Raw genomic sequence first — 113,909 nt, 5'->3', positions numbered from 1 at the left:
AACCTGTGACTCCGGTTCAAAGGCGCTCATATGAGCGTATTAACACGGTACGGGAGCAACCCATGCGTCACATCGGACGTCCGCACGAGTCTGACAAGCGGAGTTTGCGGCGGGAGTTCCTCGCGGTGAGGAACAGGTTGACGGCGGATGACCTGCGGGAAACCTCGGCCGCGCTGGCCGGGCGGGCGCTGGAGCTGCCGGAGTTGGCGCGGGCCGGCACGGTGGCGGCTTACGTCTCCGTGGGGAGTGAGCCGGGGACGCTCGCGCTGCTTGACGCGCTACGCGCCCGGGGCGTGCGCGTCCTGCTTCCGGTCCTGCTCGCCGACAACGACCTGGACTGGGGCCGCTACGAGGGTGAGGGCTCGCTCGGGCGTGTCCGGCACGGCGGCAGGATGGCCCTCTTCGAGCCCACGGGCGAGCGCCTCGGCCCGGACGCCGTGACCACCGCGGACGCCGTGCTGCTGCCGGGGCTGGCGGTCGACGCGCGCGGCATGCGGCTGGGGCGTGGCGGAGGCAGTTACGACCGTGTGCTGGCGCGTCTGGAACGGGCGGGAGCGCATCCCGCACTGGTGGTGCTGCTGTACGACTCGGAGGTCGTCGAGCGCGTCCCCGAGGAGCCGCACGACCGGCCGGTGCACGCGGTGGTGACTCCCTCCGGAGTGCGGCGGTTCCGGCAGCCGGCCGACTGACGCGGAACGGCCCCCCACGCGTACGTGGAGGGCCGTTCCGTCAGTGGCTCACGGTTTGAGCACCAGCTTGTCGGTCGCGCTCCCTTCGACCGCCTTCGCCGAGTAGGACCACGGCAGCAGCTCGCCGTCGGCCCACTTGTCCGTCTGGTCGGCGTAGTGGGCGCTGTAGGCGTGCCCCGAGGCGCCGCTGAGGTTGATCCAGCGCGACTTGTCGAGGTCGCCGAGGTTCACGACCATCCGCATCGACGGCACCCACACGACCCCGTAGCCGCCGGCGGCGTTCCAGCCGGTCGCGTTGACCGACGCCTCGCCGCCGCTCAGCTCCCACGGACCGCGGTTGAGGGCGTACTGGAGGAATCCGGGGCCCTCGGTGCCGAGGGTCTGGTTCTTCAGGAACAGGCGATGCAGCCGGCCCCAGCTCCAGGTGTCGATGTCCTTGCCGAGCTTGGCGGTCAGCTCCCAGCGCGCGTCGACCATGGCGCGCTTGAACAGCTGGTCGCGATTGACGGCGGCCTCGCGGGTGCCCACCTCGGGCGTCTTCCACCAGTCGTTGTCCGGCTGCTGCATCAGCCCCCGGACCACCTCGAACCAGCGGTCGCCGCCGTCCGGCTGCGCCTGGTCGGGGGCGCGCTCGCCGCACTCGCGGACCTTCTTGGTCTCGTCGGCGGGGCCGGTGGTGTTGACCGGGTCGACCATGAGGCACTGGCCCTTGGGCCGCAGCTCCTTGGGCAGCTTGTCGCCGAAGGCGAGCTTGAGGATGTTGCGCCAGACCGCGTTGAAGTAGGCGGCCGCCGCCGAGTCGGCGTCCTGGGTGTAGTCCCAGCCCTCGAGGAGCTTCTGCGCCTGCCGGACGTCCTTGTTCTCCGGGTCGATCTTCAGCAGCGTGGGCACCAGCAGCCGGGCGATCTCACTGCTGTTGTCCAGCTGCATCTGGCGCATGTCGTCCGTCGAGATCTTGCCGCCGTCCTTGATCTTCGACTGGATCAGGTCGGCGATCCGCTGGCTGCGCGTGCCGTAGCCCCAGTCCGTGGTCAGCGTGTAGGGGTACTTGTCCGGGTCCACGACGGCCTGGTTGGCGGTGACGATGTAGCCGCGCTCCGGGTTGTACTCGTAGGGCAGCGCGTCCGGGTCGATGTAGCCGGTCCAGCGGTACTTCGGGTCCCAGCCGGGCGCCGGGACGGAGCCGTCGTCGTTCTTGGAACGGGTGGGGATCTTCCCCGGCAGGGTGTAGCCGATGTTGTCCTCGGTGTCCGCGTAGATCAGGTTCTGCGAGGGCACCTCGAACAGCGCGGCGGCCTTGCGGAAGTCCGTCCAGTCCTTGGCCCTGTTCATGGCGAAGACGGCGTCCACGGTGGTGCCCGGGTCGAGCGCGGTCCAGCGCAGGGCGACGCCGTAGCCGTCGCCCCGGTCGGGTGCGGCGGTGTCGACGGCGGCCTTCTTGCCGACCTTCACGAGTTCCTCGGCGCGGTCGGACAGCAGGGGCCCGTTGTTGCTCTCGCGGACGACGATCTTCTTCGGCGAGCCGCCGGCGACCTTGATGGTCTCCTCGCGCGTCTCGAAGGGCTTGACCTCGCCGTCGTACAGGTAGCCGTTGCCGGTGATCTTCTCCAGGTAGAGGTCGGTGACGTCGACGCCGGAGTTGGTCATGCCCCAGGCGATGTCCTGGTTGTGACCGATTATCACGCCCGGCATGCCGGCGAAGGTGTAGCCGCTGACGTCGTACTGGCAGGCGCTGGAGACGCTGCGGCAGTGCAGGCCCATCTGGTACCAGACGGACGGCAGCGAGGCCGACAGGTGCGGGTCGTTGGCCAGCAGGGGCTTGCCGGTGATGGTGTGCTTCCCGCGGACGACCCAGGAGTTGGAGCCGATGCCGTCGCCGTTCACCCCGACGGCCGGCGGGAGGTCGTCCAGGACCTTGGTGAGTCCGGTGAGCTGGCTCTCCAGGCCCGCGGAGGCGCCGCCCGGGGCGCCCGCGGAGCCCGAGGTGCCCGCGGTGCCCGAGGAGGCACCGGCGGTTCCACCGGTCCCGTTCGTGCCGCCCGTGCCGCCCGTGCCACTCGTGCCGCCCTGTTCGAACGTGCGGGTCAGCTCGCTGTACCGGCCTTCCTGGACGATCGCCTTGTTCCGGCTGTACGGGTACTCCGGGTACAGGTCGGCGATCTGCTTCGGGCCGAGGCGGCTGGTCAGCAGGGCGCGGTCGATCTCGTCCTGCATGTTGCCGCGCAGGTCCCAGGCCATCGCCTTCAGCCAGGAGATCGAGTCGACCGGGGTCCACGATTGTGGCTTGTAGTCGTTGGTGAACCCGAGCGCCGCGTACTCCAGGGAGATGTCCTTGCCGTCCTTGCCCTGGAGGTAGGCGTTGACCCCCTGGGCGTAGGACCGGAGGTACTTCTTCGTGGCGTCCGACAGCTTGGTGTCGTACTCCTGCTTGGCGACCCGGTCCCAGCCGAGCGTGCGCAGGAACTCGTCGTTGTCGACCTGGCTCTCGCCGAACATCTCCGACAGGCGTCCGGCGGCCATGTGGCGGCGGACGTCCATCTCGTAGAAGCGGTCCTGTGCCTGGACGTAGCCCTGTGCCATGAACAGGTCCGCGTCGGAGGAGGCGTAGATCTGCGGGATGCCGTGGCCGTCGCGTTTGACCTCGACGGGTCCCGAGAGGCCCTTGAGCTGGAGGGTGCCCTCGGTCTGCGGGAAGGAGGCCCGGACGGTGCTGACGGACCAGTACCCCCCGAAGGCGACGCCCCCGATGAGGGCCAGCGCCAGGAGGAGCACGACCAGGCGGGCTTTGCGCCCCTTTCTCCTGCCGGACTTGCCGGGCTGCTGACCCGTGGAGGCGGTGGTGTCGGTGGGCATCGCTGTCCTTGCTGTCCTAACGCGAGCGGCAGGTTCGGCTGTGCTTTTAACTGAGCGCTGGAGCAACGATAGGCGCAGGGCCTTGCGCCGCTTGACGCGGAGTCGGGAACAAGTACGGACGAACGTTCGATCCTGCCTCCGGAAGCGTCAAGAAATCGTCAAGAGTTAGGTAAGGTAACGAAGTAGTTGGCGCGGTGCGCCACAGCTTCATGTGCGATGTACGCGAGCCCACGCGCGCATGCGCGTGGGCCAGGGAAGGATTCGGCCGCTGACTGTTCACCACCTCAACCAGCTCCTGCTCGTCTGCTCGCTCGTCCTGCTCGTCGCCGTCGCAGCGGTACGGATCTCCTCGCGCAGCGGGCTCCCCAGCCTGCTCGTCTACCTGGGGATCGGCGTCGCCATGGGCCAGGACGGCGTGGGCGACATCCACTTCGACAACGCCGAACTGACCCAGGTCATCGGATACGCGGCCCTGGTCGTGATCCTGGCCGAGGGCGGTCTGGGTACGAAGTGGAAGGAGATCAAGCCCGCCCTGCCTGCGGCCACGGCGCTGGCGCTCGCCGGTGTCGCGGTGAGTGTCGGCATCACGGCGTCGGCGGCGCACTACCTGATCGGGCTGGAGTGGCGGCAGGCGCTCATCATCGGGGCGGTCGTCTCCTCGACCGACGCGGCGGCGGTGTTCTCCGTGCTGCGGAGGATCCCCCTCCCCTCACGCGTGACCGGCATGCTCGAGGCGGAGTCCGGCTTCAACGACGCCCCGGTGGTCATCCTCGTGGTCTCCCTGTCCACGGCGGGCCCGGTCGACCCCTGGTACGTGCTGCTGGGCGTGATCCTGCTGGAGCTGGCCATCGGCGCGGCCATCGGGATCGCGGTGGGCTGGCTGGGCGCCTGGGGCCTCAGGCACGTGGCCCTGCCCGCCTCCGGCCTGTACCCGATCGCCGTCATGGCGATCGCCGTGGTGGCGTACGCGGCGGGCGCGCTGGCCCACGGCAGCGGCTTCCTCGCCGTGTACCTCGCCGCGATGGTGATGGGCAACGCGCGGCTGCCGCACTGGCCGGCCACCCGCGGCTTCGCCGACGGGCTCGGCTGGATGGCCCAGATCGGCATGTTCGTCCTGCTCGGCCTCCTGGTCACCCCGCACGAGCTGGGCGACGACATCGTGCCCGCCCTGGTCATCGGGCTGGTGCTGACCATGGTGGCGCGTCCGCTGAGCGTGGTGTTCTGCCTGACGCCGTTCCGGGTGCCCTGGCGGGAGCAGGCCCTGATGTCCTGGGCGGGGCTGCGCGGGGCGGTGCCCATCATCCTGGCGACCATCCCCATGGTGGAGGGCGTGGACGCCAGCCGCCGGATCTTCAACATGGTCTTCATCCTGGTCGTCGTCTACACCCTGGTGCAGGGCCCGACGCTGCCGTGGCTGGGCCGCAAGCTGCGCCTCGGCGACGGCTCGGAGGCCGCCGACCTCGGCATCGAGTCGGCCCCGCTGGAGCGGCTGCGCGGGCATCTGCTGTCCGTGGCGATCCCCGAGGAGTCGAAGATGCACGGCGTGGAGGTGGCCGAACTGCGCCTGCCGCACGGCGCCGCCGTGACGCTCATCGTGCGCGAGGGCGAATCCTTCGTCCCGCTGCCGACGACGATTCTGCAGCGGGGGGACGAGCTCCTCGTGGTCGCCACCGACCCGGTGCGGGACGCGGCCGAGAGCCGGCTGCGCGCGGTGGGCCGCGGCGGCAAGCTGGCCAGTTGGCTGGGGACGGACGGGGCGAGCCGTTAAGGGCGCTTTTCCCACCTTTCACGCTCCTGCTTTCACAGGTGGACCGGCCCATGGTGCTCTCTTTCACAGGTCGCTGGACCCTGATGCCTGTACCATGAAGGCGTCTACCCAAGATCGAACCAACTCTGCCTGACGCAGAGCTGGCGCGACCGTATGGCGGTCGGGTCACCCCTCCTCACCGGGCCCCGGCATCTACCGCAGTTCCGCGCAAGAGGACAGCTCTCGGCGCCGCCCGCTGACGGGCCGCGCTACCAGGCGGCAGAAAGGCACGGGCCGTGGCGTCCACGGTCACCTCGAAGAACTCGCGGAACCCCAAGCACCCGCAGAACCCGGAGAAGCCGCAGAACCCGGAGAACCCGCAGAACCCGGAGAACCCGGAGAACCCGGAGAACCCGCAGAGCTCGACGGCTTCCGCCCGCCCCGGATACGGCCGGCTGCTGCGCACCCGCGGCGCCTGGACGTTCCTGCTCCCCGGCTTCGCGGCACGCCAGCCGTTCGCGATGCTGACGATCTCCATCGTGCTGCTGGTGCAGCACACCACCGGCTCGTACGGAGCGGCGGGCGCCACCGCGGCCGCCACCGGTGTCTCCATGGCCCTGTTCGCGCCCTACAGCGGCCGTCTCGCCGACCGCTACGGGCAGCGGGCCGTGCTGGTCCCCGGGGTGCTGCTGCACGCGGTGTCCGCGCTGGCGCTGACGGCGCTGGCCCTGGCGGACGCCCCCCTGTGGGCGCTGTTCGCGGCGGCCGTCCCGACCGGCGCCTCGGTGCCTCAGGTCGGGCCCATGGTGCGGGCCCGCTGGGGCGTGAAGCTCAAGGACTCGCCGCTGATGACCACCGCTGCGGCCTTCGAGTCGGTCACCGACGAACTGACCTTCGTCGTGGGCCCGCTGCTGGCCACCACCCTGTGCACGGCCGTCAACCCGGCCGCCGGCCTGGTCACCGAGGCGTCCCTGACGCTGCTCGGCGGCCTGCTGTTCGCCGCGCAGAAGGGCACCCAGCCGTCCGTGTCGGGCGGCGGCCACGCGCGGGTGGAGCACGTCTCCGCGTTGCGCGTCCCGGGCGTGCGGGTGCTGATCGTGACCTTCCTGGGCATCGGCTCCGTCTTCGGCGGTATGCAGGTCTCGCTGGCCGCGTTCACCGAGTCGATCGGTGAACCGGGCCTGAACGGCGTGCTCTACGGCGTCTTCGCCGCGGGCAACATGCTCTCCGGCATCGTCTGCGGCGCGATCGCCTGGAAGGCGGCCCCGCAGCGGCGCCTGGTCGTCGGCCACGCGGCCCTGGCGCTCACCGCATCGGGGCTGTGGGCCGCCCACTCGGTCCCGGTCCTCGCAGGCCTCGGCCTGCTGGTCGGCATGTGCATCGCGCCCGCCCTGATCACCGGCTACACCCTCGTCGAGGACCTGGTTCCGGCCGGTGCCCGGACCGAGGCCTTCACCTGGCTGACCGGCGCGGTGGCGCTCGGCCAGGCCGCCGCCGTCACGGTCGCCGGGCAGCTGCAGGACCGTCTCTGGGACGGCGCCGGCTTCCTGGTCCCGATGGGCGGCACGGTGCTCGCCCTGGCGACGCTCCTCACCCTGCGTTCCCGCCTGGTGGCACCGGCCCACGGCCGGACCGTGGCACGTGGTGTGGGTCACCGCGTGCCGGTGGCAGTGGACTGAACGGCCGGAATACGTCACTATGGATCGTCGTTAGCACTCATCGAGTGAGAGTGCCAGGAGGAAGACAGTGCCCACCTACCAGTACCAGTGCACCGAATGCGGCGAGGGCCTCGAGGCGGTGCAGAAGTTCACCGATGACGCCCTCACCGAGTGCCCCAGCTGCAAGGGTCGCCTGAAGAAGGTCTTCTCGGCGGTCGGCATTGTCTTCAAGGGCTCCGGCTTCTACCGGAACGACAGCCGCGGCTCCTCGTCGAGCAGCTCCCCGGCGAAGTCGTCGAGCACCTCGTCCTCGGGCTCGTCGTCCTCCGACTCCGGCTCGTCGAGTTCCGCTTCGAGCTCGTCGTCGAGCACCGGCAGCTCCTCCAGCAGCACCACCGCCGCGTAAGGCCTGATTCTTACGGGACCCTGTCGCCCTCGGGGCGACGGGGTCCTCGGCGTTTCCGCCTGCGGTTAGGGTGCGGGCATGGCGAACAAGGCGAACGTGGCGGACGCGGCGGACCAGGGGGGCGCCGGGATCGGCGTCATCGGCGGCTCCGGGTTCTACTCCTTCCTCGACGATGTGACGGAGGTCCGGGTCGACACCCCGTACGGGCCGCCCAGCGACTCCCTCTTCATCGGTGACGTCGCCGGCCGGCGGGTCGCCTTCCTGCCCCGGCACGGCCGGGGCCACCACCTGCCGCCGCACCGGATCAACTACCGGGCCAACCTGTGGGCGCTGCGGTCGGCCGGCGTACGCCAGGTGCTCGCCCCGTGCGCGGTGGGCGGACTGCGCCCCGAGTACGGGCCGGGCACCCTGCTGGTGCCGGACCAGCTGGTCGACCGCACCAAGTCCCGGGCGAACACCTACTTCGACGGGCTGCCGCTGCCCGACGGATCGGTGCCGAACGTGGTGCACGTGTCGCTGGCCGACCCCTACTGCCCCGCCGGGCGCGCGGTCGCGCTGAAGGCGGCGCGCGGCCGGGACTGGGAGCCGGTGGACGGCGGCACGCTGGTCGTCGTCGAGGGACCGCGCTTCTCGACCCGTGCGGAATCGCTGTGGCACCAGGCGCAGGGCTGGTCGGTGGTGGGCATGACCGGCCATCCCGAGGCGGCGCTCGCCCGTGAGCTGGAGCTCTGCTACACGTCCCTGACCCTGGTCACCGACCTGGACGCCGGAGCCGAGACCGGCGAGGGCGTCTCGCACGACGAGGTGCTGCGGGTGTTCGCGGCGAACGTGGACCGGTTGCGGGGAGTGCTGTTCGACGCGGTGGCCGGGCTGCCTGCGGAGGGGGAGCGGGACTGCCTGTGCGCCGGGGCGCTGGGTGGGATGGATCCGGGGTTCGCGTTGCCGTAGGGGCCGGCCGGCTGGGGGCGCGGCTGTGGCTTGCCGGACCGGAAGTGGTCGTTCGGGTGAGGGAGTTGTCCACAGGGCGGCGGTAGGTCCACAGGCCAGGGCGGGATGTGGCGCGAGGCCTCATCGTGGGGAGCGCAAGCCGGTCCCTCGTCGCAGGTGGTGGTCCTCATGTCCCTCGCTCGCCCTTCGTTCGCGCCCTCCGCTTCGTTCACGCCATCCTCTTCGGCCGTGCCGTCCGCTTCGTTCACGCCATCCTCTTCGGCCGTGCCGTCCGCTTCGTTCACGCCGTCCGCTTCGGCCGTGCCGTCCGCTTCGTTCGTGCCGTCGTCCTCTTCGGCCGTGTCCTCCTCTCCTTCCTGGTCCGTGGCCCCGTGCCCGCCCGGGCCCGAGGTGCCGGCGACCCGTGAGGTGCCGCGGTTCGATCCGGTCCGGGTGCGCGGCCGCTCCCGGGCGGGCCGGCTCCTGCGGAACCGGCGGCGGGCCCTGGCGGCCGGGCTCGCGGTCACCGCGACCGCGCTGGTGGCGGCGGGGCCGCGCGACGCCGACGGGGCTCGCGGTCATCCCCGGGTGCGGCCGCCCGGGCAGGCGGTCCCGGCCTCCGGGGAGCATCCGGTAGGGGCGCGCCGTGCGCCGGGCGCGGTGACGGCCCCGGTCAGGATCGCCGACGCGGCCACCGTGCGGCTGCTGCGGCCCGGCGACCGGGTCGACGTCATCGCCGCCGAGGAACCGGCGGCGGGAGGTGACGCCCGGGTGGTCGCGCGCGGGGCCCGGGTGACGAAGGTGCCGGAAGCTGTGGAGGGCGCCACCGACGGCGGGGCGCTGATCGTGCTGTCCGTGCCCCGTGCCACCGCCGCGCGGCTCGCCGGGGCGAGCGCCACGGCCCGGTTGGCGGTGACGTTGTGGTGATTGCGTGCATGATCGTGTCAAGGCCCTCGTTCGCGGGACCTGACTGCTCCGTTCGGCGCAGCGGTGACGTAGGTTGCGGAGCGTTTTGTTCCACAGGCTGCGCGTGCGAGAAGAGGCCCCCAGGTGACCGAGAAGAAGGAAGCGAGTGTCTGGGAGGGCTTCAAGGCCTTCCTGATGCGCGGGAACGTCGTCGATCTGGCGGTGGCGGTGGTGATCGGCGCCGCGTTCACCAACATCGTCACCGCCGTGGTGAAGGGGATCATCAACCCCGTGGTCGGGGCCATCGGCACCAAGAACCTCGACCACTACAGCTCATGCCTGAGCTCGACGTGCCAGGGCGAGGAGGGCATCCAGATCCTGTGGGGTTCCGTCCTCGGCGCGGCCCTGAGCTTCGTGATCACCGCGACCGTCGTCTACTTCCTGATGGTCCTGCCCATGGCGAAGTACCTGGCCCGGCAGGAGGCCCGCCGCAAGGCGAAGGAGGGCACGCAGGAGGTCATCGAGGTGACCGAGCTGGAGGTGCTCAAGGAGATCCGCGACGCGCTGGTCGCGCAGCGCGGCTCCGGACACGACCGGCGGTGACGCGGCTCCCTCAGAGGTGGTGGGGCGGCTTCTCGTCGAGGAAGCGCCTGAGGTCGGCCGCGCTGCCACCGGAGTCGGTGCGCTCACCCCAGCCGCGGTCGGTGTCGTCGGAGGACTGCTGGTCGAGCGGGTCGTCGAAGACCAGCGCGGGCTTCGGGGCGCGCGGCTCGGGGTCGGGGGCGGTGGTCATGCCTCCAGGGTACGGTCCCGCTCCCCCGGGCGGGCTGACGGCGCCGGGCGGCTGACGGCACCCGCCGGGGCCGCTGCTGGACAAGACTGTGCCTCATGACAGTCGACGCTCGGGTGGACGCCCTGACGGATGTCGCCGGCCTGCGGGTGGGTCACGCGACCCGCACCGGCGACGGTTGGCTCACCGGCACCACTGTGGTGCTCGCCCCGGAGGGCGGGGCCGTGGCCGCCGTGGACGTGCGGGGCGGTGGCCCCGGCACCAAGGAGACGGACGCGCTGGACCCGCGGAACGTGGTGCGCAAGGTCGAGGCGGTCGTGCTGACCGGTGGCAGCGCGTACGGGCTCGACGCGGCGTCGGGGGTGATGGCCTGGCTGGAGGAACGGGGGCGCGGGATCCGGGTCGGGGCGGACCCGGCGCACGTCGTGCCGGTGGTGCCCGCCGCCTGTGTCTTCGACCTGGGGCGGGGCGGCGACTTCCGGGCCCGGCCGGACGCGGCCACCGGTCGCGCGGCGGTGGAGGCGGCCGCGGCGAGCGAGCCCGGCGCGCCGGTGCCTGAGGGGTGTGTGGGCGCCGGTACGGGAGCGGTGGCCGGAGCCGTGAAGGGCGGCGTCGGCAGCGCGAGCGCCGTGCTCGGCTCGGGGATCACGGTGGCCGCGCTGGTGGTCGCCAACGCGGCGGGGTCGGTCGTCGATCCGGAGACGGGGGTGCTGTACGGGGAGTTGTTCCAGGGGCGGGTCCAGTACCCGGAGGCGGGGGTCCACGAGGCGGCGCGGCGGCGTCTCGCCGAGACCGCGGCGCGCAGTGCGCCGCCGCCGCTCAACACGACGCTGGCGGTGGTCGCCACGGACGCGGACCTGTCGAAGGCGCAGGCGCAGAAACTGGCCGGCACGGCGCACGACGGTATCGCCCGCGCGGTGCGGCCGGTGCATCTCCTCAACGACGGGGACACGGTGTTCGCCCTGGCGACCGGTGAGCGCGCCCTGGACGCGGTGAACCCGCTCGCCCTCAACGAGATCCTCGCGGCGGGCGCGGACGTCGTGACCCGCGCGATCGTCCGGGCCGTCCGCGCCGCGGAGCCGGTCGACGGTCCGGGCGGGGCGTGGCCGTCGTACGGGGAGCTGTACGCGAGCCACTGAACCGGCGCACGGGCACGGCCACTTCACAGCCGGCCGGACATTGTCCCGGGCCTGTAACGGTGCTGTCGTGTCCCGCAGCCCGACGCAACCCGACCGGCCGCCCGGCCCCTCTTCCCTCACGTACTGGAGCGGATCACGCACATCACACCAACTGGGGGAAGCCCGTGACAACGCCGGACATTGCCGCGCGGCGCGCACTGGGGGCCTGTGCCGCCCTGATGGTCGGCGCCCTGACGCTCACCGCCTGCGGGGGCAGCGCCAACGCCGAAGGCGACGGCAAGGGCGGCGACGGCTCGGCCAAGACGTCCGTCGCCAAGATCGCCATCTCGGCGAAGGACGGTTCGACCGGCGCTTCCATCAACGCGACCGGTGTGAAGGTCAGCGACGGGAAGCTGGCCGAGGTGAAGATGACGCTGGCGGACGGTGGTCAGGCCGTGCCCGGCGCGGTGTCGGCCGACGGCAGGTCCTGGAAGCCGAAGGAGCAGCTGGAGCGCGGGACGAAGTACCGGATATCGGCGACCGCGAAGGACGCCGAGGGCCGTACGGCCGCCGCCAACTCCGTCTTCACCACGGTGACCTCGGCGAACAGCTTCATCGGGACGTACACGCCGGACAACGGCACCACGGTCGGCGTGGGCATGCCGGTGTCGTTCACCTTCGACAAGGCCATCACCGACCGGAAGGCCGTGCAGTCGGGCATCACGGTCACGTCCAGCAGCGGGCAGAAGGTCGTCGGGCACTGGTTCAACGGGCAGCGGCTGGACTTCCGGCCGGAGGAGTACTGGAAGGCCGGCTCCAAGGTCACCATGAAGATCGACCTCGACGGGGTCGAGGGCGCCAACGGCGTCTACGGGGTGCAGCGGAAGACGGTCACCTTCACGGTCGGGCGTTCGCAGGTGTCCACGGTCGACGCCGCCACGCAGACCATGACGGTCGTGCGCGACGGGAAGACTCTCAAGACGGTCCCGATCTCGGCGGGCAGCCCGGAGCACACCACGTACAACGGGCAGATGGTGATCTCCGAGAAGTTCACGCAGACGCGGATGAACAGCCGGACGGTGGGGCTGGGCGGGGAGTACGACATCCCGGACGTGCCGCACGCGATGCGCCTGACGACGTCGGGCACGTTCATCCACGGCAACTACTGGTACAACAAGGGCAACCCGCCCTTCGGCCGCCAGGGCACCAGTCACGGCTGCGTCGGCCTCGCCGATGTCCGGGGCGCCCAGGGCAGCACGTCCGCCAAGTGGTTCTACGACAACTCGCTCGTCGGGGACGTGGTGATCGTCAAGAACTCCCCCGACAACACGGTGTCGCCGGACAACGGGCTCAACGGCTGGAACATGGCGTGGAGCCAGTGGGTCGCGGGCAGCGCCTCGTGAGCGGCTGAACCACCACCCGGGCTGGGTTTTTGACGGACAGAACGGGCCGCGCGGGAACTTTTCGCGCGGCCCGAGCGTTTTCCTGGACGTACGTTTTCTCGGTTCCCGGACATGATGTCCGACCGAGGGGCTACCGTATGCACCCACAAGGTGACATGCAGCAACGCCGGGAGAAACCTTGAGCGTTCCGTACGAGACGGCAGCGTACGAACCACACGACTCGCCCGAGTCTCCGGAGGAGCACCTCGCGCGACTCCTCGGCCGCGCCCTGAACTCCTTCGAGTTGCCCGACGAGACGCTGGCGCGGCTCGACTGCGCGCTGGCGCACGACGGTTCGCTGCACTCCGCGCACCACAGCGCGGGCCTGCACCGGGAGACCTACCGGCACACCTGGCTGCTGGTGGACGGCTCGGCGCTCACGCTCTGGGAGCTCGTCCACAACACCGCGCCGGGCAGCGAACCGCAGCACGAGGTGTATGCCGACGAGGAGGAGCTGCGCGCCGCCACCGCGCGTCTGCCGCTGCCGCCGGACACCCCCGACTTCGAACTGCCGGTGACGGTGCAGCTGTCCCCGGTCCCCGCGCCCCGGTACGCCTATGCCGGGGCCGACTCGGCCGACCACGCGCGCCGTTTACTGCGCCGCGCGGAGAACACCGACCGGCCGGGGGCGGACACCGCGGCCCGGCTGTCCACGGCGTCCGGCCACCAGATCACCCAGGCCTTCGGCCGTCCGTGCCGCGCCGGCCGGGCGGGGCTGGGCTTCTCGCTGTACGAGCACGCGTTCCTGCTGCGCGACGGCGAGGAGCTCTCCTTGTGGGAGGTGGAGCACACGGCGACGCCGGACGGGCGGCACATGTGCGAGGTGTACGCCAGCGAGGACGCGGCGCGCGAGGCGATGGAGCGGCGCGCGGCGCAGCTGTCCTAGTACCCCAACCGCCGCACCAGCTCGGCGAAGGCGTCTCTCTCCTCGGAGGTCAGTTCCACCGATTCCGACCGGGAGCCCGTCTGCCGCTGCTGCGGGAGGGCGGGGAGAGGGCGGCCTTCGGGCCAGCGGGAGAGGTGCTCGGGCATGCGCCCCAGTAGACACCACGGCCCGGGACTTCGGTCCCGGGCCGTGATTTTCGTGATCTATCTCGCAGGTGGCATGAACGGTTCACATGCCTCGAATGGGGCGCTCCGCAGGCCTTACGCCGCCACCGGCTGCTTCTTCCCGGCGGCGGGGGCCGCGGCGGAGTCGCCGGAGGCGGTGGCGCCCGGGACCGGCTTGCGCATGCCCTTCAGGACGACCACCAGGGCCGTCGTGACGCAGACACCCGCGGCGATGGCGACCAGGTAGAGCAGCGGGTTGCCGATCAGCGGGACCACGAAGATGCCGCCGTGGGGGGCGCGCAGGGTGGCTCCGAAGGCCATCGACAGGGCACCGGTGATCGCGCCGCCCACCATGGAGGCCGGGATGACGCGCAGCGGGTCGGCCGCGGCGAACGGGATCGCGCCCTCGGAGATGAAGGAGGCGCCGAGCACCCAGGCGGCCTTGCCGTTCTCGCGCTCGGTCGGGCTGAAGAGCTTGCTGCGGACGGTGGTGGCCAGGGCCATGGCCAGCGGGGGCACCATACCGGCCGCCATGACCGCCGCCATGATCTTCATCGCGGAGTCGCTGGGGTCGGACACCGCGATACCGGCCGTGGCGAAGGTGTAGGCGACCTTGTTGACTGGGCCGCCGAGGTCGAAGCACATCATCAGGCCGAGGAGGGCGCCGAGCAGGATGGCGTTGCTGCCGGACAGGCCGTTCAGCCAGTCGGTCATGCCCTTCTGCGCCTCGGCGATGGGCTTGCCGATGACGACGAACATCAGGAACCCGACGATCGCCGAGGAGATCAGCGGGATCACCACCACCGGCATGATGCCGCGCAGCGCCGCCGGGATGTTCACCTTCTGGATGGCGATCACCACGCCACCGGCGATGAGACCGGCCGCCAGACCGCCGAGGAAACCGGCGTTGATGTTGAACGCGATCATGCCGCCGACGAAGCCGGGCACCAGACCGGGCCGGTCGGCCATGCCGTAGGCGATGTAACCGGCGAGGACCGGGACGAGGAAGCCGAAGGCGACACCGCCGATCTGGAAGAACAGGGCCGCCCAGCTGTCGGGCTGCGTCCAGATGAAGTGCTCCATCACCGACGGGGCCTTGTCGACCTTGTAGCCGCCGATCGCGAAGCCGAGGGCGATCAGCAGACCGCCCGCCGCGACGAACGGCACCATGTAACTGACGCCGGACATCAGCCACTTGCGCAGCTTGGTGCCGTAGCCCTCGCCGGATTCGCCGGTGCGCTCCACCGGGGTGGCCGGGGCGGAGCCGGAGCTGACCTCGCCGCGGGCGGCCTTCTCCCGGACCTCGGCGATGAGTTCGGCGGGGCGGTTGATGCCCGCCTTCACACCGACGTCGACGGTGGGCTTGCCGGCGAACCGCTCCTTCTCCCGTACGGGCACGTCGTGGGCGAAGATCACGGCGTCCGCCGCCGCGATGACCGCCGGGTCGAGCCGGGTGAACCCGGCCGAGCCCTGGGGCTCGACGGTGACCTCGACGCCCGCCTCGCGGCCGGCGTTCTCCAGGGACTCGGCCGCCATGTAGGTGTGGGCGATGCCGGTGGGACAGGAGGTGACGGCCACGACGCGGAACGGCCGCTCCTCGGCGGGAGCGGTGTCGTCGGTGACCGTGGCGGCGGCGGGAGAGGCCGCTCCCGCCGACGCCACGGTGTCTTCGGCACCCGCTGCGGCGGGTGTCTCGGCGGGTGCTTCGGCCTCGTCGCCCCGGATCAGCGCCGCCGCGGCCGCCGCGTCGCCCACCGCGCGCAGGGCGTCGGTGAACTCCGTGTTCATCAGCTGCCGGGCCAGCGACGAGAGGATCGTCAGATGGGCGTCGTCGGCACCGGCCGGCGCGGCGATCAGGAAGATCAGGTCGGCGGGGCCGTCGGCCGCGCCGAAGTCGATGCCGTTCGCGCTGCGGCCGAAGGCGAGCGTCGGCTCGGTGACGTGCTCGCTGCGGCAGTGCGGGATGCCGATGCCGCCGTCGAGGCCGGTCGGCATCTGGGCCTCGCGGGCGGCCACGTCGGCGAGGAAGCCGTCCAGGTCGGTCACCCGGCCCAGGGCCACCATGCGCTCGGCGAGGGCACGCGCCGCCGCTTCCTTGCTGTCGGCGGACAGGTCGAGATCGACCAGATCCGCGGTGATCATGTCGCTCATCGCGGGCTCCTTAGCACGCGTATCGCCCGGGCAGTGGGGTGGGCGTGGAGGGGGACGGGGGTGTGGTGGGGGGTGACGGGGGCGGGGAGGGTGAGTAAGGGGGAGGCTCGCCGCTCAGGTGCCGGTACGGGCTGCTCGAAGTAGGTCATGACACCGGCTCCTTCAGTGCTCGGTCCGCCGGGATGTCGGCCGTGACCGTCACGGCGGCGGGGTCGAGGTCGCCCGGCTTCGGCATCACGCTGCCGGGCAGCTGGACGGCGGCCGCGCCGTGGGCGACCGCGGAGGCGAGGGCCTCGGGGCCGCTGCCGCCGGCGATCAGGAAGCCGGCGAGGGAGGAGTCACCGGCGCCCACGTTGCTGCGGACCGTGTCGACACGGGCACTGCCGAACCAGGCGCCCTCACCGGACACCAGCAGCTGCCCGTCGGCGCCGAGGCTCGCGAGGACGGCCCGGGCGCCCATCTCACGCAGTTCCACGGCGGCCTTCACGGCGTCGCCGACGGTGGCCAGGGGACGGCCCACGGCACCCGCGAGCTCCTCGGCGTTCGGCTTGACCACGTCGGGCCGCTCGCGCAGGGCCGCGAGGAGCGCGGGTCCGGAGGTGTCCAGGGCGATCCGCGCACCGGCGGCGTGCGTGCGGGCGACCAGGTCGGCGTACCAGGAGGGGGCGAGGCCGCGCGGGAGGCTGCCGCAGCAGGCGATCCAGGAGGCGTCGCGGGACTGCCGCCGCACGGTCTCCAGGAGCAGTTCGCACTCGGCGCCGGAGAGTTCGGGCCCCGGCGCGTTGATCTTCGTCAGGACGCCGTCGGCCTCGGCGAGGGCGATGTTGGAGCGGGTGGCCCCGGCGACCGGTACCGGCGCGACCTCGATGCCCTGCTGGTCGAGCAGGTCGGCGACGAGCGCGCCCGGGGCGCCGCCCAGGGGCAGGACCGCCACGGTGCGCTGCCCGGCCGCGGCGACGGCGCGCGAGACGTTGACGCCCTTGCCGCCCGGGTCCATCCGCTCGCCGGTGGCGCGGATGACCTCACCGCGGTCGAGGGACGGCACCTCGTAGGTACGGTCCAGGGACGGGTTGGGGGTGACGGTGAGGATCATGCGCGCACTACTTCCGTGCCGCCGCGCTCGATGGCGACGGAGTCTTCGGGGCTCAGCCCGCTGTCGGTGATCAGCAGGTCCACGTCGCTCAGGGCGCCGAAGCGGGCGAAGTGCTCCTGGCCGTGCTTGGAGGAGTCGGCGAGCAGCACCACGCGGCGGGCGGCGGCCACGGCCGCGCGTTTCACGGCGGCCTCGGCGAGGTCGGGGGTAGTCAGACCGTGTTCGGCGGAGAATCCGTTGGCTGCCACGAACAGCACGTCGGCGCGGATCTCGCCGTACGCCCTGAGCGCCCAGGCGTCCACGGCGGCGCGCGTACGGTGCCGTACGCGCCCCCCGATGAGGTGGAGCTGGATGCCGGGGTGGTCGGCGAGGCGGGCCGCGATGGGCAGGCTGTGCGTGACGACGGTGAGCGAGGCCTCCAGGGGGAGGGCGGCGGCCAGGCGGGCCACCGTCGTGCCGGCGTCGAGGATCATCGTGCCCTCGGCGGGCAGTTCCGCGAGGGCCGCCTTGGCGATGCGGTCCTTCTCGTCGGGCGCCGTGGACTCGCGCTCGGCGAGGTCCGGCTCGAAGTCCAGACGCCCGGCCGGGATGGCCCCGCCGTGCACCCGGCGGACCAGACCGGCACGGTCGAGGGCCTTCAGATCGCGGCGGATCGTCTCCGCCGTCACCTGGAACTCCTCGGCCAGCGACACGACATCCACTCGGCCGCCGTCACGGGCGAGCCGGAGGATCTCCTGCTGCCGCTCCGGTGCGTACATGTCTGTTCGCCTCCGACTCATGCCCGAACGTGTGGTTTCAGCGGGAGGCTACGCCGAGATTTCGACAAAGTAAACAGGTTCGGACTCAACCGGGCATGATCAGAAACGAAAGGGGGCCCGGCGCCCTCAGGTGCCGGGCCCCCTCCCCCGCTCTCAGGCCAGCGCGGGTTCGCTCTCCTCGGCCGCCTCCTGCCCCTCGACGTGCTGGACCGGCCGCTTGGGCAGGGCGAACATCAGCAGGAAGATGAAGCCCAGCACCGCGGCCACCCACAACAGCGCGTTCTCGAAGGCGTGCCCGAAGGCCGGGCCGATCTGGTCAGGGCTCAGGTGGTCGCCGATCGTGCCGAAGAACACCACCGAGACCAGGCCGAGGCCCAGCGCGTTGCCCATCTGCTGCACGGTGTTGATCAGGCCGGAGGCCGAGCCGGAGTGCGCGCGCGGCACCTCGGAGAGGATCGCGTCGGTCAGCGGCGCGATGATCAGGCCCATGCCGGCCCCCATCACCGCCAGGGGCGGCGCCATCTGCCAGGGCGTGATGCCGAGGCCGTAGTGCGCGGACTCCCAGACGTAGAGCAGCACCCCGCCCGCCATGACCAGCGCGCCCGCCTGGAGCACCTTGCGCCCGAAGCGCGGGACGAGCATCTGCACCGACAGCCCGGCGGCCGCCGACACGGCGATGGAGAAGGGCACCCCGGTCAGCCCGGCCTTCAGCGGGCGCCACCCCAGCCCGATCTGCATGTACAGCGTCCACACCAGGAAGAACACGCCCAGCGCGACCCCGAAGACGGTCTGCACGGCGATACCGGCCGCGAAGCTCTTGACCCGGAACAGCGACAGCTCGACCAGCGGGGAACCGTCCCGCCGGGCCTTGTGCCTCTCGTACGCCACCAGCACCGCGAGCACGACGAGCGACCCGGCCATCGACACGTACCCCCACATCGGCCAGCCCAGCTCGCGCCCGCGGGTGAGCGGGTAGATCAGCATCAGCAGGCCGAGCGTCACCAGCGCGACCCCCACCAGGTCCAGTTTCAGGGCCCGCGGCGCCCTGGACTCGCTGATGAAGCGGCTGCCGAGGACCAGGCCCGCGACGCCCACGGGCAGGTTGATCAGGAAGATCGACCGCCAGCCCCACCCGAACAGGTCCCACTCGGTCAGCAGCGCGCCGAGCAGCGGCCCGGACACGGCTCCCAGTCCCACGACCGCGCCGAACATCCCGAACACCTTGCCGCGCTCGTGCGCGGGGAAGGTGGCGTGCACGATCGACAGCACCTGCGGCACCATCAGCGCGGCCATGCCGCCCTGCAGGATCCGCGAGGCGACCAGCATCTCGGGGTTCACCGCGAGGCCGCACAGGGCGGAGGCGAGGGTGAAGCCGCCGATGCCGACGAGGAAGATCCGCTTGCGGCCGTGGATGTCGCCGAGCCGCCCCCCGGTGATCAGTCCGGCGGCGAAGGCGAGGGCGTATCCGGCGGTGATCCACTGGATCTGGCTGAAGGACGCGCCCGCCTCCCGCTCGATCGACGGGATCGCGATGTTGACGATCGTGACGTCGACGAGGTCCATGAAAGCGGCGGTCATCACGATCGCGAGGGCGTACCAACGGCGGCGGTCGGTGCCGCCGCCGTCCGTGCCGGGAGTGGTCTCGGTGGAGGTCATGGATCGAAACTAGACCCCCACTAGGTCAGGGCGTGTCCTACTGGTGCGGCATCCTCGCCCGTATGACGACGGACACACCGGCTCGGCTGCTGACGCTCCTCTCCCTCCTCCAGACGCCCCGCGAATGGCCCGGCGGCGAGCTCGCCGACCGGCTGGGGGTCTCCCGCCGCACGGTCCGGCGGGACATAGACCGGCTGCGCGAGCTGGGCTATCCGGTGCAGGCGACCAAGGGTGCCGACGGCGGCTACCGGCTGGTCGCGGGCAAGGCGATGCCTCCGCTCGTGCTGGACGACGAGGAGGCGGTGGCCATCGCGGTCGGGCTGCGCGCCGGGGCGGGGCACGCCGTGGAGGGCCTGGACGAGGCGTCGGTGCGGGCACTGGCCAAGCTGGAGCAGGTGCTGCCCGGCCGGCTGCGCCACCGCGTGACCACGCTCCAGGCCGCGACCACTCCGCTGACCAGCGGCGACGGGCCGAGCATCGCGCCCGAGACGCTGACCGTCATGGCCTCGACGGTGGCCGGGCACGAGCGGCTGCGGTTCGCCTACCGAGCAGCGGACGGCAGCGAGTCGCGGCGCCTGACGGAGCCGTACCGGCTGGTGTCGACGGGCCGCCGCTGGTACCTGGTGGCGTACGACCTCGACCGGGACGACTGGCGTACGTTCCGCGTCGACCGGGTGAGCGAGCCGTTCGCCACGGGGGCGCGGTTCGCGCCGCGCGAGCTGCCGACGGGAAGCGCGGCGGACTACCTCCGGCAGTCGATGCAACGCCACCAGCGTTCCTACGACTTCGAGGTCACGTTCGCCGCGCCGGCCGGCTTCGTCGCCGCCCGGCTGCCCAAGTGGCTCGGCACACCCGAGCCGTTGGACGACGGCGGCTGCCGGCTGCGGGGCTCCGCGGGGGACGCGGTGCAGTGGGTGGCGTTCCGGCTGGCGATGCTGGAGTGCGACTTCACGGTGCGTCATCCGGTGGAACTGGTGACGGCCGTCCGGGAGTTGGGAGCGCGGTTGAGCAGGGCGGCCGCCGGTGGGGCGTGAGCCGTTCGTCTCACGGCACCGGCAGGCCCCGCCCCCGTCGGCTCACGGCCCCCACGGGAAGTCCCGCAGCGCCGCGAGGTTCCGCAACGCCAGCTCCGCCGGTCCTCCCGGGCCTTCCACGGGCCCGTCCCCCTCGGCCCAGCACTCGAGGGCCGCACGTACGGCGGCGCTCGCGACGGCGGCGGCGAAACGCGGCTGAGGGGGGTGGGGGACGTGCGGCTGAGGAGTGTGGGCAACGTTGTCGCCACCCTCCGTCACCGGCGTACCTCGTGCCGCACCGGCACGTGTCACCCGTTCCGCGAGCACCTCACCGAGCATCCGTTCCGAGGTCTGGCAGACCTCCGCCCACACCCGGCGCAGCGAGGGGTTCGCCTCGGCGAGGCGCAGGAGCGTGCGGACCCACTCCCAGGAGGACACCGGAACCCCGGTGCCCGGGGTGAGGGTGTGGCGGGCCCCTTGCTCCAGGGCCTCGGGCACGCTCATGCCGGCCGGTGCCGCGCCCACCGCCTCCACCCAGCGCCGGGCGCCGACCGCGTAGAGCGGGGCGACGGCCTCCTCCTTGGTGGCGAAGTACCGGTAGAACGTGCGCGGGGCGATGCCGGCGGCCTGGGCGATGTCCTCCGCGCGGGTGGCGCGCAGGCCGTGCCGCACGAAGAGGCCTGCCGCCGCCCGGGCGATCTCCATCCGTGTCTCGGCCTTGCGTCGCTCGGTCAGCGAGGGCTGAGGCGGGGTCGGGGTGGTGCTGCTCACGCCCGGCAGCGTATGCCCATGTGACACAATCTGCCATCTGGCGGGCCACCCCGTGGTTCAGGTACGGGGTGACCCGCCACCGACACCGCCATCAGCGCGGGCATGAAACAGCCGGGCCCCGGCGCCCGGGGGGAGTGGCGCCGAAGCCCGGCTCTGGGAGAGTCCCGGCGCCGGGGGGAGTGCGACGGGACTTGGCTCTGCGGGGCCGAGGGGGTGCGGCCCCGGGCCCGAACTGGTGGACCCGGAAGTCTTGTTCCCTGAGCCCTGCGCGTTAAGCGGCGTTACACCGCCATGTTTGCGCGGTCTTTCGCCACCTGGCGTACGCGGTGTCACGCCGCCGCGTCGAAGCCGGTGCTGCGCGCCAGCTTCTTCAGCTCCAGCAGCGCGTGCTTCTCGATCTGCCGGATGCGCTCGCGGGTCAGGCCGTGCTCCTTTCCGACCTCGGTCAGGGTGCGCTCGCGGCCGTCCTCGATGCCGTAGCGCATCTTGATGATGGACGCCGTGCGCTGGTCGAGGCGGCCGATCAGGTCGTCGAGCTCCTCGCTGCGCAGCAGCGTCAGCACCGACTGCTCGGGCGACACCGCCGAGGTGTCCTCCAGGAGGTCGCCGAACTGGGTCTCGCCCTCGTCGTCCACCGACATGTTCAGCGAGACCGGGTCGCGGGCCCAGTCGAGCACGTCGGTGACGCGCTCCGGCGTCGAGCCGAGCTCGGCGGCGATCTCGGTGGGCTCCGGGTCCCGCCCGTGCTCACGGTTGAACTCGCGCTGCACCCGGCGGATCCGGCCCAGCTCCTCCACCAGGTGGACGGGCAGGCGGATCGTGCGGGACTGGTCGGCTATGGAGCGGGTGATGGCCTGGCGGATCCACCACGTCGCGTACGTGGAGAACTTGAAGCCCTTGCGGTAGTCGAACTTCTCGACCGCGCGCACCAGGCCGGCGTTGCCCTCCTGGATCAGGTCCAGCAGCGGCAGGCCGCTGCGGGGGTAGCGGCGGGCGACGGCGACGACCAGGCGCAGGTTGGAGCGGATGAAGATGTCCTTGGCCCGCTCCGCGTCGGCGACGAGGGCCTCGAGCTCCTCGCGGGTGGCGTCCGCCTTGGTCTCCTCGTACCCGTCGAGGACCTGCTTGGCGAACACACCCGCCTCGATGACCTGGGACAGCTCCACTTCCCTGGCCGCGTCGAGCAGTGGTGTGCGCGCGATCTCGTCGAGGTACATGCCGACCAGGTCGCGGTCGGCGATCTCGCCGCCATGGGCGCGAACACTGCTTGCCGCGTGGGCCGTCTCGCCGTTGGCGGACTGGCGACGGGCGACGGCACGGGTTGCCATGCGTGCTCCCTTGCGTGGTGAGGTCAGCGGGTGGTCCTTAGGACGCTGGACTCCGTCTCGGGACTCTCCGGGACTCTCCTCGGGTGCCCTGCATCCGATGGAAACAACGACTGGAATCAGGACAGAATTCCCAACCGACCCGTCAATTTTTCTGATCATGCAGTACCCTGTCCGGCCACACAGGGAGGCGGCATGTCGACGGAGCGTACAGAGGTGCAGGTCAGGCCGGGAGTCGAACGCGACCTCACAGCCCTCACAGACCTCTACAACCACTATGTACGTGAGACGGCGATCACATTCGACACCGAAATCTTCACTCCGGAGGCACGCCGCCCCTGGCTTCTCTCCCACCCTGAAGACGGCCCGTACCGCCTGATGGTTGCCGCGGACCCGGAGTCACAGGAGATTCTGGGCTACGCCACGTCGAGCCCGTTCCGCCCGAAGCCCGCCTACGCGACCTCCGTGGAGACCACGGTGTACGTCGCGCCGCGGGCCGGCCGACGGGGCGTCGGCACACTCCTCTGCAAGGCCCTCTTCGAGGCCCTGTCGAGTGAGGACCTGCACCGCGCCTACGCGGGCGTCGCGCTGCCGAACGAGGCGTCCGTCCGGCTGCATGAACGTTTCGGCTTCCAGCACGTCGGCACCTACCGGGAGGTCGGCCGCAAGTTCGGCCGCTACTGGGACGTGGCCTGGTACGAGAAGCCGCTGCCGTAGGGCGCGCAGCCGCCGAGGGGCCGGCGCCGTGAGGGGCGGGCGGTCAGCCGAACTGCACCGACCGCTTCGCCAGCCCCATCCAGAACCCGTCGATCACGGACTTCTGCGCGTCCAGCTCACCGGTAGCGTCGGCCGCGCCCATGGTCACGAACAGCGGGGCGAAGTGCTCGGTGCGCGGGTGGGCGAGCTGTCCCGCCGGCGACTTGCGGGTGAAGTCGAGCAGGGCATCCACGTCACGCGCCTCCAGCGCCCGCCGGCCCCAGTCGTCGAACTCCGCCGACCAGGCGGGGACGCCGCCCTGCCGGAGCGCGGCCAGGTTGTGGGTGAAGAAGCCGGAGCCGACGATGAGCACGCCCTCGTCCCGCAGGGGCGCGAGCCTGCGGCCGACCTCCATGAGCCGGACCGGGTCGAGCGTCGGCATGGAGACCTGGAGGACCGGGATGTCGGCCTCCGGGTACATCTCGACCAGCGGGACGTACGCACCGTGGTCGAGGCCGCGGTCGGGGACGTCCTGGACGGGCACCCCGGGGGCGCGCAGCAGCTTCCGCACCGACTCGGCGAGCTCCGGTGCGCCCGGAGCGCCGTAGGTCACCTGATAGTAGTGCTCCGGGAAGCCCCAGAAGTCGTAGACGAGCGGCACGGTCTCGGTGGCGCCGATGGCGAGCGGGGCCTCCTCCCAGTGGGCGGAGATCATCAGGATCGCCCTGGGGCGCGGCAGGCCGGCCGACCAGGCGGCCAGTTCACCGGGCCAGACGGGGTCGTCCGCGAGCGGTGGGGCGCCGTGGCTGAGATACAGAGCGGGCATGCGCTCCTGAGTGGCGGCGGACATGCTGCGGCTCCTTCCAAAACATGGTTCCCTAACAAAACTGTACGAGCCATTTGTTTAAAGTTCAAGGAGGAGCCGCGTAGAGTGGACAGCATGAAGGCACCCTCATCCGCACCGCCCCAGAGCCCCACCGAGGAGGCCCAGGAACCGCGCTGGCTCACCGACGAGGAGCAGCGCGTCTGGCGCTCCTTCATGGAGGGCGCCACCCTCCTCGACGACCACCTCGACCGTCAGCTGCAGCGTGACGCGGGCATGCCGCACGTCTACTACGGCCTTCTGGTCAAGCTCGCCGAGGCGCCGCGGCGACGGCTGCGGATGACCGAGCTCGCGATGCTCGCGAAGATCACCCGCTCCCGTCTCTCGCATGCCATCGCACGCCTGGAGAAGAGCGGCTGGGTGCGCCGCGAGGACTGCCCCGACGACAAGCGGGGCCAGTTCGCCGTACTGACGGACCAGGGCTACGAGGTGCTGCGGCAGACCGCGCCGGGCCATGTGGAGGCCGTGCGTCAGGCGGTCTTCGACCGGCTCACCCCTCAGCAGCAGAAGTCCCTCGGCGAGATCATGCGGATCATCGCCGAGGGACTCCAGCCGACCGAAGCGGGAGCGGACCTGCCCTGGCTCCGATGAGCCGGGGCAGGTCCTGGAAGCCGTGGGTACGGGGCGTCCCCTTCCCTCGTACCCACGGGTGGCCCGAAGGGGTGGTGCCGCTACGGCCGTCAGTGGGCGACGACCGGGACCTGCACCTCGTCCGCCACGTCCGTGTCCGAGCCGGAGCCGGTCACCGTGGTGCCGCCGGGCCGGCCGGCGTTGACGAAGGTCAGGGCGATACCGGCGGCGGCGACGAGGATGCCGACGGCGAACCAGATGGCGCTCGTGTAGCCCTGCACCATGGCCTCCAGCCGGACCAGCTGCTGCTGGGACCTGCTCGTCGCACCGGCGATGTGGTCGGTGACGTACGCCGTGGTCGCCGAGGCGGCGATGGTGTTCAGCAGGGCCGTGCCGATCGCGCCGCCCACCTGCTGCGAGGTGTTGACCATCGCGGAGGCGACACCGGCGTCCCGCGGTTCGACGCCCAGGGTGGCCAGCGACATGGCCGGCATGAACGCCGTACCCATGCCGAGGCCGAGCAGCAGCATCGCCGGCAGCAGCAGGGCGGCGTACGAGGAGCCGATCTCCAGCTGGGTCAGCAGCAGCATGCCGAGCGCGGCAACCAGGAAGCCGGGGCCCATCAGCAGGCGCGGGGCGACCCGGGTCATCAGGCGGGTACCGATCTGGGTGGAGCCCGTGATCATGCCGACGATCATCGGCAGGAAGGCGAACCCGGTCTTGACCGGCGAGTAACCCTTCACGATCTGCAGGTAGTAGGTCAGGAAGAGGAACAGGCCGAACATCGCGATGATCGCGAGGCCGAGGGAGAGGTAGACACCGCCGCGGTTGCGCTCGGTGACCACGCGCAGCGGCAGCAGCGGGGCCTTGACCCTGGACTCGACGATCACGAAGGCCAGCAGCAGCACCGCCGAGGCGACGAACATGCCGACGGTCACGGAGTCGCCCCAGCCGTCGGACTCGGCGCGGGTGAAGCCGTAGACGAGGGCGACCAGGCCGAGGGTGGAGAGGATCACGCCGGGGATGTCGAGCGGCGAGCGGTTGCGGCCGCCCTCCGGCTCACGGATGACGAAGTACGCACCGGCCGCGGCGACGACGGCGAACGGGATGTTGACGAAGAACGTCCAGCGCCAGTCCAGGTACTCGGTGAGGAAGCCGCCCAGGATCAGACCGACGGCTCCCCCGCCACCGGCGATCGCGCCGTAGATGCCGAAGGCCTTGGCGCGCTCCTTGGCGTCGGTGAACATCACGGCCAGCAGGGAGAGGGCGGCCGGGGCGAGCAGGGCGCCGAAGGCGCCCTGGAGGGCGCGGGCGCCGAACATCATCGCCTCGTTGGTGGCCGCGCCGCCGAGCGCGGAGGCCGCGGCGAAACCGCCGAGCCCGACCACGAAGGCCTTCTTACGGCCCCACAGGTCGGCTATCCGGCCGCCGAACAGGAGCAGTCCGCCGAAGGCGAGGGCGTAGGCCGTGACCACCCACTGCCGGTTGCCGTCGGAGATGCCCAGGTCCTGCTGGGCGGAGGGCAGGGCGATGTTCACGATGGTGGCGTCCAGGACGACCATCAGCTGGGCGAGCGCGATGAAGACGAGCGCTTTCCAGCGGTTGGCGTCCGGGACGCCGGGGGCCTTTACGGCTGTTTCAGACATGGGGGTACCCACTTCGGGACTTCGTGACGGAAAAATCGGGACTCGTACTGGAAAAAGGGCGGCGAAGCATCACGGCTCGTCGCGGCTCGTCCAGACGGACGGCCGCGGAGCCGGTCGCTTGTGGTTCAGACGGGTTGGACTGGCGGAACTGTCAGGTCGAGCGGCACTGGTCGCTCAGGACGGGCGGAGATCCTCCAGGGTCACGGCCGTGCCCGGCAGGACGGAACGAGCCGGAGCCCGCAGCCCGTCCAGGAACAGCTGAAGATGGCGGTGGACGAAGCGGTCGGCACGGAAGCAGTCCGTACCGGCCGGGGGCCTGCTGAGCTGGGCCACGGCGATCATGACGTCCCCGACGTCCACGTCGGAGCGGAGCTGCCCGGCCGTCCTGGCCCGGTCCATGACTTCCGCGACCTGCCGCTCGACCCGTTCGCGCGCGGCCTCCAGGTCCGGGTGGTGCTTGTCGAACGTGCTGGAGACCATCGGGCACAGCGCGCTGATCCGCTCGTCGGCGGCGGCGTGCACGAAGCGCTCCAGCGCCTCGAACGCGTCACCCGTCTCGGCGAGCGCCAGCTCGGCCGCCTGAGCCGTACGGTCCATGACGGAGCAGACGACCTCGCGGACCAGTGCGTCGCGGTCCGGGAAGTTGCGGTACACCGTGGCGTTGCCGACGCCGGCCCGGCGGGCGATCTCGTCGAGCGGCACCTCGGGGCCGTCCTCGACGAACATCTCCCGGGCGGCGGTGACGATCCGCTCCCGGTTGCGCAGGGCGTCGGCGCGGGGCCGGGGCGCCTTGCGCTCGACGGGGGTGGCGGTCTGCACGGCGTACTCCTGATGTGAGGCCTGCGGTACGCGATCCGGGGAGAGGCTCCCCGTTTCGCTCGGACACTTGGCTAAACGGGGACTGGGTCCCCGGTATTTCCCGCACCTGGACCTTTTCCTTGTGACCTGCCTCACAAGGCTGGAGGGATGCTACTGACGGGAAACCCCCGATCGGGCTCATCCAGCGGGCGTCCCCCACCTGCCTCGAAGCAGGGTGATCGCAAGGGTGCAGCCGGAAAGGAGGCTGCCGTGGCGCGGGAGGTCCCTTGCAGCTCCCCTTCAGACAGCCACGGCCCCGTCGCCCCCGGCCGCCCCGCACCGGACCACCCGGCACTGGTGGCGAATCCGTCGGCGACGACACCTGTCGTTCGAGTCTCAGCGACACGCGGGGCGTACGGCGTGTCGCTGAGACTGAGCGGACACTTACCGCTCGCTGCACGGATTCGGGACCTCCCGGCCGGGGGGCTCCGTACGGCGGCCGGGACCGCCGTACGGAGCCGCCGCCCGGCTGCCGGATACCCAGGCGGCGTCTGGCCGCCCTGGCCTGCGTGACCGCCCTGACCTTCACGGTGAGCACCTCCGTCGGCACGGGCCGTCTCCCCCCGGGCGCCACGACCGCCGGAGCCGGCCCGATCACGCTGCCCCACACCGCGGGCCACGGTCCCTGCATGATCCGCGCCACCCGCGAGGTCCAGATGTCCGAGGGCATCCCCACCTCCGGCAGCTACGCCCGCTCCACCGGCACCGTCCGCGCCCTCACCCTGATGATCGACTTCTCCGACGCACCCGGCGAGGGCGAGGCCCTGGACCGCTTCCGGGAGTTCTTCCCGCAGACCCGGCAGTGGTTCCGCACCAGCTCCTACGGCCGCCTGGACTACCGGCCCGAGACCCCGATCCCGACGTGGCTGCGCATGCCGAAGTCCTTCCGGGAGTACGGCATAGAGCGCGGCGCCCCCTTCGACCCCGGCTACCGCACGCTGGTCCAGGACATAGTCGAGGCGGCCGACCCCGATGTGGACTTCCGCGCGTACGACATCCTGAACGTCCTGGTCACCCCGAACGCGGGCCCTTCCGCCCTCGACACGGTCCTCTCCGTCACCTTCGCCGGCAACCCCGAGGCCCCGAGCGGCGACGGCATCCCCGTGGCGAACGCCTCCTTCGTCTACTCCCGTCAGGACGACGGCTCCGGCTCCTACGACCGCACCGGCTACCGCGTCCTCCCCCACGAGAACGGCCACGTCTTCGGCCTGCCCGACCTGTACACCGCGGAGGGCGGGGGCGCGGTCGGCCACTGGGACATCATGAGCGAGGACTGGGGAGCCAACAACGACTTCCTCGGCTGGCACAAGTGGAAGCTGGGCTGGCTGGACGCCGAGCAGGTGCACTGCGTCCCGGCCCCCGGCACCACGGAGTACGCCCTCACGCCACTGGCCCGCGCGGGCGGCACCAAGCTGGTCGTCGTCCCCCTGGACAGCCGGACGGGCTACGCCGCCGAACTGCGCACCCGCGCCGGCAACGACGAATCGGTGTGCCGACCCGGCGTCCTGATCTACAAGGTCGACGCGGAGGTGGACACCGGCATGGGCCCGGTGCGGGTCCAGGACGCCCGCCGCGACAGCGGCGGCTGCACACGGGCGCCGAACGTCCACGCGGAGCTTTCCGACGCGCCGTTCAGGCCCGGGGAGACGTTCAGGGACACGCGGAGGGGGATCGAGATCGAGGTGGTGGGCGCGGATCCCGCGGGGAACTTCCTGGTACGGGTGAAGCGGGACTAGCCGGTGAGACGGCCGCTCGGCCCACGTCCGGGGGCCGATTCCCGATTACCGTAGGCGTGCCGCGACCGCCGTACCGGAGAGCAGATGCCCGCGAAGCCCACGAACCACGCCGTCGAGACGGGAGTCCCGAGGGAGGCGGCCCCTGCGGAGGCGGCCCCTGCGCGGGTCGGCTCCGCGCCGGCGGGCCGCGCACCAGGTGCCTCCGTGCCGGCGAGCCTCGCGCCGACGCCCCCCGCGGAGGCGGTCACACCCCTGATCCGAGGCATCGCGGTCCTGCGGGAGCTGACCGAGGCGGACGGCACACTGAGCCTCAGCTCCCTGGAACGGGCCACCGGCCTGGCCCGCTCCACCGTCGACCGCATCACGGCCACGCTCGCCCGCATGGGCTACGTCCGCGTCGACGGCCGGGACGTCTTCCTCGCACCGCGCCTCATGGAGCTGGGCAACGCCTACCTGTCAGCCCTGCGCCTTCCCGCCCTCCTCTCCCCGCACGCGGACGCCCTGGCCGACGAACTGGACGAGTCGGTCTCCCTGGCGGTCGCCGACCGCGACGGCATCCGCTTCATCCACCAGGCGACCCGCCGCCGCGCGATGTCCCTGAGCTTCCGCATCGGCGACCTGCTCCCCGCCGAACGCACGGCACCGGGCCCGCTGTTCGCGACGGAGTGGACGGAGACGGACTGGCAGCGCTGGCGGACCCGCAGGGCGGCGGACCCGAGGCACCTCTCCTTCACGGCCGTGCCCCCACGCCGGTACCCGCCGGACCGGACGGAGAACGAGGACTTCGTCCGCCGCGTCGAGCAGGCGGCGGCGAACGGCTGGGCCCTCGACGACCAGCTGATCGAGCCGGGTCTGGTGGCGGTGTCGGTCCCGGTCCGGCTCCCCCGCGCGGGCGACGGGCGGGGCGAAGGCGCCGGGGACCGGGTCGCGTGTGTGGCGAGCGTGGTCAGCCACACCAGCCGCCACACGGCCCACCACCTGCGAACCACCCTCCTGCCCAGACTGCGATCGGCCGTCTCGGACATGGAACGCGAGCTGCGCACCGCCCCGTCCCCCGAGCCCGGCGCACCCCCCGCGAACCTGGCGCTCTGGACGGGAGCGTCCAAGCAGGAACTGGGACGTGACTTCATCGAGTCCCTGGCCCGAGGCCTGACGGTCCTCACGGCCTTCGGCGAGGGCAGGCCCGAGCTGACCCTCACGGAGGTCGCCCGGGCGACGGGCCTGGCCAGGGCGACCGCCCGCCGAGCCCTGATCACCTACCGGCACCTGGACCTGGTGACACCGACGGGCGACCGCACCTTCGCCCTGACCCCCCAGGTCCTCTCCCTGGGCTTCCCACCCCTCTCCCGCACGTCCCTGGCGGACATCGCCCAGCCCCACCTGGCGGACCTCGCCTCCCGCATCCACGAGTCGACGTCCGTGGCGGTGCTGTCGGAGTCCGGCGAGGAGATCCAGTACACGGCGAGGGTGTCGACGGGCCGGGTGATGAGTGTGAACTTCACGGTGGGCACGCGCCTGCCGGCCCACGCGACGGCGCTGGGGCGAGTCCTCCTGGCGGACGCCCCCGGGACGAGGGAGGGGGACCGGGCCCTGGAAGGAACCCTGTCCTCGGTCCGCTCCCAGGGCTACGCCCTGGTGGACGAGGAACTGGAGGAGGGCCTGCGCTCCATCGCGGTTCCCGTCCGCGACCGCACGGGCCGGGTGGTGGCGGCCCTGAACGCGGCGATGCACGCGAGCCGCCGCACCCCGGGCGAGTGCGTGACGGACCTCCTCCCCGAACTGACCACGACGGCCACCCGCATCGAGTCGGACCTCCACACCGCCGCCCGCTTCACCCACGTCCCCCTGGCCTGACCCCACTCCGACGGCGGCACGGGTGCGCCGCCGCACCGGACTGCCTAGGATGAGAGCACCGGGACACAGGGGGGTCGATGTCCACGCTGGGCGAGGCGAGTTCGGGGGCCGTGAGCGGATCGTCGCCCTTGGGCGAGGAGCGGCTCAAGCATCTGGAGTTCCTGCAGGCCGTCATCACACGGCTGTCGAACCACTCCTTTCTGGTCAAGGGGTGGGCCCTGACGCTGGCCGCCGGGTTCTTCGCCGTCTCCTCCAGCCAGCAGAGCTGGCAGGTGGCCGCCAGTGGGCTGGTGCCGTTGGCCTGCTTCTGGTTCCTGGACGGTCTGTTCCTCCGTCAGGAGCGCCTGTTCCGGTATCTGTACGACGATGTGCGGCGCCCCGGGGTGGAGGTGGAGACGCTCTCCATGGACGTGCGGCCGTATCTTGGGCGGATCAGCTGGTTCCATGCGACCTTCTCCCGGACGCTCCAGCTCTTCTACGGCGCCCTGCTGGTCGCCGACGCGGCGCTCGTCGCGGTCATACGGTGACGGGCCGGCTCCCCCTCCCCGGGCCGCATCGCGCTGCTCAGGGAGCCTTGCTCTTGATGTAGTCGACGAGTTCCGGCAGATCCCCCTCGCCCGTCTCGGGGTCGACGGTGTAGAGGGTCGGGCCCACCAGGTAGTCGGGTATGTACGCACTACCGTGCTCGGGGAAGGACACCAGCAGTATCCGCTCATGCCATGTGTCGCGGTTCCTGTGCACCTCCCTCATGAGGTAATTCGCCTCGAACCCCACCCCGTTGCCCTTACCCGGCACCTCCTCGTGCTCGGCGCGGCGCTTGTACGCCGGTGAGACGATCACGAGCACGCAGTCCGCCTTGTTGTACTGCTCGCGCATCCACCATGGCCAGTTCTGGGGCCCCTCGCGGTGGGCGAACGTGTCCAGCCGGACGCCGATGCCGTGGTCGCGGAGCCGCTCGCCCAGGTCCGCGACCCGCTTCTTGTGGACGTCTTCGTCCTCCTCGTGCGCGTAGGACACGAACACGCGGGGTCTGTCCGCGTCGTCGGCCGCCTTTCTCGGCTGTGGCACATCGGCCTGCGGAGCGGGCGGCTGGTCCAGGTCCCCGGCCTGTTCCCCACTGGCCCTCGGGGGGAACGGCACTGCCAATTCAGGCAGTTCGCCGACGGACACCTCGGGCGGGCTGTGCTCACCCCCGTGACAGACAGCGGCGGCGATCCGGTCGACGGCGTCCCGGTAGGCCTGGGAGCGCACCCCGCCCTCCTCGCGGATGATGCCGTAGAGGCCCTTGCAGGCGTAGCTGTCCGTGATCTCGCCGCTGAGGACCGGTGCGAGGGGAAGGCCGGAGGGCGGACTGGCCGGCTGCCAGCGCCAGCGCACCAGGACGCGGGCAGGCGGGTCGGAGGGGCGGAACTGCGGCGGCTCCAGGTCCAGTCGGTGCTCGAACACCGCCCAGTCGGCGCCGCAGCCCTCGTCGGCGTAGTAGGCCTGCGAGCACAGGGCGACGAAAACCCGCGCCTCTGCGACGCGTGGGCGGTTCTTGCCGCCCGGCCCGCCCGGGCACATGGCCGCCGAGACCTTACGTCCCTTGAGCCGCTCCACCGCCTGTACCAAGTCCTGATGGAAACGCGCCGTATAGGCCCGGTGCTCCACGGCGGCAAAGCTCGTGATGAAGTCGTCGGCCATGTGCAACCCCTCCACTCCCTGTGCCCCTCGGTAGCAGTGGTCACGCCGAGAGAAACCCAACGTTGGCCAGTTGGCTGCTCATGGGACACCGGTCATTCCTCGTACGCTGAGCGGGGGGACACATATCGCCACGCCGTCCGCCGCTCCGGCGTGGTACCTGGCCGACCCCCGCGCAACGAACGGGGGGTCGGATGCAGGGAACTTCGCCGAGCCTTGACACTACGTCATTGCCAGGAGTCCGGAACAGGCATCAGGGGCCTACGTGGGACGACTCGACCCCACCTCCCTATCATTGGCCAGAGCCTCGGACATCCGTGACGGAAGACGGCCGGACAAGACTGAGGGCTTTCGATCAATTCATCACCAAGCTGTCCAGCCGATGCAATCTTCGCTGCGACTACTGCTACGTATATGAATTGCGCGACTCAGGATGGCGAAAACGCCCCCGGATCATGACCGAGACTGTCCGCGAAAAGCTCGTTTCACGTATCGCGGAACACGCGAGAAAGCATGCTCTTGACCGCGTCCGGGTTCTCCTGCACGGCGGAGAGCCGCTCCTCGCGGGTCCCCGGGTGATCGCCGACTTCACCACGGCGGTCCGACGAGCCCTCCTGGGCACCGGAACCGAGGTGGACTTCGCCCTGCAGACCAACGGCGTGCTGCTCACCGAGGCCTTGCTGGATCTGCTGCTGGAGCTGAATGTCACGGTGGGCGTCAGCCTGGACGGCTACGCCGAGGCACACGACCGGCACCGGCTGGGACCCGGCACCGGCAGGGGCAGCCACGCTCGGGTGACCGCCGCGCTCGCCCTACTGGGGAGTGCTCGCTACCGTCCCCTGTTCGGCGGCCTGCTGTGCACGATCGACCCCGCGAACGATCCGGTGCGCACCTTCGACGCCCTCGCCGCCCACCGCCCACCTGCCGCCGACTTCCTTCTGCCGCACGGGACTTGGGACCATCCGCCGACGGGCATGGACGACGACAGGGCGCTGTACGGGGCTTGGCTGTGCGCCGTCCACGACCGGTGGTGGGTGACCGGACGGCCGATGCGGATCCGGCTCTTCGAGTCGATCGACACGCTGTCCAGGTACGGCGGCGGAAGCAGCAGCGAGGTACTCGGAACCGTGCCGACGGCGGCCGTGGCCATCGAGACGGACGGAACGGTCGCGTGGACGGAGTCGCTCAACGCCGTCGCGGAGGGGGCGGCCGGCACGGGAGGCACGGTATTCAGCCACTCCTTCGACGCCCTGCTGGATCTTGACGGTGCACCGGAGGACGGCGTGGGATCCCTGTGCCGCGTGTGCCGCGAGTGTCCTCTGGTGCGGGTCTGCGGTGGTGGACTGCGCGCCCACCGATTCGGACGCGGCCGGGGATTCGCCAACCCCTCCGTGTACTGCAAGGACATCTCGGCCCTCATCCGCCACGCCGCACCCTGGACGGATCAATGACTCCGATATTCCGGAACGCGCGGCCGAAAAGCGACGACTGTCAGCGCATATGTACGACTCTGCGAGTCCTTTCAGGTACGAGGACAGGCAATATCGGGTTTTCGAGGGCGCCAGGTGGGCAAAACCCCATAGCATGGATGCCAATTGGCGTGGGGGTGACGCACAACCGAAAGCCACCTGCGCACGCCACGTCGATGTGGGTCCATGGGCGAACACCGAGCCGTGGTTGCAACAGGAGGCAGGCCCTTGGGGGGGATGCTATGGGGCCGTTGTTCTTTACCAGCTACGCCAGCTCGACCGGCGACAGAGGACCGGTCCAACGGTTCCATGTCGATGTCCAGAACGAGATCTACAGCGTGCTGGGCCGCACCCTCTCCGCCAAGGGCAGGCTGAAACACCCCGAGCCTGCCGCCGGTCCCGATCCGGCGGTGCTCGACTGCCGTGCCCTGCTGGTCCTCTACTCCGCGGAGTACGTGGACGACGCGCAGTGCGCCACGGAGTGGTCGGTCTTCGCCGAGCGCATGGACCGCTGCATGCGGCGCACCGGGGAACGACCCGACTCGGTGGTCGGTGTCGTCTGGCGCTCGCACGCGCTGGTGCTGCCCCGGCCGGTCACGGTCGTTCGCCACATCGTCAACGAGGAGTACCAGGGGCCGGGTGTGCTCTGCCTCCAGCAGGATCCGCGCAGCCGGGACCGCTACCACTCCGTGGTGCGCCGCGTCGCGGCGCGCCTGATGCGTGCCGCCGAGTCCCCGCCGCCCGTGATGTCCGAGGCGGAGAGCCGCGCGGTCGCCCCACAGTTCGGGCCGAGCCGCGCCATGCCGCACAAGCGGCGCGACGTCGCGGAGCCGCCGATCGATCCGGCCGGCGTTCCGCCGGAGGCCTCGGACGCCGACGACCGGCAGATGATGCTCCTCTTGGTCACCGGCACCCGCGACCGGATGGACCGGCTGCGTGACCACGTCGGCTACTACGGGGAGCGCGCCGAGGACTGGCGCCCCTTCCGCCCGCGCAGCGAGGAGACCGTGACGTCCACGGTCGGCTGGGCGGCGCGGGCCTGCGGGGTCGACCGGATGGCCGTCGTCGCACCCGGCCCGGACTGTCCGGTACCTGAAGACATCGACGAGTCGGTGACGGTCCTCGTCGTGGTCGACCCCTGGCTGACGGGTGATCCTGCCTTCCGCGGGCTGTGGGAGCGGATCGTACGCTCACGGGCGCGAGTCGCCGCCGTCGTCGTCGTACTCGCCAGAACGGACGAGGAGAGCACGGCAAACGCGATCCGGCTGCGCGACGCGGTCTGCCGGACTCCGGCACGGATGCCCGACGCGGCCCACCACGAGGCGGGCAGCCGGGAGGCGCTCGCGCACATCGTGGTGGCCGTGATGGCCGATTCCGCCGCACGGCCGGAGGGTGTCACGGGCAACACCCGCGGCAGACCAGGCGAGTTGACGATCGAGAGTCCGGCGGAACGGCGCGTCCGCAGACAGCGCGAACGCGTCGGCTGGCTCAGGCGCGGGGCGAACCCGTGGCCTCCGGTACTGAGCAGAACGCCCGGCGATTCGCTGGGCCCGAGCTGAGCGCATGAGGCGGGGGATGAGTACCACAGGGGCAGCGAAGGCGTCGGGGTCATCGGGTTCATCGAGTTCATCAGGATCGCCGGGTTCATCAGGTTCGCCGGGTTCGCCGAGGTCGGCGAAGATCGTTTCTTTCTACTCGTTCAAGGGCGGAGCCGGCCGCACCATGGCCCTGGCGAACGCCGCCTGGATCATCGCCAGCCAGGGCAAATCAGTGCTGGTCATCGACTGGGACCTGGAGGCGCCCGACCTGCACCTCTACTACGGCGCCTTCCTCCCCGTCTCCGACCTCAGCTACGCCGACGGTGTGCTGGACATGTTCTCCGCCTTCGCCGGCGCCGCCGCCGACATCGGCGACGACGACCTGCGGGCCCTGCACCCGCAGCACACCGACTTCGAGCGCTACCAGATCGACCTCGACCACACGTTCCCCAACGGCGGGCGGCTGCACTACATGGGCCCCGGTCGCATGGACGAGGAGTACGCAAACCGCCTGGCCGACTTCAACTGGACCGGATTCCACACCAGCGACGACGGCCAGGAGTTCCTGCAGGCGCTGCGGGAGCGACTGCACGACAGCGACTACGACTACATCCTGATCGACAGCCGTACCGGCTTCTCCGACGGTGCCAGGATCTGCACACTCGCCCTGCCCGACAAGGTCGTCATCGCCCTCACCATGAACCCGCGGGCCATCCAGGGCGCGCGCAAGGCCGCCGAGCTCATCCGCCAGCACCGCCCGGGCACCGAACTGCACTTCGTGCAGATGCGGGTGGACCAGAACGAGCGGGACCGGCTGAACCAGCGCTTCATCGAAGCGCGTCAAGCCCTCGACCCCTATCTCGGCATCACGGACGAGGACGCGTTAGCCACCTACTGGGGGCAGATGCGGGTGCCCTACGTGCCGTACTACACGTACGGCGAGGAGCTCGCCGTGATGCGGGAGGACCCCCGCGTCAGCGGCGGCATCGCCGCGGCCTACGTGCACCTCGTCGACCGGATCACCGACGGTGAGATACGCGACGTCCAGCCTCCGTCGCCCCAGAACTACCTCGCCTACCGCCGGCTCCTCGAGCAGCGCGAGCGCCAGCAGGCCGAGCAGGAGACCGAGCCCTGCACCGTCACCCTGCTGCACGCCCCCAACGACCAGCTGTGGGCGGACTGGATCGGGGAACTCCTGCGGCCGACCCGGATCCAGATCGTCCCGCCGGGCGACAAACCCGCTGACTCGCTGCCCGACACCACCTACGTCCTCGCTCTTCTCTCCCCTCACCTGGCCGGGACACCGGCGGGTGACACCGTCGCGCGTCTCACCACCGGCGCGCCCGTCGGCAGCGGGCCGGGCGACCAGCGGATCGTCGGCGTGCGGGTGGGCACCGCACGGCTCGCGCCGCACTTCGAATTCGGCCGGCAGAACACCATCACCCTGGACGGGCAGAGTGAGGACGTGGCCCGCCAGGAGCTGCTCAGCCACTTCGGGCTGCCCACCGACACCCCGACGGGCTCCGCCTGGGCCGGGCCCCGCTTCCCCGGACTCCAGCCGGCGGTGTGGAACCTGTCGATGCGCAACACCGGGTTCATCGGGCGCGTCGACCAGCTCAACGCGCTGAGAGAGGGCTTCGACCACTCCGGGCCTCAGGTGCTGTGCGGCCTGACCGGTGTGGGCAAGCGGCAGATCGCCCTGGAGTACGCCCACCGGTTCGCCTCGCAGTACGACCTGGTCTGGTGGGTGCCGGCCGGGACCGTCGAGAGCATCCAGGACTCCCTCACCAAGCTGGCCAGGGCGATCAACGCCAAGAGCGACGGCCGGCGCACCAGCGAGGACCGGCAGACACTGCTGGACGACCTGCGGCGGGGATCGCATCCGGGACTCCGCCGGTGGCTGCTCGTCTTCCACGGCGCGGCCGACCGGCAGACCGTGGAGGACTACATCCCCACGGGCGGCTCGGGCCATGTCCTGATCACCTCGAACGACACGGAGTGGGACGCCCCGTACACGAAGCACGTCGTCGCCCCCTTCTCTGCCGAGGAGAGCGTGGCCCTGCTCAGCCACCGGCTGCCCGGCTCCTGCGAGGAGGAACTGCTGCGGCTCGCCGAACGGCTCGGGCACCTGCCGATCGCGGAGGAGGCGGCCGCCGCCGTCCTGCGGACCTGCCCCCAGGACATCGACCCGTACATCGCCCTGCTCGACAGCGGCCAGATGGCTTCCCAGGTAGCGGCCGTGCCCGAGTACCGGGACTTCACCGCCGTCTGCCGCCTCGCCTACGACGACCTCCGGCACCGGTCTCCGGCGGCGGCACGGCTCCTGGACCTGTGCGCCTTCCTGTCACCGGACGGCGTCGGCATGAACATCGTCCAGTCGGACAGGATGGTGGAGCTGCTGAAGCCCTTCGATCCCGAACTCGGCAGCTCCGTCTTCACCCTGTACCGCCATCTCAACCTCCTCGGCAAGCAGGCGCTCGCCGTCCAGGACCACCCCTCCCACACGCTCATGATCTGCCGCGTGGTGCAGGATCTGGTCCGCGGCTGGATGTCCGAGGAGGAACGGGCCACCACCCGCGCCGAGGCCCTCGGGGTCCTCGCCTCGATGGTGCCGAACGATCTCGAACGCCACCGGCCGAAGCACCACGACACCTTCGCGGAGCTCGACAAGCACGTCATCGTCTCCGGGGCCCTCGAGAGCACGGACCCGGAGGTCCACCGCTGGCTGGTCAGCCAGGTCTACCACCGCTGGATGTCGAACGACTGGGTGGGCGCGCGCGAACTGGGCGAACGGGTCCTGGAGCGCTGGCGGCAGTCCCTGGACCCGGAGCACCTCATGGTGCTGCGCATGGAGTCCCAGCTCGGCGCGGCCTGCCGGCTCCTCGGCGACTACCGCACGGCGCTCGGACTCACCACCCACGCGGCGACCACCCTGCGCAGCAAGGGCAGCAGCCAGGCCGACATCCTGCTGGCCCGCCGCGGCTACGCGGCCGACCTGCGGGCCGCGGGCAAGTTCAAGGAGGCCTTCGACGAGGACCGGGCCACCTTCTCGGGACTGCAGGACGCCATCGGTGAGAACGCCAACGGAACGCTGGCCGCCTCGCACAACCTCGCCCTGTCCAAGTTCTACTTCGAGTCGGTCCAGGCCGCCATCCTCCAGGAGCAGCAGGCGCACGAGCGGCGCGGGCAGAGCGCCCCCGACAAGGACCCCGACCCCAAACGATGGGTGTCGTACGCCCACCTCGGCACCTACTACCGGGAGTCGGGCGACCTGGACACCTCGGAGCGGTACCTGACGGAGGCACGCAACCACCTGAACAGGCTGCTGGACTCCGGCTCCCACCACACGCTGGGCGCGGTCGCCAGCCTCGGCATGACCATGGTGCGCCAGGGCGACGTGCGCCACGGCCTGCCGCTGCTGAAGGACGCGTACGTCTCCTACCGCGATCGGTGGGGCGAGAAGCACCCCCGCACGATGTCCTGCCGGCTGTCCCTCGCCATCGGTCTGCACGCCCAGGGCCGGACCCTCGACGCGGTGGCCTACACCCGGGACGTCCTCGGCCACTACATCGACGTGTTCGGCGACGACCACCCGTTCACCGGCATCTGCCGCAGCAATCTCGCGGAGTATCTGCTGGTCTGCGGGGACGCGGAGGAAGCGAGCAAACACGCCGGCAAGGCGGTGCTCCAGTTGAGGGACACCTTCGACCGCAAGCACCGCTACACGCTGGTCGCGCGGATGAACCAGAACAACTGCCTGGCCGCGCTCGGCTCCCTTCCCACGGCCGAGCTGGCGCAGGTGGACCAGGACATCCACGACGGCTGCAAGGAACGGTCGGCGTGGGGCGAGAGCCACCCGGTCACCCTCATCGCCATGGCCAACCTGCTCGCCTCCCGTCCACCCACCGACGGCGAACCAGCGGCAAGCCTGAGGCGCAAGGTCTCCGAATACCTCCCGAAGGACCACAGGCTCGCCCGGGCACTGCTGGCGGAGCCCTATCAGAGGATTGGCGCCGATCTGGAGGTGCAAGGTGTCTGACCCTTCCACGGCACCGGCGTACGCCCCGGCGCGCGAACTGGACGGAGGCAATCGACGGATGGGTGAACTCGACTTACAGCTCCGGCGGTTACTGCAGTCGTGCGGTGTGGAACACCTCGCGTTCTACGATCGCGACCGGGCGAAAATGGTCGTCGCCGAAACCCCGCAGGCGCACTCGCAACCGCCGGACAAACTCCCGGCCGCCCCCTCGCCAAGCGGTCTGGAACGCGCCGGACGGCAGCTTTTCTACATTCTTGAAGAATTGGCGCCGGATTTCGCGGAACTGCGCACGGGCGCACTCATACGCACGGTCGTGCGTGTGCCGAGGGACAGCGCACTTCTCTATCAGTCCGTCGCCACGGGATTCCATCTCTGCTGCGCCACGCCGCGGGACCAGGTCACCGAGCTGATCGCACGCATGACGGAAGGCATCGACGACCTACGGCCGGCCGTCCCCTTCAGCCTGCTTCCGCACCGCTCGTACCTGAGCAGGTACATGACGGAGAACACCCGTACGGCGAAGCCGGGCCGCACCGCCAACCGGGTCCCAGAGGTCACGACCACCTCTCCGGCCACGGGCACCTCTGGGACCTCCAGCACCTCCCGTGCCACGGATGTCACCGATGTCAGCCCCTACACAGTGGACTCCCCAGCCGGGACGCCCGCCGAACTCCAGGATCTTCTGCGCACGGCCCTCGGCGTCGAGGGCCTGCACTACGTGGCCCACTACGCCGCCGGCGTGCCCACCTGCACGGCCGACATCTTCCGCCACCGGGCCCTGAGCAGCCACTTCGGTACCTCCACCACACCACAGCAGCGGCGGGACAAGTACAGCCTGCTGGGTCAGCTCCTGCCCGGCGTCACCCGCCGCATGGACACCTCCCTGCACGCCCTCCTCGAAGGCCGGATTCATCAGATCGTCCTGAACGTGGACCAGGGGGCCGTCTACTTCCAGCAGCTCAAGGACGGCCACTACCTGGTCGCCGTCTCCCTGGACCACTCCCGGCTGGCGGAGGCGGACAGGCACCTCGAACGCCTCGCCGCAGACCTGGCGCGCGAATAGAGCCCTGCCTCCCGGCTCCACGCGGTCCCGGCGGAGGTCCGCTGACCTCCGGTCGGGCATGGTTCTCGCTGCGGTGGCAGCGGATGAGCTGCCCTGGCAGCCGGGGCCGCCCTGGCGCCTCCGGCTGCCGCACCGGTCGGCCGCGGCAGGAGCCAGTGATCAGACACCGGCACCGATCCCACCTGACCCGCTACACTGTCGGCGGCGGCCAGGCTGCCGCCCCGCCTTCGTAGCTCAGGGGATAGAGCACCGCTCTCCTAAAGCGGGTGTCGCAGGTTCGAATCCTGCCGGGGGCACAGCAAAAGGGCCAGCTCAGGAGGTTTCCTCCCAGGCTGGCCCTTGGTCATTTCAGCGCCTTCCGAGCCTTCACCCAGTCGTCCCTCCGCCGCAGTTGCCCGCCTCTGCGGATGGACGAAAACGTGTGTCTCGGTCGGCAGCGGCGAAGTGCTCGAGATGATGCGTGACCGCGTCGAGGAGTGTCTGGATCACGTCAGGTCAGGAGGTACGCCTCCAGGATCGTCACCGCGTAGGTGTTGCCGGTGGTGTCGGTCAGGGTGGATTTGAGGGAGACCGAGCGGGCGTTCTCCGGGTGGGTCAGGGTGAGGGTCCTTTTGCCGTGGGTGGTGGTCACTGGGGCGGGGGACCAGGTCTTGCCGGCGTCGTAGGAGACCTTCACCGTCAGGGATTTCAGGTCAGTGGCCGCCGGGCCCTGGAGGGAGAGGGGGATCGTGGTGCGGCGGCCCGCGGGGGCCGTGCCGGTCGGGGTCAGCTTCGGGTGGAAGCGGACCGTGGAGAGGGGCAGGGAGCCGGAGTCGGACGGGCTGGATGTGAAGGTCCAGGCCGCTGTCAGGCGGCTCGTGGTCGTGGCCACGCCTGGCGGGCGGGTCAGGTTCGTTCGGATCGTGTAGCGGGCCGGGACGGACGGGAGCTTCTCCACGGTCTGGCAGAGGTCGCCGTCGTTGTCGAGCAGGTTGCTGCCGTCCGCGGTCACCGTGGTGTGGCGTTTCGCTGTGGAGGAGGCGGGGTGTCCGCTCCCGTCGGCGAGGTCGGGGACGCACAGGTCGAGGGTGTCGCCGTCGCGCTGTGCGCCGTACGGGCCGCCGGTGATCGGGCTGAAGACGCCGACGTTGTACGTCGCTGCGTAGGTCCGGCCCGCTTGGTACGACCTCGCGCTCTCTGTGCCGTAGAAGACGTCCTCGTCGTCTCCGGAGGCGTTTCGCTGGCCCAGGTTGGCCGTCCACTTGAAGCCCTTGGGCGTGGTGACGTAGATCTTCGCGGTCGTCGGCAGCGGGAAGGGGGCGCTCACGGTGCCCAGCGACAGGGTGGGGCCGCTCCACAGGACGTTGACGATGCCCTTGCGGTGCGCGACGGACGAGCCGAAGTTCCGCTTCAGCAGGGCCAGTTCGTTCATGCGCGTGGTGTGCCGATAGCCGGTGGGGAAGCGGTCGGGCAGGTTGTGGAGCAGGTGGTAGGTGGTGCTGCCCTTCTGCCACAGGCCGCCGAGCTGCGTGCTGAGCCTCCCGGCCGGGGCGCTCGGTCCCAGGGTCGCGGTGCGCAGGTTCTTGAACGTTCCCCAGAACAGGGTGCTGTTGTGCGCTTCGCTTCCGGTGTCTCCGTTGCCCACGGCGAGGTTGAGCTGGCCGTCGGACATCTTCGCGCCCTGCGGCGCGGTGATCCGGACCGGCTTCGCCTTGCGCGCGTCGAAGACGACCGTGGTGTCCCCGGTCAGCGAGAGCCGCGGCCGGACCAGCGCGGAGGTGCCCCCGGCGTCGTCCATCACGGTGTCCACGACGTAGTCGCCGCGCGGGATCCGCACCCGGTACACGCCCTTGGAGATCTGCTCGGAGTCCCTGAGGTTCGTGGTCCAGTACGTGCCCGAGTACCCGAGGATCTCGGTCAGCGGAGCGGTCACGGGCCGGCCGCCGCGGTCGAGGAACTTCAGGGTGAGGTCGTATGCCTCTGCCTCGCGTACGAGGCCGAGAGCGGTCCGTACGGCAGCGGGGTCGGCGCCGGTCCGCGCGGTGGCGACCAGCGTGCCCGAGTATGTGCCGTCCGCCGCCTCGACGCGGGTGTCCGCGGTGAGGTCGACGCCGGCGGTGCCGCCCGGCGGGACGGTGAGCTGTGTGGTGCTCAGCGTGAACATGCCTTCGGGGGCCGTGCTGCCTCCGGGGCCGGTCGCGGTGGCTGTCAGGTCCAGGGTGACGGGGTGGTCGCCGTCGTTGCGGTAGGTGATGTGCCGGGTGAGCGGCCGGTCGTCGGTGTGGGGCCACAGCTGCTTGCCGAAGGACACGGAGGTCTGTTCGCTCGCCACCGCCCCCTGAAGTGCCCGGGACACGTCGAGCCGGCCCGTCCCCTGCTGGTAGCCGGTCGCGCCGGTGGTCGGGGTGGTGGACGCGGTGAGCGCCTGCTTGATCCGTGCGCCGGTCCAGTCGGGGTGCCGCTGGGCGAGGATCGCGGCCGCCCCCGCCGCATGTGGTGTAGCCATCGACGTACCGGACATGGAGACATAGCCGTCGGCCGCCGGGTCGCCCAGGTAGCCGTGCGCCGCCTTCGCCGAGACGATGTCCACGCCCGGTGCCGTGAGGTCCGGTTTCAGCGCGCTCTCGGCGGTCGGGCCGGTGCTGGAGAAGTCGGCGAGCCGGTCCTCGCCGTCGACGGCGCCCACGGTGAGCGCCGACTCCGCGGCCCCCGGGGAGTCGACGGTTCCCGCGTCGGGGCCCTCGTTGCCGGCCGCGGCGACGGTGAGCATGCCGGTGCTCTTCGAGAGGGCGTTCACCGCCGCCTCGACCGGGTCCTCCCCCGGGGTGTCGACCTGGCCCAGGCTGAGGTTGGCCACCCTGGCGCCCTGCCCGGCGGCCCACTCCAGGCCGGCGATGACGCTGGAGTCGCTGCCCTCGCCGCTGTCGTTAAGCACCTTGGCGTTGAGGATCCCGGCACCGGGCGCGACGCCCTTGTACCGGCCGCCGGAGCGTGCGCCGGAGCCCGCCAGCGTCGCGGCCACATGGGTGCCGTGGCCGGCCATGTCGTCGGTGCCGGCAGCGCCGGTGAAGTTCTTCGACGCCTTCACCACCGAGGCGAGGTCCGGGTGGGTGGTGTCGACGCCGGTGTCCAGGACGGCGACCTTGACGCCCTTGCCGTCGTATCCGGCCGCCCAGGCGGCCGGGGCGCCGATCTGCGCCACGCCGCCGCCCGCTTCCCCGGCCTTCGCGCCGTCTTCGTCCGCCGGCGCCTTGAACCGGCCGTCCAGCCAGACCCGCGCGACTCCCTGCTCCTCGGTGAGGGCCTGCCACATGTCGTCGGCCCCGGCCTTGGGCACGGTGATCGCGGCGCCCGCCACGCTGGGCAATTCCCGGCGCACGGTGGCGTCCGCGTCCGCGACCAGTGACTTCTGCGTACTCCTGCGCTGGGCGGACTTGCCCTCGTACGACACGATCAGCGGGAGCGTGGCGCGCCGGGTGTCGTCGTAGCCAGCGCGTGCCAGGCCGCTGACGTCGAACAGCCGCATGTCCAGGACGCCTTGGCCGATCAGGGCGGCGGCGTCGGCGGGAACGACGTACTGATCGCCCCCGACGCCGCGCACGGACACCGGGATGTGCTCGCGGCCCGGTGCCCGCCGTACGCCCGTCACCCGACCCCGGGGGTCCAGCCGGACCCGGTCGCCGGTGAGGAGGGTGACGTACCGGCCGGCCGCGGAGGCGGAGCCGGCGGTCCGCGTGCCGAGGGCGGAGCCGCCGGGCGCCGCGACCGTGGCGGTGTCCTGCGTCCGTACGCCGAGGCCGGAGCCCGTGGCCGCCACCGAGACGCCCGTCATCAGCCCCGCCACCAGCAGGGCGGCCAGCGAGGCGCTCGTGGTTCTGTCGCGCATTCAGCTCGCCTGCCCGGGGAGCTGCTTGTTGGCGTCGACGACCGCGCGCTCGGTGATCGCGCTGGTGTGCGTGACGGTACCGACCTTGAGGGGATCGCCCGCCGTGGCCTTGACTACCACGATGCGCTCGCCGAGGAACCGCAGCGTCTTCTTGTCGAAGATCCACTCGATACGCTCGCCGTCGTTCTCCCGCGCGATCGCGACCCCGTGCCGGCCCGTGGCGTCGACCGCGTCATCCACCGAGACGACTCCGGGGATCTTTGCCGCGGCCTTGTAGAGGGCGGCGCCGACCTCGGCGGGCGGGTAGCTCTCGAACAGCAGATCGCCGATCGCGACGAAGGCGGCCTGGTCGCGCGGGACTTCGGGGTCCCGGACGGCGTCCGACTCTCGGTAGATCCGCTGGAGCAGCGTGTCGGGGTCGGTCGGCAGTTCGGCCAGGGCGTTGTAGGCGCCGGTGAACGGGGTGTCGCCCTTCAGGGTGATGCCCTTGTCGCTCGTCTTGCCGGCCTCGATCAGCCAGCCGTCCCTGCCGTCGAGGGAGTTCCAGACCTGGCGGGAGTGCAGCTCGTCGCTGACCACCTCGCTCTTGTCGCCCTCGGTCTTGATGTAGGTGTCGGCCACCTTCGAGGCGATGTAGATGTACTGGCCCTTGCGCGGGGTGGGCGCGGAGGTGTCGGCGGCGGCCAGGGAGATGCGTTCGAGGAGCTGGGGGGCGCCCTTGGGGTCGGCGACGCCGATCGTGGTGGTCAGTGCGGGGCCGGTGGCCAGGGCGGTCCTGCCGTCGTCCGCGCCGCCGCCGGTGAGGGCGAGGCCGCCCAGGACCGCGCCGGCCAGGGCGAAGGCCGCGGCGGGCAGGAGGATCGTGCGGCGCAGGAACGGGTTGGAGCGCTTCACGGGCGCGGCCGGAGAGGTGGCGGACGTACGCGAGGAGGTACGGAGGTCTTCGTGGATCCGGGCCATCATCTGCTCCTTGTGGAACTGGTGGCGGCCCGCCGGCAGATCCCGCTCGGCGGAGGGCAGCAGACTCTGCGTCTCCGTCCACTCGGCCGGGTGGGGCCGGTGGGAGGGGCTGGCGTTCATCGGTTTCCTTCCTGTGCGGACCGGACCGCGTATCCGCGATCACCTGTTATCTGCCGGTTCGTGCGGGTGGGTTCCCGTTTTTCTCCGAGCAGTTGGGCGTCGGTGAGCTTGCGCAGCTTGGCGCGGGCGCGGGAGAGGCGGGAGCGGACGGTGCCGACCGGGATGCCGAGGGCGCGGGCCGCCTCGGCGTACTCCAGCCCCTCCCACAAACACAGCGTCAGGACCTCACGCTCGGGGCGCTTGAGCAGGCTGAGGGCGGCGAGCGTGGCGTTGATACGGCGCCGGTCGTCCAGGCGTCCGGCGGTCTCCTCGGCGTGGTCCTCGACCCGTTCCTCGGCGGCGTGCGCGGCGGCCGCGGCGCTGGCCGCGTTGCGGTAGCGGCGGTTGCTGCGGTGGTGGGAGCGGGCGACGTTGGTGGCGATACCCAGCAGCCACGGCCGCAGCGAGCCGCCTTCGGCCTCGACCGAGGCCCGGCGCCGCCACGCCTCCATGAAGGTCGTCGACATCACGTCCTCGGCCAGCGACCAGTCGGCGGTCAGCCGGAAGGCGTGGTTGTACACCGCGCGGGCGCACGCGTCGAAGAGTTCCGCGAAGGCGTCCGGATCTCCGTTTCGCACCCGGGTTCGCATATCTGTGGTCACGTCTTGAACTGTCGTACGGTGCGGGCGAGTTCCGGTGAGACACGTCACATCCGTCGTACAGGTCACCGGGGCGGTGACCTGTACGAGGACTCGGTGGACATGGCAGCCGCTCAGCCGCGCACCGCTCAGGCTGCGAGGCCCCAGAGCAAGGCGCCCGAGCTGATGCGGGGCCCGGTCCGGGGGTGCGCAGGCTGGTCGAATAGCTGTTGGAGGTGTCGAGGCCGAACGCGGGCGCGGAACAGGCTCATCCGGCAACGCCCACCGGCACGGGCGGGCGCCGGTCTCACCGACGGTGAACGGCGCCGTTGTCGTCGTACGCAAACCAGGCCCGGGCTTCGGCAGAGCTGCTCGCCCACGGGCCGCAACACTTGCGGACCGGAGCGGCCGAGAACCGACGGGGCCAGGGCCTCGGGCTGACGATAGCGCCGGTCCAGGCACAAGCCATCCAGGCCGCCCGGAATAGATCTCCCTCGCCCGGCGATGCTCCGCCCTGTCCCGAGTGCAACAGCCCCTGTTGTCGCGCGGCCTGGTGCTCGCCGGGCAGGACGACGACGGCCCAAGGGGTGAGCGTTGATGGAACTCCTAGAGCGGGTGTCGCAGGTTCGAATCCTGCCGGGGGCATCAGCCAAAAGGCCCCGGACTGATCATAGTCCGGGGCCTTTGGCATCTCCTTCTGACATCAACGTGGGCAGTCGAGAGTTCCCGGGATACCGCTCATGCCTCGGACTCCGTGTCCACGCAGTGCCGTGCAGCGGCGATCAAGCGGGCGACCGAGAGCGGAGCGCACAGCACTGCGGCCGCGTCCATCGGCACCGACCAGTAAGAGGCGAACCCGTGCTCTTGGTTCACGGCATCCATCCGAGGCACTCCCAGGTAACTGCCCCGACCGAGGCACTCCACCCCAAATGCACTCCACGTGTCGGCCATCTGTTGCAGCGTCGCCGGCATGCTGGCGGGTACCAGCGCGTAGTACCGCGCGAAGCGCGGGTCACAGATCACTGGTCCGCCGCCGAGGACCTCGGTCAGGAAGTCGTCCAAGCAGGCAACCTCGACGCTGGTGATCAGAGCTGTCAGCAGGCGCTCAGGCATCCGTACGGCGGAGAAGAGCCCACCTAGCGGCAGTATCGCCACCCGGTGCTGCTCCCACTCCCACCGGGCCCGGTCCCGGAGCGGGCCCGGCAACGTCGCAAGCAGCCAGTGCTCCGTGGCAAGGCGACGGTCCGCAGTGGAGTGGATGAACACGCCGGGCTCCGCCCCCGTCGGGCGCAGAACGCTGAGTGCGCCCGAGGCTTCCCCCGGCTGAGTACCTGGTGCCGTATCGGCGTTCACGACTACACCTTCCCTATACGCTCAGTTGTCATGCCGCTACTGGAACGGTAGAAAGCGCTGATCAGCGCATGAAGTGACTGGCGGTACAGGTATGGACGTGGTCCACGCGGGGACAGGTGGTTGAGGTGCCGTCATTTCCAGGACGAACCCCGACTGGCGGTCGGGGTGCCTCCTCGCGCCCCCGGATCGGACTCGTCTCCGGATACACGTTCCGGGTCATCCGGGAGCAGCTCGGCCGGACGCAGGACGACGTGGCCGAGCGGTTGGAGGTCTCACCGGACACGATCGCGGGTTGGGAGTCCGGGCCCCGACCGCTGCCCGCGTTGCCGGTCGGGCAGATGCTCGTGCACAGGCACCGACTCATGCAGATGGGCACCTCCCCCGCCCTGCTTAAGGCCCTTGAGAGAGCGACAGAGGCTGACGTTCTCCTGGCCGGCGCCTTGGATGAGGAGACACCCGCCGACCAGAGCCCGCTCGGAGCGTGGGTCATGCGGCGCGACTTGGTCGAGGTCCTCGCGTGGCCGCTCACGCGGGTTGCGCCACAGCCTATTCGCGACCTGCCCGCGCCCCGGCGGCCCCGCCGAGGACCCGTACCGTCAGCGCCCGAGCTGCCTGCGACCGACCTGCGCAGGTTCTTCGCACGGATGCGGGAGACCGCAGAACAGGCGCGCCGCGAGGAGCAGTTCCTGCTCCGGCGCCAGGCGCTGCACCTGTCCGGCTATGACGACCAGGCGGACACTTCCGAGTGGCTCGCCCACCAGCAGGCCATGGAACGGCCCGGAGGCTGGCTCGTCGACTGGCTGAACGCCCGCTCCGTAGCAGCCGTCGCCGCGCGGCAGGGCGACCGTGAGCGAATGGGCCATTTCATCGACACCGTCCTTCTGGACGACGACCGTGGCGAGGCCGCGAACCTGAACTACTGGGCGTACTGGGTGGGCGAGAGCCACCACCTCGAACTGTCCGACGACTTCATCGCTTCCCACGAGCCTGGACACTGGCCCGGGGACAAGCTGCTCTCCCACCTCGCAAACGGGCTGGCTCCTCAACTCGGGTACGTCGAACTGACCATCCACTCCCTGTGGTCCCTGCTTGCCATCCGGCCGCACCTGCTCAAGTCCGGGGCAGCGACCCGAGCCCTACGCGACCGGCTGCCGGTGATGTTGGATAGCCAGGGGTTGTCGGCTCGCGCTCGCCGTGAACTGGACAGCATCAGGTATGCGATCCGCCTTGCCGAGGCGTGAAAGGAGACTCGACCGTGGCCGAAGAGCTGACCCAAGTGGCACGGTTCCTGTACGAAGCGGGGACGCTCAAGCAGTCGAAACGCACCGGGTGGTGGATGGCGGGCGTGCGCGACCCGGAGAGCGTTGCCGAGCACTCCTGGCGCACTTCGCTGATCGCATCGATCATCGCCAAACTGGAGGGGGCGGACCCTGCCCGTGCCGCGTTCCTGGCGGTGTGGCACGACTCGCAGGAAACCAGGACCGGAGACGTGAACCACCTGGCCAAGAAGTACGGCGCCGGTGAAGCCGACCCGGCCGTGGTCACCGCCGACCAGGTGGCCGGCATGCCGGAGGCGCTCGCGTCCACTGTGCGAGAACTGATCAGCGAGTACGAGGCCCGGGAATCTCCCGAAGCGATCTGCGCGCGGGACGCGGACAAGCTGGAGTGCATGCTGCAGGGCATCGAGTACAAAGCTCAGGGCTACGAGCACGCACAGCGGTGGATCGACAACAGCCGCGGTCGCCTCGTCACGAAGACGGCCAACGAACTGGCCGACCAGCTGCTGGCGACCGACCCCTTGGACTGGCTGCGCAGCACGCTGGGCGAATTGAGCTGACTCTCACTGTCACTCGCCCACCGCCAGCAGCACTGAACCGCCGTAAGCCCCAGCCGACAGACTGAGTTACAACTTTCTCTACTGGTTCAAGCCCCGGCTGCGCTCCGCTGCGCCGGGCGCGCTCCCGGCTCCGCCGCGGGCGACGCTCCTGCCTTCGGCCCGCTCCGCGCGGGCTGCGCCGACGCGCCCACACGTGGACAGGGCCGGAGGTCATGAGCCGAGCACCGTCCGCACGGTAGGGGTCACTGCTGAAGCGATGCCCGAAGCAGCTCCATAAAGATAAATACTCAATTTTTGAACCGTCTCGTCATTTTCAAATCCCTCCGACCTGCCTCCAATGGCGCATCCTTAAAAGGAAGATTACGCTTGACGGAGGGATTCCTCTGTCAACGGTATCGACCGAACAGGTGGTTGGTCGATCCACTCAGACGACGTGTGAGCAGGTGGCATTATGCCCCGATCGATAGCTGTACTTACAAATCTCCACTGCTTCGCAACCGAAGATGACGGCGGCACCGACGAACTGTACATGACCGCCAATGGGCATCGGTTCTGGCCTGATCACGGAATCTTCTCCATGTCCAATGGTGAAGATGCCCCGAACAACGCCCCCATGCACCTCGAACAAATAATTCCTCCCGGCGGATCCGTACGCATCGAACTTTTCGATGCGGACAGCCCCGATCAGGATGACAACCTGGGCGCAGTGACGATCAGGGAATTCGATGCTGGACATGGAGATCTCACAGCAGACTTCACAGCCGACGAGGCGCACTACAGGTTGACCTACCACGTTGAGTAGCGACCTGCTCGGTCATCGTCCTCGCTGCCTCGCTGCTGAGCCGCCCGCGGACCTTACGAGCACGCTCAAAGACGGCCAACGCTGACATCCTGCGACAGGTAAGTCGTCTCGCGGCGGTCTGCCCAGTTCCGGAGCTGTTCCGTTGACATCCAGCGCTGACATCAACAAGCCCGGACGGCGGCACACAGCTGCACTAATGGAACCGACGGACCAGCCAACGATGGCATCAGGGGCGGGCGTAGATCGAACTCCTGAAGCGGGTGTCGCAGTTTCGAATTCTGCCGGGGGCACGAGCCGAAAGGTCCCGGACCGATCATGGTCCGGGGCCTTTGGCTTCCACTTCTGACATCAAACGTGCGCGGTCACTCGCGGAGGGGGGTCCTGAGCAGGGGATCCATGTGGCTCATGGCCTCGCGCTGCGTGTCCTGAACGACGCGGGTGTAGACGTCCATGGTGATGCTGATCTGGGAGTGGCCGAGGATCTCCATCACGACGCGGGGCGCGACTCCGGCCGCCGTAAGCAAGGTGGCCGTTCCATGGCGAGCGTCGTGCGGCCGGATCACACGGAGGCCGGCGGACTGGGCGACGCGGGTGAAGGAGCGGTACAGGATGCGCGGCTCGACAGGCTGACTGGTGCGGGTGGCAAAGACGTAGTCCGACTCCTGCCACCTCTCCCCCGCCTTGGCGCGAGCGTCCGCCTGCCTCAGGCGGTGCCAGGGCAGGGGTGCGATGCAGAGAGCGGGCAGAGGGACTACGCGGCGACGGCGGCGTTCGGGATCGTCGTTGTCCAGGTGTTGGGACTCTGCGAAAGTCGCCAGTCCGGCACTTCGCTCCACGTGCTTGCAGGATCAACCAGGTAGCGGAAGATCCGACACGGATCGAGCCCTCTCGCTGACGCGCTACTCGGGTGGATCGGTGTCGTAGTCGTGCCGGGCCTGCTCGACCTTGTCCAGGTTGCCGGCAGCCCATTCGGCGAGGTGAGCGAAGAGTGGGGCCAGACTGCGACCCAGCTCGCTGATCTCGTACTCGACCCGAGGGGGGACCTCCGGGTGGTACGTACGCACAACCATGCCGTCGCGTTCCAGCTGCCGCAGCCGCTGGGTCAGTACCTTCGGTGTGATCGTGCCGATCCGTCGTTGCAGCTCGACGAACCGTTGCCGGCCATGCCTGTTGAGGGTCCAAAGGATCGGCGTCGTCCACCGGCTGAACACGATGTCCACGACCGCACTGGTCGGACAGGCGAGCTCCGGGTCGGTCTCCGCGGCTGCCACCCAGTCAGCATTGCCGGCCACGCACGCCCCCTTGAGATAGTCACTTTCCTCTAGGTACCTACTATATCGACGGTGTTAGCGTCCCCGTGTCGCCCGGAGAGCAGCTCTCCACGACGGTCCCGCCCACTCGGGTGGCCACAACCATGCTGAACTGAAACGGGAGTTGTTCATGTTCGTAGTGACGGGGGCAACCGGCAACGTCGGCCGATCGCTCGTGCAGGCCCTCGCGGCAACTGGTGCGCAGGTGACCGCGACATCCCGGGGGATCTCGGACGCGGATGTGCCGGAGAACGTCGAGTACAGGCGGGCGGACCTGGTCGATCCTGAGAGCCTTCGGCCCGTATTCGACGGAGCCGACGCGCTGTTCCTGCAGAACGGCGGCCCCAGCGCGCACCTGCTGAGCCCACAGGACATCCTCGATGTCGCCAAGGCCGGCGGCGTCGACCGGGTCATCCTGCTGTCCTCCCAAGGAGTTGCGACCCGCCCCCGGTCGGCCTCCCACGGGGATACGGCACGCGCCATCGAGGACGCCGTCCAGCAATCAGGCATGGCCTGGACGATCCTGCGGCCCGGTGGCTTCAACTCCAACGCGTACGCCTGGGCCGAGTCGGTCCGCGCCCGCAGGACCGTCGCCGCGCCGTTCGCCGACATCGGCCTGCCGACCATCGACCCGGACGACATCGCCGAGGTCGCCGCCGCAATCCTGCGCGAGGACGGCCACACCGGACAGATCTACGAGCTGACCGGTCCCGCACTCACCACGCCCCGTCAGCGGGCCGAGGCGATTGCCGACGCACTCGGCGAACCCGTCCGGTTCATCGAGCAGACCCGCGACGAGGCCCGTGCGCAGATGCTGCAGTTCATGCCCGAGCCCGTGGTCGAGACCACGCTGACCATCCTCGGCGAGCCCACCCCCGCCGAACAGCGCATCAGCCCCGACGTCGAGCAGGTCCTCGGCCGCACGCCCCGCACCTTCGCCGACTGGGCTCAGCGTCACATCGCCGCCTTCCGATGAGACCGCTGTCTCCGGCCACGGCAACCCTGGTCGAGCTTTCACGTCCCACTGTCGACCGCACTCGGGCAGTTCGCTCACCTTGGAGTGGGGATCCAAGGTGAGCAGGTCCGGAGAACTGCTGAGCAGGGGTGGGGAGTGTGCTGCGCCAGGTCGGCGGCACGTGATCAGCTTGGCGTGTGGAGACCATCATCGCCAGTGCCATAGCCGTTCTGGGGACCTTACTCGGCTCGGGGCTCACCCTGGCGTTTCAACAGCGCACCACCGACAAGGGGCATCAGTTCACCCGCCACGAGAGGCTCCGCCAGGAGCGACTCGATGCCTACTCCGCCTACGCCGGCGCACTCATCAACTACCGCCGCTGCCTGGTACATCTCTGGTTCTGCGAACACGAACAACCACCACACGAGGACCCCGGCGTGGTGCGAGTCCGCGCATACGACCTGCGTTCCAACGCCCAGGAAGCCCTCTTCCGGATGCAGATGCTCACCGATGACGAAGCCTTGAGCCAGGCGGCAGAAGCTGTACTTGCGGACGTCACAGCTCTGCCCAAGACGGACAGCAGAACCGAACTGGACCAGCGCAGGGTCAAGACCCGCGACGACATCAGTCAACTGGTCAGAGCGTCCAAGCGCCATCTCTGACACGCCTGCCAACGCGCCTGCACGTATGGTCAGTCCGGCAGAGCCAGACATCCAAGGCCTCATGGAGAGAGCAGTTCAGATGGTCACGGAGGGTCTTGAGACCCCGGGTGATTGGGTTGCTGACGATCTGCTCGTCGGCAACGTCGACTGCGGCGCCATCGGTCGTGACTGCGAGTGCAGTGTCATGGATAGGCCCGGACAAGCGCACCAAGAACGGCTCACAGTTCTTCTGGATCGCTTTGGAACTTCTCACGGAAACGACTGACGATCCTATAATACTCCTCGTCAGCGATTCCACCGTCCCGGATTCTCTTGCGGTGGTTCTCCATTTTGGACAGATAACTGCCGGCCATCATCCTTGAAAGGAAAAGCATCACGACGAGCAGCACGCTGACACCGCAGCTCAGGATGCAGAACCGGGCCAGCCCTGGTTCATCCGCTCCATTCTTTTGCGCTGCCCAATTCAGAACAGCCCCTAGGGTAGTCAGGTCGAGAGCAGTGGTGGTCAACCAAAGCGCATAGATGGCGAAACCATAGAACGCCATTCGATCGCGGAACTGATGCCAATCGGTCACTGCCTGCAACAGGGCTACCCGGCGCTCAGGCGGCAGCGGTTGGGCTCCGTCCCTTAGCGCTTGAGTGGCCTCTGTAAACTCTGAGGCATACATGGCTCGGACTCGGTCGTCGACACTGGTGATGAAGTGCATGGCGTTCGCGACCTCTACCGCACCGATCACCAAGAGGGCGACCATCGCCGACGCCATCATCGAGGCGTAGTCAGAGGACATGGCCAAATCGTCTGGCGAACGCCACCAGGACAGGCCGTGGTTGATAAAGAAGTCCAAGCTCTGCCTCCCCACCCGAAACTGGATAGCTGCGAGCTTAGCGGTGGGTCACAAGGAGTCTGAGAAATTTGCAGTAAGCGCCTTTGGGGAGGCGGTTGTGCCTACCGCGGCCGGCGCGGCTTCCCCTGGTCGACGACATGGCAGCGTGGCAAAGGCCGGTGGGGGTGCAGCGATGCATACGCGCGTACGCGGCCGGTCGGCGCGCCCACCGACCGGGCGCCGGCCGCCGCCGAGCGGTCAGGTGCTCCGGTGCGGACGGGCGCGGCCGCCCGGAGGGTAGCGAAGAGCCTCGTCTGCCAACAGCGTCCGGCCTCGGCGGTCGAGTTCGCGACGGCGGCCGCGCGGCGCCGTGCGGACGGGCTCACCGACCGCGGGGCGCTCGGACGGTCCACCCTCGGAATGCTGTACCCGTCCGCCGCGCTCGCCGAGTGCTCGCAGGCGCGGGCCCCGGGCGCCGTCGTCGACCCCGGGTCGGCGGCTTCACTCGCCCCTTCTGGCTCCGGGACAGCTGCGCTGGTCAACGCACGCTGAGGTCACGGACTCACGCATCACAAAGTAGGGGAAGTCAGCCCCTATGCACCTGACTGTGATCACCAATCGGCCGCTGCCCGATAACTTTTTGACCGGTGAAATCAAGCCATCTATATTCCGCGCTGGCTTGATCTTTTCGGACAGGCCTCACCGCTCTTGTCCCTGGGGGGACCCATGCACTGGTACATCGACGTCCTCAAGAAGTACGCCACCTTCAGCGGCCGCGCCCGCCGCCAGGAGTACTGGATGTTCACGCTCATCAGCTCGCTCATCTATGTCGTACTGATGGCCATCGACATCAGCACCCTCGGCACCGGCGTCATCGCCGTGATCTACGAGCTCGCCGTCCTGCTCCCCAGCCTCGCGGTTGCCGTCCGCCGCCTCCACGACACCGAGCGCTCCGGCTGGTGGCTGCTCATCGCCCTCATCCCGCTGGTAGGCGCCATTATCCTGCTGGTCTTCCTGGCCAGCGACAGCAAGGGAGAAGCGAACGGGTACGGCCCGAACCCGAAGCTGGCCGCCGCGGCTGCCTGACATTCCCTCACTCACGGTGGCCTGTCACGCCTGCTGCCCCAGCAGGGGGTGACAGGCCACCGTTGATGACCGTTCTCATAAGAGTTGCGCCAACCGCAGGCTTGATAGCGATCAACTCACCGCGGTCGGGTACGGCTCGAAGTACCACCCGAGCAGGGGCGCTGCGCTTACGGTCGAGTGCCGTCGATGCGCTCGAGCAGCGTTCGGGCTTCGACGGTGCGGCTGTGGTCCGGGCCGAAGGAGGCCAGGCAGGCTTCGTGAGCGGCTGCGGCCTTGCGCCGGGCATCGGGAGCGCGGTGCAACCCCAACAGGGCGTTGGCAAGAGCCAGTTCGACGGCGCCCGTATCCGGATGGCGCTGGTCATCGGGCAGAGCGCGGCGCAGCTTGTCGGCGCCCTGCGCCTCGGTGAGGGCCTCTTCGTGACGGGCTTGGCCGTTGAGGCTGCGAGCCAGGCCGAGTCGCAGGACGACGGACGCCCGGTCACGTACACGATGGGCGGCCAGGGCCTCGCGGGCGAGTGCTTCGGCCTCCTGGTGGCGCCCCTGCGCGTTGAGGGCGAAGACCAGCCCGTTGCGGGCGGCCGCTGCCAGGAATGACATCTCCGGGCCGGTACCGCGGCCCGCGGCCTCGGCGACGGCCGCGCATTCTGCCTCGCACTCGGTGTACCGGCCGAGCGAGGTCATCTGCTGGGCGCGGTCCGAGCGCAGCTTCAGGGTCAGCCAGTGATCGGCTCCGAATATCCTGCTGAAGGCGGGAAGCGCCTCGTCGTAGGTGGCGAGTGCCTCGGCGTGGCGGCCTTGGTCGCCCGTCGCGAGCGCGGCGATGTTCAGCGCCACGGCTGCGTACGCGTCGTCGCGTGGCCGCGAACGGGCCACGGCGCGGGCTTCGGCCTCCGCCTCGGCATAACGCCCGGCTTCGTACAGGGCTTTGGCCTCAGCCACAGGCGTTCCCGCCATTCGTTGGGCGTCGCTTCGGCCACGCCGCCGTAAGAATCTCATGACCGGGAGCATACGGATGCTGCGCAGGCTGCTCGGCCAAGAGGCAAGGAGGTGGCCGGCAGCCCAGTGTCCGGACTCTCACACCGGGGCGGCGCCTCGGGCAGGTGAGCCGTCCGGCGAGGGGCGGGTGCGGGCCTGTGGGCGCCAGGTCGTGACGAGGGCAGCGGCGAGGAGCAGTTCGGCGATGTCGCCGCCGTAGTACATGATCTCCGCACCGCCCTGGACTTCGGGCACGGGGGCGTGGACGTCGACCCAGAAGCCGCCGTACATCAACTGCGAGATCACCGCGTGGGCGGCGATGGCCACGCCCAGCCAGACCAGACGGGCTCGGACGCCGGGCCGGGCCGGCGCGGGGTCGACTCCGGCGATCACGTAGGCGAAGAGGCACCCCGACAGCAGAAAGTGCAGGTGCAGCAGCCAGTGCCCGGCCGGGTGGGCCGTGGCGGCGTTGTAGAGGGGGGTGAAGTAGAGGACCGCGAGGCCGCCGGTGGACAGCACAAGGGCGACGGCCGGGTTGGCCACCAGCCGCACGGGGCGGCTGTGGACGACGGCGGTGAGCCGGCGAGCGTGAGCGGTGGGCAGTGTGCGCAGCAGCAGGGTGACGGGGGCGCCGAGCACCAGGGCGAGCGGTGCGTACATGCCGATCAGCAGGTGCTGCAGCATGTGCCCACGGAAATCGGCGTGCGCGAACGGGGCGACCGGCGGCAGAAGTGCCGTAGCCAGCAGGGCCAGTCCGGTGAGGAAGCCCGCGGTGCGCCGACGGCTCCAGCCTCGTACCGGATTGCGGAGCCGTGCCCGCTGGGCCAGGTACAGATACGTACCGGCGCACAGCAGTAGCGCGAGGGCGGGCGGCAGTGTCTCCGGCACACTGCCGGCCGGGTCATGTGCGGGGACGAGGTGCTCGTGGTGCATCAGGCGGTCCGCCGCGTCTGGCTGGCGGCGGGGGCCTCGGGGTCGAAGGGCTGTCCGCCGCGCTGGAGCAGCCGGCCGCCGGCCATCAGCAGAGCGCCGAGCAGCAGGAAGCCCAGGTCCCACCAGATCCGGCCGTCACCGGCGTGGACGTGGTGGATGCCCAGGATGTGGTGGTTCAGTACGCCCTCGACGAGGTTGAACAGCCCCCAGCCGGCGAGGACCCAGCCCCACAGCACCCGGGAGGTCCACACGCGGCGCCGGTTGTGGGTCACCCTGGAGTACAGGATCGCGAGCCCGGTCAGGACGGCGAGCCAGCACACCACGTGGAAGATGCCGTCCCACACGGTGTTCATCTGCAGCCCCGACACGGTATCGGGGTTGTAGTACTTCACTCCGATACGGTCGTCGTCGGTGCTGGTGAGCATGTGATGCCACTGCAGCAGCTGGTGCAGGACGATGCCGTCGACGAACCCGCCGAGCCCCACCCCCAGCACGATCCCCGGCAACCGCAGCCCGGCCGGAGCCGTATCCGCAACCCTGGTCTCACCCGCGGTGGTCACCATCGTCCTGCCTCCCGTCCCCTCAGCACCCTTGTTGCCTCCTTCGGCTGTGCGGGTTCCCCGCCGGGCGGCCGTACTCGGGTGCGACACAGTCCGTTCCTCGTCACGGTCTATCAGCTCGCCGGCCAGGCTGCGGCCGAACTTTCGGCCGTTTGGCGGGGCTCGTCCCGCGAGCGAGATCAGCCTCAGTCGCCGCTTCGTCGTGGGCACCACGGCGCCCTGACCTCAAGCGGCCGAGAGGTGAGGGGACGGCGCGGCGCGATGCCGTCCTGCGAGCCGTCGTGCGGCACGCCGCCCGCTGCCCACGCCGCGTCCGCGCGCTCCGCCCGCTCGCGGACACCGCTCCGGTTCATCGCCCCCATGACGGAGCGAAGGCCAATACCTCATACCCGAGCGGGGGTCGGACACCGACTGACATGATGAACGCATGTTCGTGCAGCTCCTCGCCGCAATCGGTGTGCTTGCCGTCCTGACCATGGTTCCGGGCCCGGACATGGCTGTGGTGACGAAACGAGCTGTGGCATGCGGCTGGCGGGACGGACTGCGCACGGTCGGGGGGATCACGGCCGGCCTGCTCACCTGGGGCGTGCTGACGGTGGCCGGGCTGGCGGCCGTGCTGGCCGCATCCGCTACCGCCTACACGGTGGTGAAGCTGGCCGGCGCCGCCTACTTGGTCTTCCTCGGAGTGCAGGCGCTGGTGCACAGTCGGCGCCACCGTGCCGGTGCCCCCGCCGAAGCCGGTCCGGCTCCCAAGGGAAATCCGTGGCGAACGGGCTTTGTGAGCAACGTCTTCAACCCGAAGATCGCAGTTTTTTATACGGGGCTGCTGCCCACGCTCGCACCGTCCGGCATGGCGCCGCACACCGGAATGCCTCTCCTTGTCCTCCTGCATGCGGTACTCACCCTCGCCTGGCTCAGCGGCTACGTGCTGTTGCTGGCCAAGGCCCGCGCGCTCTTCGAAAGGCCTGGCGTGCGGCGGGCCTTGGACCGTGTCACCGGCGTCGTTCTGATCGGGTTCGGCATCAAGGTCGCCGCGACGCGGCCATGAGCATTCCGGCATGGCGGCGTGTGGATCCACCACGGGGGCGTGGGGAGCAATCGCACCCGGACCATTGACGCGGTGGCCGAACGGCGCCCCATAATCGGGGACTCGCTGTCATCGATGACACAAGTCAACGATGACAGCCTTGGGTCGGCGGCGTGGAGGCCGGCGTCGGTCCGGGATGTCACTTTTCGGTCCGTCCGTGCGCGGGAGCCGCGGTCACCGCCGCGCGGACGGCCGCGGGACAAGGAGGCACCATGAGCCGTGTACGCGTATCCCGGAATGCCCGCATACGGATGATGGCGGTGGTGGCGACCGTCTACGCCCTGGCGGCACCCCCGCTCGCCACACCGCTCACCGCTCAGACCGTCGCGGCCGGCACCCCCGCGTACACCGAGACCTACCGGCCGCAGTTCCACTTCACCCCGCGCAAGAACTGGATGAACGACCCCAACGGCCTCGTGTACTACAAGGGCGAGTACCACCTCTTCTACCAGTACAACCCGAACGGGAACTCCTGGGGCGACATGTCCTGGGGCCACGCGGTGAGCAAGGACCTGGTGCACTGGGAGGAGTTGCCGCTCGCCCTGTCGCACGACGACGAGGAGATGGTGTTCTCCGGCGGCGCGGTCGTCGACTGGGGCAACTCCACCGGGTTCGGCACGAAGACGAACCCGCCCATGGTGGCGATCTACACCAGCGCCTACAGAGACGGCGGCGAGCAGGCCCAGTCACTCGCCTACAGCACCGACCGGGGCCGCACCTGGACCAAGTACCAGGGGAATCCGGTCATCGGCATCGGGTCCAAGGACTTCCGTGACCCGAAGGTCCAGTGGTACGCGCCGACGAAGAGCTGGCTGATGACCGTGTCGCTGTCCGCCGAGCACAAGGTGCGGTTCTACTCGTCCAGGAACCTCAAGGACTGGGACCTGCTCAGCGAGTTCGGGCCGGCCGGTGCGACGGGCGGTGTGTGGGAGTGCCCCGATCTGTTCCCCCTCGCCGTCGACGGGGACCCGGACAACATCAAGTGGGTCCTGGTCGTGAATCTCAATCCCGGTGGTATCGCGGGGGGTTCGGCGGCCCAGTACTTCGTCGGCGACTTCGACGGCAGGAAGTTCACCCCCGAGGACAAGGGCACCTACACCCCGCCCACGGGCGAGGTCGTGCAGGACTTCGAAGGCGGCGGCTTCGGTGAGTGGACGACGACCGGAACCGCGTTCGGGCAGGGGCCCGCGACCGGGGCGGTGGACGGTCAGGGGACCGTCGCGGGCTTCGACGGCAAGGGCCTCGCCAACAGTTTCCACGGCGGTGACGGCGCGACCGGCGTCCTCACCTCCCCGGCCTTCACCGTGAACAGTCCCTACCTCAACTTCAGGATCGGTGGCGGACGTCATCCGCACGAGGAGGGAACCGTGCTGGACGCGGCTCCGCCCGAGGGCACGGTCCTCGCCGACTTCGAGGGCGGCAGCTACGGCGGCTGGACGGCGACCGGGGACGCCTTCGGCGCCGCGCCGGCCGGCGGCACGCTTCCCGGCCAGCAGCAGGTCTCCGGCTTCCTCGGGAGCGGGCTGGTCAACACGTTCCTGAACGGTGACTCCACGACCGGCACCCTCACCTCGCCCGAGTTCACCATCGACAAGAAGTACATCGACTTCCTCATCGGTGGCGGCAACCATCCGGCCGGCTCCGACCACCCGACCGCGATCGAGCTCGTCGTCGACGGCCAGGTCGTCCGCACCGCCACCGGAAAGGACACCGAAAGGCTCAACTGGGTGTCCTGGGACGTCGGCGGCCTCGCCGGAAAGAAGGCGCGGATCAGGATCGTCGACGACAACACCGGCGGCTGGGGCCATCTCAACGTGGACCACATCGTGATGTCCGACAGCCAGGCCCGGCGCGTCTCCCAGGAGACGTCCGTCAACCTGATCGTCGACGGCGAGGTCGTCCGCACCGCCACCGGCTCCGACAGCGAGACACTCGACTGGGCGTCATTCGACATGCGCCCCTACGCCGGCAAGGAGGCGCGGATCCAGGTCGTCGACCGGAACACCGGCGGCTGGGGCCACGTCCTGGCCGACCAGTTCACCGCCGCGGACAAGCCCGCCAGGTCCGTCGTGCAGCGCGCCGACTGGGCCGACCACGGCAGGGACTACTACGCGGCGGTGTCCTGGGAGAACGCGCCGGGCGGCAAGCGGTACATGATCGGCTGGATGAACAACTGGGACTACGCTGGTTCCGTCCCCACCTCCCCCTGGCGTGGCGTGCAGAGCGTGCCCCGGGAGATGGCCCTGCGCACGATCGACGGCCGGATCCGCCTGACCAGCGAGCCGGTGGGCGGTCTGAAGTCCCTCCGGCAGAGCGATCCGGCGACGGCGTCCGGCATCACGGTGGAGAGCGCCTCCAAGTCCCTGGCCGACCACGGTGCCGAGGGCAAGGGACTCGACATCGAGGCGACCTTCTCCCTCAAGGACGCGGACCGCTTCGGCCTGAAGGTGCGCACCGGTGCGGGCGGTGAGGAGACCGTCATCGGCTACGACACCACCACCCAGGAGCTGTACGTCGACCGCACCCGATCCGGCGCCGGGGACTTCGCCAGCACCTTCCCCGGCGTGCAGAGCGCTCCCCTGAAAGCCGAGAACGGCAGGATCAAGCTGCGGATCCTCGTCGACTGGTCGTCCGTCGAGGTCTTCGGCGGCAACGGCGAGGCCGTGATCACCGACCAGGTCTTCCCCGACCCCTCCAGCACCGGCGTCGAGGTCTTCGCCGAGGGCGGCACCGCCGGCCTCGACCAGCTGCGGGCGTGGCAGTTGAAGTCGATCCGGCAGTGACGAGTCCGCTACTCGGACGATCCGTCGGCGCACGCGAGGACCGAGACCGAGAGGCGCCCGCGCGGGCGCCTCTCGGTCGGAGTCGAGGGCGAGGAGAGCGAAGGAACTTGAGTCAGGGAGTGAATGAGAAGGAAGCCCCTTCATGGCCTCGCCGTCGGCAACGCTAGCACTCAGGCCGGGATCAAGTCGCGCAGGTTTTCGAGGGTGATGATCCGGGAGTCCGGGTGCAGTCCCTCGGGGCGTTCGAGACCGATGTACGTCACGGGCTCCTCCGGTACCGGCTCGCCGTCCCACAGGTCCACGGCCGTGGTGTCGCCGGACATCAGGCCGACCAGGTACCTCGTCGTCAGCTGCTCGCGTTCCACGAGGGCTCGCACCACCTTGGACACCGACACCTGGTTCTCCTCGACCCGGTTCGCCTCCGAGACGCCCTTCAGATACAGGTGCAGCCACTTCGCCCGCCACGTGCCGTCGTCCTCGCGCCGGAAGACCAGAGGCAGTGCCACACGGCCGGCCCCACGCAGCTCCGACTTCATCCGCACCGTGCGCGGTTCGAACGGACGGCCCTTCTGCTCACCGTCGCGCAGCATGAACCCGAAGAACGACTCCTCAACCTCCTCGAAGCCTTCGCCCGCGTAGATGTTGACCTGCGGAACGATGTACGTGCTGCCCACGCGGTCCAGGGACAGGTTGATGAACTCCGAGGCCCCGTCGGGCGCCTCGGTGACATCGCCCGAGTGCTCGCCCCCGACGGCCGTGAGGGCCGTGTAGGAGAGCCAGGAGTCGGTGCTGTAGTCCCGGTGCAGCAACAGGGCCGACAGGTCGTAGTCGGTGCGCACCTCGGTCTGCTTCCAGTACACGAAGAAGCGCAGCAGTTCGCCGTCGACCCGCGAGACCGATCCCCGCGGCAGTACGCCGAACCCGGCCGCGGTCGCCCTGCCACTGAGCGGCAGCGCCACGTCGAGGATGTCGGGGTCGAGCAGCAGCCGGCCCGGCGCCGGGAGCCGACGGCGGATCTCGGCGTCGAGGGCGGCGATCAGACGGTCGCGGTCCGCGGCCGGTACCGGAGGCCGGAAGTCGGGGGTCGCCCAGGCGCGGCCCCGGCGGTTGACGAAGATGCGGGGTTCGTCGGTCTCCCGCTCCCGGTTGTGGAAGTGCTCACGGACCGAGAGGACGACCCGGCCGGAGACCTGGGGAGCGACCTCCACCGCGGCGGCCAGCACCGCGTCCCGCTCCTCCTGGTCGGCGGCGATGCGCAGCAGCAGGTCCAGGGCGCGGAACAGCTTGCCGGGAGCGGACTTGAGCAGCCGCACCGCACCGGTGACGTCGTACTCGTCGAGCAGCTTCTCGACGCGGCTGTCGAAGGACCGCGCCTCCTTCTCGCCCCGCGCCACGGCGAACACGTCGGCGGCGTGCGGCCAGCGCGGGTACTCGTGGGGGTGGAGACGCTCACCGAGGCGCTTGAAGGGCTCCCGGTGGGCGTGCACATCGGCGAGCTTCGCCGGGTTCGCCGCGACCACCGCGTCGAGGCCCGCGAGCAGCCTCCGGCGGACCGGCCGCGGCAGTGTCCGGAACCGGGTCGGCTCCTGGAGCGTGACGTCACCGCCCGACAGGGCGCAGGCCAGACGCAGCACGTCGGTGACGGTGTCCAGCAGGAGGTCGGCGCCGACGGCGAGGCGGGCCTCGTTGACGACCGCCCGGTTCTCACGGACGGGGATCGACTCCGGCTGGGGGCCGAGCGCGCACCGGCCGGCGAGGGTCCTGAGGTCGCGCAGGCGGTCCTCGCCCAGGGGCGTCGTGCTGCCCGCCAAGGCCAGGTAGAGGTCGGTGAGTTCGGTGTCCAGGTCCCGCCCGAGGTGCAGGACGGTCACCCGGTCGCCCGCCGAGGCGATCAGTTCGTCCTGTGCCGCGAGCATCTCCTCGTAGGTGTGCTGGTAGCGGCCGTACGTGGGGAGGCTGAGCAGGTTCAGGGCCCCGTGCGCCAGCTGCGCCAGCACGCTTTCGCGCGACGTGTCGTCGGCGAGCGCCTTCGTCACGCACCGCATCCAGAACTCTTCGGTGTCCGGCACGTTCGCCGGGAAGTCGATGAAGTACGCGTTGTGCCGGACGTGGTCGCCCACCATCTCGCCCACGGTGGCCAGGGTTCGCCGGGCGGTGTGCACGACGGCGGCCTCGGACAGCCCTGACAGCCGCTCCAGCAGCTCGGCGGAGAGCTTGAAGCCGACGGAGGTCAGCGCCGCGTCGAACTGCCGGGCGGCGGTGGCTCCTTCCCCCGCGGATCCCTTGGGGGCGGGCAGGCGGTGGGTGTGCCGGATGACCAGCGATTCGAGACTCTGCGCCATTCGTGGATGATCGCAGAGGTGTGCGAGGCGACGCACAGGAGTTTTTCGCACCCGTGACCGGCCCCAGGGTGCGGCATCCGCCACCAGCCGGCAGCCGCGAGACGGCGCCGTGGTCCGGCTCCGGGCCTCCGTCCGTGGCCGGCGCCCGACGCCGCCGCCCGTGGCCGGCGCCCGTCAGGGACGGGTGGCCAGCGGATCGAGGAACGTCAGCACGGAGGCGTCCTCCTCGATCAGCGGGGTGAGGGCCGCGTTGAACGGGCCGCCGTACGGGGCGTTCAGATGTGCCTGGAAGGCTTCCTCGTCCCGGTAGACCTCGAAGATCCAGTAGGCGCGGGGGCTGGCCGACTTGGTGTAGACGTCGAAGGCCAGGTTGCCTTCCTCCTCGCGTACCTTCAGGGCGTAGTCGCGGATCAGGCGGGCGACCTCGTCCTGCGCTCCCTCTCGGGCGGTGAACTCGGCGAGCAGGGTCTTCGTCATGGTTCCTCTCCTTGTCAGTGGGTGGAGTCGAGGTGCCGGACGGCCGAGGCGTCCGTCGTGAGCGGCGCCACCTGGTCCTGCCAGGGCGGGTTCGGGCCGGCGACCGAGCAGGTCAGCGCGGCGACCTTGACGGCGAAGCGGCAGGCCGCCTCGACGTCGCCGAGGCGCAGGTCGGTCAGCCTGCCGCCGAGGAGTCCGCGGGAGTCGAGGTGGTGCAGCAGGCCCGCGGTGAAGGAGTCCCCCGCACCGACCGTGTCGACGACCGGTGTCGCCACCGCGGGCACCCGCACCCGCTCCCCGTCGAGTGAGGCCAGGGCGCCGTCGGCGCCGCGTGTGATGACGACGAGCCGCGCCCCCGCCGCGTGCCAGGTGTCGCAGGCCTGCTCGGGGGGTGTTCCGGGCAGCAGGAGGTCCAGGTCGTCCTCGCTCAGCCGCAGCACGTCCGCGAGGGCGCACCAGTGCGCCAGCCGGGCGCGGTAGACGTCGGGGTTCACCAGGAGCGGGCGGACGTTGGGGTCGATGCTGATGGTGGCCCGGGGGGCGGCCGCCGCCAGGAAGTCCTCCACCACCGCCGCTCCCGGGTCCTTGACCAGGGCCAGTGACCCGGTGTGCACACAGGCGCTGCCGGTCAGGTCCACCCCGGCCAGTTCCGCGCTCGTCCACTGCCAGTCGGCGGTGGCCTGGGCGTGGAAGGAGAACGCGGCCTGGCCCCGGGCGTCCAGCTCGGCCACGGCGAGCGTGCTGGGCTCGGCGGCGTCGACGGCGTGCGAGAGGTCCACGCCGGACGCCTCCAGGTGGGCCCGGAAGAGGCGGCCGAACACGTCGCCGGACAGGCGGGCGAGGAAGCGGGCCGGCGTGCCCAGCCGGGCCAGGGCCACCGCCGTGTTGGCGGGTCCGCCGCCCGGCAGCACGCGCAGGGCGAGCTCGTTGCCGGCGGTCGCGGGTTCGGTGAACGCGTCGGCGACGCACTCTCCCAGGACGGTGATCTGGCGCGGGCTCATGGGCTGCTCTTCTCTTGGCACGCGCGATTCGTGGAACGCGCGATTCGTGGAACGGCCTGGGCGGGGACGGGCATGCCCCGGGCAGGCCGGCGAACGGCTTCGGGCGGGCGGCGGCCATGGGGGCGTTGCCGATTTGTGACGAGTGCAAGGCATTGACGTTGCCGAGGACCGGAGTCCATCATCCTCGCCAAGCGGTGTCAACGATGTCACAAGTCATCGTTGACACCACGGGACGGCATGCAGATGCCGGCCGCCCGTCCGCGATCCCGCAGGAGTCGTTCATGTCACGCATCTCTTCTCTGCCCTCCTCCTTGCTCAGAGCCGCCGCGTGCACGGGCGTCGCGGCCCTCGCCCTGACCGCCTGTGGCTCCGGATCCGGATCGGGCGCCGCGAGCTCCGGATCGGGCGAGGTCAAGGTCGGCCTGATCACCAAGACCGACACCAACCCGTTCTTCGTGAAGATGAGGGAGGGCGCGGAGAAGGCCGCCAAGGAGAACGGCGTCAAACTGTCCACCGCCGCGGGCAAGTTCGACGGTGACAACGCCGGTCAGGTCACCGCCATCGAGAACATGGTCGCCTCCGGTGTGAAGGGCATCCTGATCACGCCCAGCGACTCCAAGGCGATCGTGCCCGCCATCGAGAAGGCCCGCGCCAAGGGCGTCCTGGTCATCGCGCTGGACACCCCGACCGAGCCGGAGAGCGCGGCCGACGCCCTGTTCGCCACCGACAACCTCAAGGCCGGCGAGCTGATCGGCGAGTACGCCAAGGCCGCGATGAAGGGCAAGAAGGCGAAGATAGCCACCCTCGACCTCGCGCCGGGTGTCTCCGTCGGCGTGCAGCGGCACAACGGCTTCCTGAAGGGCTTCGGCGTCAAGGAGGGCGACCCCTCCGTGGTCTGCTCCCAGGACACCGGCGGCGACCAGGCCAAGGGCCAGACCGCGATGGAGAACTGCCTGCAGAAGGCGCCCGACATCAACGTCGTGTACACCATCAACGAGCCCGCCGCCCTGGGCGCGTACACCGCGCTGAAGGCCAAGGGCCGGGAGAAGGACGTCCTGATCGTCTCCGTCGACGGCGGCTGCACCGGCACCCGGGCCGTCAAGGACGGCAAGATCGCCGCGACCTCGCAGCAGTACCCGCTGAAGATGGCCGCCGAGGGCGTCAAGGCCGTCGTGACGTACGCGAAGGACGGCAAGAAGGCGTCGGGTTACACCGACACCGGCGTCACCCTGATCACGGACAAGGCGCAGGACGGTGCCGCTTCCAAGGACACCGCCTACGGCCTGGACAACTGCTGGGGCTGAGCCGCCGGCCCCCTGGCAGCCGCCGTTCGACACCCCTCAGCGGAGCGGCCGTCCCCTCCTCCCCGACCGGGACGGCCGCCCCTCGTCCTCCCGCCGTCCGACCAGGACCGACAAGGACCTCAGTCTCCCGACAAGGACCTCGCATGACTGCCACGTCCACGCCACCCTCCACGTCCACGCCGTACGCGGATCTCAAAGCGCCGACCACGGTCCGCAGACTGCTCACGCAGCCGACCACCGGCCCGCTGGTCGCCCTGCTCCTGGCCTGTGTCTTCTTCTCCCTCTCGACCGACCAGTTCCTCACCGGCGGGAACTTCTCGCTGATCGTGCAGCAGGTCATGGTCGTCGGCACGCTGGCCATCGGCCAGACGCTGATCATCCTGACCGCCGGCATCGACCTGTCCTGCGGGGCGGTGATGGCGTTCGGCAGCATCGTGATCGCGAAGATGGCCGCCGAGGGCTCCCTGCCACCGCTCGCCGCGATCGCGCTGGGCCTGGTCGTCTGCGGCGGCTTCGGCATGCTCAACGGGGCGCTGGTGAAGAAGATCCCGCTGCCGCCGTTCATCGTCACCCTCGGCATGCTCAACGTGGCGTTCGCGCTGACGCACATCTACTCCGAGGAGCAGACGGTCAGCAGCCTGCCCGGCCCGCTGACGGCGCTCGGGCAGACCTTCCCGCTCGGCAGGACCGACATCACCTACGGCTCGCTGGTCACCATCGCCCTCTTCCTCCTGCTCGCCTACGCGCTGAGCAGCACCAGCTGGGGCCGGCACGTCTACGCCCTGGGCAACAGCCCGGAGGCGGCGCGGCTGAACGGCATCCGCACCTCCCGGCTGACCATCGGCGTCTACACCGTGGCCGGTGTCCTCTACGGCATCGCCGCCCTGCTGCTCATCTCCCGCACCGGAGTGGGCGACCCGCAGGCCGGGCAGACCGACAACCTCGACAGCATCACCGCCGTGGTCCTCGGCGGCACCAGCCTGTTCGGTGGACGCGGGTCGGTCCTGGGCACGTTCATCGGCGTCCTGATCGTCGGCGTGTTCCGCAACGGCCTGCAGCTGATGGGTGTCGCCTCGGTCTACCAGACCCTGATCACCGGTGTCCTGGTGATCCTCGCGGTGACCGTCGACCAGATCTCCCGGAGGAAGGCCCGATGACCACCACCACCGCAACCCCCGTTCTGCAGGCCCGCGGTCTGGTCAAGCGCTACGGCCAGGTCACCGCCATCGACGGCGCCGACTTCGACCTCATGCCCGGCGAGGTCCTCGCGGTCATCGGCGACAACGGCGCCGGCAAGACCAGCCTCATCAAGGCACTCACCGGCGCGCTGGTGCCGGACGAGGGCGAGATACGCCTCAACGGCGAGCCGATCCAGTTCTCCGGCCCGCAGAGCGCCCGCGCCCACGGCATCGAGACGGTCTATCAGGACCTCGCGGTGGCGGCCTCGATGGACATCGCCTCGAACATGTTCCTCGGTCGCGAGCTGCGCCGCCCGGGCATCCTCGGCAGCGCCTTCCGCATGCTCGACAAGAAGCGCATGCGCCAGGAGGCCGCCGAGCACATGGCCGACCTGAAGATCGGCCTGCGCTCGCTCACCCAGGCCGTGGAGACCCTCTCCGGCGGGCAGCGCCAGGCCGTGGCGGTCGCCCGCGCGGTCGCCTGGGCGCGCAGCGTCGTCGTCATGGACGAACCCACCGCCGCCCTCGGCGTCAAGGAGTCCGGACAGGTCCTCGACCTGATCCGCCGGGTCCGCGACAAGGGCATGCCGGTCGTTCTGATCAGCCACAACATGCCGCACGTCTTCGAGATCGCCGACCGGATCCACGTCCACCGGCTGGGCCGGCGGGCCGCCGTGATCAAGCCGTCCGACTACTCCATGGCGGAGGTCGTCGCCATCATGACCGGCGCGCTCACCGTCGACGAGTCCGGCGATACTGTCGTAGCGGATTCCGAGGCCGCGAAGGCCGCCGGAGTACAGGCCACCTGACAGCGCGAACCGCTCCCGCATGTTCCGGCCGAGGCCGCGGCCCGGAACCCGGGAGCATTCAGGAGACGGTTTCCTCCATGGCAGCCAGACGCCGCCCCACCTTGGCCGATGTCGCCCGAGAAGTAGGTGTCAGCGCCAAGACGGTCTCCCGGGTCCTCAACGAGGACGGGCCCGTCTCGGCGCAGACCCGGGAACAAGTGCTCGCCGCGGTGGCCAAGTTGGGCTTCCAGCCGAACCTCATGGCCCGCAACATCCGCGTCGGCGGCCCGGACACCACCATAGGGCTGGTCGTCCCCGACCTCGCCAACCCCTTCTTCGGGGCCGTCGCCCGCGGTATCGAGGACACGGTCCGGGACCGCGGGCTGACGCTGCTCATGGGCTCATCCGCCGACGACCCCGAGCGCGAACGCGCCCTGACGGCACAGTTCCTCGCCCGGCGCGTCAGCATCCTGATCGTCGTGCCGTCCGTCGGCGCCGACCACTCCGGCCTCAAGCCGCACCGCACGGCGGGGCTGCCCGTCGTCTTCCTGGACCGGCCCGGGGTCGGCCTGGCCACGGACAGCATCGTCAGCTCCAACCGGGCGGGGGCCCAGGAGGGCGTCGCCCACCTGATCGCCCACGGTCACCGGCGTATCGGGTTCGTCGGCGACCTGCCCGTGAAGCTGTACACCCGCCGCGAGCGCTTCGCCGGATACCGGGCGGCCCTGCGGGAAGCCGATATCCCCTACGACCGCTCGCTGGTGGTCAGCGCGCACGATCAGCGGGGGGCGGAGGTGGTGACCTCCCAACTGCTCGACCTGGCCGATCCCCCCACGGCCCTGTTCGCCGGGAACAACATCATGGCGCTCGGCATCGTGGCCGAACTCGCCCGCGGCAAGCGCAAGGACGTGGCCGTCGTGGCTTTTGACGACGTCTCTCTCGCCGAAGCGCTGGAACCGGCCCTGACGGTCGTCGCCCAGGACCCCGAGGAAATCGGCCGCAGCGCCGCCGCGACCGCCCTGGCCCGCCTCGACGGCGACCGCTCCCGGGCTCGTACCGTCACCGTTCCCACCCGCCTGATCGTGCGGGGCTCCGGGGAGCAGCCCGCGCCCAGGCCGTAGGCGGCTTGCCCGGTCCCGCGCCGGGCTCATTTCCCATGTGGCGACCGCGCCGACCGAGCCATCGGCAGGTGGCTCCGGGTCCGCTCGCGCCTTTCCCTCGGCGGCGGAGCGGAGCGAAGCCGGTGTGAGGCGCACGTCACAGGCATGCCCTCCTGGCCGGGCGGGTTCGGCGGCGGCGAATCCGGGCGGCCGGTTGAGGGCTTCTCTTCGGTGAGGTTCCGCCGCCGTGCCCCGGACGGGTTTACAGGGCTTCCGACTGAAGATATGTCAGATATATCCGGGCTCCGCGCCGGGAGCCCCTTGCGTGGCGGTGTGTGCCGTGTCACCCACTCCACACGCCGCCCAAGTTGCCCAGGTCACAGCGGAAATGTCCATTTAGCGTCCATGCTCGACGCGGACATCGGCGCCCGAAGCAGAGCGCCCCCTTCCCCCTTTGCTCCCCTCTCGCATCCCCTTTCCCCCAGAAAGGTGCCATCCATGGCCGCTTACCTGTGCCCGCCTGCCGTGATACACGGCAGGCACACCGTGAAGACCAGCCAGATCGTGACGGAAGTACGTGAGCGGCACCCGCACGCGGCGTGGGCGCCGCGCATCGACGCCATCGCGGCCAGTACGGGCATCGAAACCCGCGGGTGGATGCTGCCGCTGGAGGCCGCCGTGGCGCCGGGCGACGGGGGCGGTCTGCTCGCCGCCGGCGTCGGTCCGGCCCGGGAGGCGCTGGCCCGGGACGGGTTCACCGAGCCGGACGTGGACCGGGTGATCGGCGCCCTGGAGGCGATACCCGCGCCGCAGACCGTGCAGGAGCGCACCGCGCCGGCCTGGGCGGCCGTGCAGTCCTACGGGGAGCAGGCGGCGCGCGGGGCCCTGCAGATCGCCGGGCTCGACGCCGAGGACGTCGACTGCTTGATCACCAGTCATTCCACCACTCCCGCCCTGCCGGGGCTGGACGTCTCCCTGGCCAACAAGCTGCCGCTCCGTGACGACGTGGTGCTGCTGCCGGCCACCCAGTGGGCCTGCATCGCCGGGACCCGCTCCCTGGCGCTGGCGGCGGACCTCGTGGCCGCGGACCCGGACCGCGTGGTGCTGGTCGTGATCGCGGAGGCGCTGAGCACGACCTACCAGCCCGCGGACGACACCCTGGAGTCCCTGATCGTCCGGCTGCTGTTCGCGGACACCGCGGTCGCCACGGTGGTCACCGGCCGCCCGAGGCGTGAGTCGGCGCTGCGGCTGGACGCCGCCTGGCACCACACCCTGCATGGCACCCAGGACCTGCACCGCCTGGAGACCCGGGCGGACGGCACCCACTTCGTGATGGACCGGCGCGGGCCGCGGGCCGTACAGCGGACGGTCACCGCGATGTGGGGGTGGCTGCGCGCCCGCTACCAGGACGACCCCGACTCCTGGCACCCCGACGTGCTGCTCGCTCACCCCGGCGGGACGCGGGTGCTGGAGTACATGGAGCAGACGATGCCCGACGGGTGGCCGCCGGGGCTGCTGGAGTACAGCCGGGACAGCTACACGACCGGTAACCGCGGGGGCGCCGCCGTGTTCGACATCATGCGCAGAGCGCATGACGCCGGGCAGGAGCCGGGCAGCCGGGCCGTCCTCTACGCGGCGGCCCCGGGCCTCACGGCGACCGCCCTGGCAGGGCAGTGGCTGTAGGGGGCCCTTGCCCCATGACCGCTCCGGCGGCGTGTCACCTCGCGATCGCCGCCCAGACCACTTTCCCGGTGTCCGTCCACCGCACCCCCCACCGGGTGGTGAGCCCGTGTACGACGTGCAGTCCACGACCGCCGTCGTCGAGGGGCCGGTTGCGGCCCAGCCGCGGCCTGCCGTTTCCGGTGTCGCCCACCTCGCACAGCAGCCCGTGACCGGTCCTGATCACCCGCACGGTGAGGGGCCCGCGGGCGAAGCGGACCGCGTTGGCGACCAGCTCGCTGACCACCAGCAGCACGCTGTCCCGGGTGTCCTCGCGGATGCGCCACTGCCGCAGCAGGGCGGAGACCAGCGTGCGGGCCCGGGCGGCCGCGTCATAGCGGGCGGGCAGACGCCAGGTGGCGGTGTCGCCCTTGCGGTAGCCGATCATGCGGGCGAGCAGAAGGGTCACGTCGTCGCGCCGGCGCCCGGGCGCCAGGGTGGCGGCGACGTTCCGGGCGGCCTGCTGCAGCGGATCCCAGGGGTGCACCTCGGCCACGAGGTCCGCGAGCCTGCCGATGCCCTCGTCGATCGATACGGCGGGGTCCTCCACCAGCCCGTCGGTGTACAGGGCGAGCAGCGAGCCCGGGGGCGCGGCGAACGAGTGCACCTCGAAGGGCTCCCGCAGCGCGAACTCGGCGCCCAGGCCGGGATGCGTACCGACCGCGACCGGGCCGGCGGGCCCGTCCGGGAGGACCAGCACCGGGGGGAGGTGGCCCGCGCTGGAGAGCGCCACGCGGTGGCTGACCGGGTCGTACACGGCGATGCAGCAGGTCGACCCGAGAGCGCTGTAGCCGGCCGCCAGACCGGACTCCGCGTCGTCCAGCAGTGCCACGGTGTCGTCCAGGTGCTCCAGCACCTCGTCGGGCGCCAGCCCCGCGGAGAGCAGCGCGCGGGCCTCCATGCTCAGCTGGCCCATGGTCGCCGCGGCCCCCAGGCCGTGCCCGACGACGTCACCGACCACCAGCGCGGTGCGGCCGTCCGGCAGCGGGAAGCTGTTCACCCAGTCACCGCCGACGCCCGCGCTGTCGGGGGTGGCGGGCTGGTAGACGCTGGCGGTCTCGATGGTGTCGCCGCTGGTCCGCGGCAGCAGCCGGCGCTGCAGCGCCAGCACCTGCGTGTGCTCGCGATGGTGCCGGCGGGCCAGGTCGACGTGGTGGGCGGTCCGGTCCACCAGTTCCTGCAGGTCGAGCAGCTCGCCGTCCTCGAAGGGCCGGTCCGCCCGCCGCCAGACCTCCGCCACGCCCAGCACGACGGGCGGTGTGCCGTCCAGGACCAGCGGCAGGAACGCCACCCCCACCGCCCGGTCGCCGGGCGTCAGGGCGCGTACCAGCCGCGGACTGCCCAGGACCCGCTCGATCGCCTCCCGGTCGGGTATGACGACGGGCTGCGCGGCGTCGTCACGCCGGATCGCCTGCGACAGCAGGCGGCTGGCCTCGCCGGGAAGGTGGTCGCCCGGGGTCACGTAGCCGTCGGGCCAGGCCCGGTCAGGTACCAGGGCGGCCCGCCGCAGCCGGATGCGGCCCTGCGACCGCCCGGTGACCGCCTCGCCCGTCCACACGGCGAAGTCGAGGTCGACGGCGGCCACGTCCCCCCAGGCCAGCAAGGACTCCGCCAGCGACTGGGCGGTCTCGCCGATGTCCAGCGAGGTGCCGATCGCGGTCTCGGCGGCGTACAGGTGCAGCCTCCTGGCCATGGCGATCAGGGTGACGGTCAGGCCTTCCTGGGGCGGTGCGGCGGCCAGGATGCTCAGCGACACCACGAGCTCCGACCCGTCGCCGCGCCGCAGGCGCTGGACCCGGGCGACGTGCGGCTCACCGGTCTCGAGGACCTGCCGCAACCGGCGGGTGACCGTGGGTACGTCCCCGGGAGGCAGAAGATCGAGGAAGGAGCTCCCGGTGGCGGCCTCCACCCCGGCGAACACGGGCGCGTCCAGATTGCTCCGGGTGATCCTCAGGTCCTGGTCCAGGTTGACCGCGCCGAGGATCTGCTCCTGACGGCCGGGGGCCGCACCGGCGGGTGCGCTCCGGCGTGCGGGGCGGTCGTACTGCGAGTCGGCGGCGTCGGCGGCAGCCGCTGCCGCTCCGCCGCGCGGGATGTACTGCGCCAGCGCGCTGCTGACCATGTCGAACGGCGACGAAGACGAGGACGAAGGGGAGGATGTGGAGTCCATGCGGCTCTCTCAGCTCGCTCTGGAGAACCCGTGCGATAGGGTCCCGGGATTCCTGAGCGCACACCTCATTCAATAACACCTGGGGCGGCTTCGCCCCGCCAGCGCAAGCGGGCGAACGCGGACAGTGGCGGACGGCCACTTGCGGTAATGGCGGCCTCGGTCGCGGCGATGGCCCCTTGAGCGCGGGCCGACGGAACGCTCGCGACTTCGATCGACGGTCAGCCCACCAGGGAAGAACGCCGCTTGCTCAGAACTTCCTCAAAGCCCTTGCCCGCAGGGCGTGTTCACCTCAAGATCTTCCCGTCGCGTCGATCACCTGGGTGCCTGACCAGCAGGCAGGTGGAGGGACGCGACCCGCATGTACGACCAACATGCGGGTCAACAAGGTGAAACATCAGGGGGAGACATGACCGTTTCATCCATGTCCGCAGACCGTTCAGTCAAGGGGACCGGTCGATCGGGCAAGAGACTCCGCGATGTCGCAGCGCTCACGGCGGCGGCAGTGGCCCTGGGCATGGCGGCACCGTTGGCAAGCGCCACGGCCGCTGAGCGAGACGCCGCGCCGAGGCTGGCGGTGAGCGCGGCTGCCGAACCGGAGACCGGGCTCGACGCTCTGGAGAGCCTGGACGAGGAGACGGCCTTCGCCGGTCTGGAGGAGGCCCTCCAGACCGTCGCCGATATCCCCGACGAGGTACTTCAGCAGGGGCAGGCAGCCACCGAGCAGTGGCTTCGGGCCCGCCTCGGGGACACGGCCGGTGAAGGGCGCTTCCAGACGATGAAGTTCGACGCCGGCGGATGCGCCCGCGGCATCCTGCTGGCCGTGGGGTCGAACATTCTGGCCATCGGGAAGATCTACAAGGTCAAGAAGGCCATCGACAAGCTCGGCGGCATCAAGAAGGTCGTCAAGAAGATCCAGGACAAGAAGAAGCGCGGCAAGAAGAGCTTCAAGAACGCGATCATGGAGGTGTTCGAGGAGTCCGGAACCGGCATAGGCGCGATCGCGGCCGAGATCCTGGGCGTGGACCAGGTCATCAAGAACTGCTGGTAAGTAAGCCCAAGAACTGGGAGACGCACGATGCACACGGTTGCGACAACCCTGCAATGGGGTTTCCTCGTCGTCGGCTTCGCCGTACTGGGCGCCGCTCTGACGAGTTCCGTGCGGATGAAACTCTCCGGCGCCGGGATCGGCAAGGTCATCGAGAACGTCGAGGACCGCTGGTTCGGCGCGGGATCGGTACTGCTGGCGCTGCTCGCCGGCGCGGGGGCCATGATCGGCGCCGGACGCCTGTCCGGTCGGGGGGTCGGCCTTGACGAGGCGGCGTTGGTCGTCTTCCCGCTCGCCCTGGTGGCGGCATTCGTGGTGCGCAGGCTCACCGCACGGTACGGGTACGGGACCGCGGCACGGGCGTCCGGACTGGTGCTCGTTCCGGCCCTGCTCGGCGCCGTGATGTCGGCCGCCGGCTGAGATCGCGCGTCCACATCGGTGGCACGGGCCGCTGGAGACCACCTCAGGTCTTCGGCGGCCCGTTGCGCATGTCTCTGCGAAACGGCAAGTTCCTCAGGCCTCGGCCCGGTGCCGCAGGGCTGTCGTCCCTCCCTGCAGCCAGACCTTCAGGTGTGAGGGACGCTCGGCGTCCATGTGCACCGTGTTCGTCGCTGTGGCGGTGCGGCGGGCTGTGGCCTCCGGCTCGCCCGTGTTGGTGTTGACGTCGAAGCGGGGGAAGTTGCTGGAGGAGATGTCCAGGCGGATGCGGTGGCCGGTGGCGAAGAGGTTCGCCGTGTCGGGGGCCGTCACCTCGATCTCGTAGACCTTGCCGGGGGTGAGCGGCTCCGGGTGTTCCCAGGAGCGGTGGAAGCGGCAGCGGACTATGCCGTCCGTGAGGTTCATGGCGAAGCCGTGGGGATAGTCGGCGTTGGGCGGGTGGACGTCGATGAGTTTGATGGTGAAGTCGGTGTCGGGAGCCGAGGTGGAGATGTGGAGCCGTGCCGAGACCGGGCCGGCCAGGACCACGTCCCGTTCCAGCGGAGGTGTGGTCAAACTGATCACGTCCGGGCGGGAATCCAGGGGCAGGTAGGGCTCGCGGGCTCCGTAGACGCGGGCGTCGGGGGCGTTCTGGTCGTAGGCGCCGCCCGTCATCACCGGTTCGCCCGAGGTGACCTGGCCGCCCATGGTGGGGACCGGGTGGCGCGGGTCGAAGTCGTAGGTGACGGAGGCGGCCGGTGCGGTGGGTGGCGTGGTGGACAGGCCTCCGGTGGTGGAGAAGTAGAGGTTCACCGGGGACGTCGAGGCCGGGGGCCAGTCCGTGTCCGTGCGCCAGGTGCCGCCGTGGCGCATGCGGCCCGCCGCGTCGCGTCTGCCGTCGCCTCCGCCCATGAGGAAGTACCGGACCGCGGGGTAATCGTCTCCGCCCGCCGCCTCGCGGCCCAGTGCCCGGTCGAACCAGCGGCGGCGGAACTCCAGGTACGAGGGCGCCAGGTTGCCGTCGAGGGTCGCGCGCGGTCCGAAGTCCACGTCCCCCGAGTGCGTCTCGCAGCGGTGGCCGTGCGTCCAGGGGCCCATGACCAGGTAGGAGGGGGCCGACTTCAGTTTCCGCAGCGCCGTGAAGTTCTCGATCGTGGAGCGCACGTAGGGGTCGTACCAGCTGCCCAGGTGCAGGCTCGGCGCGTCCGGGAAGCGGTCGTAGAAGCCCCGGCCGTAGATGGCGGGGGTGCGGTAGTAGTCGCCGAAGGTGTCCTGGCGCCACTGCTCCAGCAGGTAGTTCTCGTAGGCGGGGAGGTGGCGCAGCGGTGTGCAGCCGGGGCGCCACGGGAGTGCGGCGAACCAGCCCCTCACGTCCACCCGCAGCAGTGCCTCGGACAGCACCGGGTCCGCCGCCGCCTCGGGACTGTGCGGCGCGTGCCGCAGGGCCCAGGTCACCTGCTTCAGTTCGAAGGCCCCGCCCATCCGCAGCCCCGCGTCGTACGCGGAGGAGAAGCCGCCCGAGTCCTGGAACATGGCCGCCAGGCCCTCGGCCCCTTCGGCCGCCGCTGCCGCCTGGCAGTGCGCGGAGTAGGACACGCCGGTCATGACGATCCTGCCGTCGCACCAGGGCTGTTCCCTGAGCCAGGCGATGGTGTCCGCGCCGTCCGGGCCCTCGCCCAGGTACTTCACGAACGTTCCCCCGGAGTCGCCGCGGCCACGGCAGTCCTGCCGTACGACGTGGTAGCCGGCGTCGGTGAAGTGGCGGGCGATGTCCTCGGGGCGCGGGAGCGGCGCGCCGGCGCGGTCCTGGTCGGAGCCGCGCTGGGCGCGCCGGCCGTACGGGGTGCGCTCCAGGAGCACCGGCAGCGCGGTCGACTCCGGCACGGGTGACGCCGAGTACAGGTCCGCGGCGAGACCGACGCCGTCCCGCATGGGGACGCGCAGCGTGCGGCGCCACAGGGTGCCGTCCTGGAGGGCTTCCGGCCGGTCGGGGCGGGCCGCGGTCTCGGGAGGTGCGTCGTACGAGGTCACTCACGTGACGCTAGGCAGTCCACCGGGGCGGGGGCGATCAGTTGACGTCATGAGGTCAACTGTGGCGCCGGACGGTGACGGGAGCGGACGCGGGTCCTACTGTGCAGCGCAAGCAGGACCTACCGTCCCGGTTTCTCCGCTTCCTCCCTTTCCTCCCCTTCTCTCTGCTCTTCCTTCGATTTCTCCCTTTGCTTCCCGTGGATGTCCTCTCCCTCCCCCTCTGCACAGGAGCCCGTCATGAGCACACCCGTCTATCGCACCCAGGAGGTGCAGGCCCCCGAGCCCGGCGAGGAGGGGCGTGGATCCCGGATTCTCGACCTGGTCGAGCGGGCGGGGAACGCGTTGCCTCATCCGTTCTGGCTGTTCTGGATCCTGGGCGGGGTCGTCGCCCTCGTCAGCTGGGTCCTGAACCTGTCGGGGCTCCGGGTCGAGGATCCGTCCTCGGGTGACCTGGTGGGCGTGCGCAGCGCGCTGTCGGTGGATGCGGTGCGGGACCTGCTCACCGGAGCCGAGGAGTCCTTCGTCACCTTCGGACCGCTCGGCATCGTGCTGATGGTGATGCTCGGCGTCGCGGTGGCCGAGCGTTCCGGGCTCTTCGAGGCGCTCGCCCGCCGGATGCTGTCGGGGCTGTCCCCGCGGTCGGTGGTGCTGGGGGTGGCCCTGGGCGGTGTGCTGGGGAAGTTCCTGTCGGACTCCGCGTACGTGGTCCTGATCCCGCTGGGGGCGGTGGCGTTCCGGGCGGTGGGGCGCTCCCCCATGCTCGGCATGATCGTGGCGTTCGTCTCGATCAACGCCGCGGGGGACGCGAACCCGCTGATCGCGCCCGGTGACGCGCTGTTCGCCTCGGTGGCCACCGAGGCCGCTCAGCTCGTCGGCAAGGACGTGGTGGTCCGCGCCACGGACAACATGTACTTCACCACCGTCTCGGCGTTCGTGCTGGCCGCCACCATCGCCCTCGTCGTGGACAAGATCCTCGCCAAGCGGGAGCACCGGCTGACCCCCGACCCGGACCTGGAGGAGGCGGCGGCGCGGCAGGTCGTCGCCGCCGGGGTCGACGACACCACCGAACTGCGGGCCCTGAAGCTGACCGGAGTGGCGGCGCTCGGCTACGCCGCGCTGGTCGTGCTCGCGATGGTGCCCGGCTCGTCCCCGCTGCGCGGCGAGGGGGGCGCGATCGTGGAGTCCACCTTCATGGACGCCATCGCCGTCTTCCTCACCGTCTTCTTCCTGCTCGTCGGCACCGTGTACGGGCGGCTGACCGGGCGGATCAGAGGCAGCCGCGCGATACCGGAGTTCATGGCGGACGGAGTGCGCTCCATCGCCCCGCTGCTGGTGCTCTTCTTCGCCGTGTCCCAGTTCCTCGCCCTGTTCAAGTGGACCAACATCTCCACGGTCGTCGCGGTGGAGGGCGCGGACCTCCTGAAGCAGCTGGGCGCTCCCCCGCTGGTGCTGTTCACGCTGCTGATCGTCGTGATCGCGCTGATGAACCTGCTCATCACCTCCGGCTCCGCCCTGTGGACCCTGGTCGCCCCGGCGCTGGTGCCGATGCTGATGCTGCTCGGCACCCACCCGGCCACCACCATGGCGCTCTACCGGATCGCCGACTCCTGCACGAACTCCATCACCCCGATGAGCACCTCGTTCATGCTCTGTGTCGGCTACCTCCAGACCCTGCGCCGCAAGGCCGGCATCGGCACCCTGGTCTCCTTCACCCTGCCGGTGGCCATGATCATGCTGGTGGTCTGGGTGCTGCTGTTCTTCGCCTGGTACCTGCTGGGCATTCCGCTCGGCCCGGGGGCGCCGGTGCGGTAGTCCCGCCTTACGGTGACAACGTGAGCATCGTCCTCGACCTGGGAGGGCTCGGCCCGGCGGACCTCGTGGCCGGGCCCTGCGCGCTGTCGGAACTGATGGCGAGCCTGCACGTGCTCGCCGAACCCGAGCACCACCCGGAGGCCGCCGGCTGGGCGTCCCGCGCCGCCGCGGCCGACCCCGGGCTGCGCGAGGAGCTCCTGCTGTTCGCACCGCTGTGGGCTCGCTTCCGCTGCCGCCTGTTCTTTCCCCTCGCGGTGCCGCTCGCGGCGAGCCTGGACGAGGAGCTGACGGCGATCGCCGCGCTGCCCGCCGAGGACTTCCTGGAACTGGTGGCGCCCGGAGTCCTCGGCACCACGTCGGTGCCCGTGCCTCCGGTCCGCGAGCTACGCCCCGGCAGCACCGCCGCGGAGGACTACACGCGCCACTGTCTGCGCCGCTCCTACGCCCGGGGTGAGCTGGCACGGCAGCTGGTGGCGGCGCCGCTGGAGCTGCGCGACCGGCTGCTGGCGGTCCTGCGGGCCGCCGACACGGCGTTCTTCGCCGAGGACTGGCGGGCCCTGCGGCCGGTCCTGGAGGACCACGCGCGGGAGGTACGCCGACGGCTGGCGGCCCGGCCGCCCGCGGACGTGCTCGGCGAGTTGCTGCCGACGGCGTCCCGGGTCGGGCCCGGGGAACGGGTGCGGCTGGACAAGCTGCAGATCGACGAGGTGAAGGTGGCCCCGCGGCCCCTGGTGCTCGTCCCGTCCGCCCGGGTGTGGCCGCATCTCACGGTCAAGCACGAACACCCGTCGTGCGTGGCGGTGCAGTACCCGGCGCCCGCCGCCTCCCCGGGCGGGCAGCTGACCGTGCGGGATCTGCACGACCGGCTGATGGCGCTGACCTCGCCCGCCCGGATGGAACTCTGCCGCCACCTGCTGGGCGAGCCCATCACCACCTCGGAGCTCGCCGCCCGGCTCGGCTCCAGCGAGCCGCAGGTGTCCCGCGCGCTCAGGACCCTGCGCGAGGCGGGGCTGGTGCGGTCGACTCGGGACGGGAAGCTGGTCCGTCACCGGCTCGCCACGGACGTCATCCGGCGGCTGGGGCACGACGTGCTCGCGACGGTCGCGCGGTGAGACGGCCGGGTGGCGTCCGGCCGCCTCTCCCCCGTGACGGGTGAGGCGCCGACGCGGAGCTTCGGATGGCATGGGCACCGTGACCCGCTGGCGTGCTCTGATCGTTCTGGGCACGGCCCAGTTCCTGATGGTCCTGGACACCTCCGTCATGAACGTCTCCATCAGTCAGCTGGTGGCGGACTTCGACACCGAGGTCACCGCCATCCAGGCGGTCATCACGCTGTACGCGCTCGTGATGGCCGCCTTCATGATCATCGGCGGCCGGTTCGGGGACATCCTGGGACGGCGCCGTGTGTTCCTCCTCGGTCTGGCCGTCTACGCCACGGGATCGGCCGTGACCGCCCTGGCCCCGACGCTGTGGGTCCTCACGCTGGGCTGGTCCGTCGTCGAGGGGCTCGGCGCCGCCATGGTGCTGCCGGCCATGGCGGCCCTCGTCGCCGAGGCGTACCGCGGCAGGGACCGGGCCGTCGCCTACGGAGTCATCGGCGGTCTCGCCGGTGCGGGCATCGCGGTCGGCCCGCTGCTGGGCGGCTGGGTGACGACGTACCTCACCTGGCGGCTGGTCTTCGCCGGGGAGGTCGTGATCGTGGCGGCCATGCTGTGCGCGCAGCGGGTCGTCCCGCGGACCGGCCGGGAGGGCCCGCCGCCCCGGCTGGACGCCGTCGGTGCCGCGCTCTGTGCGGCCGGGCTGGGGCTCGTGGTGCTCGGTGTGCTGCAGAGCAGCACATGGGGATGGCTGCAACCGCGCAACCCTCCCTTCACGGTCCTGGGCTTCGCGCCGACGCTGTTCGTGGTCGGTGCGGGAATCGCCGTGCTGGGCGTGTTCCGGTACTGGGAGCGGCGGCGCGAGGAGCGGGGCGCGGATGTGCTGGTGCACATGGCGCTGCTGGGCAGGCCGCCCCTGCGGGCCGGGCTGCTGACGCTGCTGAGCCAGAACCTCGTCCTGCTCGGGCTGTTCTTCGCCATCCCGCTGTACCTGCAGGTGGTGCAGGGGTTCGACGCCTTCGAGACGGGGCTTCGGCTGCTCCCGGCGTCGGCGGCCATGCTCGTGGTGGCCCTGTCCGGGGCCTCGCTGGGGCGACGGGTGGGGCCCCGCCGGGTGGTGCGAGTGGCCCTGGCGACGCTGGCCGCGGCCGTCGTGTGGCTGCTCGCCACCATCGATCCCGTCATCGACGACGCCCAGTTCGCCGGTGCCATGGCGCTGCTGGGCGTGGGCATGGGGCTGCTCGCCTCGCAGTTGGGCAACGTCGTGCAGTCGAGCGCGGGCGAGGACGAGCGCAGTGAGGCAGGGGGGCTGCAGTTCACGGCCCAGAACCTGGGATCGGCACTGGGCACCGCGCTCATCGGGTCGATCCTCGTCGGCGCTCTGGCCAACGCCTTCACCTCCCAGGTGGCGGACGACCCGCGCCTGTCCGAGGAGGCCCGCAGGCAGACCGGGGTGGCGCTCGAAGCCGGCATCACCTTCGTCCCGACCGATCAGGTGCGGTCGGCGGCCGAGCGGGCCGGGCTGCCGCCGTCCGAGGTCGAGGCCCTCGCCGACTCCTACGCCTCGGCACAGCTCGACGGCCTCCAGGCGGCGATCCTCGCCACCGGCGGCATCGCTCTCGCCAGTTTCGCGGTGACGCGGCATCTGCCGAAAGGGCCCGCGGCGCCTTCCCGGCCGCCGGCCGCGGGAGCTCCGGCCGGAGGCGTCCGGTCGGGGCACTGAGCGTCGACGCGCCGGGCGTCGGGCGCGGTATCCGAAGGAGGCGACCCGTGCGCAGAACCCGGTCCACCGCCACGGCGGCGGCACGTGCCGAGCGGCGGGCTCACACCGACTACACCGGTGGCGTCTACGGCTCGCTGCTCGCGGCCTCGGTCGTGATCGGCGCCGGCACCCTGGGGTCCTTTCCGCGCGCCGAGCTGGTGGGGCTGCTGCTGCTCACCGGCGTGGTGTTCTGGGTCGCGCATGTGCACGCCCAGCTGTTCGGGGCGCGGCTGACGGCGCGGGGCCTGGACCGCCGGACCGTGCTGCGGGTGTGCCGCGACGAGTGGCCGATCGTCAAGGCCGCCGTCCCGCCGGCCGTGGCGGTGGCGATCAGTCCGCTGCTGGGTCTGGACGTCCAGGGCACCGGCTGGCTGGCGGTGTCCGTGGCCGTGGCCGGGCAGGTCGGCTGGTCCGTGGCCGCGGCACGGCGCGCCGGGGCGTCCTGGCGTCTGGTGTGCGCCACCGCCTCCGTCAACCTGCTGCTCGGTCTGCTGATCATCGGCTTCAAGCTCGCCCTCAAGCACTGAGCCGGGTCACCTGTGCCGGGTGAAGCCTGTGACGGCGCCGGGGCCGAGTATCGGGGGAAGGCGTTGCAGGCCGCCGCTCCCCAGCCATCCGTGGGAGAACAGCTCATGCGCTACGAGATCCGCGTCGCGGGACACATGTCGGAAACGCTGACCAAGGCGTTCCCCGAGCTGGCGCACGTGCTGGTGTCCGACCAGACGGTCCTGTACGGGCCCGTCGTCGACGAGGCGCACCTGTACGGGCTGCTGGCCCGGTTCCAGTCGCTCGGCCTGCGCGTCGTGGAGATGCGGCAACTGCCGGAGACCTGACCCGGGGCTGTACGCGGGTCACCCGCCACGGGTGACCCGGCCGTGGCGGGAGCGCTGGACGCTTGGCTTGCCAGGTCCTCGTACACCGCCCCGGCGGGCGGTGCAGGGGACGACTCGCCCGAAGCGCGCGAGGAGGAGCCATGGCCGCGTCGTCCGGTCCGGCCACCACGGACTGACTCGCGGGCGCCGACGACCGCGCACCGGGACGCACCCGGCCGAAGGTGTCCAGGACGAGGGGAGCCCCCATGGCCCCGGAGGCGACCCCCGCTTCGCCGGAACCCGGAGGAGCGGGAGACACCGGTGGCGAGCAGCCCCGCCGCCACACCATGACAGCGCAGCAGCACGCGGAGTACGAGCGGCTGCGCCGGGCCGCCGCCGTACGTCACAAGGGGCTGCGCCGCGCCGTCGCTTCGGTACTCCTGCTGCTGGCCCTGCTGCTCGCTCCCCTGGCCGTCGTCGCGGCCTGGGTCGACGACACCGTCTCGGACACCGACCGGTACGTGGAGACCGTCGCGCCACTGGCCTCCGACCGGGCCGTGCGGAACGTCCTGATCGAGCGGCTCACCGACCGTGTGGTGGCCAACGTGGACGTCGAGGCGGTGACGGAGGCCCTCTCCAGGCAGCTGCAGCAGGCCGGGGCGCCACCCGGCGTCGTGGAGGGGGCCGAGTCCCTCGCGGGGCCGCTGCGTTCCGCGGTCAGGGGCACCGTCGAGCGCATCGTCACCCCCGTGATCACCAGTGATGCCTTCGAGCAGGCCTGGAGGGAGTCGAACCGGCTGGCCCACGCCACGGTGATGAGCGTGCTCACCGGTGAGGGCGGGGGCGTGGTGCGCGCCGAGGGGGAGAACGTCCAGCTGGACGTGGGGGTGGTCGTGGACCGGGTCAGGGAGCGGCTCGTCGACTCGGGCTTCGACCTGGCCGCCGCCATCCCGGACAGCGACCGGACGATCACCCTGTTCCGGGCGGAGGAGCTGGACCGGGTCCAGGGCGCGTTGCGGCTGCTGGACGTCGTCGGCGTCTGGGTGCCCGTGGTGACCGTGCTGCTCGCCGCGGCCGCCGTGTGGACCGCTCCGTCGCACCGCCTCATGCTGCTGATCACGGCCACCGGCGTGGGCGTGATGATGGCGCTGCTGCTCGTCGCGCTGGCCGTCGCACGCCGGATCTACCTGGATTCGGTACCGCCCTCGACGCTGCCTCCCGACGCGGCCTCGACGATCTACGACACGTTCGTCCGCTTCCTGCGCGACAGCACGGTCACGCTGCTGGTGGTCTCCGTGATCACGGCGCTGGCGGCGTACCTGTACGGTCCGGGGCGCCTCGCGCGCGCTGTGCGCCGGACGGCGGACCGGGGCAGCAGGGCCGCCGGCCGTGCGCTGGAGCGGTCGGGGGCGCGCACCGGGGCCATGGGACGGTGGCTGGCCGGACACCGGGCGTGGACGACCGGTGTCGTCATCGCGGCGGGAGTCCTGGCGCTGCTGCTCTGGAACGTGCCCACGGTCGGCTCGGTGGCGCTCGTCGTCGGTCTCGTGCTGGCCGTGCTGGTCGTCCTGGCGGTCCTCGCGGCCGCCGCGGGCCCGGTGGCCGGGCCGGAGGACCGGGCGGCGACGCCGTGAGCCGGACGTCGGCCGTCGTGCGCGACGGGCAGGTTCACCCGCGGCGGGTGAGGCCGCCCCGCACTTGCCGTGGGCACGCTGAGATTCGGCACGGAACCGCATTCCGCGAGTGCCCGGGACGCCCGGCGAGTGCCGGAACGGAGGAACGAACATGAGCGCGCAGACCTATCTGGCGTACGACTTCCCCCTGCTGAGCGCCTTCTGGACGATCCTCTGGGTCTTCCTGTGGGTCATGTGGTTCATCCTGCTCTTCCGGGTCGTCCTGGACATCTTCCGCGACGACGACCTGAGCGGCTGGGCCAAGGCGGGCTGGCTGGTGTTCTGCATCGTGCTGCCCTTCCTGGGCGTGTTCGTCTACGTGATCGCCCGCGGCAAGAACATGGGCCGCCGGGAGATGGCGCAGGCGCGGGCGCAGCAGGAGGAGATCGACTCGTACATCAGGCAGACGGCGGCCGGGACGGACCGGTCCAGCAGCGTCGACGAACTCTCGAGGCTGTCCGAGATCCGCGCCCGCGGGGACATCACGGACGAGGAGTTCCGCAGGGCGAAGGAGCTCGTTCTGGCCGGTCACGGCCAGGGGCGCGGTCATGGCCCGGGCGGCGGCCCGGCGGATACCACCGGCTCCACCACCCTCCCCACCTCCGGCCGCTGAGCGGCGAGACCACCCGAAACGAGGTACACGATGGCAGCGACACACACCCGGCCCACGCGCAGGGCCAGGCACACGGCGGCCGGTCTGGCCGTGTTCGCCGGCGTGATGCTCTTCCTGGTCGGCTTGCTCGACATCTTCAGGGGCATCATGGCCATCGCCGAGGACGACATCTTCGTCACGACGCGCAACTACGTCTTCGAGTACGACCTGACCGGCTGGGGCTGGATCCATCTCATCCTGGGCGCGGTCTCGGTGCTCGTCTCCCTCGGGCTGTTCCGGGCCGCGACCTGGGCACGGGTGCTCGGCGTGGCCCTCGCCGGCCTCATCATCATCACCAACTTCCTCACCCTGCCGCAGTATCCGATCTGGTCGGTCGTGATGATCGCGCTGTCGGGCTTCGTCATCTGGGCGCTGTGCACGGTACGGCCTGAGGACCTCTCCTAGGGCCGCGGCACCAGGGATCCTCAGTCGGTGCTCAGGCCGTCGATCAGGCGGTTGAGGAACCGGGTGAACGTGGCGTCGGGGGTGAGGGGGCGGGCGGGAGCCGCGAGTGCCTCGGCGAGTTCCGGGTGGCGGCCGTCCGCGGCGACCGCCGCGAGGTAGCGGGCTTCGGCCGCGACCCGGTCGGGGACCGGGTCGCGGCCCGCCGCAGGATCTCGTGGGCGACCAGCCCGGCGACGAACGCTGTGAGCTGGGCGAAGACCTCCAGCTTCGCCGCGCCGTCCAGCCCCGTGGGCCGCAGGGCGGCGAGTGCGCGTTCCAGGAACGCCAGGGTGTTGGGGCCGAGGCTGCGTCGGGCGGAGAGGGCGGCGGGCAGCCAGGGGTGACGGAACATCAGGTCGCGCTGGTCGTGCGCGACCGCCTTCCGGTCGGCGCGCCAGTCGCCGGTGAGAGCACATGATGCCGGCAGCTCGCCGCTGACGTGGTCGACCATCAGCTCCAGCAGCGTCTCCTTGTCGGGGGCGCAGCTGTAGAGCGACATGACCGCGGCCCCGACCTGTTGTGCGGCGACCCGCCGCATGGTGACCGCTTCGAGCCCTTCCGCGTCCGCCAGCGCCACGGCGGCCGCCGTGATCGCCTCCCGGCTGAAGGCGGGCTTGCGGCCCCTGCGGGGCTGACCGGGGTTCCGCCACAGCTGTTCGGGGTCGGCTCCCGTGGCGCCGGACCCGCCGTCAGGTGTCACGTTCCACACCGGCTCGTCACTGACGCTTCCCCACGGGGACGGGACACCTCGGAACCGAGCAGCGGCCGCGACTTAGGCCCGGACGCCGCGCCCGGTGATCCGGGGCGGTGTCCGGGCGGGGCGGCGGCCGGGGAAGCTGTGCGACAAGCGCACCATGCGGGTCAGTGCGCCGTCTCGGCCATGTCGCAGGTGTGGCACACCACCCTTCGTGCCGGGACACGGCCGTACGAGGAGCCCATGCCGATCTGGCGGGTGACCTGCACCTGACGTACGCGGGCGTGGTTCTCGCAGGTGGCCAGGCCACAGCGCGAGCACACACCGATGCCGGCGGTGTCGCTTCGTGCCTCCTGGAGGCAGTCGTAGCACCTCATGTCGAACTCCGGTTTCCGTAGGGGCCAGGCGTGGCGGCCAACCAACACGACAAACCCACCCAGGCCGCGCACACCCACTCAAGGGGCTTGAAAAGTAGAGCTTAAATTAGACTTTGTCAAACATAAGATTTGATCAACAACGCGATGCCGTCCGGGCCGACGCCGATCCCGGAAAGGATCCGAAAGATTCGAGTAGCGGAATGCCGCAATCCGCCCTGAATGTCCAGCGGAACGGGCCCGGTCCGATGGCTCATGACTTCAACAGGCCACTGAGCAGCGGTCGCACAACGTCATCCCGCCGGACCGCCAACGAATTTTTCGCAACAACCACCGAAACCGTTGACAGTTGGAAGAGCCGGCCCAACACTCCCGGATGACAGCGCACCCCCGTCACGACCCCACACGGACGAGGAGGAAGCACGCCCATGAAGCACGTTCTCAGCCACTTACGGCTGCTCGTCAGCAGTGCCTGCACCCTGCTGCTGGTCGCGGTCGCCGCCCTGGCCCTGCCGGGCACGGCCCACGCGGACACGGTGGTCGACCGGAACCAGACCGGGACCCATGACCGCTACTACTACTCGTTCTGGACCGACTCGCCGGGCACGGTCTCCATGACCCTCTCCTCCGGCGGCACTTACAGCACCTCATGGCGGAACACCGGGAACTTCGTGGCCGGTAAGGGCTGGAGCACCGGCGCACGCCGCACCGTCTCGTACTCGGGCACGTTCAACCCGTCGGGCAACTCCTACCTGACCCTGTACGGCTGGACGGCCAACCCGCTCATCGAGTACTACATCGTCGACAACTGGGGCACCTGGCGGCCCACCGGTCAGTACAAGGGCACGGTCACCAGCGACGGCGGTACGTACGACATCTACAAGACGACGCGGTACAACGCCCCGTCCGTCGAGGGCAACAAGACCTTCGACCAGTACTGGAGCGTGCGGCAGTCCAGGCGGACCGGCGGCACCATCACCACCGGCAACCACTTCGACGCCTGGGCCCGCGCCGGAATGCCCCTGGGCAACTTCAAGTACTACATGATCATGGCGACCGAGGGATACCAGAGCAGCGGCAACTCCCGCATCACCGTGCACACGGGGCCGTGACGACATGGCGGGCTCACACCGGTCACCTCGCGCCTTGATCACGAAGCTGGCGGTCCTCACGACTGCCACAGCCGCCACCCTCACGGCGACCGCCGCGACCGCCCCGACGGCCTCCGCGCAGACCGCCGCCTGCGGCGGCTACGTCGGACTCACCTTCGACGACGGCCCCTCCGGCAACACGACGCGGCTGCTCGACGCGCTCCGCCGGAACGGACTGCGGGCCACGATGTTCAACCAGGGCCAGTACGCCGCCGCCAACCCGGCCCTGGTCCGGGCCCAGGTGACGGCGGGCATGTGGGTCGGCAACCACAGCTACACTCACCCGCACCTGACCGGGCTGAGCCAGGCCCAGATCGACTCCGAGATCTCCCGCACCCAGCAGGCCGTGGCGAACGCGGGCGGCGGCACACCGAAGTTGTTCCGTCCGCCGTACGGCGAGACCAACGCGACGGTGAAGTCGGTCGCGGCCCGCCACGGCCTCACCGAGATCCTCTGGCACGTCGACTCACAGGACTGGAACGGGGCGAGCACGGACGCGATCGTCCAGTCCGCCGGCCGCCTCACGGGCGGTCAGGTCATCCTCATGCACGACTGGTCCGCCAACACCCTCGCGGCGATCCCCCGCATCGCCCAGGGGCTGGCGGCCCGCAACCTGTGCGCGGGAATGATCTCCCCGCAGACGGGCCGCGCGGTGGCCCCGGGCTGACCGGCCGAGCCACCGGCAGCCGGCCGGTGGCTCCCCGCCCGGCCAATCGGGCGGCACGGGCGGGTACTTGAGTACGCGTGCTCATGACGGCCCCGCCCGGCTGCCCCGACCATGGCCGTATGAAGAAACGGGGAATGCTTGTGTCCGGCGTCGCGCTCGTTCTCGGAGTGCCCGTCGCCGCCTGGGGACTGATGGGGCAGCAGAACGCCGAGGGACTGCCTGCGAGTGAACTCGACCACGCCTACCAGCCGTGGGGCGTCGGGGACGGTGTGGCCGCGGCGGCCGGGGGTGTCGCGCTGGTGCTGGCGGTGGCCGGTGCCGCGGCGCTCGTGCGGGGTGCGCGGCACGGGGACCTGGACCGGCGCTGGTGGGGGGTGCTCGGACCGCTGGTGGTCGTCGGGCTCATGGCCGGTGTGGGTCTGCGGATCCTGACCGCCGGAGTCGTCGGGGCCAACATCGGAGCCGGGCTGCTGATCATGTTCGGTTCGCCGGTCGCCGCCGCACTGGTGCTGTGGGCCCTGGGCCGGGGCGTGTGGCTGGCCACACGGGGGCACGCGGACGCCGACGGGACCGGCGGGACCGGCGGTCGGCGCCTGGGCGGTTTCGCCTCCGGCGGGGTGTGAAGGGCGGCCCGTCCTTCGTGGCCGAAACCCCACGGGGGCAGGGCGGCCGGTACGGCCGATGTCCGTACCGGACCGTGAAGTTCGCCTAGGTTGGTGGACCGGTCCCCCACCCCCCGCCCCAGGAGGCCCTGCCGTGCCCGACGACAGCCTGCGTGCCCGTATCGACACGTCCAAGCCGCACTCCGCGCGCTTCTGGAACTACTTCGTCGGCGGCAAGGACAACTACGAGGTCGACCGCGAGATCGGCGACCAGATCAAGTCGATCTTTCCGGGCCTGGTCGACGTGGCGGTCACCAGCCGCCGGTTCCTGGGGCGGGCCGTGCGGTATCTGGCCGACGAGCAGGGTGTGCGGCAGTTCCTCGACGTGGGCACCGGGTTGCCGACCGCCGACAACACGCACGAGGTCGCCCAGCGCGTCGCACCGGACGCCCGGATCGTGTACGTCGACAACGACCCGATCGTGCTGGCCCACGCGAACGCCCTCCTCACCAGCACACCCGAGGGCCGGACCGCCTATCTGGACGCCGACCTGTACGACCCCGAGGCCGTCCTGAAGGCCGCCGCGAGCACGCTCGACCTGTCGCGGCCGGTGGGCCTGATGATCCTCAACACGCTCGGCCACGTCGCCGACTACGAGCAGGCGCGCGAGCTGGTGCGGCGGCTCATGGCCGGGCTGCCGTCGGGCAGCCACCTCGTGATCAGCGACAGCACGGCCACGAGCGAGGGCATGATCGCGGCGTCCGAGGCGTACAACTCGAGTGGGGCGGTGCCGTATTACGTGCGGTCCGTGTCGGAGATCTCCGGGTTCTTCGAGGGGCTGGAGCTGGTGGAGCCGGGGGTTGTGCGGGTGCCTGAGTGGCGGCCGGGGCCGGAGGGTGCGGATGCCGGGGCCGGTGCGGTGGACGCGTACTGCGGGGTGGGGCGCAAGCCGTAGGGGGTCGTCCGGGCCGTCGTGCGAGTGCGGGTTCGCTGTGGCCGGTCGCGCAGTTCCCCGCGCCCCCAAAGAAGGCGTCTCAGCCCCTGGCCCGCGATAATCAGGGCATGGTCGAGCCACCCCCCGTCCCCGAGTCGGTCCGGCGGCTCCTCGGTGATCTGCTCGCGGTGGGTGAGGCGTACTCGCTCGTCCTCGCGGGTGGGTTCGCGGGGCTGGCGCACGGGCTGGTGGGGCGGGCCGGGCCGGACGTGGACGTCGCCACCGAACACCGCGCCGGGATGGAGGGCATCGCCGGCGCCGTACGCACCGGGCTGGTGGGGCGCGGCTGGCTGGTGCGGACCCTGGAGACCGGCCCCCTGGCCGCACAGTTCCACGTCACCGACGCGGCGACCGGCGAGGAGTACGAGGTCGGCGTCCGCAAGGAGGTGCTGTGGCGGCCGTCCGTGCCGACGGGTCTCGGACCGGCTCTCGCCTTGGAGGACCTCGTCGGCACCCGGGTGCGGGACCTGGCGGACCGGGGGCTCGCCCGCGACCTGGTCGACGTGCACGCCGCCTCGGCCCGCTGGAGCCACCCGGAGCTCGAGGAGCTCGGCCGCCGCCACTCCCCCGACATCTTCGACCTCACCGATCTCCAGGCCCGGCTGACCGGCACGGACTGGCTGGACGACCGCGCGTTCACCGTCCACGGCCTCGACGCCGAGGACGTCGCCGGGCTCCGCCGCTGGGCCCAGGAGTGGGCCGACGACATCGCGGAACGGCTCATCGAGGGCGAGGCCCCGGACGAGGAGTGACCGGGTCCTGGACGCGGCGACCGGCCGGCCCGGCACCCACCGCGGTTAGCATCCGCTCATGACGACTACCAACGGTTCCTCTCCCCTCGACGTCGAGATCGGTGCGCTGCAGGGCGGCTCCGCCGGCCTGTCCCAGTACACGGGCAAGGTGGTGCTCGTGGTGAACGTCGCCTCCAAGTGCGGCCTGACGCCGCAGTACTCGGGGCTGGAGAAGCTCCAGGAGCACTACGCCGAGCGCGGCTTCACCGTCCTCGGCGTGCCCTGCAACCAGTTCCTCGGGCAGGAGCCCGGCAGCGCCGAGGAGATCGCCGAGTTCTGCTCGGCGACGTACGGCGTGACCTTCCCGATGACCGAGAAGGTCGAGGTCAACGGCGAGCACCGGCACCCGCTCTACGACCGCCTGACCGGTTTCGCCGACGCCGAGGGGCACAGCGGGGACATCCGCTGGAACTTCGAGAAGTTCCTGATCGGCCGGGACGGCGAGGTCGTGGCCCGCTTCTCGCCGCAGACCGAGCCGGAGTCGCCGGAGGTCGTGGCGGCGATCGAGGCACAGCTGGCCTGAGCCGTTCCTCGTAAGGCGTTGACCTTGCCCCAAGGTCAGGGCCGAGCGTCCCCGTCATCGGGCGGAAGGGCCGCCCGATGACGGAGGATGCCGTGGTGCACGTACCGGACCGGGACCTGCTCACCATCGGGGCGTTCGCCGCGCGCGCCCGGCTGTCGGCCAAGGCCCTGCGGCTGTACGACCGGCTGGGGCTGCTGCCCCCGGCGCATGTCGACGAGGCCACCGGCTACCGCTACTACCGCGTCGGCCAGGTCGAACGGGCCCGGCTGGTGGCGATGCTGCGGCAGCTGGACATGCCGCTCGCCCGGATCGCCGAGGTGGTCGCGGCGGGCGACGGGCCGACGGCGGCCGGTCTGCTGGGCGCGTACTGGGCGGACGTCGAGGCGCGGGTGGCGGGGCAGCGGACGCTCGCCGAGTACCTCCGTGGACGACTGTCGGGGAGGAGCTCCGAGATGTACCAGAGGTTCGCGGTCGAGACGGTGGACGTGCCCGGGCAGGTGGTGATCAGCGAGACACGGCATGTGCTGGCGGGCGAGCTGCCGGCCTGGATCGGGGCGGCGCTGGGCCGGCTGGAGTCGGCGGCACGGGAGTGCGGCGGCGCCACGGCGCCGCCGTTCGTCGTCTACCACTCCGAGGTGTCGATGGAGAGCGACGGGCCGGCCGAGGCCTGCGTGCCGGTGGCCGACGAGGCGGCGGCCCGGGCGTGGGCCGAGAGGCACGGCCGGGTCCGGGGGACGAAGGTGCGGGTGGAGCCCGCCCAGCGGCTGGCCCGCACCCGGATCACCAAGGCACAGGTGGCTCACCCGCAGATCATGACGGCCTTCGAGGCGGTGGAGGAGTGGATCGCCCGGGAGGGGCTGGAGCAGGCGGGACCGTGCCGGGAGGTGTACTTCGCGGACTGGGACTCGGCGGGAGCCGAGGATCCGGTGTGTGATGTGGCGTTCCCGGTGAGCTGATCCCCCGCCGGGACGACCGGGCACGAGCTGAGCCCCCTCGGCAAGGACGGCGATGCTGGTCGAGAGGGCTCTGCCGGTGGTGCTTGCGCTGCTGCCGATCGGTGGTTCAGACCTTGACCGAGGCCACGAAGGCGTTCCACGCGCCCGCGGGGAACGCCAGCTTGGGGCCCTCGGGGATCTTGGTGTCCCCGAGCTCCAGGGCCTCTTCGACGGTCGACCTGACCATCACACAGGCGCCGTTGTTGTTGGTGTAGGAGGACGTCGTCCACGATTCCGTGGCGCCCAGACGAATTGCCATGTTCGCTCCGTAGCCAGTTGCGTTTACGCCAACCCGTGCTGGTGGTTGGCGTGATCGACGCTACTCGCCAACATCCCCGTCCAGAGCAGTCATTCACTCGACCGGGTGGCATATTCCAGGTGAGACTTCCAGCCAGGCGTGCCAGGGGTGTAATATCCCGCCCTTTGCCCGACCAGAAGACTCACCCGACGGCGAGTCAGCCGCGCGCGTACTCCTTCGCCACGCGCTCGACGAGCTGCCGCGACTGGTCCACGTTCAGCGACTGGGCGCGCAGGTGCTCGTACATCACCGTGTACTTCTGCACGTCGAGCGGCTTCTCCAGGTACAGGTCGCTGGTCACGCCCTCGATGTACACCACGCTGGAGTCGGCCGCGTCGGCGAACTCCAGGATCGAGTACTGGCCGTTGATACCGGCGTGTGCTCCGACCTCGAACGGCAGCACCTGGACGGTGATGTGGGGCAGCTGCGACATCTCCATGAGGTGCTCCAGCTGCTCGCGCATCACCTGCCGGCTCCCGACGACCCGGTGCAGGGAGGCCTCGTCCAGGACGACCCACAGCCGCAGCGGGTCCTTCTCCGCGGTGATCCGGCCCTGCCTGCGCAGCCGGACCTCGACGCGCTTGTCGTTGTCCGTCTCCGACGCCTCGGGCGAACCGCCCCGGATGATGGCCTCGGCGTACGCCCTCGTCTGCAACAGGCCGGTGATGATCTGGGGTTCGTACACCCGCAGCGACTCGGCGTCCGTCTCCAGGCCGATGTAGACGCTGTACGGGATGTCCCCGAAGGCGTGCCACCAGCCCTGCTGGCGGGAGTCCTTGGCCATCTGCATCAGCGAGTCGACGATCCGCTGGTCCTCGACCTCGTAGACCCCGCACAGATCGCGGACGTCCCGCTGGCTGATGCTGCGCCGGCCGTTCTCCAACCGGCTGATCTTCGACTGCGACACCAGCAGCCGCTCGGCGACCTCTTCGGCCGTCATGCCCTTGACCTCACGGAGCCTGCGCAGCTCCTGGCCGAGCCGGCGCCGCCTGACGGTGGGATTGACATTGGACGCCACGGGACGTGCACCTCCGGCTGCGTGCCTCTACTTTGCGTATCTGCTGTTGAGCAGACTGCCACCAAGGTGCTACCTACCGCTGGGAAACGGTGGATATGCGGCGGGCCCACGCCAGTTCGGACAGGGCACGCCGAGCGGGGCGGGGAGAGCGTGTGCTCTCCCCGCCCCGCTCGGACAGCGGCTCCCGTGACCGGGTTCGTGGGCGTGGTGCGGTGCTGGTGGTGCGGCGCGGCTCAGTGGGCCACGGCACGCGCCATGGTTCCGTGGTGTGGCTGCATCGGAACACCGCGGGCGGGCTCCGTCACGGGCCTGGCTCCGCCGGCGGCCTGGCGGCCGGGTGGGGCCGGGCTGCGGCGCGGCTGGGCCGCCACACCGTTCTGGACGTCCATCACGGCGTGCGCGACGAGACCGCCCATGGGGTCGTGCCTGATCAGGTCCCGCAGCCGGGACCTCGAGGACCTGCCCTCGTTGCCCGGGTACAGGTGCTTGCCGAGGCCGACCGCGTGCGCCAGGGCGGCGAGCGCCGCGGTCCGCGGGTCCGGCGGGACGCCGGTGCGGATCGCGGAGTCCAGCCGGGCCCTGATCTCCCGGCTGATCTCGGTGTCCGTCGCCTGGTAGCGAGTCGTCGGCAGCACTCCGCACATCTGGCCGGCCACGGCGTGCACCATGCCGCACCGCTCCAGATGCGAGAGGTAGGTCTGGCGGAGCCCCAGTCGTGGCCCGCCGATCCAGTGGACGGCCCGTACGGGAGCGCCGCGCCTTCGCAGCAACTCCAACGCGCAGTCCAGAGTTGGATCTCCTGTCGGCCGTGGTACGACCACGGCGATACGATCCCCGTCTGGGGCTATCCGTCCGGCCAGCGCCAGCTCTACTAGCTGTGCTCCGGCCAGACCGAGGTCGAGCGACTGCGGCTGTGCAGTGGTACCCGTGGTCGGGTCCAGTGCCAGCAACAGAAGCTCTTCCGGAAGTGTTCTGCGGCTCCTGCCCATCCATGCCTCCCCGCGTGGATGAATGACAGGGTGACCCCTCTCACATTGGTCTGTCGAGGGTGCGTGACCGGTTCGTAGTGGAACCAGTAGGTATGTCGTTCTCGTCTACCGGATTGGTCCAGCCCGCACACAGGACACTGGTACATGGTTCGGACAGCGCTGGAAAGCGGTGTCAGGGCGGCGGTTCACGGTTCGTTACGCGCACGCGGGCAGTGCGGCGCGAGGAGGAGGCATCGGTGGCGGGCGAGTCCCCCGACAGGTCGAAGCAGCGCGAGTCGTCGGCAGAACCGACGTCGGGGAGTGAGGGTCCGGTTCCCGGGGCCCGGAGCGGAACCTCGTCCACGCGCGAACCGCGTGACCCGAGGCTCGCGGTGGCCCGGGACGCGGAGAAGTCCGGGGCGCGCGGTGGCGTCGACACGGCGACCCGTGTCCTGTCCGTCCCCACGACGGACGACGACCCGGACGAGACACCCACGGAGGAGGCGCCCACCGCGAAGCGGGCGTCCGACGCCGAGCGGGACGAGAACGACTCGGACGTGACAACTGCCGCCGAACGGGCAGACGGCGACACGGACGCCTCGGCCGACGTCGAGCGGGACGAGAGCGACTCGGACGTGACAGCTGCCGCCGAGCGGGCAGACGCCGACGCGGACGCGTCGGCCGACGCCGAGCGGGACGAGAACGACTCCGACGTGACAACTGCCGCCGAGCGGGCAGACGCCGACGCGGACACCCCGTCCGACGCCGAGCGGGACGAGAGCGACTCGGACACCCCGGCCGCCGACGCCGACAGCAGTGCGGGCGAGGCCGACGGCGACACCGCCGCCGGGCCGGGTGACAGGGGCGCGGGAGCGGCGGCCGGAAAGGCCCAGCGGCCCGATGGGCCCTCCGGGGCCGAGTCGGGCGAGGCTGCCGGCTCCGGTGAGCGGGACGGAGTCCCCGGGGCCGGTGACGAGCGGCTGCGGGACGCGGTGGCCGCGTGGGTCACCTCGGCTGACCGGGGCGACGAGGAGTCCGCGGCAGCCGACGGCCGGGACGGCCGGGGCAAGCGGCCCGACAGCGCCGACGGAGGCGCCCAGGAGGCCGAGGAGAGCCGGGAGACGGCCGAGGGCCCGGAGGAGCCCGCGGCGGCCGACACGGAGGCCCAGGAGGCCGAGGAGAGCCGGGAGACGGCCGAAGGCCCGGAGGAGCCCGCGGCGGCCGACACGGAGGCCCAGGAGGCCGCTGAGGCCGCCAAGGACGCCGAGAGCGGCGCGGACGGCCGGGAGGCCGGTGCCGCGGACGACGCCGACGAGGACGAAGGCGACGCCGAGGACCGGCCGCAGGCCGGGAAGACCGGCGCGGGCGCCCGTGGCGGGCGGGAGGACGCCGACGGGCCCGAGGCGGACCGTTCCGGCGCGTCCGGCCGTGAGGACGCTTCCGAGGACGACTCCGAGGCCGGCGAGGACGCCCGCACGGACGAGACCCCGCAGCCCGGGGCCGCCGACGCCGGCTCCGCCGGGCCTGAGGCCGAGGACGACGCCCCTGGCACCGACACGGACACGGACACCGGTAAGGCCGCCGATGCGGACGGCACCGGCGAGGACGACGACTCCGACGGTGACGGCCCCGCCGCACCGCCCGTCGACCAGCCCACCGCCGTCTTCAAGGCCGTGCGGCCGCCGGTCGACCAGCCGACCACCATGCTGAAGTTCGGCGGGGTCGCGAAGGACGTCAAGGGCGCCGAGGACGCCCCCGAGAGAGAGTCCGAGCGGACCAGCAAGTTCGTCGCGCTCAAGCCGCTGGACGACCCGTCGACGCGCAAGCCGGCGTCCACCCCAGAGGCCGGACAGACCGGACAGGCCACCCCCGCCCCGGCCCCCCGGGCCGAGCAGGCCGCACCCGCCGACGCCACCGCCCCCGTGCCCGCCGTCGGCCCCGAGCGCACCACGCAGCAGCCGTTGCCGCCCAGGCCACCGCTGGACCTGCTGGCCGAGCTGACGAACACCCCGCCGCCCCCGGACACCCCGCTGCGGACGGCCGTACGGCGGGTGAAGATCTGGACGCCGCTGGTGCTGCTGCTGGTGGTCCTCCTCGGGGTCGCGCAGAGCGTGCGCCCGCTGCCGACGCCCACCCTCGACCTCACCGCCGAGGAGAGCTACACCTTCGAGGGCGGCAAGGTCGACATTCCCTGGCCGGCCAAGGGCCAGGCCGCCCTGGACGTGCAGGGGATCGGCACGTTCGGGTCGTCCGGCGAGCAGAAGCCCGTGCCGATCGCCAGTGTGGCCAAGGTGATGACCGCCTATCTGGTCCTGCGCGATCACCCGATGAAGAGCGGTGAGGCCGGGCCGAAGATCGAGATCGACCAGGCCGCCGAGGACCAGTCCGACGCCGGCCAGGAGTCCACCGTCGACGTCACCAAGGGCGACAAGATCACTCAGCGGGAGGCCGTGGAGAGCATCCTGATCGCGTCCGCGAACAACGTCGCCCGGCTGCTCGCCCGCTGGGACGCCGGTTCCGAGAAGGCGTTCGTGCGGAAGATGAACGACGCCGCCAAGGACCTCGGCATGAAGAACACGACGTACACCGACCCGTCGGGCCTGAACAACACCACGGTGTCCACGGCCGTGGACCAGGTGAAGCTCGCCAAGGCCGCCATGCAGCAGCCGGTCTTCCGCGAGGTCGCGACGATGATGTCGTACGTCGACTACAAGGGCACCGAGCACGACAACTGGAACCGTCTGGTCGGCTACAACGACGTCACCGGCATCAAGACCGGCACCACCACCTCCGCGCTCGGCAACCTCGTCTTCTCGGCGCGGAAGGAGGTCGACGGCGAGCCCCGCCGGATCATCGGCGCGGTCGTGCGCCAGCCGGCCGGCGGCCCCGACAACACCATCCTGGGCGCCGCCCTCCACGAGGGTGACCAGCTGATCCGGGCCGCGCAGGGCGCGCTGAAGTCGGCGACGATCCTGAAGAAGGGCGACGTCGTCGGGTACGCGGACGACGGTCTCGGCGGCCGTACACCGGTCGCCGTCACCGAGGACGTCACGGCCGTCGGCTGGGCGGGCCTGTCCGTCAAGCTGACGTTCGCCCCGAACGACCTGCCGCACGAGGCGAAGGCCGGTACGAAGGTGGGCACCCTCACCGTCGGTGACGGCACCACCAGTGCGGTCAAGGTACCGGTCGCTCTGCAGAAGGACCTCGTGGAGCCCGGCTTCGCCGACAAGCTGACGCGCCTCGGCTGAGCCGGGGCGCCGGCCCGCGCGTGCTAGCGTCACGAACCGGACAGGCCGCCGCACGGCCGTGAACCGCCGACCAACGGGACACGGCCGGAAGCGGAAGACGCGGACCGGACGTCCTGGACGAGACGTCGAGAACAGAAAACCGGGACACGGGGAGTGCCTTCGAGTGGCCACTGCGGAGCCGACACGCGCCGACGACGCCGATCCGGGCCGGAGCCCGGTAGCCGGCCCGCGAATACGCCTGCCCGCACCGCTGGAGGACCGCGCCCAGGGCCTTGTGCTGACCCTGCGTGAGCGCGTGCTGCGCCACCCGGTCCTCTCCGTCACCGGCCTGGCCGGAGTTCTCCACGTCGTCTGGTTCTTCACGTTCGCGAACAGTGGCGGCGATCTGGCCGCGCAGGACGCGTGGGCCGAGTTCGTCGGCCGGCACCCGGACTCGGCGTACAACCTCGCCTGGTACGGCGGCATGCACCCGGTGTCGTACAGCGTGGTGTCGCCGTACCTGATGTCGTTGCTCGGCGTGCGGACGACGATGATGATCGCGGGAACGGTCTCGGCCGGTCTGCTGACCCTGCTCCTCCTGCGCAGCCGGTCGGTCCGCAACCCGCTCTGGGCGTCACTGGCGGGCGTGTTCGGGCTGTTCTGCAACGCGGTGTCCGGGCGGGTCACGTTCGGTCTGGGCATGATGTTCGCGCTGGGCGCGGTCTCCGTGGTGTTCTGCTGGCCGTACCGGTGGCGTTACAAGCGCTGGGCGAAGGCCCTGTGCGCGGCGCCACTGGCCGCGCTGGCCACCATGTCGTCGCCGGTCGCCGGCCTGTTCGTGGGCCTGGTCGCGGTGGCGCTGTTCCTGCAGAAGCGGCGGCCGGGCGCGTGGGCGCTGGGGCTGGCGCCGAGCGCGGTGGTGGCGGTGTCGGCGTGGCTGTTCCCGTTCTCGGGGACGCAGCCGATGTCGTTCGGCTCGGTGATCCTGCCGCTCGCGTTCTCGGTCATCGTGTACGTCCTGGTGCCGCAGGACTGGAAGACGGTCCGGCTGACGGCCGCGGTCTACGGACTGGGCGTGGTGCTGGTGTGGCTGGTCAGCTCCCAGATCGGTTCGAACATCACGCGTCTGGCGATGCTGTTCGCGGGGGTCGCGCTGGTCGCCGCGCTGCCGTTCACGGTGCCGCGCAGCCGCAGGTGGTACACGGTCGTCGTCGCCCTCGCCGGTTTCACCGTGTGGATCGGCTTCAAGTCGGTCGACGACATCATCCACACCGCCCCGGCGGCGAACTGGTCGCGCCGGCTGGCCCCGCTGGTCAACGAGTTGCAGGAAGTAGGGGCGGAGAAGGGCCGGGTGGAGGTCGTCCCGGCCCGGTCCCATCGGGAGGCCTCCGCCCTCGCGCCGTACGTCAACCTGGCCCGCGGCTGGAACCGGCAGGCCGACATGGAGCGCAACCCCCTCTTCTACGACGACACGCTCAACTCCGCGAACTACCACGAGTGGCTGAAGCGCTGGGCGGTCCACTACGTCGTCCTGCCGAAGGACGAGCCGGACGGCGACGGGGGTCAGCGGGAGCGGGCGCTGGTGCGGCGCGGGCTCCCCTACCTGAACCAGATCTGGGGCGACGCCAACTGGCAGCTGTTCAAGGTGACCGCCCCCACCCCGCTGGCCGAGCCGAACGCGGTCGTCGACCGGGCCGAGCAGGGCGAGATGATCCTTCGGGTGAGGAAGGCGGGCCGGATTCTCGTCCGCATCCCGTACTCGCCGTGGCTGAGCATCGTCGACGCCGAGGGCAAGAGCCTGAAGCCGCCGCAGGAGACGCCGGAGTCCAGGAACCGTCCCGAGGACGAGCCGAAGACGTACGTCAACGTCAACGGCTGCCTCACGGAGACGGAGGAGGACGCACACGGTGACAAGTGGACGCAACTGGTGGCGCCGAAGGCGGGCACGTACCGGCTGGCCGCGCCCTACCAGCTGCCGCGGGGGACGCCGTGCCCGGAGGAGCTGCGCTGACCGGCGCGGCGTCCCTCAGCGCAGCCGGTCCACGTACGTGTCCGTGCCCGGCACGGTCGGGATGAACGGCGCCACCAGCTCGACCCTGCCGAGCCCGGACTCCGCCACCGCCGTGTCCAGGCCCGTGAAGTGGGACTCCCAGCACTGCCTCGGGTCCGTCTGGAGGAACCACAGCAGGGTCAGCCGGGTGTCGACGCCCTCGACCTGCTTGACGTAGGTCATGCGGTCACCGGGAAGCGGGGTCGGGCGGAAGACGGTCACCATGGCCGCCGGGGAGCCCGCGAGGCGCCTGGGCAGGTGGCGGGTGCACAGCCACTCCAGCAGCGGTGCCCGCCGCCCGGGCGCGTCCGCCTCGACGACCTGGAGGACCAGGCCGGCGTAGGGATGGTCGAGGGCGTGGACGTCGCGCGGCCCCGCCGCGCCGTCCCGGTACACCGTCGCCTCGTGGTCCTGGAACGCCGTGAGGACGTGCGTGCGGTCGTGGTAGACGCGGGCGTCGCGGTTGAGGCGCTTGTTGATGGCGACCGTCCAGCGCATGTGGTCGTCGTAGCGGCCGGCGGTGATCCAGTACGTGGAGAGGTAGCAGCCCGTGGTGACGGGCTGGGCGACGGCCGACCTCTCGGGGTAGCGCAGGAGTCGCAGGTCCCTCGTCGCCACCCAGCGGCGGCCCGCGTACATCCAGGGCATGGCCATCGCGCCTGCGTAGTAGTGGTCGTCCTCGTACCAGCGGTTGTAGGCGTACTCGTGGCCCGGGTGCGGTTCGACCATGGTGATCAGGGCGTGGCCGGGGCGGGTGCCGTAGGGGCCGACGGAGGCCAGTTCGGCGTACAGGTCGCTGCGGGTGTCCTCGCTCATGGCCTTCCCCTTCGTCGGCGGCTGGCTCATACTCTGACGCTCCGTCAGATAATGCGCCAGAGGTCCGGAGGTCCAGCCATGTCGCTGCTCGCGGGGAAGACGGTCGTGGTGTCGGGGGTGGGGGCCGGACTGGGGCGGCAGGTGGCGGCGGCCGCCCTTCGGGAGGGCGGCCGTGCCGTGCTCGGGGCCCGCACCGAGGCGAACCTGGCGAAGGCGGCGGCCGAGCTCGATCCGGACGGTGCCCGCACGGTGTACCGGGCGACCGACATCTCCGACGAGGCCCAGTGCGAGGCGCTGGCCGGGCTGGCGCGGGAGCGGTTCGGGGGGATCGACGCGGTGGTGCACGTGGCGGCCCTGGACAGTCACTTCGGGGGGCTGCAGGACGCGGACTTCGAGTCCTGGCGCTCCGTGCTGGACGTGAACCTGCTGGGCACGCTGCGGATGACCCGGGCCTGTCTGCCGTCGCTCAAGGAAGGCGGCGGCTCCGTGGTGTTCATCGGGACGCAGTCGGCGGTGGCGGCCCCCTCGCAGGTGCGGCAGACGGCGTACGCGGCGTCCAAGGGGGCGCTGACGAGTGCGATGTACTCGCTCGCACGGGAGCTGGGACCGTACCGGATCCGGGTCAACACCGTGCTGCCGGGCTGGATGTGGGGGCCGCCGGTGCGGGCGTACGTGCGCTTCGCGGCCCGGTCGGAGGGCGTGTCGGAGGCGGAGGTGCTGGGCAGGCTGACGGATCGCACGGCGCTGCCGGAGTTGGCGACGGACGCGGACGTGGCGGACGCGGCGGTGTTCCTGGCGTCGGACCGGGCGCGGTCGATCACCGGGCAGTCGCTGCTGGTCAACGCGGGCGAGCTGATGCGCTGAGGACGTTTTCCAGCCACACCTTGCAGTTTATGTACGTGAACTGAGGTCATCTCACCGAACTTTTTTACGGTCTCTTGACCTTCCTCTTCCTTGCCGTGCGCACATCACCGAAACCAGAGTTCACATGCCTGACCCTGGCGGCGCACCGTGGAAGGGGACTCATGAACGGTCTCGACTGGGCCGTGCTCATCGGCTACTTCGCCGTGATGGTCGCGATCGGCGTCTGGTCGCACAAGCGAGTGGACAACGTCAGCGACTTCTTCACCGCCGGCGGCAAGATGCCGTGGTGGCTCTCCGGCATCTCGCACCACATGTCGGGCTACAGCGCGGTGATGTTCACCGGATACGCGGGCATCGCCTACACCTACGGCGTCACGTCGTTCGTCACCTGGTCCTTCCCGATCGCCCTCGGCATCGCCATCGGGTCGAAGCTGTTCGCCCCGCGCATCAACCGCCTGCGCTCACGCCTCCATGTGGCCTCCCCGCTGGAGTACCTGAAGAACCGCTACGACCTCAGGACACAGCAGGCGCTGGCCTGGTCCGGCATGCTGCTGAAGATCGTGGACGTGGGCGCGAAGTGGGCGGCGATCGCCACGCTGCTGTCGGTCTTCACCGGGATCTCCCTCAACCAGGGCATCCTCGTCACCGGCGGCATCACGGCGGTCTACTGCACCATCGGCGGCCTGTGGGCGGACGCGCTGACGGAACTGGGCCAGTTCATCATCCAGTTGCTGGCGGGCGTCGCGATGTTCGTCGCGGTCGTCGTACGGCTCGACGACCACGGCGGCTTCTTCGGCGTCTGGGACTCACCCGAACTCCAGGGCCACGAGAAACCGCTGGTCGGCCCGTACGGCACGGTGTTCCTGCTCGCCTTCCTCTTCATCAAGCTCTTCGAGTACAACGGCGGCATGCTCAACCAGGCCCAGCGCTACATGGCCACGCCGAACGCCAGGGAGGCCGAGCGGTCCGCGCGGCTGTCGGCGGTCCTGTGGCTGGTCTGGCCGCTGGTGCTGTTCTTCCCGATGTGGATGTCGCCGCTGCTGGTCGAGTCGCAGAAGCCCGACGGCTCCGACTCCTACGCGCTGATGACCGAGCAGCTGCTGCCCCACGGCCTGCTGGGCCTCGTCATCGTCGGCTTCTTCTCGCACACGATGGCCATGTGCTCCTCGGACGCCAACGCCATCGCGGCGGTGTTCACGCGGGACTGCGCGCCGGTGATCTGGGCGCGGGCACGGACCTGGTCCCAGGGGCAGGGCCTGCGGGTCGCCCGGATCGCGACGGTCGTCTTCCTCGGCCTGTCGATGGCGGCGGCGACCCAGGTCAACTCCCCGGCGTTCAAGGACATCATCACCGTCGTCATCAAGTGGGTGGCCGGCCTGATGGGCCCGATGGCCATCCCGATGATGCTGGGCCTGCTGCGGGCGTTCCGCCGCTCCGGCCCGACGGCGGCGCTGGTCAGCTGGTCGATGGGCCTGCTCGCGTTCTGGCTGGTCAACTATCCGATCCACTGGAACGTCGAGGGCGGTGTCCCGCTCCAGTACCAGGTGTCGATCCCGCTGGCGGTGTCCCTGGTCCTCTACGTCCTCGTCGGCTACGTCAGGCCGGAGGACACCCCGGAGCGGCTGGCGCTCATCGAGAAGATCAACACGGACGGGGACGGGGTGGGGGCGGCGATCCCCACCCCGGCGGGCGGCGGAGTCGATGACACCGTGCGCACGACAGTGAAGGACTAGCCCCATCACCGACCCGCCGGCCCCCATGGCGTGGGTGCCTCCGCCGTAGCAGGCGGAGGCACCCATGTCCGACGGGAGCGATACGGCCTCAGTCGTCCAGCGCGCGGGTGACCTTGGCCAGGTCGACGAACTTGAAGTCGGTGTTGTCGCGGACCTCCCCGTCCGCGTCCCTCTCGTCCGGGGTGTTGTGCCCGTCCTGCACCACGAGCAGGCCGTTCGGGTAGCGGGAGCCGAGGGGGGCGTTCAGCACGGCGGCGCCGTCGCACTCCTGCGAGCCGTCGACGGTGCCGGCGGTGATCCGGAAGCCGCCCTCGTACTCGTTGTCGTCGGACACCTCGCGGTCGTACGCGGCGAAGGTGTTGTCGCCCTGGCTGGAGGCGAGCAGGTAGCCGTCACCGGAGCCCTCGTCGAGGAGGGTCAGCCCCTCGACGTCGGCGGACAGGTGGGTGCCGCCGTAGCCGGGGTCCGCGCCCGCGACGCACTCCTCGGCCGCCTCGTCGTACGTGGCCGGAACGCCGTACTCCCGCACCTTGTCGATCAGCTTCGGCCTGCCGCCGAGGTCGGCGGGCATCCGCCAGATGCCGACGTCCTCCTGGCCCGCGTAGAGCACCTTGTTCACCGGGTCCACGACCATGCCCTCCACCTGCGCGAGATCACCGGGCTCGGTGCAGGGAGCCCAGGACGTGCCGTCGGGGAGGGTGAAGGAGGCGGGCAGGTCGTACGTGCGCACCTGCCGGTAGGTGACGGCTCCGGTGGCGGTCGTCCTCAGCTCCAGCAGGGCGAGCCGGGTGCGGCTGCGCCGGCTGACCACCGCGTAGGAGCGGCCGGTGGCCTTGTCCGTCCAGGTGGCCAGACCGTAGGGCGTGGTCTGGTCGTTGACCTCGTCCAGGGTCTTGGAGAAGACCAGCGGGGCGTTCGGGTCGGTGACGTCCGTCAGCGGCCGCGCGGCGCCCGGGGTGATGCGGTAGATCCGCAGGCGGTCGCGGCCCCGGTCGGTGACGACGGCGACATCGGCGCGGCCGGTCGGCAGCGGGAACCCGGACACCAGGTCCACGTTGTTGAAGCGGCCCGGCTTGTCGTCGGGCGTGGGCGCGGGCGGCGCCGGGATCGACTGCACCTCCTTGCCGGCCAGGTCGTACACGCGCAGGCCGCCTTCCTTGGCGGTGGCGATCACCAGGCTGGCGTCGGGGTCGGCGGTGTTGCGCCAGATCGCCGGGTCGTCGGCGTCGGCGTTGCCGCCGGCGTCGTCGCCGTACAGCGCCGGGGTCTCGGTGGTGGCGGTCAGCCCCACAAGCCCGGAGTCGACGGCCCGGGCCGAGGTGGGCAGGACCGCCACGGCCGTCAGGGCCACGATGATCGCGGCCGTCTGTGTCCCGCGCAGATTGCGCACAGTGCCTCCACGAAGAGGATGAACGGACGAGGCCCGGTGGTGCGATGCCGGGGAGGTGCCCCCCGCGTCGGGCCGTGCAGATCCTGAGCACCGAAGGTGACGGGGCGACCGCCACGCGGTGACGCAGCCATGCCAAAACAATGAGCAGTGGGAGCGGCCCCGGGCCGGAAGAGATTCCCGAACAGATTCTTGAACAGATCCCTGAGGAGACCCTGAGGAGATTCTTCCAACGCCCACCCCTTGTTGGGAATGGGTGGGTCAGACGCCCCGCGGGTACCGCGCCAGCCAGCCCGGTGAGGAGACCGCCGGGCCGTGCAGGGCCGGCCCCTGGGTCATCTCCATGGCGAAGTCGTCGGCCAGCTCCAGCATCGTGGGACGGCCCTCCAGCTCGGCCAGCCAGGCCGGAGGGAGGGCCGTCTCGCCGTGCAGGGCGCCGAGCAGGCCGCCCGTCAGCGCGCCGGTGGCGGCGGACGGCCCGTCGTGGTTGACGGCGAGACACAGCCCGTGCCGGATGTCGGCGGCGACGAGGGCGCAGTACACGGCGGCCGCGACGAGTCTCTCCGCCGTACCGTCCCCGCACAGCTCGGCCAGACGCTCGGGCCCGGGCAACCCCTGCCGCACGGCACCCAGCGCCTGCTGGAGGGCTTCGGCCACCGGCTGGTGTCCGGGCCAGGCCGCGAGCAGCGCGAGCGCTCGCTGCACGGCACCGTCGGGGCTCTCCCCGAGCGCCAGCGCGTGCACGATCACGGCGTACGCGCCGGCCGCCAGACAGGCCGTGGGGTGCCCATGGGTCTGTGCCGCGCACTCCACCGCCAGCTGGGCGACGAGCTGCGGCTCCCACCCCACGAGCAGCCCGAACGGGGCGGACCGGGCGGCGGCCTCCGGCCCGAGCTCCCCGGGGTTCTTGGGCGCGTCGGGGGTCCCCATGGTCTCGTCCCCGAGCCCCAGCAGCAGTGCGCGGCTGGGATCCCGCCGCGCGTACAGCCACTCCTCCCGCGCGAGCCACCCGTCGTCCTTGCGCCGCAGGTCGGGCCCCCAGTCCCGCTGGGTGGCGGCCCAGCGCAGATAGGCCCGGTGCAGGTCGGTGGGCGGATGCCAGGCGCCGGTGTCGCGCCGCACCTGGGCGCGTATCAGCCCGTCGACGGAGAAGAGGCTGAGCTGGGTGAGATGCGTGACGGCACCACGTCTGCCATAGGCGGGAGCGAGATCCACGAGCCCGTCCGCGCCGTGCGCCTCCCGTATCGCGTCCATCCCCAGCGCGTCGACGGGCGCGCCCAGCGCGTCCCCGACGGCCACGCCGAGCACCGTCCCGCGCACCCGGCTGCGATAGTCCTGCTGCTCCGTACGCCCCCAGACGGCACCGGCAGTCGCACCCACCTTGACCTCCCAGGGACCGTCCACACGTACGACGCCCAGCACTGTAATCGAATGGGGAGGCGGGGCTGCCTTCAAGTCCGCCGCGCCGTCTCGCCCCCGACGGCGGCGAGAACGCCCCGGAAGTGCCCGAAGGCGTGGTGAACCGCCTGAGAGGATCGCGGGGTGGCAACCAACTCCCACGAACGTTCTGACGCGCCCGCACGGGAAGTCCTCCTTCCCACTCCCGACGGCGGCCGGCTGTGGGCTGAGCGCGGCGGCGCCGGAAGCCCGGTCGTGCTGCTGCACGGCGCCGGCATGGACTCCCGTCTGTGGGACGCCGTCGTTCCCGGGTTGGCCCGCCACCACGACGTGATCCGCTACGACGCCCGCGGGCTGGGACGCTCCACGCCTCCGGGCGAGCCGTTCAGCGATGCCGGGGATCTGCGCGCCGTCCTCGACCACTTCGGCCTTCGCCGAGCCGCGCTGGTCGGGTTGAGCATGGGCGGGGAGACCGCGCTGGACTTCGCCCTCGCTCACCCGGAGCGTGTCGCCGCACTGGCCCTGGTCGGTGCCTCGGTCAGCGGTCACGTCTGGCCGCGGAGGCCCGAGTTGTCGGCGTATGCCGCGGCCCGGCGCGCGCGTGAGACGGCCACCCTGGCCGAGCTGGAACTCACGATCTGGGCGGCCATGGGCCGTACGGCTCCCGGAGGGGACCTCATCGAGACGATGGTCGCCTCGAACGCCGAGCGGCGAATGGTGAGCGAACAGCACTGCGTCGCCGCCGACCGTGACGCCGAACCGCACCTCGGAGACATCGCCGCGCCGACGCTGGTCATCCACGGCGGCCACGACCACCCGGAGATCGCGGTGATCGCCGAGCGACTCGTCGACGGCATCCCCGGCGCCCGCGGCGTGACGGTCCCGAACGCCGACCACTACCTGCCGCTCCGTACCCCCGGACGTCTCACCGAACTGCTGCTGTCACACCTGCCCTGACACGCCCGTAGCGCACACGGTGCGCTGAAGCCACGCGACGCGCTCCCCCGAACGAGTGATGCTCGTACGCGCCCCTTGTCCGGCCTGCCACTCGTGCCTACTACTGGAGGTACCGGCAGCCCGCCCATCGACGCCGGACAGTGCATACCGGATGTCCGCGGGCCTGCCCCGGAGAGCTGTAGCTGTTCCAGCCTCTTCCACGTTGCCTCGCCCTGGCAGCAGACAGGCCGCACGGCGGTCCACCACGGACTCCACTGAGCGCAAGCGTTCCGGTGACCACTCGTCCTCGGCCAGAACATCGCCGGGTGCCTGGTGTCGTCTTCCCCAACCGGGCCGGCCGAGTGCGGCCGCGCATGCGCCTCGACGGACATCCATCGGACACCATCAGCGACTCAAGTTCGGGAGAAATCCATGTCCGTGAACCTGCTTCCAGGCCTGGTTCTGCCCCCCATCCCGACGCAGCCGACGGTCCTCGCCGTCGTGCCGGCCTCGGGGCCCACCACGGGAGGCAACCTCGTCCTGCTCCTCGGCTTCAACCTCAGCGGGGCGACGTCCGTCACCTTCGGCGGAACGCCGGCCACGATCGTCGCGCAGGACCCGTCCGGCCTCCTGCTCGTCGTCCTGGCACCGGCGCACGCGGCGGGCAGCGTCCCCGTGGTCGTCACCACCCCCGCGGGGACCAGCGCTCCGGTGACCTACACCTACGTCGCACCTCCGGTGCCCCCGCCGCCCACGGCCATCGCCATCGTCCCGCAGACCGGACCGACCACCGGCGGTACGCCGTTCACGATCGTCGGCACCAACCTCACCGGCGCCTCGGTCACCTTCAACGGTGTCCCGGCCACCAACGTCAACGTGATCGGCGGAGTCCTGGTGACCGGTCTGACTCCTGCGGGCGTCGCCGGCAACGCCACCGTCCAGGTGACCACCCCGGCGGGCACCGCGACCGTCCCCGGCGGCTTCACCTACGTCGCGGCGACCCCGCCGACCGTGACGGCCATCACCCCGGCGACCGGGCCGATCGCGGGCGGGACGCCGTTCGTGATCACCGGCACCAACCTGACCGGCGCCTCCGTCACCTTCGGCGGCAACCCGGCGACCAACGTCATCGTCACCGCGGGCGGCACCCTGCTCATCGGACTGACTCCTCCGGGAGCCGCCGGCAACGCCACCGTCCAGGTGACCACCCCGGGCGGCACCGCGACCGTCCCCGGCGGGTTCACGTACCAGTGAGTGTCCTGCACCAGCCGGGCTGAGACCAGCCCGGACGAGCATCACCGCGTGCGGAGTTGTTGTCCCGTGGGGGCACGGCTCCGCACGCGGCGCATGTGCGACCACGACTGGCGTCTTGGTCTCAGCGGCACGCCGGGCGTACGGCATGTCGCTGAGACTGGGCGGACACTTACCGCTCGCGGGTTCAGCCGACCCGCTGCATCGCCCTCCGGTGCCGTTCCGCCATCGCGGCCCCGGACTCGCGGCGGGCCATCCTGCGCAGGACCGGCGGTGCGAGGAGCAGACCGGCGACCGTCCAGGCGCCCAGGGCGCCCGCCGTCTCCAGGAGCCGCCAGGAGTCGCCGATCTCGGCGACGACCGCGTCGGCCGGCAGCAGCGCGGACCGGAGAGCGAGGCCGACCCAGTACACGGGGAAGACCTGCCCGACGGTCTGCAGCCACTCGGGCATTTCGGATATCGGGAAGTAGATGCCGGAGATCGCGAACAGTCCCATCATGGGGAGCATCAGGAACGCGGCGGTGCGCGGACTGCTGGCGAGTGAGCCGATGACGGCGCCTATCGGCAGGGTCGCCAGAAGACCCAGCGGGATCGCCCACACCAGGGTCAGCAACGCTCCGCCGCCCTGCCGGGCCACCCCGTCCACCAGGAACACGCCGACGGCGAAGGGGAACACCATGGAGAACACGGCCGTGCCCGACACCATGATGATCTTGCCGACGAGGTGACCGACCATGCCGTGCGGCACGGCCTTCGCCCGCAGCAGTGTGCCGTCCTCGCGTTCGGTCGCGAGGAGCTGTGCCGTGGTCCCGATACCGGTGAACGCGAGCGTCATGCCCAGCATGCTCGGCAGCATGAACGCGCCCTCGGAGATGCCGGCGCCCTTCAGCGGATCGTCCTTGTTCAGGAACAACGGCACCATGAGCAGGACCGTCCACAGCACGTAGCCGAACACGTCCTGGCCGGTGGTGAAGGTCTGCCGCAGTTCCGTCCAGCCGCGCCGGACTCCCGCTCTCGCCGCGTACCACACGGGGCTCATCGCGCTCCCTCCCCGAGGGCGTGCGCCGCCCGCTCACCGGAGGCGTCGCCCGCCTCGAGTTCCCGCACCATCGTCAGGTAGGTGTCCTCCAGGCTCGCCCGGCGCACCTCAAGTCCGCCGATCGCCTCGCCGTGCTCCTCGAACAGCCGGCGGACGAACCGGGTGGGCTGCGCCGTCGCCTCCTCGAAGGGCCGCCCGTCCAGCGTCCAGCGCACGGTGACTTCCGCCGACGCCCGCCGGGACAGTTCCGCGGCCGGGCCGTCGGCGACGATGCGGCCACCGGCCAGGATGAGGATCCGGTCGGCGAGCTTCTCCGCCTCGACGAGGTCGTGCGTGGTCATCAGGACCGTGGTGTTCTCGTCCGCGAGAGAGCGCACCAGGCCGTGGAACTCGTTCCTGGCCTCCGGGTCCAGACCGGCCGTCGGCTCGTCCAGGAACAGCAGCTCGGGCCGGCCCACGATGCCGATGGCCACGTCGAGACGCCTGCGCTGCCCGCCGGACAGCGTCCCGATCCGCTTCTCCGCCTGCTCGGTCAGCCCCACCGCGGCCAGGAGTTCGTCGGCGTCCCACGGGCGCTGTATGAGGGTGGTGGAGTACGGCGCGTAGTACGAGCCGAGATGGGCCAGCAGTTCCCGCACCCGCCACTTGCCGTGGTCGCGCCAGGACTGCAGCACGATGCCGAGGCGAGCCCGCCACCGTTCGTCCCCGCCGGCCGGATCCGTGCCGAGGACGGTCACGTCACCGCCCGAGCGCATCCGGAAGCCCTCCAGGACCTCGATGGTGGTCGTCTTGCCGGCGCCGTTCGGTCCGAGCAGCACGACGACTTCGCCGCGCCGGGCCGTGAAGCCGACCCCCTTCAGCACGTCCTGGCTGCGGTAGCGCATCCGCAGATCGCGTACGTCGATGACCGTGTCGCTCCCCGGCGGTGGGCTGCTCCCGGCCTCCCCGGCCTCCCCGGCCTCCCCGGCCTTGGCTAAGGCATGAGTGTTGGTCATCGGCGTTCCCCCGTACGACTCGTGTGGTGTCCTTGTGGGATCAGGGGGCCGCAGGCCGTGTCAACGCCGGTGGTCAGGGACGTTTTCCACGGTGGTGCCGCTGCTGTGGCCGCCTGTCGGCAGCCGTTCGGGCCCCCTTGGCGAACAGATTACCGAAGGGCTCCGACATCAGGGTTCAGCCGGCCCGCGCGCTCTGCGTGTCCTCAACAAGCCTTGTTCGTTGGGCCGTTCGGGTCATGGCCGGTCCAGGTCCACCGGGGGGAGACAGGCATGGAGGTCGCGGATGTGCATCACGCCTACCGCCGGCGCGTGGTCTTGCGGGGCGTCGATCTGCGGCTTCGGCCCGGCACGCTGTGCGGGATCGTCGGGGAGAACGGGGCCGGCAAGTCCACGCTGCTGAAGGTCATGTCCGGCGAGCTGCGGCCCGCGCGCGGCACGGTCCGTCACAGCGGCCGGTTCGGCTACTGCTCGCAGCGTGTGGTCCTCAACGACTCCCTGACGGTCCGGCAGCACCTGATGTTCTTCCGGACGGCCTACCGCCTGGCCGATGTGCGGTACGCCGAGGAGATCATGGAGGTGCTGGGCTTCACCGGATACGCCGACGAGCGGGCCGGGGCGCTCAGCGGCGGCACCCGGCAGAAGCTGAACGTGACGCTGGCGCTCATGCACGATCCGCAGGTGCTGCTGCTGGACGAGCCGTATCAGGGGTTCGACTGGGACACCTACCAGCGGTTCTGGGACCTGGCCGGGCGGCTGCGGGACGCGGGGCGTTCGGTCCTGGTCGTCTCCCACCTGGCGTACGACACCGAACGCCTCGACGAACTGTGGCGCCTGGACGGCGGGTTGCTCCGCCCGGACGAGGCGGGGGCCGCCGCGTGAGGTTCCACCTGAGCCGCTTCGCCGTCGCCACCCGGTTCACGCTCGTCGAGCACGGCCGCAACCGGTTCGCCATGGTTCTGGTGGCCGTGTTCGTCCCGGTGTGGACGACCCTGGCGTACCTGGCGATGCCCGACACCCCGGCGCGGATGCGTCTGCGTGCCACCGGGGAGACGCTGGCGCCGCCCGGCAACGAGCTGACCGAGATCAGCGGCGCGCTCAACGCCGTCACGCTGATCACCGGTTTCATGATGTTCGCCGCCACGTTCTCCGGCAGCGGATTCGACCGCAGGCTGGCCATGGCCGGCTACCCCCGCGCCCACCTGGTCCTGGCCAAGGTCACCGCCCTGGCTCTGGTCTCGGCGGCGGTCGCCGCCTACGCCACCGCGGTCACCTGCCTGGCCTGGACACCCCGCCGGCCTCTCCTGCTCGCCGCCGCGCTGTTCTGCGCCGGACTCACCTACGGCGCGCTCGGTGTCGGCTTCGGATCCCTGCTGCGCCGGGAAGTCGAGGGCATGTTCGCCATCGTGATGACCAGCATCATCGACCTGGCGCTGCAGAACCCGATCAGCAGTTCCGGGGCCGACAACCCGGTCATGCGCCACCTGCCCTCCTACGGGGCGATGCAGGCCAGTACAGCGGCCGGATTCTCCAGCACCCCGGTACCCGGCCACCTGGCCATCCAGCTCGGCTGGTTCGCGGCGGCCTCCCTGATCGCGCTGGTGGGCTTCCGCCGCAGCACCCGCAACTCCCTGCCGCCGCCCGCCGCCCGGACGCCGGGCCCCGGGCGGGAGAGCGGCACGTCCGGCCTTCCCGCGCCGCGCCGGGCCGCCACGCCCTCACCAGCGCTGTCCGAGACGGAAGCACACTGATCCGCCAAGTCGCCGCGGAACAAGGTCGGTTCAATGGTGTCGCGTCCAACGCGGCGGCCGGGGAAAATGATCGGCATGGCCACCTCCCCCAACTCTCGCGGCGCGCTGTCCCTCGCCGCCACCGTGCTCACCGCCACCATCGCCCTCTACATGGCGCTGGTCGCCTTAGGGAACATCACCGACTTCGGCACCAACCAGCAGTTCGTCCGGCACGTGCTGGCCATGGACACCACGTTCAAGGACGAGGACCTGATGTGGCGGGCCATAACGAGCACGGGGCTTCAGGACACCGCCTACGTTCTGATCATCGCCTGGGAGACCGTCGCGGCTCTGGTCCTCGGCTACGGAAGCTGGCTGTGGGCGCGGCGGGACCAGGCGCGCGCCCGGCAGTTCTCCACCTACGGGCTGCTGATGGTGATGCTGCTGTTCGGCGCCGGGTTCATCGCGATAGGCGGTGAGTGGTTCTCGATGTGGCAGTCGAAGAACTGGAACGGGCTGGACGCCGCGACCCGGGTCTTCCTGTTCAGCGGTGTCGTGCTGATCGTCAACCAGTTGTCGGCCCCGCGTGCGGAGTCGTCCGCCACTACCTGACCACGGTCACGGTCGTACCGACCGTGCCGAACGCCCACAGCGCCGTGCCGTCCGCCTTCTTCATCCGGACCCCGCCCGTCCTGGCGCCGGAGTCGGCGGGCGGCGGCGAGGCGCCGTCGACCGCGTTGGAGAAGGCGACGGAGACGCCGGACTTCGCGGCGAAATAGATGATGTGCTCGATCCGCACGCCGTCCGAGCCGGTCGTGCTCTCGTTGCGGGACGACACCGTGTAGGTGCCGGGGTCGGGGCTGACCGTGCCCGGCCACACCGTGAACGTGCGGCGCGTGGCCTCGCTCGCGTCGACCAGCCACACCCGCTTCTCGCCGAGGGAGTAGACGACGCGCCGGCCGGTGCCGGAACCGTCGGGCACCTTGGCCGGGGTGGACGCGGCGGGGGCGGGGTGCCTGCCCGCCGGGGCCGTGCTCCTCGGCTTGGCCGAGGTGGCGGTGGGGTGCGGGCCCTTGTCGGCCTGCACGGCCAGGACCGTCACCGCGGCTATCGCTCCCACGGTCAGCCCGGTCACCCAGGCCCAGGAGGGAAGTCGGGCAGGCACGGGCACGCATCTCCTCAGTCACGGGGCCCCGCAACACACCGGGGCTCGGATCATCGTACTGCGCGCACGCTGTTCCCCAGGCGGTTCAGGTGCCGTCGGCGGCGGCCTTGCGGACCGGGACCGGGCCGGTCCCGGCGCCGCGGACGGTGTGGTGCGGGGAGCGGACGGGGGCCGGGTAGGAGAGGTGCACGAGGCGGGTCTGCTCCTGCCGCATGTGCGTGAGCGACTCCAGGATGTAGCCCACCAGCAGGACCAGCGCGGCGATCGTCATGATCGCGGCGGCGAGGATCGCCGTGGGCACCCGGGGCACGGTGCCGGTGCGGACGAAGTCGGCGATGACGGGGATGCCCAGGAGGACCGAGACGAGGGCCAGGACTCCGGCGACCGCGGTGTGGACGAGGGAGGGGCGTTCGCGTCTGGCCAGGTCGAGGATGACCCGCAGGATGCGCCAGCCGTCCCGGTAGGTGCGCAGTTTGCTCTCGCCGCCGGCCGGGCGGACCCGGTAGTCCACCGGCAGCTCCGCCGTCGGGAGGCGGAGGTGGAGGGCGTGGATGGTCATCTCGGTCTCGGTCTCGAACTCGCGGGCCAGGGCCGGGAAGGACTTCACGAAGCGCCGGGAGAAGACGCGGTAACCGCTCAGCATGTCGGTCACGTCGTTGCCGAACAGGGAGCGCACCGCCCCGGTGAGGAGTCTGTTGCCTGCCGCGTGCCCGGTCCGGTAGGCCCCGTCGTGCGTGACCCGGCGGGCGCCCACGACCTGGTCGTACGGCCCCTCGAAGAGCAGGTCGACCAGGTCACGGGCCCGGGAGGCGTCGTAGGTGTCGTCACCGTCGATGATGAGCAGGGCGTCGGCGTCGACGTCGGCGAAGGCGCGGCGGATGACGTTGCCCTTGCCCTTGCGGGGCTCCTGCCGGACGATCGCGCCCGCCTCCCGGGCGACGTCCACCGTGCGGTCGGTGGAGGCGTTGTCGTAGACGTAGACGACCGCCTCGGGCAGTGCCGCCCGCAGGTCGCGCACCACCTTGCCGACGGCCGCCTCCTCGTTGTGACACGGCACGACGCACGCGATCGTCGGGTCCACGGCCGCTCCTTACTCGGACCAATGACGCAGCAAATTACCCATTCGGTAGTAAATGATGCGATATCAGCGTGGCTGAGCGGTGAGGACGCGCCGGGTCGTTACGCTCCCCGTGTGCCGGTCCTCGCATCTGTGACGCTGCGTACGCGTGACGCCATCAAGGGCATCTGGCGCGAGGCCGCCAAGTTCGGAGCCGTCGGCGCCCTGGCCTTCGTGGTGGACAACGGC

The 113,909-nt window shown here is 70.8% G+C and carries 99 protein-coding genes, 2 tRNA genes and 2 pseudogenes (1 of these 103 cut by a window edge); 62 read left to right on the top strand and 41 right to left on the bottom strand.

What is annotated here, in order from left to right; all coding sequences use genetic code 11:
- The first annotated feature begins 62 nt into the window (after positions 1 to 62).
- Entirely contained in the window at positions 63 to 689 is a 627-nt protein-coding gene (locus IE212_RS15895) for a 5-formyltetrahydrofolate cyclo-ligase (protein ID WP_190198485.1), read from the top strand.
- Between the two features lie 48 nt (positions 690 to 737).
- Here the strand turns inward: IE212_RS15895 and IE212_RS15890 are convergent, their stop codons facing one another.
- Complete coding sequence (locus tag IE212_RS15890; RefSeq protein ID WP_190198484.1) at positions 738 to 3,542, bottom strand: penicillin acylase family protein; 2,805 nt, start codon at positions 3,540 to 3,542, stop codon at positions 738 to 740.
- Positions 3,543 to 3,780: 238 nt separating this feature from the next.
- Here IE212_RS15890 and IE212_RS15885 point away from each other — a divergent pair, with 238 nt between their 5' ends.
- The 6 genes from IE212_RS15885 to mscL all read left to right on the top strand — a co-directional run bounded on the left by IE212_RS15885 (position 3,781) and on the right by mscL (position 9,789).
- Entirely contained in the window at positions 3,781 to 5,310 is a 1,530-nt protein-coding gene (locus tag IE212_RS15885) for a potassium/proton antiporter (protein WP_190198483.1), read from the top strand.
- Between the two features lie 434 nt (positions 5,311 to 5,744).
- A complete protein-coding gene (locus tag IE212_RS15880) occupies positions 5,745 to 6,968 on the top strand; it encodes an MFS transporter (RefSeq protein ID WP_229864371.1) in 1,224 nt (407 codons plus the stop codon).
- A 67-nt stretch (positions 6,969 to 7,035) separates the two neighbouring features.
- Positions 7,036 to 7,353, top strand: a complete 318-nt coding sequence (locus tag IE212_RS15875) for an FmdB family zinc ribbon protein (RefSeq protein ID WP_190198481.1) — start codon at positions 7,036 to 7,038, stop codon at positions 7,351 to 7,353.
- 78 nt (positions 7,354 to 7,431) lie between these two features.
- The gene (locus tag IE212_RS15870; RefSeq protein WP_190198480.1) at positions 7,432 to 8,301 is read left to right on the top strand and encodes an S-methyl-5'-thioadenosine phosphorylase; all 870 of its coding nucleotides are present in this window, start codon (positions 7,432 to 7,434) and stop codon (positions 8,299 to 8,301) included.
- A gap of 339 nt (positions 8,302 to 8,640) precedes the next feature.
- Positions 8,641 to 9,207 (top strand): CpaB family protein, encoded by a 567-nt coding sequence (locus tag IE212_RS15865; RefSeq protein WP_229864354.1) that lies wholly within the window; start codon positions 8,641 to 8,643, stop codon positions 9,205 to 9,207.
- Positions 9,208 to 9,330: 123 nt separating this feature from the next.
- Positions 9,331 to 9,789 carry a large conductance mechanosensitive channel protein MscL gene (mscL, locus tag IE212_RS15860; RefSeq protein WP_190198479.1) on the top strand — a complete coding sequence of 153 codons (459 nt, stop codon included), beginning with the start codon at positions 9,331 to 9,333 and terminating at the stop codon, positions 9,787 to 9,789.
- Positions 9,790 to 9,799: 10 nt separating this feature from the next.
- On the opposite strand, the gene IE212_RS15855 is transcribed toward mscL, so the two are convergent.
- Positions 9,800 to 9,979 carry a hypothetical protein gene (locus IE212_RS15855; protein ID WP_190198478.1) on the bottom strand — a complete coding sequence of 60 codons (180 nt, stop codon included), beginning with the start codon at positions 9,977 to 9,979 and terminating at the stop codon, positions 9,800 to 9,802.
- A gap of 95 nt (positions 9,980 to 10,074) precedes the next feature.
- Between IE212_RS15855 and IE212_RS15850 the strand changes: the two genes are divergently transcribed.
- The 3 genes from IE212_RS15850 to IE212_RS15840 all read left to right on the top strand — a co-directional run bounded on the left by IE212_RS15850 (position 10,075) and on the right by IE212_RS15840 (position 13,422).
- Entirely contained in the window at positions 10,075 to 11,115 is a 1,041-nt protein-coding gene (locus IE212_RS15850) for a P1 family peptidase (RefSeq protein WP_190198477.1), read from the top strand.
- Positions 11,116 to 11,279: 164 nt separating this feature from the next.
- Positions 11,280 to 12,497, top strand: a complete 1,218-nt coding sequence (locus IE212_RS15845; protein WP_190198476.1) for a L,D-transpeptidase — start codon at positions 11,280 to 11,282, stop codon at positions 12,495 to 12,497.
- 178 nt (positions 12,498 to 12,675) lie between these two features.
- Positions 12,676 to 13,422: a DUF6227 family protein gene (locus IE212_RS15840; RefSeq protein ID WP_190198475.1), complete on the top strand. Its 747-nt coding sequence runs from the start codon at positions 12,676 to 12,678 to the stop codon at positions 13,420 to 13,422.
- On the opposite strand, the gene IE212_RS15835 is transcribed toward IE212_RS15840, so the two are convergent.
- From IE212_RS15835 to IE212_RS15815, 5 genes are all read right to left on the bottom strand, one after another.
- Positions 13,419 to 13,568, bottom strand: coding sequence for a hypothetical protein (locus tag IE212_RS15835; RefSeq protein WP_190198474.1), 150 nt, complete (start codon positions 13,566 to 13,568; stop codon positions 13,419 to 13,421). The genes IE212_RS15840 and IE212_RS15835 overlap by 4 nt on opposite strands.
- Before the next feature lie 114 nt (positions 13,569 to 13,682).
- Positions 13,683 to 15,737, bottom strand: coding sequence for a PTS fructose transporter subunit IIABC (locus IE212_RS15830; RefSeq protein WP_190198473.1), 2,055 nt, complete (start codon positions 15,735 to 15,737; stop codon positions 13,683 to 13,685).
- A gap of 145 nt (positions 15,738 to 15,882) precedes the next feature.
- On the bottom strand, positions 15,883 to 16,830 hold the full coding sequence (gene pfkB / locus IE212_RS15825; RefSeq protein ID WP_190198472.1) for a 1-phosphofructokinase: 948 nt from the start codon (positions 16,828 to 16,830) through the stop codon (positions 15,883 to 15,885).
- Entirely contained in the window at positions 16,827 to 17,588 is a 762-nt protein-coding gene (locus IE212_RS15820; RefSeq protein ID WP_190198471.1) for a DeoR/GlpR family DNA-binding transcription regulator, read from the bottom strand. Before IE212_RS15820 ends, pfkB begins: the two co-directional genes overlap by 4 nt.
- 153 nt (positions 17,589 to 17,741) lie before the next feature.
- The gene (locus tag IE212_RS15815; protein ID WP_190198470.1) at positions 17,742 to 19,244 is read right to left on the bottom strand and encodes an MFS transporter; all 1,503 of its coding nucleotides are present in this window, start codon (positions 19,242 to 19,244) and stop codon (positions 17,742 to 17,744) included.
- A gap of 62 nt (positions 19,245 to 19,306) precedes the next feature.
- Between IE212_RS15815 and IE212_RS15810 the strand changes: the two genes are divergently transcribed.
- Entirely contained in the window at positions 19,307 to 20,278 is a 972-nt protein-coding gene (locus IE212_RS15810) for a helix-turn-helix transcriptional regulator (RefSeq protein ID WP_190198469.1), read from the top strand.
- A 42-nt stretch (positions 20,279 to 20,320) separates the two neighbouring features.
- Here IE212_RS15810 and IE212_RS15805 read toward each other — a convergent pair whose 3' ends face one another.
- Entirely contained in the window at positions 20,321 to 21,028 is a 708-nt protein-coding gene (locus tag IE212_RS15805; protein ID WP_229864353.1) for a TetR/AcrR family transcriptional regulator, read from the bottom strand.
- A 329-nt stretch (positions 21,029 to 21,357) separates the two neighbouring features.
- On the bottom strand, positions 21,358 to 22,356 hold the full coding sequence (locus IE212_RS15800; RefSeq protein WP_190198468.1) for a sigma-70 family RNA polymerase sigma factor: 999 nt from the start codon (positions 22,354 to 22,356) through the stop codon (positions 21,358 to 21,360).
- A 192-nt stretch (positions 22,357 to 22,548) separates the two neighbouring features.
- Between IE212_RS15800 and IE212_RS15795 the strand changes: the two genes are divergently transcribed.
- Positions 22,549 to 23,070, top strand: a complete 522-nt coding sequence (locus tag IE212_RS15795; protein ID WP_190198467.1) for a GNAT family N-acetyltransferase — start codon at positions 22,549 to 22,551, stop codon at positions 23,068 to 23,070.
- Positions 23,071 to 23,113: 43 nt separating this feature from the next.
- Here the strand turns inward: IE212_RS15795 and IE212_RS15790 are convergent, their stop codons facing one another.
- Positions 23,114 to 23,899 (bottom strand): dioxygenase family protein, encoded by a 786-nt coding sequence (locus tag IE212_RS15790; protein ID WP_190198466.1) that lies wholly within the window; start codon positions 23,897 to 23,899, stop codon positions 23,114 to 23,116.
- 90 nt (positions 23,900 to 23,989) lie between these two features.
- Here IE212_RS15790 and IE212_RS15785 point away from each other — a divergent pair, with 90 nt between their 5' ends.
- Positions 23,990 to 24,523, top strand: a complete 534-nt coding sequence (locus tag IE212_RS15785) for a MarR family winged helix-turn-helix transcriptional regulator (RefSeq protein WP_190198465.1) — start codon at positions 23,990 to 23,992, stop codon at positions 24,521 to 24,523.
- 89 nt (positions 24,524 to 24,612) lie between these two features.
- On the opposite strand, the gene IE212_RS15780 is transcribed toward IE212_RS15785, so the two are convergent.
- Both IE212_RS15780 and IE212_RS15775 read right to left on the bottom strand, forming a co-directional pair.
- Positions 24,613 to 26,148 carry an MFS transporter gene (locus tag IE212_RS15780; protein WP_190198464.1) on the bottom strand — a complete coding sequence of 512 codons (1,536 nt, stop codon included), beginning with the start codon at positions 26,146 to 26,148 and terminating at the stop codon, positions 24,613 to 24,615.
- A gap of 174 nt (positions 26,149 to 26,322) precedes the next feature.
- Positions 26,323 to 26,967, bottom strand: coding sequence for a TetR/AcrR family transcriptional regulator (locus IE212_RS15775; RefSeq protein WP_190198463.1), 645 nt, complete (start codon positions 26,965 to 26,967; stop codon positions 26,323 to 26,325).
- A 548-nt stretch (positions 26,968 to 27,515) separates the two neighbouring features.
- Here IE212_RS15775 and IE212_RS15770 point away from each other — a divergent pair.
- The 3 genes from IE212_RS15770 (at position 27,516) to IE212_RS15760 (ending at position 31,123) form a co-directional block, all read left to right on the top strand.
- A complete protein-coding gene (locus IE212_RS15770) occupies positions 27,516 to 28,742 on the top strand; it encodes a M6 family metalloprotease domain-containing protein (protein WP_229864351.1) in 1,227 nt (408 codons plus the stop codon).
- Positions 28,743 to 28,826: 84 nt separating this feature from the next.
- The gene (locus IE212_RS15765) at positions 28,827 to 30,596 is read left to right on the top strand and encodes an IclR family transcriptional regulator domain-containing protein (protein ID WP_190198462.1); all 1,770 of its coding nucleotides are present in this window, start codon (positions 28,827 to 28,829) and stop codon (positions 30,594 to 30,596) included.
- 77 nt (positions 30,597 to 30,673) lie between these two features.
- A complete protein-coding gene (locus IE212_RS15760) occupies positions 30,674 to 31,123 on the top strand; it encodes a hypothetical protein (protein WP_190198461.1) in 450 nt (149 codons plus the stop codon).
- 37 nt (positions 31,124 to 31,160) lie between these two features.
- On the opposite strand, the gene IE212_RS15755 is transcribed toward IE212_RS15760, so the two are convergent.
- Positions 31,161 to 32,279, bottom strand: coding sequence for a toll/interleukin-1 receptor domain-containing protein (locus IE212_RS15755; protein ID WP_190198460.1), 1,119 nt, complete (start codon positions 32,277 to 32,279; stop codon positions 31,161 to 31,163).
- A 314-nt stretch (positions 32,280 to 32,593) separates the two neighbouring features.
- Here IE212_RS15755 and IE212_RS15750 point away from each other — a divergent pair, with 314 nt between their 5' ends.
- From IE212_RS15750 to IE212_RS15730, 5 genes are all read left to right on the top strand, one after another.
- The gene (locus IE212_RS15750) at positions 32,594 to 33,727 is read left to right on the top strand and encodes an FxsB family cyclophane-forming radical SAM/SPASM peptide maturase (protein WP_229864350.1); all 1,134 of its coding nucleotides are present in this window, start codon (positions 32,594 to 32,596) and stop codon (positions 33,725 to 33,727) included.
- A gap of 269 nt (positions 33,728 to 33,996) precedes the next feature.
- Positions 33,997 to 35,304 (top strand): FxsC protein, encoded by a 1,308-nt coding sequence (gene fsxC, locus IE212_RS15745; RefSeq protein WP_190198458.1) that lies wholly within the window; start codon positions 33,997 to 33,999, stop codon positions 35,302 to 35,304.
- 4 nt (positions 35,305 to 35,308) lie between these two features.
- A complete protein-coding gene (gene fxsT, locus IE212_RS15740) occupies positions 35,309 to 39,322 on the top strand; it encodes an FxSxx-COOH system tetratricopeptide repeat protein (RefSeq protein WP_308430213.1) in 4,014 nt (1,337 codons plus the stop codon).
- Positions 39,323 to 39,641: 319 nt separating this feature from the next.
- Complete coding sequence (locus IE212_RS15735) at positions 39,642 to 40,385, top strand: hypothetical protein (RefSeq protein ID WP_190198456.1); 744 nt, start codon at positions 39,642 to 39,644, stop codon at positions 40,383 to 40,385.
- A 223-nt stretch (positions 40,386 to 40,608) separates the two neighbouring features.
- Positions 40,609 to 40,681 (top strand) — tRNA-Arg (locus IE212_RS15730).
- 194 nt (positions 40,682 to 40,875) lie between these two features.
- Here IE212_RS15730 and IE212_RS15725 read toward each other — a convergent pair.
- Genes IE212_RS15725 through IE212_RS15715 form a run of 3 tightly spaced genes read right to left on the bottom strand, consistent with a single transcriptional unit; the run spans position 40,876 to position 45,971 of the window.
- The gene (locus tag IE212_RS15725) at positions 40,876 to 44,250 is read right to left on the bottom strand and encodes a S8 family peptidase (RefSeq protein WP_190198455.1); all 3,375 of its coding nucleotides are present in this window, start codon (positions 44,248 to 44,250) and stop codon (positions 40,876 to 40,878) included.
- Positions 44,251 to 45,330 carry a CU044_5270 family protein gene (locus IE212_RS15720; protein ID WP_190198454.1) on the bottom strand — a complete coding sequence of 360 codons (1,080 nt, stop codon included), beginning with the start codon at positions 45,328 to 45,330 and terminating at the stop codon, positions 44,251 to 44,253. It lies immediately after the preceding gene.
- Positions 45,327 to 45,971, bottom strand: coding sequence for an RNA polymerase sigma factor (locus IE212_RS15715; protein ID WP_190198453.1), 645 nt, complete (start codon positions 45,969 to 45,971; stop codon positions 45,327 to 45,329). The genes IE212_RS15720 and IE212_RS15715 overlap by 4 nt, the downstream gene beginning before the upstream one ends.
- A 507-nt stretch (positions 45,972 to 46,478) precedes the next feature.
- On the opposite strand from IE212_RS15715, the gene IE212_RS15710 reads away from it, so the two are divergent.
- A tRNA-OTHER gene (locus IE212_RS15710) sits at positions 46,479 to 46,592 on the top strand.
- A 93-nt stretch (positions 46,593 to 46,685) separates the two neighbouring features.
- On the opposite strand, the gene IE212_RS15705 is transcribed toward IE212_RS15710, so the two are convergent.
- The gene (locus IE212_RS15705) at positions 46,686 to 47,213 is read right to left on the bottom strand and encodes a hypothetical protein (RefSeq protein ID WP_229864348.1); all 528 of its coding nucleotides are present in this window, start codon (positions 47,211 to 47,213) and stop codon (positions 46,686 to 46,688) included.
- Positions 47,214 to 47,485: 272 nt separating this feature from the next.
- Here IE212_RS15705 and IE212_RS15700 point away from each other — a divergent pair, with 272 nt between their 5' ends.
- Together IE212_RS15700 and IE212_RS15695 are read left to right on the top strand one after the other, a co-directional pair.
- Positions 47,486 to 48,541 carry a helix-turn-helix transcriptional regulator gene (locus IE212_RS15700; protein WP_190198647.1) on the top strand — a complete coding sequence of 352 codons (1,056 nt, stop codon included), beginning with the start codon at positions 47,486 to 47,488 and terminating at the stop codon, positions 48,539 to 48,541.
- A 14-nt stretch (positions 48,542 to 48,555) separates the two neighbouring features.
- Positions 48,556 to 49,137 (top strand): HD domain-containing protein, encoded by a 582-nt coding sequence (locus IE212_RS15695; RefSeq protein ID WP_190198452.1) that lies wholly within the window; start codon positions 48,556 to 48,558, stop codon positions 49,135 to 49,137.
- Between the two features lie 424 nt (positions 49,138 to 49,561).
- On the opposite strand, the gene IE212_RS15690 is transcribed toward IE212_RS15695, so the two are convergent.
- From IE212_RS15690 to IE212_RS15680, 3 genes and pseudogenes are all read right to left on the bottom strand, one after another.
- Positions 49,562 to 49,873, bottom strand: coding sequence for a hypothetical protein (locus IE212_RS15690; protein ID WP_190198451.1), 312 nt, complete (start codon positions 49,871 to 49,873; stop codon positions 49,562 to 49,564).
- A gap of 428 nt (positions 49,874 to 50,301) precedes the next feature.
- A pseudogene (locus IE212_RS15685) lies at positions 50,302 to 50,730 on the bottom strand (tyrosine-type recombinase/integrase); the annotation flags it as partial.
- A gap of 108 nt (positions 50,731 to 50,838) precedes the next feature.
- Positions 50,839 to 51,231, bottom strand: a complete 393-nt coding sequence (locus tag IE212_RS15680; RefSeq protein WP_190198450.1) for a winged helix-turn-helix transcriptional regulator — start codon at positions 51,229 to 51,231, stop codon at positions 50,839 to 50,841.
- Positions 51,232 to 51,379: 148 nt separating this feature from the next.
- On the opposite strand from IE212_RS15680, the gene IE212_RS15675 reads away from it, so the two are divergent.
- Both IE212_RS15675 and kilB read left to right on the top strand, forming a co-directional pair.
- The gene (locus IE212_RS15675; RefSeq protein ID WP_190198449.1) at positions 51,380 to 52,225 is read left to right on the top strand and encodes an SDR family oxidoreductase; all 846 of its coding nucleotides are present in this window, start codon (positions 51,380 to 51,382) and stop codon (positions 52,223 to 52,225) included.
- Positions 52,226 to 52,401: 176 nt separating this feature from the next.
- Positions 52,402 to 52,866, top strand: a complete 465-nt coding sequence (gene kilB, locus IE212_RS15670) for a plasmid transfer protein KilB (protein ID WP_190198448.1) — start codon at positions 52,402 to 52,404, stop codon at positions 52,864 to 52,866.
- Between the two features lie 218 nt (positions 52,867 to 53,084).
- On the opposite strand, the gene IE212_RS15665 is transcribed toward kilB, so the two are convergent.
- A complete protein-coding gene (locus IE212_RS15665; RefSeq protein ID WP_190198447.1) occupies positions 53,085 to 53,711 on the bottom strand; it encodes a hypothetical protein in 627 nt (208 codons plus the stop codon).
- A gap of 249 nt (positions 53,712 to 53,960) precedes the next feature.
- Here IE212_RS15665 and IE212_RS15660 point away from each other — a divergent pair, with 249 nt between their 5' ends.
- A complete protein-coding gene (locus IE212_RS15660) occupies positions 53,961 to 54,242 on the top strand; it encodes a hypothetical protein (RefSeq protein ID WP_190198446.1) in 282 nt (93 codons plus the stop codon).
- A gap of 174 nt (positions 54,243 to 54,416) precedes the next feature.
- Positions 54,417 to 54,776, top strand: coding sequence for a DUF805 domain-containing protein (locus tag IE212_RS15655; RefSeq protein ID WP_190198445.1), 360 nt, complete (start codon positions 54,417 to 54,419; stop codon positions 54,774 to 54,776).
- 167 nt (positions 54,777 to 54,943) lie between these two features.
- On the opposite strand, the gene IE212_RS15650 is transcribed toward IE212_RS15655, so the two are convergent.
- From IE212_RS15650 to IE212_RS15640, 3 genes are all read right to left on the bottom strand, one after another.
- Positions 54,944 to 55,732, bottom strand: a complete 789-nt coding sequence (locus IE212_RS15650) for a tetratricopeptide repeat protein (RefSeq protein ID WP_190198444.1) — start codon at positions 55,730 to 55,732, stop codon at positions 54,944 to 54,946.
- A gap of 120 nt (positions 55,733 to 55,852) precedes the next feature.
- Positions 55,853 to 56,686, bottom strand: a complete 834-nt coding sequence (locus IE212_RS15645; protein WP_190198443.1) for a cytochrome c oxidase assembly protein — start codon at positions 56,684 to 56,686, stop codon at positions 55,853 to 55,855.
- The gene (locus IE212_RS15640) at positions 56,686 to 57,249 is read right to left on the bottom strand and encodes a DUF2243 domain-containing protein (RefSeq protein ID WP_190198442.1); all 564 of its coding nucleotides are present in this window, start codon (positions 57,247 to 57,249) and stop codon (positions 56,686 to 56,688) included. The genes IE212_RS15645 and IE212_RS15640 overlap by 1 nt, the downstream gene beginning before the upstream one ends.
- A 424-nt stretch (positions 57,250 to 57,673) precedes the next feature.
- On the opposite strand from IE212_RS15640, the gene IE212_RS15635 reads away from it, so the two are divergent.
- Both IE212_RS15635 and IE212_RS15630 read left to right on the top strand, forming a co-directional pair.
- The gene (locus tag IE212_RS15635) at positions 57,674 to 58,294 is read left to right on the top strand and encodes a LysE family translocator (protein ID WP_190198441.1); all 621 of its coding nucleotides are present in this window, start codon (positions 57,674 to 57,676) and stop codon (positions 58,292 to 58,294) included.
- Positions 58,295 to 58,545: 251 nt separating this feature from the next.
- Positions 58,546 to 61,116, top strand: a complete 2,571-nt coding sequence (locus tag IE212_RS15630) for a glycoside hydrolase family 32 protein (RefSeq protein ID WP_190198440.1) — start codon at positions 58,546 to 58,548, stop codon at positions 61,114 to 61,116.
- 170 nt (positions 61,117 to 61,286) lie between these two features.
- On the opposite strand, the gene IE212_RS15625 is transcribed toward IE212_RS15630, so the two are convergent.
- The 3 genes from IE212_RS15625 to IE212_RS15615 all read right to left on the bottom strand — a co-directional run bounded on the left by IE212_RS15625 (position 61,287) and on the right by IE212_RS15615 (position 64,936).
- Entirely contained in the window at positions 61,287 to 63,458 is a 2,172-nt protein-coding gene (locus IE212_RS15625; protein WP_190198439.1) for a TerD family protein, read from the bottom strand.
- Positions 63,459 to 63,632: 174 nt separating this feature from the next.
- Complete coding sequence (locus IE212_RS15620; protein WP_190198438.1) at positions 63,633 to 63,935, bottom strand: putative quinol monooxygenase; 303 nt, start codon at positions 63,933 to 63,935, stop codon at positions 63,633 to 63,635.
- Between the two features lie 14 nt (positions 63,936 to 63,949).
- Positions 63,950 to 64,936 carry a carbohydrate kinase family protein gene (locus tag IE212_RS15615; protein ID WP_190198437.1) on the bottom strand — a complete coding sequence of 329 codons (987 nt, stop codon included), beginning with the start codon at positions 64,934 to 64,936 and terminating at the stop codon, positions 63,950 to 63,952.
- Positions 64,937 to 65,217: 281 nt separating this feature from the next.
- Here IE212_RS15615 and IE212_RS15610 point away from each other — a divergent pair, with 281 nt between their 5' ends.
- The 5 genes from IE212_RS15610 (at position 65,218) to IE212_RS15590 (ending at position 70,989) form a co-directional block, all read left to right on the top strand.
- Positions 65,218 to 66,240 (top strand): sugar ABC transporter substrate-binding protein, encoded by a 1,023-nt coding sequence (locus tag IE212_RS15610; RefSeq protein WP_190198436.1) that lies wholly within the window; start codon positions 65,218 to 65,220, stop codon positions 66,238 to 66,240.
- Positions 66,241 to 66,383: 143 nt separating this feature from the next.
- A complete protein-coding gene (locus tag IE212_RS15605) occupies positions 66,384 to 67,397 on the top strand; it encodes an ABC transporter permease (protein WP_190198435.1) in 1,014 nt (337 codons plus the stop codon).
- Positions 67,394 to 68,227 carry an ATP-binding cassette domain-containing protein gene (locus IE212_RS15600; RefSeq protein WP_190198434.1) on the top strand — a complete coding sequence of 278 codons (834 nt, stop codon included), beginning with the start codon at positions 67,394 to 67,396 and terminating at the stop codon, positions 68,225 to 68,227. The genes IE212_RS15605 and IE212_RS15600 overlap by 4 nt, the downstream gene beginning before the upstream one ends.
- Positions 68,228 to 68,304: 77 nt before the next feature.
- Positions 68,305 to 69,327 (top strand): LacI family DNA-binding transcriptional regulator, encoded by a 1,023-nt coding sequence (locus tag IE212_RS15595; protein ID WP_190198433.1) that lies wholly within the window; start codon positions 68,305 to 68,307, stop codon positions 69,325 to 69,327.
- A 477-nt stretch (positions 69,328 to 69,804) separates the two neighbouring features.
- Entirely contained in the window at positions 69,805 to 70,989 is a 1,185-nt protein-coding gene (locus tag IE212_RS15590; protein WP_190198432.1) for a beta-ketoacyl-[acyl-carrier-protein] synthase family protein, read from the top strand.
- Positions 70,990 to 71,023: 34 nt separating this feature from the next.
- On the opposite strand, the gene IE212_RS15585 is transcribed toward IE212_RS15590, so the two are convergent.
- Positions 71,024 to 73,195, bottom strand: coding sequence for an ATP-binding SpoIIE family protein phosphatase (locus tag IE212_RS15585; RefSeq protein WP_190198431.1), 2,172 nt, complete (start codon positions 73,193 to 73,195; stop codon positions 71,024 to 71,026).
- Between the two features lie 526 nt (positions 73,196 to 73,721).
- Here IE212_RS15585 and IE212_RS15580 point away from each other — a divergent pair.
- Positions 73,722 to 74,243, top strand: a complete 522-nt coding sequence (locus tag IE212_RS15580; RefSeq protein ID WP_229864346.1) for a hypothetical protein — start codon at positions 73,722 to 73,724, stop codon at positions 74,241 to 74,243.
- Positions 74,244 to 74,270: 27 nt separating this feature from the next.
- On the top strand, positions 74,271 to 74,660 hold the full coding sequence (locus IE212_RS15575; RefSeq protein ID WP_190198429.1) for a hypothetical protein: 390 nt from the start codon (positions 74,271 to 74,273) through the stop codon (positions 74,658 to 74,660).
- A 93-nt stretch (positions 74,661 to 74,753) separates the two neighbouring features.
- Here the strand turns inward: IE212_RS15575 and IE212_RS15570 are convergent, their stop codons facing one another.
- Positions 74,754 to 76,688 (bottom strand): CocE/NonD family hydrolase, encoded by a 1,935-nt coding sequence (locus tag IE212_RS15570; protein ID WP_190198428.1) that lies wholly within the window; start codon positions 76,686 to 76,688, stop codon positions 74,754 to 74,756.
- Between the two features lie 237 nt (positions 76,689 to 76,925).
- Between IE212_RS15570 and IE212_RS15565 the strand changes: the two genes are divergently transcribed.
- From IE212_RS15565 to IE212_RS15530, 8 genes are all read left to right on the top strand, one after another.
- A complete protein-coding gene (locus tag IE212_RS15565; RefSeq protein ID WP_190198427.1) occupies positions 76,926 to 78,500 on the top strand; it encodes an AbgT family transporter in 1,575 nt (524 codons plus the stop codon).
- A 20-nt stretch (positions 78,501 to 78,520) separates the two neighbouring features.
- Positions 78,521 to 79,612, top strand: coding sequence for an ArsR/SmtB family transcription factor (locus IE212_RS15560; RefSeq protein WP_190198426.1), 1,092 nt, complete (start codon positions 78,521 to 78,523; stop codon positions 79,610 to 79,612).
- 70 nt (positions 79,613 to 79,682) lie between these two features.
- Entirely contained in the window at positions 79,683 to 81,320 is a 1,638-nt protein-coding gene (locus IE212_RS15555) for an MFS transporter (RefSeq protein ID WP_373301392.1), read from the top strand.
- Between the two features lie 47 nt (positions 81,321 to 81,367).
- Entirely contained in the window at positions 81,368 to 81,886 is a 519-nt protein-coding gene (locus tag IE212_RS15550) for a hypothetical protein (RefSeq protein WP_190198425.1), read from the top strand.
- 105 nt (positions 81,887 to 81,991) lie between these two features.
- Positions 81,992 to 82,192 (top strand): DUF8691 family protein, encoded by a 201-nt coding sequence (locus IE212_RS15545; RefSeq protein WP_190198424.1) that lies wholly within the window; start codon positions 81,992 to 81,994, stop codon positions 82,190 to 82,192.
- A 245-nt stretch (positions 82,193 to 82,437) separates the two neighbouring features.
- Positions 82,438 to 83,805: a hypothetical protein gene (locus IE212_RS15540; RefSeq protein ID WP_190198423.1), complete on the top strand. Its 1,368-nt coding sequence runs from the start codon at positions 82,438 to 82,440 to the stop codon at positions 83,803 to 83,805.
- Between the two features lie 151 nt (positions 83,806 to 83,956).
- Complete coding sequence (locus IE212_RS15535) at positions 83,957 to 84,457, top strand: SHOCT domain-containing protein (RefSeq protein ID WP_190198422.1); 501 nt, start codon at positions 83,957 to 83,959, stop codon at positions 84,455 to 84,457.
- A 30-nt stretch (positions 84,458 to 84,487) separates the two neighbouring features.
- Complete coding sequence (locus IE212_RS15530; protein WP_190198421.1) at positions 84,488 to 84,901, top strand: DUF7144 family membrane protein; 414 nt, start codon at positions 84,488 to 84,490, stop codon at positions 84,899 to 84,901.
- A 20-nt stretch (positions 84,902 to 84,921) separates the two neighbouring features.
- Here the strand turns inward: IE212_RS15530 and IE212_RS15525 are convergent.
- Together IE212_RS15525 and IE212_RS15520 are read right to left on the bottom strand one after the other, a co-directional pair.
- Positions 84,922 to 85,640, bottom strand: a pseudogene (locus tag IE212_RS15525) (TetR/AcrR family transcriptional regulator C-terminal domain-containing protein).
- A gap of 161 nt (positions 85,641 to 85,801) precedes the next feature.
- Positions 85,802 to 86,011, bottom strand: coding sequence for a DUF2180 family protein (locus IE212_RS15520; protein ID WP_190198420.1), 210 nt, complete (start codon positions 86,009 to 86,011; stop codon positions 85,802 to 85,804).
- Positions 86,012 to 86,436: 425 nt separating this feature from the next.
- Between IE212_RS15520 and xynA the strand changes: the two genes are divergently transcribed.
- From xynA to IE212_RS15485, 7 genes are all read left to right on the top strand, one after another.
- Positions 86,437 to 87,120 carry an endo-1,4-beta-xylanase XynA gene (gene xynA, locus IE212_RS15515; RefSeq protein WP_229864345.1) on the top strand — a complete coding sequence of 228 codons (684 nt, stop codon included), beginning with the start codon at positions 86,437 to 86,439 and terminating at the stop codon, positions 87,118 to 87,120.
- 4 nt (positions 87,121 to 87,124) lie between these two features.
- On the top strand, positions 87,125 to 87,826 hold the full coding sequence (locus tag IE212_RS15510; protein ID WP_190198419.1) for a polysaccharide deacetylase family protein: 702 nt from the start codon (positions 87,125 to 87,127) through the stop codon (positions 87,824 to 87,826).
- Positions 87,827 to 87,945: 119 nt separating this feature from the next.
- Positions 87,946 to 88,449: a hypothetical protein gene (locus IE212_RS15505; protein WP_190198418.1), complete on the top strand. Its 504-nt coding sequence runs from the start codon at positions 87,946 to 87,948 to the stop codon at positions 88,447 to 88,449.
- 133 nt (positions 88,450 to 88,582) lie between these two features.
- Entirely contained in the window at positions 88,583 to 89,383 is an 801-nt protein-coding gene (locus tag IE212_RS15500) for an SAM-dependent methyltransferase (RefSeq protein ID WP_190198417.1), read from the top strand.
- A gap of 107 nt (positions 89,384 to 89,490) precedes the next feature.
- A complete protein-coding gene (locus IE212_RS15495) occupies positions 89,491 to 90,174 on the top strand; it encodes a hypothetical protein (protein WP_190198416.1) in 684 nt (227 codons plus the stop codon).
- Positions 90,175 to 90,232: 58 nt separating this feature from the next.
- Positions 90,233 to 90,736, top strand: coding sequence for a glutathione peroxidase (locus tag IE212_RS15490; RefSeq protein WP_229864343.1), 504 nt, complete (start codon positions 90,233 to 90,235; stop codon positions 90,734 to 90,736).
- 77 nt (positions 90,737 to 90,813) lie between these two features.
- Complete coding sequence (locus IE212_RS15485) at positions 90,814 to 91,692, top strand: MerR family transcriptional regulator (RefSeq protein WP_190198415.1); 879 nt, start codon at positions 90,814 to 90,816, stop codon at positions 91,690 to 91,692.
- A 106-nt stretch (positions 91,693 to 91,798) separates the two neighbouring features.
- On the opposite strand, the gene IE212_RS15480 is transcribed toward IE212_RS15485, so the two are convergent.
- The 3 genes from IE212_RS15480 to IE212_RS15470 form a co-directional block, all read right to left on the bottom strand.
- Positions 91,799 to 91,990: a DUF397 domain-containing protein gene (locus IE212_RS15480; protein ID WP_190198414.1), complete on the bottom strand. Its 192-nt coding sequence runs from the start codon at positions 91,988 to 91,990 to the stop codon at positions 91,799 to 91,801.
- A 196-nt stretch (positions 91,991 to 92,186) separates the two neighbouring features.
- Positions 92,187 to 93,047, bottom strand: coding sequence for a helix-turn-helix domain-containing protein (locus IE212_RS15475; protein WP_190198413.1), 861 nt, complete (start codon positions 93,045 to 93,047; stop codon positions 92,187 to 92,189).
- A gap of 233 nt (positions 93,048 to 93,280) precedes the next feature.
- Positions 93,281 to 94,036: a GOLPH3/VPS74 family protein gene (locus tag IE212_RS15470; RefSeq protein WP_190198412.1), complete on the bottom strand. Its 756-nt coding sequence runs from the start codon at positions 94,034 to 94,036 to the stop codon at positions 93,281 to 93,283.
- 236 nt (positions 94,037 to 94,272) lie between these two features.
- Between IE212_RS15470 and IE212_RS15465 the strand changes: the two genes are divergently transcribed.
- Positions 94,273 to 97,263 carry a D-alanyl-D-alanine carboxypeptidase gene (locus tag IE212_RS15465; RefSeq protein ID WP_229864342.1) on the top strand — a complete coding sequence of 997 codons (2,991 nt, stop codon included), beginning with the start codon at positions 94,273 to 94,275 and terminating at the stop codon, positions 97,261 to 97,263.
- A gap of 163 nt (positions 97,264 to 97,426) precedes the next feature.
- Positions 97,427 to 99,253 (top strand): DUF8823 domain-containing protein, encoded by a 1,827-nt coding sequence (locus IE212_RS15460; protein ID WP_190198410.1) that lies wholly within the window; start codon positions 97,427 to 97,429, stop codon positions 99,251 to 99,253.
- Between the two features lie 15 nt (positions 99,254 to 99,268).
- On the opposite strand, the gene IE212_RS15455 is transcribed toward IE212_RS15460, so the two are convergent.
- Complete coding sequence (locus tag IE212_RS15455; RefSeq protein WP_190198409.1) at positions 99,269 to 100,108, bottom strand: hypothetical protein; 840 nt, start codon at positions 100,106 to 100,108, stop codon at positions 99,269 to 99,271.
- A 78-nt stretch (positions 100,109 to 100,186) separates the two neighbouring features.
- Here IE212_RS15455 and IE212_RS15450 point away from each other — a divergent pair, with 78 nt between their 5' ends.
- Positions 100,187 to 100,972, top strand: a complete 786-nt coding sequence (locus IE212_RS15450; protein ID WP_190198408.1) for an SDR family oxidoreductase — start codon at positions 100,187 to 100,189, stop codon at positions 100,970 to 100,972.
- Positions 100,973 to 101,133: 161 nt separating this feature from the next.
- Entirely contained in the window at positions 101,134 to 102,705 is a 1,572-nt protein-coding gene (locus IE212_RS15445) for a sodium:solute symporter family protein (RefSeq protein ID WP_190198407.1), read from the top strand.
- Between the two features lie 88 nt (positions 102,706 to 102,793).
- On the opposite strand, the gene IE212_RS15440 is transcribed toward IE212_RS15445, so the two are convergent.
- Together IE212_RS15440 and IE212_RS15435 are read right to left on the bottom strand one after the other, a co-directional pair.
- Complete coding sequence (locus IE212_RS15440) at positions 102,794 to 104,095, bottom strand: phytase (RefSeq protein WP_190198406.1); 1,302 nt, start codon at positions 104,093 to 104,095, stop codon at positions 102,794 to 102,796.
- Between the two features lie 258 nt (positions 104,096 to 104,353).
- On the bottom strand, positions 104,354 to 105,472 hold the full coding sequence (locus tag IE212_RS15435) for an ADP-ribosylglycohydrolase family protein (RefSeq protein WP_190198405.1): 1,119 nt from the start codon (positions 105,470 to 105,472) through the stop codon (positions 104,354 to 104,356).
- 162 nt (positions 105,473 to 105,634) lie between these two features.
- On the opposite strand from IE212_RS15435, the gene IE212_RS15430 reads away from it, so the two are divergent.
- Positions 105,635 to 106,447: an alpha/beta fold hydrolase gene (locus tag IE212_RS15430; RefSeq protein ID WP_229864340.1), complete on the top strand. Its 813-nt coding sequence runs from the start codon at positions 105,635 to 105,637 to the stop codon at positions 106,445 to 106,447.
- A 411-nt stretch (positions 106,448 to 106,858) separates the two neighbouring features.
- Positions 106,859 to 107,680 carry an IPT/TIG domain-containing protein gene (locus IE212_RS15425; protein WP_190198404.1) on the top strand — a complete coding sequence of 274 codons (822 nt, stop codon included), beginning with the start codon at positions 106,859 to 106,861 and terminating at the stop codon, positions 107,678 to 107,680.
- A gap of 184 nt (positions 107,681 to 107,864) precedes the next feature.
- Here IE212_RS15425 and IE212_RS15420 read toward each other — a convergent pair whose 3' ends face one another.
- Entirely contained in the window at positions 107,865 to 108,716 is an 852-nt protein-coding gene (locus IE212_RS15420; protein WP_190198403.1) for an ABC transporter permease, read from the bottom strand.
- Positions 108,713 to 109,711: an ABC transporter ATP-binding protein gene (locus IE212_RS15415; protein ID WP_373301391.1), complete on the bottom strand. Its 999-nt coding sequence runs from the start codon at positions 109,709 to 109,711 to the stop codon at positions 108,713 to 108,715. Before IE212_RS15415 ends, IE212_RS15420 begins: the two co-directional genes overlap by 4 nt.
- 270 nt (positions 109,712 to 109,981) lie before the next feature.
- On the opposite strand from IE212_RS15415, the gene IE212_RS15410 reads away from it, so the two are divergent.
- The 3 genes from IE212_RS15410 to IE212_RS15400 all read left to right on the top strand — a co-directional run bounded on the left by IE212_RS15410 (position 109,982) and on the right by IE212_RS15400 (position 112,050).
- Positions 109,982 to 110,590 (top strand): ATP-binding cassette domain-containing protein, encoded by a 609-nt coding sequence (locus tag IE212_RS15410; protein ID WP_190198402.1) that lies wholly within the window; start codon positions 109,982 to 109,984, stop codon positions 110,588 to 110,590.
- Complete coding sequence (locus tag IE212_RS15405) at positions 110,587 to 111,459, top strand: ABC transporter permease (protein WP_190198401.1); 873 nt, start codon at positions 110,587 to 110,589, stop codon at positions 111,457 to 111,459. The genes IE212_RS15410 and IE212_RS15405 overlap by 4 nt, the downstream gene beginning before the upstream one ends.
- A gap of 75 nt (positions 111,460 to 111,534) precedes the next feature.
- Positions 111,535 to 112,050, top strand: coding sequence for a DUF2165 domain-containing protein (locus tag IE212_RS15400; protein WP_190198400.1), 516 nt, complete (start codon positions 111,535 to 111,537; stop codon positions 112,048 to 112,050).
- On the opposite strand, the gene IE212_RS15395 is transcribed toward IE212_RS15400, so the two are convergent.
- The gene (locus IE212_RS15395) at positions 112,043 to 112,603 is read right to left on the bottom strand and encodes a hypothetical protein (RefSeq protein ID WP_190198399.1); all 561 of its coding nucleotides are present in this window, start codon (positions 112,601 to 112,603) and stop codon (positions 112,043 to 112,045) included. The genes IE212_RS15400 and IE212_RS15395 overlap by 8 nt on opposite strands.
- Positions 112,604 to 112,688: 85 nt before the next feature.
- Positions 112,689 to 113,684, bottom strand: a complete 996-nt coding sequence (locus tag IE212_RS15390) for a glycosyltransferase family 2 protein (protein WP_190198398.1) — start codon at positions 113,682 to 113,684, stop codon at positions 112,689 to 112,691.
- Between the two features lie 111 nt (positions 113,685 to 113,795).
- Between IE212_RS15390 and IE212_RS15385 the strand changes: the two genes are divergently transcribed.
- Positions 113,796 to 113,909 carry the beginning of a GtrA family protein gene (locus IE212_RS15385; RefSeq protein WP_229864338.1) on the top strand. The gene runs 357 nt beyond the window's last position, so 114 of the gene's 471 nt are visible here — the first part of the coding sequence; the start codon lies at positions 113,796 to 113,798; the stop codon falls past the right edge of the window.

Origin of the sequence: Streptomyces djakartensis (assembly GCF_014651075.1) — a bacterium.
Taxonomy (GTDB): domain Bacteria; phylum Actinomycetota; class Actinomycetes; order Streptomycetales; family Streptomycetaceae; genus Streptomyces; species Streptomyces djakartensis.
The sequence above is the reverse complement of the archived record's forward strand: the minus strand, read 5'-3'. Positions and strand labels throughout refer to the sequence as shown.

Excerpts from the sequence above, each read along its gene's own strand:
- IE212_RS15895 (WP_190198485.1), top strand. The coding sequence starts at position 63 with ATGCGTCACATCGGACGTCCGCACGAGTCTGACAAGCGGAGTTTGCGG.
- IE212_RS15855 (WP_190198478.1), bottom strand. The coding sequence starts at position 9,979 with ATGACCACCGCCCCCGACCCCGAGCCGCGCGCCCCGAAGCCCGCGCTG.
- IE212_RS15470 (WP_190198412.1), bottom strand. The coding sequence starts at position 94,036 with ATGGGCAGGAGCCGCAGAACACTTCCGGAAGAGCTTCTGTTGCTGGCA.
- IE212_RS15530 (WP_190198421.1), top strand. The coding sequence starts at position 84,488 with ATGGCAGCGACACACACCCGGCCCACGCGCAGGGCCAGGCACACGGCG.
- IE212_RS15415 (WP_373301391.1), bottom strand. The coding sequence starts at position 109,711 with ATGACCAACACTCATGCCTTAGCCAAGGCCGGGGAGGCCGGGGAGGCC.
- IE212_RS15505 (WP_190198418.1), top strand. The coding sequence starts at position 87,946 with ATGAAGAAACGGGGAATGCTTGTGTCCGGCGTCGCGCTCGTTCTCGGA.
- IE212_RS15565 (WP_190198427.1), top strand. The coding sequence starts at position 76,926 with ATGAGCACACCCGTCTATCGCACCCAGGAGGTGCAGGCCCCCGAGCCC.
- IE212_RS15480 (WP_190198414.1), bottom strand. The coding sequence starts at position 91,990 with ATGGCAATTCGTCTGGGCGCCACGGAATCGTGGACGACGTCCTCCTAC.
- IE212_RS15400 (WP_190198400.1), top strand. The coding sequence starts at position 111,535 with ATGGCCACCTCCCCCAACTCTCGCGGCGCGCTGTCCCTCGCCGCCACC.
- IE212_RS15485 (WP_190198415.1), top strand. The coding sequence starts at position 90,814 with ATGACGGAGGATGCCGTGGTGCACGTACCGGACCGGGACCTGCTCACC.
- IE212_RS15450 (WP_190198408.1), top strand. The coding sequence starts at position 100,187 with ATGTCGCTGCTCGCGGGGAAGACGGTCGTGGTGTCGGGGGTGGGGGCC.
- IE212_RS15640 (WP_190198442.1), bottom strand. The coding sequence starts at position 57,249 with ATGGTGACCACCGCGGGTGAGACCAGGGTTGCGGATACGGCTCCGGCC.
- IE212_RS15890 (WP_190198484.1), bottom strand. The coding sequence starts at position 3,542 with ATGCCCACCGACACCACCGCCTCCACGGGTCAGCAGCCCGGCAAGTCC.
- IE212_RS15495 (WP_190198416.1), top strand. The coding sequence starts at position 89,491 with ATGGTCGAGCCACCCCCCGTCCCCGAGTCGGTCCGGCGGCTCCTCGGT.
- IE212_RS15445 (WP_190198407.1), top strand. The coding sequence starts at position 101,134 with ATGAACGGTCTCGACTGGGCCGTGCTCATCGGCTACTTCGCCGTGATG.
- IE212_RS15545 (WP_190198424.1), top strand. The coding sequence starts at position 81,992 with ATGCGCTACGAGATCCGCGTCGCGGGACACATGTCGGAAACGCTGACC.
- IE212_RS15555 (WP_373301392.1), top strand. The coding sequence starts at position 79,683 with ATGGGCACCGTGACCCGCTGGCGTGCTCTGATCGTTCTGGGCACGGCC.
- IE212_RS15795 (WP_190198467.1), top strand. The coding sequence starts at position 22,549 with ATGTCGACGGAGCGTACAGAGGTGCAGGTCAGGCCGGGAGTCGAACGC.
- IE212_RS15830 (WP_190198473.1), bottom strand. The coding sequence starts at position 15,737 with ATGAGCGACATGATCACCGCGGATCTGGTCGATCTCGACCTGTCCGCC.
- IE212_RS15690 (WP_190198451.1), bottom strand. The coding sequence starts at position 49,873 with ATGTCCAGCATCGAATTCCCTGATCGTCACTGCGCCCAGGTTGTCATC.
- IE212_RS15425 (WP_190198404.1), top strand. The coding sequence starts at position 106,859 with ATGTCCGTGAACCTGCTTCCAGGCCTGGTTCTGCCCCCCATCCCGACG.
- IE212_RS15615 (WP_190198437.1), bottom strand. The coding sequence starts at position 64,936 with ATGAGCCCGCGCCAGATCACCGTCCTGGGAGAGTGCGTCGCCGACGCG.
- IE212_RS15675 (WP_190198449.1), top strand. The coding sequence starts at position 51,380 with ATGTTCGTAGTGACGGGGGCAACCGGCAACGTCGGCCGATCGCTCGTG.
- IE212_RS15635 (WP_190198441.1), top strand. The coding sequence starts at position 57,674 with ATGTTCGTGCAGCTCCTCGCCGCAATCGGTGTGCTTGCCGTCCTGACC.
- IE212_RS15765 (WP_190198462.1), top strand. The coding sequence starts at position 28,827 with ATGCCCGCGAAGCCCACGAACCACGCCGTCGAGACGGGAGTCCCGAGG.
- IE212_RS15455 (WP_190198409.1), bottom strand. The coding sequence starts at position 100,108 with ATGAGCGAGGACACCCGCAGCGACCTGTACGCCGAACTGGCCTCCGTC.
- IE212_RS15760 (WP_190198461.1), top strand. The coding sequence starts at position 30,674 with ATGTCCACGCTGGGCGAGGCGAGTTCGGGGGCCGTGAGCGGATCGTCG.
- IE212_RS15645 (WP_190198443.1), bottom strand. The coding sequence starts at position 56,686 with ATGCACCACGAGCACCTCGTCCCCGCACATGACCCGGCCGGCAGTGTG.
- IE212_RS15655 (WP_190198445.1), top strand. The coding sequence starts at position 54,417 with ATGCACTGGTACATCGACGTCCTCAAGAAGTACGCCACCTTCAGCGGC.
- IE212_RS15650 (WP_190198444.1), bottom strand. The coding sequence starts at position 55,732 with ATGGCGGGAACGCCTGTGGCTGAGGCCAAAGCCCTGTACGAAGCCGGG.
- IE212_RS15595 (WP_190198433.1), top strand. The coding sequence starts at position 68,305 with ATGGCAGCCAGACGCCGCCCCACCTTGGCCGATGTCGCCCGAGAAGTA.
- IE212_RS15630 (WP_190198440.1), top strand. The coding sequence starts at position 58,546 with ATGAGCCGTGTACGCGTATCCCGGAATGCCCGCATACGGATGATGGCG.
- IE212_RS15420 (WP_190198403.1), bottom strand. The coding sequence starts at position 108,716 with ATGAGCCCCGTGTGGTACGCGGCGAGAGCGGGAGTCCGGCGCGGCTGG.
- IE212_RS15575 (WP_190198429.1), top strand. The coding sequence starts at position 74,271 with ATGCACACGGTTGCGACAACCCTGCAATGGGGTTTCCTCGTCGTCGGC.
- fxsT (WP_308430213.1), top strand. The coding sequence starts at position 35,309 with ATGAGGCGGGGGATGAGTACCACAGGGGCAGCGAAGGCGTCGGGGTCA.
- IE212_RS15780 (WP_190198464.1), bottom strand. The coding sequence starts at position 26,148 with ATGTCTGAAACAGCCGTAAAGGCCCCCGGCGTCCCGGACGCCAACCGC.
- xynA (WP_229864345.1), top strand. The coding sequence starts at position 86,437 with ATGAAGCACGTTCTCAGCCACTTACGGCTGCTCGTCAGCAGTGCCTGC.
- IE212_RS15410 (WP_190198402.1), top strand. The coding sequence starts at position 109,982 with ATGGAGGTCGCGGATGTGCATCACGCCTACCGCCGGCGCGTGGTCTTG.
- IE212_RS15790 (WP_190198466.1), bottom strand. The coding sequence starts at position 23,899 with ATGTCCGCCGCCACTCAGGAGCGCATGCCCGCTCTGTATCTCAGCCAC.
- IE212_RS15820 (WP_190198471.1), bottom strand. The coding sequence starts at position 17,588 with ATGTACGCACCGGAGCGGCAGCAGGAGATCCTCCGGCTCGCCCGTGAC.
- IE212_RS15535 (WP_190198422.1), top strand. The coding sequence starts at position 83,957 with ATGAGCGCGCAGACCTATCTGGCGTACGACTTCCCCCTGCTGAGCGCC.
- IE212_RS15520 (WP_190198420.1), bottom strand. The coding sequence starts at position 86,011 with ATGAGGTGCTACGACTGCCTCCAGGAGGCACGAAGCGACACCGCCGGC.
- IE212_RS15785 (WP_190198465.1), top strand. The coding sequence starts at position 23,990 with ATGAAGGCACCCTCATCCGCACCGCCCCAGAGCCCCACCGAGGAGGCC.
- IE212_RS15540 (WP_190198423.1), top strand. The coding sequence starts at position 82,438 with ATGGCCCCGGAGGCGACCCCCGCTTCGCCGGAACCCGGAGGAGCGGGA.
- IE212_RS15725 (WP_190198455.1), bottom strand. The coding sequence starts at position 44,250 with ATGCGCGACAGAACCACGAGCGCCTCGCTGGCCGCCCTGCTGGTGGCG.
- IE212_RS15870 (WP_190198480.1), top strand. The coding sequence starts at position 7,432 with ATGGCGAACAAGGCGAACGTGGCGGACGCGGCGGACCAGGGGGGCGCC.
- IE212_RS15755 (WP_190198460.1), bottom strand. The coding sequence starts at position 32,279 with ATGGCCGACGACTTCATCACGAGCTTTGCCGCCGTGGAGCACCGGGCC.
- IE212_RS15600 (WP_190198434.1), top strand. The coding sequence starts at position 67,394 with ATGACCACCACCACCGCAACCCCCGTTCTGCAGGCCCGCGGTCTGGTC.
- IE212_RS15590 (WP_190198432.1), top strand. The coding sequence starts at position 69,805 with ATGGCCGCTTACCTGTGCCCGCCTGCCGTGATACACGGCAGGCACACC.
- IE212_RS15605 (WP_190198435.1), top strand. The coding sequence starts at position 66,384 with ATGACTGCCACGTCCACGCCACCCTCCACGTCCACGCCGTACGCGGAT.
- IE212_RS15800 (WP_190198468.1), bottom strand. The coding sequence starts at position 22,356 with ATGGCAACCCGTGCCGTCGCCCGTCGCCAGTCCGCCAACGGCGAGACG.
- IE212_RS15625 (WP_190198439.1), bottom strand. The coding sequence starts at position 63,458 with ATGGCGCAGAGTCTCGAATCGCTGGTCATCCGGCACACCCACCGCCTG.
- IE212_RS15815 (WP_190198470.1), bottom strand. The coding sequence starts at position 19,244 with ATGACCTCCACCGAGACCACTCCCGGCACGGACGGCGGCGGCACCGAC.
- IE212_RS15810 (WP_190198469.1), top strand. The coding sequence starts at position 19,307 with ATGACGACGGACACACCGGCTCGGCTGCTGACGCTCCTCTCCCTCCTC.
- IE212_RS15885 (WP_190198483.1), top strand. The coding sequence starts at position 3,781 with ATGCGCGTGGGCCAGGGAAGGATTCGGCCGCTGACTGTTCACCACCTC.
- IE212_RS15835 (WP_190198474.1), bottom strand. The coding sequence starts at position 13,568 with ATGCCCGAGCACCTCTCCCGCTGGCCCGAAGGCCGCCCTCTCCCCGCC.
- pfkB (WP_190198472.1), bottom strand. The coding sequence starts at position 16,830 with ATGATCCTCACCGTCACCCCCAACCCGTCCCTGGACCGTACCTACGAG.
- IE212_RS15510 (WP_190198419.1), top strand. The coding sequence starts at position 87,125 with ATGGCGGGCTCACACCGGTCACCTCGCGCCTTGATCACGAAGCTGGCG.
- IE212_RS15850 (WP_190198477.1), top strand. The coding sequence starts at position 10,075 with ATGACAGTCGACGCTCGGGTGGACGCCCTGACGGATGTCGCCGGCCTG.
- IE212_RS15490 (WP_229864343.1), top strand. The coding sequence starts at position 90,233 with ATGACGACTACCAACGGTTCCTCTCCCCTCGACGTCGAGATCGGTGCG.
- IE212_RS15610 (WP_190198436.1), top strand. The coding sequence starts at position 65,218 with ATGTCACGCATCTCTTCTCTGCCCTCCTCCTTGCTCAGAGCCGCCGCG.
- IE212_RS15620 (WP_190198438.1), bottom strand. The coding sequence starts at position 63,935 with ATGACGAAGACCCTGCTCGCCGAGTTCACCGCCCGAGAGGGAGCGCAG.
- IE212_RS15585 (WP_190198431.1), bottom strand. The coding sequence starts at position 73,195 with ATGGACTCCACATCCTCCCCTTCGTCCTCGTCTTCGTCGCCGTTCGAC.
- IE212_RS15720 (WP_190198454.1), bottom strand. The coding sequence starts at position 45,330 with ATGAACGCCAGCCCCTCCCACCGGCCCCACCCGGCCGAGTGGACGGAG.